The sequence below is a fragment of the Pseudomonas akapageensis genome (assembly GCF_011355085.1).
Taxonomy (GTDB): Bacteria; Pseudomonadota; Gammaproteobacteria; order Pseudomonadales; family Pseudomonadaceae; genus Aquipseudomonas; species Aquipseudomonas akapageensis.
On record NZ_VXCP01000010.1, the window covers coordinates 274,984 to 390,326 of the forward strand.

At 61.0% G+C, this 115,343-nt stretch carries 97 protein-coding genes (2 of these 97 only partly in view); 33 read left to right on the forward strand and 64 right to left on the reverse strand.

All coding sequences use genetic code 11. The annotated features are described in order from the left end of the window. Positions 1–1,809, forward strand: the 3' portion of a protein-coding gene (locus F2S13_RS08365; protein WP_166359999.1) for a glycosyltransferase. The gene continues 783 nt to the left of window position 1, outside the view; only the last 1,809 of its 2,592 coding nucleotides appear in the window; the start codon falls outside the window, past its left edge; the stop codon is at positions 1,807–1,809. Positions 1,810–2,202: 393 nt separating this feature from the next. Then, entirely contained in the window at positions 2,203–2,499 is a 297-nt protein-coding gene (locus F2S13_RS08370; RefSeq protein WP_166360000.1) for a DUF6124 family protein, read from the forward strand. 162 nt (positions 2,500–2,661) lie between these two features. Here the strand turns inward: F2S13_RS08370 and F2S13_RS29380 are convergent, their stop codons facing one another. From F2S13_RS29380 to F2S13_RS08420, 10 genes are all read right to left on the reverse strand, one after another. Then, positions 2,662–3,036 carry a DUF6508 domain-containing protein gene (locus tag F2S13_RS29380; RefSeq protein WP_166360001.1) on the reverse strand — a complete coding sequence of 125 codons (375 nt, stop codon included), beginning with the start codon at positions 3,034–3,036 and terminating at the stop codon, positions 2,662–2,664. Between the two features lie 11 nt (positions 3,037–3,047). Beyond that, positions 3,048–4,241 (reverse strand): hypothetical protein, encoded by a 1,194-nt coding sequence (locus F2S13_RS08380; RefSeq protein ID WP_166360002.1) that lies wholly within the window; start codon positions 4,239–4,241, stop codon positions 3,048–3,050. A gap of 155 nt (positions 4,242–4,396) precedes the next feature. Then, positions 4,397–5,047, reverse strand: a complete 651-nt coding sequence (locus tag F2S13_RS08385) for a DUF1120 domain-containing protein (RefSeq protein WP_166360003.1) — start codon at positions 5,045–5,047, stop codon at positions 4,397–4,399. 39 nt (positions 5,048–5,086) lie between these two features. Continuing rightward, positions 5,087–6,256 (reverse strand): DUF1120 domain-containing protein, encoded by a 1,170-nt coding sequence (locus tag F2S13_RS08390; RefSeq protein ID WP_218583845.1) that lies wholly within the window; start codon positions 6,254–6,256, stop codon positions 5,087–5,089. Beyond that, positions 6,253–8,673, reverse strand: a complete 2,421-nt coding sequence (locus F2S13_RS08395) for a fimbria/pilus outer membrane usher protein (RefSeq protein ID WP_166360005.1) — start codon at positions 8,671–8,673, stop codon at positions 6,253–6,255. The genes F2S13_RS08390 and F2S13_RS08395 overlap by 4 nt, the downstream gene beginning before the upstream one ends. A 1-nt stretch (position 8,674) precedes the next feature. Continuing rightward, on the reverse strand, positions 8,675–9,415 hold the full coding sequence (locus tag F2S13_RS08400) for a fimbria/pilus chaperone family protein (RefSeq protein ID WP_166360006.1): 741 nt from the start codon (positions 9,413–9,415) through the stop codon (positions 8,675–8,677). A 135-nt stretch (positions 9,416–9,550) separates the two neighbouring features. After that, positions 9,551–10,204 (reverse strand): DUF1120 domain-containing protein, encoded by a 654-nt coding sequence (locus tag F2S13_RS08405; RefSeq protein WP_166360007.1) that lies wholly within the window; start codon positions 10,202–10,204, stop codon positions 9,551–9,553. Between the two features lie 291 nt (positions 10,205–10,495). Then, the gene (locus F2S13_RS08410; protein ID WP_166360008.1) at positions 10,496–11,158 is read right to left on the reverse strand and encodes a DUF1120 domain-containing protein; all 663 of its coding nucleotides are present in this window, start codon (positions 11,156–11,158) and stop codon (positions 10,496–10,498) included. A 27-nt stretch (positions 11,159–11,185) separates the two neighbouring features. Beyond that, positions 11,186–11,833, reverse strand: coding sequence for a DUF1120 domain-containing protein (locus F2S13_RS08415; RefSeq protein WP_166360009.1), 648 nt, complete (start codon positions 11,831–11,833; stop codon positions 11,186–11,188). Between the two features lie 90 nt (positions 11,834–11,923). Next, positions 11,924–12,565, reverse strand: coding sequence for a DUF1120 domain-containing protein (locus F2S13_RS08420; RefSeq protein WP_166360010.1), 642 nt, complete (start codon positions 12,563–12,565; stop codon positions 11,924–11,926). A 261-nt stretch (positions 12,566–12,826) separates the two neighbouring features. Here F2S13_RS08420 and dapE point away from each other — a divergent pair, with 261 nt between their 5' ends. The 3 genes from dapE to F2S13_RS08435 are packed head-to-tail and all read left to right on the forward strand — an operon-like array spanning position 12,827 to position 15,193. Next, a complete protein-coding gene (gene dapE / locus F2S13_RS08425; protein WP_166360011.1) occupies positions 12,827–13,978 on the forward strand; it encodes a succinyl-diaminopimelate desuccinylase in 1,152 nt (383 codons plus the stop codon). Further along, on the forward strand, positions 13,978–14,787 hold the full coding sequence (locus tag F2S13_RS08430; RefSeq protein WP_166360012.1) for a putative RNA methyltransferase: 810 nt from the start codon (positions 13,978–13,980) through the stop codon (positions 14,785–14,787). Before dapE ends, F2S13_RS08430 begins: the two co-directional genes overlap by 1 nt. 28 nt (positions 14,788–14,815) lie before the next feature. After that, positions 14,816–15,193, forward strand: a complete 378-nt coding sequence (locus tag F2S13_RS08435; RefSeq protein ID WP_166360013.1) for a hypothetical protein — start codon at positions 14,816–14,818, stop codon at positions 15,191–15,193. 52 nt (positions 15,194–15,245) lie between these two features. On the opposite strand, the gene F2S13_RS08440 is transcribed toward F2S13_RS08435, so the two are convergent. Continuing rightward, a complete protein-coding gene (locus F2S13_RS08440; RefSeq protein WP_166360014.1) occupies positions 15,246–15,455 on the reverse strand; it encodes a cold-shock protein in 210 nt (69 codons plus the stop codon). 224 nt (positions 15,456–15,679) lie between these two features. Here F2S13_RS08440 and plsB point away from each other — a divergent pair, with 224 nt between their 5' ends. After that, positions 15,680–18,166, forward strand: coding sequence for a glycerol-3-phosphate 1-O-acyltransferase PlsB (gene plsB / locus F2S13_RS08445; RefSeq protein WP_166360015.1), 2,487 nt, complete (start codon positions 15,680–15,682; stop codon positions 18,164–18,166). 83 nt (positions 18,167–18,249) lie between these two features. After that, complete coding sequence (locus F2S13_RS08450) at positions 18,250–18,936, forward strand: DUF4197 domain-containing protein (RefSeq protein ID WP_166360016.1); 687 nt, start codon at positions 18,250–18,252, stop codon at positions 18,934–18,936. A 138-nt stretch (positions 18,937–19,074) separates the two neighbouring features. On the opposite strand, the gene F2S13_RS08455 is transcribed toward F2S13_RS08450, so the two are convergent. From F2S13_RS08455 to F2S13_RS08465, 3 genes are all read right to left on the reverse strand, one after another. Then, the gene (locus F2S13_RS08455) at positions 19,075–22,146 is read right to left on the reverse strand and encodes an efflux RND transporter permease subunit (RefSeq protein WP_166360017.1); all 3,072 of its coding nucleotides are present in this window, start codon (positions 22,144–22,146) and stop codon (positions 19,075–19,077) included. A 5-nt stretch (positions 22,147–22,151) separates the two neighbouring features. Beyond that, positions 22,152–23,252, reverse strand: a complete 1,101-nt coding sequence (locus F2S13_RS08460) for an efflux RND transporter periplasmic adaptor subunit (RefSeq protein WP_166360018.1) — start codon at positions 23,250–23,252, stop codon at positions 22,152–22,154. 137 nt (positions 23,253–23,389) lie between these two features. After that, positions 23,390–25,573: a TonB-dependent receptor gene (locus F2S13_RS08465; RefSeq protein ID WP_166360019.1), complete on the reverse strand. Its 2,184-nt coding sequence runs from the start codon at positions 25,571–25,573 to the stop codon at positions 23,390–23,392. Between the two features lie 214 nt (positions 25,574–25,787). Here F2S13_RS08465 and F2S13_RS08470 point away from each other — a divergent pair, with 214 nt between their 5' ends. Further along, on the forward strand, positions 25,788–26,423 hold the full coding sequence (locus F2S13_RS08470) for a TetR/AcrR family transcriptional regulator (protein ID WP_166360020.1): 636 nt from the start codon (positions 25,788–25,790) through the stop codon (positions 26,421–26,423). Here the strand turns inward: F2S13_RS08470 and F2S13_RS08475 are convergent. After that, a complete protein-coding gene (locus F2S13_RS08475; protein WP_166360021.1) occupies positions 26,401–27,195 on the reverse strand; it encodes a class I SAM-dependent methyltransferase in 795 nt (264 codons plus the stop codon). The two genes, F2S13_RS08470 and F2S13_RS08475, sit on opposite strands and share 23 nt — an antisense overlap. A 92-nt stretch (positions 27,196–27,287) precedes the next feature. Here F2S13_RS08475 and F2S13_RS08480 point away from each other — a divergent pair, with 92 nt between their 5' ends. Continuing rightward, positions 27,288–27,908 (forward strand): energy transducer TonB, encoded by a 621-nt coding sequence (locus F2S13_RS08480; RefSeq protein WP_166360022.1) that lies wholly within the window; start codon positions 27,288–27,290, stop codon positions 27,906–27,908. A gap of 4 nt (positions 27,909–27,912) precedes the next feature. On the opposite strand, the gene F2S13_RS08485 is transcribed toward F2S13_RS08480, so the two are convergent. The 8 genes from F2S13_RS08485 to ppc all read right to left on the reverse strand — a co-directional run bounded on the left by F2S13_RS08485 (position 27,913) and on the right by ppc (position 36,353). Continuing rightward, positions 27,913–28,302, reverse strand: a complete 390-nt coding sequence (locus F2S13_RS08485) for a hypothetical protein (RefSeq protein WP_166360023.1) — start codon at positions 28,300–28,302, stop codon at positions 27,913–27,915. Beyond that, positions 28,299–29,720: a PAAR domain-containing protein gene (locus F2S13_RS08490; RefSeq protein ID WP_166360024.1), complete on the reverse strand. Its 1,422-nt coding sequence runs from the start codon at positions 29,718–29,720 to the stop codon at positions 28,299–28,301. The genes F2S13_RS08485 and F2S13_RS08490 overlap by 4 nt, the downstream gene beginning before the upstream one ends. 137 nt (positions 29,721–29,857) lie before the next feature. Continuing rightward, positions 29,858–30,688, reverse strand: a complete 831-nt coding sequence (locus tag F2S13_RS08495; protein WP_166360025.1) for an isocitrate lyase/PEP mutase family protein — start codon at positions 30,686–30,688, stop codon at positions 29,858–29,860. Between the two features lie 27 nt (positions 30,689–30,715). Then, a complete protein-coding gene (locus F2S13_RS08500; RefSeq protein WP_166360026.1) occupies positions 30,716–31,585 on the reverse strand; it encodes a DUF72 domain-containing protein in 870 nt (289 codons plus the stop codon). A gap of 4 nt (positions 31,586–31,589) precedes the next feature. Further along, on the reverse strand, positions 31,590–31,901 hold the full coding sequence (locus tag F2S13_RS08505; protein ID WP_166360027.1) for a hypothetical protein: 312 nt from the start codon (positions 31,899–31,901) through the stop codon (positions 31,590–31,592). 131 nt (positions 31,902–32,032) lie between these two features. Continuing rightward, positions 32,033–32,707: a tRNA (adenosine(37)-N6)-threonylcarbamoyltransferase complex dimerization subunit type 1 TsaB gene (tsaB, locus tag F2S13_RS08510; RefSeq protein WP_166360028.1), complete on the reverse strand. Its 675-nt coding sequence runs from the start codon at positions 32,705–32,707 to the stop codon at positions 32,033–32,035. 88 nt (positions 32,708–32,795) lie between these two features. Next, positions 32,796–33,443: an adenylate kinase gene (gene adk, locus F2S13_RS08515; protein WP_166360029.1), complete on the reverse strand. Its 648-nt coding sequence runs from the start codon at positions 33,441–33,443 to the stop codon at positions 32,796–32,798. A 273-nt stretch (positions 33,444–33,716) separates the two neighbouring features. Beyond that, positions 33,717–36,353: a phosphoenolpyruvate carboxylase gene (ppc, locus tag F2S13_RS08520; RefSeq protein WP_166360030.1), complete on the reverse strand. Its 2,637-nt coding sequence runs from the start codon at positions 36,351–36,353 to the stop codon at positions 33,717–33,719. A 157-nt stretch (positions 36,354–36,510) separates the two neighbouring features. Here ppc and F2S13_RS08525 point away from each other — a divergent pair, with 157 nt between their 5' ends. Further along, positions 36,511–36,855, forward strand: a complete 345-nt coding sequence (locus tag F2S13_RS08525) for a pilin assembly protein (protein WP_166360031.1) — start codon at positions 36,511–36,513, stop codon at positions 36,853–36,855. Positions 36,856–36,988: 133 nt separating this feature from the next. Here the strand turns inward: F2S13_RS08525 and F2S13_RS08530 are convergent, their stop codons facing one another. The 14 genes from F2S13_RS08530 to F2S13_RS08595 form a co-directional block, all read right to left on the reverse strand. After that, positions 36,989–37,315, reverse strand: a complete 327-nt coding sequence (locus F2S13_RS08530) for a PA3694 family proteiin (RefSeq protein WP_166360032.1) — start codon at positions 37,313–37,315, stop codon at positions 36,989–36,991. Continuing rightward, on the reverse strand, positions 37,312–38,235 hold the full coding sequence (locus F2S13_RS08535) for an alpha/beta fold hydrolase (RefSeq protein ID WP_166360177.1): 924 nt from the start codon (positions 38,233–38,235) through the stop codon (positions 37,312–37,314). The genes F2S13_RS08530 and F2S13_RS08535 overlap by 4 nt, the downstream gene beginning before the upstream one ends. 7 nt (positions 38,236–38,242) lie before the next feature. Then, a complete protein-coding gene (locus tag F2S13_RS08540) occupies positions 38,243–39,520 on the reverse strand; it encodes a flavohemoglobin expression-modulating QEGLA motif protein (RefSeq protein WP_166360033.1) in 1,278 nt (425 codons plus the stop codon). Between the two features lie 21 nt (positions 39,521–39,541). Further along, positions 39,542–40,087 carry a hypothetical protein gene (locus tag F2S13_RS08545; protein WP_166360034.1) on the reverse strand — a complete coding sequence of 182 codons (546 nt, stop codon included), beginning with the start codon at positions 40,085–40,087 and terminating at the stop codon, positions 39,542–39,544. Between the two features lie 26 nt (positions 40,088–40,113). Then, complete coding sequence (locus F2S13_RS08550) at positions 40,114–40,818, reverse strand: TetR/AcrR family transcriptional regulator (RefSeq protein ID WP_166360178.1); 705 nt, start codon at positions 40,816–40,818, stop codon at positions 40,114–40,116. Positions 40,819–40,916: 98 nt separating this feature from the next. Next, a complete protein-coding gene (lysS, locus tag F2S13_RS08555) occupies positions 40,917–42,419 on the reverse strand; it encodes a lysine--tRNA ligase (RefSeq protein WP_166360035.1) in 1,503 nt (500 codons plus the stop codon). Positions 42,420–42,529: 110 nt separating this feature from the next. Continuing rightward, a protein-coding gene (prfB, locus tag F2S13_RS08560; RefSeq protein ID WP_166360036.1) for a peptide chain release factor 2 occupies positions 42,530–43,625 on the reverse strand; the annotation gives its coding sequence in 2 pieces (ribosomal slippage) (positions 42,530–43,552 and positions 43,554–43,625; 1,095 coding nt in all). 135 nt (positions 43,626–43,760) lie between these two features. Next, on the reverse strand, positions 43,761–44,765 hold the full coding sequence (locus F2S13_RS08565; protein ID WP_166360037.1) for a response regulator: 1,005 nt from the start codon (positions 44,763–44,765) through the stop codon (positions 43,761–43,763). 27 nt (positions 44,766–44,792) lie between these two features. Next, positions 44,793–45,803: a chemotaxis response regulator protein-glutamate methylesterase gene (gene cheB / locus F2S13_RS08570; protein ID WP_166360038.1), complete on the reverse strand. Its 1,011-nt coding sequence runs from the start codon at positions 45,801–45,803 to the stop codon at positions 44,793–44,795. Beyond that, the gene (locus F2S13_RS08575; protein WP_166360039.1) at positions 45,800–48,103 is read right to left on the reverse strand and encodes a hybrid sensor histidine kinase/response regulator; all 2,304 of its coding nucleotides are present in this window, start codon (positions 48,101–48,103) and stop codon (positions 45,800–45,802) included. Before F2S13_RS08575 ends, cheB begins: the two co-directional genes overlap by 4 nt. Beyond that, positions 48,100–48,765: a chemotaxis protein CheW gene (locus tag F2S13_RS08580; protein WP_166360040.1), complete on the reverse strand. Its 666-nt coding sequence runs from the start codon at positions 48,763–48,765 to the stop codon at positions 48,100–48,102. The genes F2S13_RS08575 and F2S13_RS08580 overlap by 4 nt, the downstream gene beginning before the upstream one ends. Next, entirely contained in the window at positions 48,762–50,063 is a 1,302-nt protein-coding gene (locus F2S13_RS08585; RefSeq protein ID WP_166360041.1) for a CheR family methyltransferase, read from the reverse strand. The genes F2S13_RS08580 and F2S13_RS08585 overlap by 4 nt, the downstream gene beginning before the upstream one ends. Further along, a complete protein-coding gene (locus tag F2S13_RS08590; protein WP_166360042.1) occupies positions 50,060–50,584 on the reverse strand; it encodes a chemotaxis protein CheW in 525 nt (174 codons plus the stop codon). Before F2S13_RS08590 ends, F2S13_RS08585 begins: the two co-directional genes overlap by 4 nt. 7 nt (positions 50,585–50,591) lie before the next feature. Continuing rightward, positions 50,592–52,214, reverse strand: a complete 1,623-nt coding sequence (locus F2S13_RS08595) for a methyl-accepting chemotaxis protein (RefSeq protein ID WP_166360043.1) — start codon at positions 52,212–52,214, stop codon at positions 50,592–50,594. Between the two features lie 224 nt (positions 52,215–52,438). Here F2S13_RS08595 and F2S13_RS08600 point away from each other — a divergent pair, with 224 nt between their 5' ends. From F2S13_RS08600 to F2S13_RS08645, 10 genes are all read left to right on the forward strand, one after another. Beyond that, complete coding sequence (locus F2S13_RS08600; protein ID WP_166360044.1) at positions 52,439–53,353, forward strand: LysR family transcriptional regulator; 915 nt, start codon at positions 52,439–52,441, stop codon at positions 53,351–53,353. Between the two features lie 147 nt (positions 53,354–53,500). Next, positions 53,501–54,964, forward strand: coding sequence for a gamma-aminobutyraldehyde dehydrogenase (locus tag F2S13_RS08605; protein ID WP_166360045.1), 1,464 nt, complete (start codon positions 53,501–53,503; stop codon positions 54,962–54,964). Between the two features lie 92 nt (positions 54,965–55,056). Next, on the forward strand, positions 55,057–56,208 hold the full coding sequence (ydcS, locus tag F2S13_RS08610; RefSeq protein ID WP_166360046.1) for a putative ABC transporter substrate-binding protein YdcS: 1,152 nt from the start codon (positions 55,057–55,059) through the stop codon (positions 56,206–56,208). Between the two features lie 219 nt (positions 56,209–56,427). Then, positions 56,428–57,468, forward strand: coding sequence for an ABC transporter ATP-binding protein (locus F2S13_RS08615; protein WP_166360047.1), 1,041 nt, complete (start codon positions 56,428–56,430; stop codon positions 57,466–57,468). Position 57,469: 1 nt separating this feature from the next. After that, the gene (locus F2S13_RS08620) at positions 57,470–58,420 is read left to right on the forward strand and encodes an ABC transporter permease (protein ID WP_166360048.1); all 951 of its coding nucleotides are present in this window, start codon (positions 57,470–57,472) and stop codon (positions 58,418–58,420) included. Then, positions 58,410–59,228, forward strand: coding sequence for an ABC transporter permease (locus F2S13_RS08625; RefSeq protein WP_166360049.1), 819 nt, complete (start codon positions 58,410–58,412; stop codon positions 59,226–59,228). The genes F2S13_RS08620 and F2S13_RS08625 overlap by 11 nt, the downstream gene beginning before the upstream one ends. A 35-nt stretch (positions 59,229–59,263) precedes the next feature. Then, complete coding sequence (locus F2S13_RS08630; RefSeq protein ID WP_166360050.1) at positions 59,264–60,688, forward strand: gamma-aminobutyraldehyde dehydrogenase; 1,425 nt, start codon at positions 59,264–59,266, stop codon at positions 60,686–60,688. 199 nt (positions 60,689–60,887) lie between these two features. Continuing rightward, positions 60,888–62,366 (forward strand): APC family permease, encoded by a 1,479-nt coding sequence (locus F2S13_RS08635; RefSeq protein ID WP_166360051.1) that lies wholly within the window; start codon positions 60,888–60,890, stop codon positions 62,364–62,366. Between the two features lie 206 nt (positions 62,367–62,572). After that, a complete protein-coding gene (locus F2S13_RS08640) occupies positions 62,573–62,827 on the forward strand; it encodes a type II toxin-antitoxin system HicA family toxin (RefSeq protein ID WP_166360052.1) in 255 nt (84 codons plus the stop codon). Then, a complete protein-coding gene (locus F2S13_RS08645; RefSeq protein WP_166360053.1) occupies positions 62,824–63,156 on the forward strand; it encodes a type II toxin-antitoxin system HicB family antitoxin in 333 nt (110 codons plus the stop codon). The genes F2S13_RS08640 and F2S13_RS08645 overlap by 4 nt, the downstream gene beginning before the upstream one ends. 63 nt (positions 63,157–63,219) lie before the next feature. Here the strand turns inward: F2S13_RS08645 and F2S13_RS08650 are convergent, their stop codons facing one another. From F2S13_RS08650 to F2S13_RS08660, 3 genes are all read right to left on the reverse strand, one after another. Further along, positions 63,220–64,326 carry an NADH:flavin oxidoreductase/NADH oxidase gene (locus tag F2S13_RS08650; protein WP_166360054.1) on the reverse strand — a complete coding sequence of 369 codons (1,107 nt, stop codon included), beginning with the start codon at positions 64,324–64,326 and terminating at the stop codon, positions 63,220–63,222. Positions 64,327–64,469: 143 nt separating this feature from the next. Further along, a complete protein-coding gene (recJ, locus tag F2S13_RS08655; protein ID WP_166360055.1) occupies positions 64,470–66,179 on the reverse strand; it encodes a single-stranded-DNA-specific exonuclease RecJ in 1,710 nt (569 codons plus the stop codon). A gap of 3 nt (positions 66,180–66,182) precedes the next feature. Continuing rightward, entirely contained in the window at positions 66,183–66,725 is a 543-nt protein-coding gene (locus tag F2S13_RS08660) for a YaeQ family protein (RefSeq protein WP_166360056.1), read from the reverse strand. 141 nt (positions 66,726–66,866) lie between these two features. Here F2S13_RS08660 and F2S13_RS08665 point away from each other — a divergent pair, with 141 nt between their 5' ends. Together F2S13_RS08665 and F2S13_RS08670 are read left to right on the forward strand one after the other, a co-directional pair. Continuing rightward, a complete protein-coding gene (locus tag F2S13_RS08665) occupies positions 66,867–68,066 on the forward strand; it encodes a CaiB/BaiF CoA transferase family protein (protein WP_166360057.1) in 1,200 nt (399 codons plus the stop codon). A gap of 33 nt (positions 68,067–68,099) precedes the next feature. Then, positions 68,100–68,999 carry a TIGR02285 family protein gene (locus F2S13_RS08670; RefSeq protein ID WP_166360058.1) on the forward strand — a complete coding sequence of 300 codons (900 nt, stop codon included), beginning with the start codon at positions 68,100–68,102 and terminating at the stop codon, positions 68,997–68,999. 176 nt (positions 69,000–69,175) lie between these two features. Here the strand turns inward: F2S13_RS08670 and F2S13_RS08675 are convergent, their stop codons facing one another. Further along, positions 69,176–69,466: a DUF3509 domain-containing protein gene (locus F2S13_RS08675; RefSeq protein WP_166360059.1), complete on the reverse strand. Its 291-nt coding sequence runs from the start codon at positions 69,464–69,466 to the stop codon at positions 69,176–69,178. 125 nt (positions 69,467–69,591) lie between these two features. On the opposite strand from F2S13_RS08675, the gene F2S13_RS08680 reads away from it, so the two are divergent. Then, the gene (locus F2S13_RS08680; RefSeq protein WP_246237810.1) at positions 69,592–70,254 is read left to right on the forward strand and encodes a response regulator; all 663 of its coding nucleotides are present in this window, start codon (positions 69,592–69,594) and stop codon (positions 70,252–70,254) included. Here F2S13_RS08680 and F2S13_RS08685 read toward each other — a convergent pair. The 6 genes from F2S13_RS08685 to xerD all read right to left on the reverse strand — a co-directional run bounded on the left by F2S13_RS08685 (position 70,221) and on the right by xerD (position 79,949). Then, positions 70,221–71,474 (reverse strand): EAL domain-containing response regulator, encoded by a 1,254-nt coding sequence (locus F2S13_RS08685; RefSeq protein ID WP_166360061.1) that lies wholly within the window; start codon positions 71,472–71,474, stop codon positions 70,221–70,223. The two genes, F2S13_RS08680 and F2S13_RS08685, sit on opposite strands and share 34 nt — an antisense overlap. A gap of 86 nt (positions 71,475–71,560) precedes the next feature. After that, positions 71,561–75,151, reverse strand: coding sequence for an ATP-binding protein (locus tag F2S13_RS08690; RefSeq protein ID WP_246237812.1), 3,591 nt, complete (start codon positions 75,149–75,151; stop codon positions 71,561–71,563). 136 nt (positions 75,152–75,287) lie between these two features. Then, positions 75,288–76,697, reverse strand: a complete 1,410-nt coding sequence (thrC, locus tag F2S13_RS08695) for a threonine synthase (protein ID WP_166360062.1) — start codon at positions 76,695–76,697, stop codon at positions 75,288–75,290. 27 nt (positions 76,698–76,724) lie between these two features. Further along, positions 76,725–78,029, reverse strand: coding sequence for a homoserine dehydrogenase (locus F2S13_RS08700; protein WP_166360063.1), 1,305 nt, complete (start codon positions 78,027–78,029; stop codon positions 76,725–76,727). Positions 78,030–78,167: 138 nt separating this feature from the next. Then, positions 78,168–78,893 (reverse strand): bifunctional protein-disulfide isomerase/oxidoreductase DsbC, encoded by a 726-nt coding sequence (dsbC, locus tag F2S13_RS08705; RefSeq protein ID WP_166360064.1) that lies wholly within the window; start codon positions 78,891–78,893, stop codon positions 78,168–78,170. Between the two features lie 159 nt (positions 78,894–79,052). Further along, the gene (gene xerD, locus F2S13_RS08710; RefSeq protein ID WP_166360065.1) at positions 79,053–79,949 is read right to left on the reverse strand and encodes a site-specific tyrosine recombinase XerD; all 897 of its coding nucleotides are present in this window, start codon (positions 79,947–79,949) and stop codon (positions 79,053–79,055) included. A 92-nt stretch (positions 79,950–80,041) separates the two neighbouring features. Between xerD and F2S13_RS08715 the strand changes: the two genes are divergently transcribed. Beyond that, the gene (locus F2S13_RS08715; protein ID WP_166360066.1) at positions 80,042–81,847 is read left to right on the forward strand and encodes a cation:proton antiporter; all 1,806 of its coding nucleotides are present in this window, start codon (positions 80,042–80,044) and stop codon (positions 81,845–81,847) included. An 80-nt stretch (positions 81,848–81,927) separates the two neighbouring features. Here F2S13_RS08715 and rplS read toward each other — a convergent pair whose 3' ends face one another. The 5 genes from rplS to ffh form a co-directional block, all read right to left on the reverse strand. Then, positions 81,928–82,278: a 50S ribosomal protein L19 gene (gene rplS / locus F2S13_RS08720; protein ID WP_166360067.1), complete on the reverse strand. Its 351-nt coding sequence runs from the start codon at positions 82,276–82,278 to the stop codon at positions 81,928–81,930. 42 nt (positions 82,279–82,320) lie between these two features. Then, on the reverse strand, positions 82,321–83,073 hold the full coding sequence (gene trmD / locus F2S13_RS08725) for a tRNA (guanosine(37)-N1)-methyltransferase TrmD (protein ID WP_166360068.1): 753 nt from the start codon (positions 83,071–83,073) through the stop codon (positions 82,321–82,323). A 3-nt stretch (positions 83,074–83,076) separates the two neighbouring features. Continuing rightward, complete coding sequence (gene rimM, locus F2S13_RS08730) at positions 83,077–83,613, reverse strand: ribosome maturation factor RimM (RefSeq protein WP_166360069.1); 537 nt, start codon at positions 83,611–83,613, stop codon at positions 83,077–83,079. 5 nt (positions 83,614–83,618) lie between these two features. Beyond that, a complete protein-coding gene (gene rpsP / locus F2S13_RS08735; RefSeq protein WP_010220247.1) occupies positions 83,619–83,870 on the reverse strand; it encodes a 30S ribosomal protein S16 in 252 nt (83 codons plus the stop codon). 239 nt (positions 83,871–84,109) lie between these two features. After that, positions 84,110–85,486 (reverse strand): signal recognition particle protein, encoded by a 1,377-nt coding sequence (ffh, locus tag F2S13_RS08740; RefSeq protein WP_166360070.1) that lies wholly within the window; start codon positions 85,484–85,486, stop codon positions 84,110–84,112. Positions 85,487–85,685: 199 nt separating this feature from the next. Between ffh and F2S13_RS08745 the strand changes: the two genes are divergently transcribed. The 3 genes from F2S13_RS08745 to F2S13_RS08755 all read left to right on the forward strand — a co-directional run bounded on the left by F2S13_RS08745 (position 85,686) and on the right by F2S13_RS08755 (position 89,141). Beyond that, complete coding sequence (locus F2S13_RS08745) at positions 85,686–86,498, forward strand: cytochrome C assembly family protein (RefSeq protein ID WP_166360071.1); 813 nt, start codon at positions 85,686–85,688, stop codon at positions 86,496–86,498. A 12-nt stretch (positions 86,499–86,510) separates the two neighbouring features. Further along, positions 86,511–87,758 (forward strand): transporter associated domain-containing protein, encoded by a 1,248-nt coding sequence (locus F2S13_RS08750; protein WP_166360072.1) that lies wholly within the window; start codon positions 86,511–86,513, stop codon positions 87,756–87,758. A gap of 66 nt (positions 87,759–87,824) precedes the next feature. Further along, complete coding sequence (locus F2S13_RS08755) at positions 87,825–89,141, forward strand: MFS transporter (RefSeq protein ID WP_166360073.1); 1,317 nt, start codon at positions 87,825–87,827, stop codon at positions 89,139–89,141. A gap of 70 nt (positions 89,142–89,211) precedes the next feature. Here the strand turns inward: F2S13_RS08755 and purT are convergent, their stop codons facing one another. The 4 genes from purT to F2S13_RS08775 form a co-directional block, all read right to left on the reverse strand. After that, the gene (gene purT / locus F2S13_RS08760; protein ID WP_166360074.1) at positions 89,212–90,393 is read right to left on the reverse strand and encodes a formate-dependent phosphoribosylglycinamide formyltransferase; all 1,182 of its coding nucleotides are present in this window, start codon (positions 90,391–90,393) and stop codon (positions 89,212–89,214) included. Between the two features lie 80 nt (positions 90,394–90,473). Continuing rightward, on the reverse strand, positions 90,474–90,689 hold the full coding sequence (locus F2S13_RS08765; protein WP_166360180.1) for a DUF1289 domain-containing protein: 216 nt from the start codon (positions 90,687–90,689) through the stop codon (positions 90,474–90,476). Continuing rightward, positions 90,686–91,210 (reverse strand): gamma carbonic anhydrase family protein, encoded by a 525-nt coding sequence (locus F2S13_RS08770; protein WP_166360075.1) that lies wholly within the window; start codon positions 91,208–91,210, stop codon positions 90,686–90,688. Before F2S13_RS08770 ends, F2S13_RS08765 begins: the two co-directional genes overlap by 4 nt. A 43-nt stretch (positions 91,211–91,253) precedes the next feature. After that, positions 91,254–91,859, reverse strand: coding sequence for a CoA pyrophosphatase (locus F2S13_RS08775; RefSeq protein WP_166360076.1), 606 nt, complete (start codon positions 91,857–91,859; stop codon positions 91,254–91,256). 132 nt (positions 91,860–91,991) lie between these two features. Here F2S13_RS08775 and F2S13_RS08780 point away from each other — a divergent pair, with 132 nt between their 5' ends. The 4 genes from F2S13_RS08780 to F2S13_RS08795 all read left to right on the forward strand — a co-directional run bounded on the left by F2S13_RS08780 (position 91,992) and on the right by F2S13_RS08795 (position 99,669). Next, positions 91,992–92,546: an NUDIX hydrolase gene (locus tag F2S13_RS08780; protein WP_166360077.1), complete on the forward strand. Its 555-nt coding sequence runs from the start codon at positions 91,992–91,994 to the stop codon at positions 92,544–92,546. A gap of 64 nt (positions 92,547–92,610) precedes the next feature. Further along, a complete protein-coding gene (locus F2S13_RS08785) occupies positions 92,611–93,132 on the forward strand; it encodes a L,D-transpeptidase family protein (RefSeq protein WP_166360078.1) in 522 nt (173 codons plus the stop codon). A 242-nt stretch (positions 93,133–93,374) separates the two neighbouring features. After that, positions 93,375–95,057: a ShlB/FhaC/HecB family hemolysin secretion/activation protein gene (locus tag F2S13_RS08790; protein ID WP_166360079.1), complete on the forward strand. Its 1,683-nt coding sequence runs from the start codon at positions 93,375–93,377 to the stop codon at positions 95,055–95,057. Positions 95,058–95,079: 22 nt separating this feature from the next. Further along, positions 95,080–99,669, forward strand: a complete 4,590-nt coding sequence (locus tag F2S13_RS08795) for a hemagglutinin repeat-containing protein (protein ID WP_166360080.1) — start codon at positions 95,080–95,082, stop codon at positions 99,667–99,669. A gap of 5 nt (positions 99,670–99,674) precedes the next feature. Here the strand turns inward: F2S13_RS08795 and F2S13_RS08800 are convergent, their stop codons facing one another. After that, a complete protein-coding gene (locus tag F2S13_RS08800; protein WP_166360181.1) occupies positions 99,675–99,986 on the reverse strand; it encodes a YqfO family protein in 312 nt (103 codons plus the stop codon). Between the two features lie 2 nt (positions 99,987–99,988). Next, a complete protein-coding gene (purL, locus tag F2S13_RS08805; RefSeq protein ID WP_166360081.1) occupies positions 99,989–103,885 on the reverse strand; it encodes a phosphoribosylformylglycinamidine synthase in 3,897 nt (1,298 codons plus the stop codon). A 287-nt stretch (positions 103,886–104,172) separates the two neighbouring features. Here purL and mltF point away from each other — a divergent pair, with 287 nt between their 5' ends. Further along, positions 104,173–105,633: a membrane-bound lytic murein transglycosylase MltF gene (mltF, locus tag F2S13_RS08810; RefSeq protein ID WP_166360082.1), complete on the forward strand. Its 1,461-nt coding sequence runs from the start codon at positions 104,173–104,175 to the stop codon at positions 105,631–105,633. 114 nt (positions 105,634–105,747) lie between these two features. On the opposite strand, the gene tadA is transcribed toward mltF, so the two are convergent. The 6 genes from tadA to F2S13_RS08840 all read right to left on the reverse strand — a co-directional run bounded on the left by tadA (position 105,748) and on the right by F2S13_RS08840 (position 114,240). After that, positions 105,748–106,230 (reverse strand): tRNA adenosine(34) deaminase TadA, encoded by a 483-nt coding sequence (tadA, locus tag F2S13_RS08815; RefSeq protein ID WP_166360083.1) that lies wholly within the window; start codon positions 106,228–106,230, stop codon positions 105,748–105,750. Further along, a complete protein-coding gene (locus F2S13_RS08820) occupies positions 106,230–107,606 on the reverse strand; it encodes a multicopper oxidase family protein (protein WP_166360084.1) in 1,377 nt (458 codons plus the stop codon). Before F2S13_RS08820 ends, tadA begins: the two co-directional genes overlap by 1 nt. Before the next feature lie 123 nt (positions 107,607–107,729). Further along, positions 107,730–110,318 (reverse strand): membrane-targeted effector domain-containing toxin, encoded by a 2,589-nt coding sequence (locus tag F2S13_RS08825; RefSeq protein WP_166360085.1) that lies wholly within the window; start codon positions 110,316–110,318, stop codon positions 107,730–107,732. Between the two features lie 132 nt (positions 110,319–110,450). Further along, complete coding sequence (gene guaA, locus F2S13_RS08830; RefSeq protein WP_166360086.1) at positions 110,451–112,028, reverse strand: glutamine-hydrolyzing GMP synthase; 1,578 nt, start codon at positions 112,026–112,028, stop codon at positions 110,451–110,453. Between the two features lie 99 nt (positions 112,029–112,127). Further along, entirely contained in the window at positions 112,128–113,597 is a 1,470-nt protein-coding gene (gene guaB / locus F2S13_RS08835; protein ID WP_166360087.1) for an IMP dehydrogenase, read from the reverse strand. Positions 113,598–113,682: 85 nt separating this feature from the next. Next, a complete protein-coding gene (locus F2S13_RS08840; RefSeq protein ID WP_166360088.1) occupies positions 113,683–114,240 on the reverse strand; it encodes a sugar ABC transporter ATPase in 558 nt (185 codons plus the stop codon). Positions 114,241–114,464: 224 nt separating this feature from the next. On the opposite strand from F2S13_RS08840, the gene xseA reads away from it, so the two are divergent. After that, positions 114,465–115,343, forward strand: the 5' portion of a protein-coding gene (gene xseA, locus F2S13_RS08845) for an exodeoxyribonuclease VII large subunit (protein ID WP_166360089.1). The gene runs 501 nt beyond the window's last position; only the first 879 of its 1,380 coding nucleotides appear in the window; the start codon lies at positions 114,465–114,467; its stop codon lies off the right edge, out of view.

Sequence of the window (115,343 nt, forward strand, 5' to 3'; positions counted from 1 at the left end):
CGCCAGGGTTACAACTACTTCGTGATCGAGGCCTTCGATCAGCCGTGGAAAGTCAGCGACGAAGGATCGGTCGGCGCCTACTGGGGCGTGTTCAACGCCGCGCGGCAACAGAAATTCAACTTCGAAGGCCCGGTGGTCGCCATTCCCCAGTGGCGCGTGCTCGCCGTCGGTTCGGTGGTACTGGCCATGCTGTCCCTGGCCCTGCTGCTGATCGACGGTTCGGCCCTGCGCCAGCGCGGGCGGACTTTCCTGACCTTCATCGCCTTCCTCTGCGGTTCGGTACTGGTGTGGATCGGCTACGACTACAGCCAGCAATACAGCACCTGGTTCAGCCTGACCGTGGGCTTTTTGCTCGCCCTCGGTGCGCTCGGGGTGTTCATCGTCTTGCTGACCGAAGCCCATGAACTGGCCGAAGCGGTGTGGATCCACAAGCGCCGCCGCGAGTTTCTGCCGGTGCAGGCCGACAGCGCCTACCGACCGAAAGTCTCGGTGCACGTGCCTTGCTACAACGAGCCGCCGGAGATGGTCAAACAGACCCTCAATGCCTTGGCCAACCTCGATTACCCGGACTTCGAAGTCCTGATTATCGACAACAACACCAAGGACCCGGCCGTCTGGGAGCCGATCAAGGCCCACTGCGAAATGCTCGGCGAGCGCTTCAAGTTCTTCCACGTATCCCCCCTGGCCGGTTTCAAGGGCGGCGCGCTGAACTACCTGATCCCGCACACCGCACCAGATGCCGAAGTGATCGCCGTGATCGACTCGGACTACTGCGTGGACCGCAACTGGCTCAAGCACATGGTCCCGCATTTTGCCGACCCGAAAATCGCCGTGGTGCAGTCGCCTCAGGATTACCGCGACCAGAACGAAAGCACCTTCAAGAAGCTCTGCTACTCGGAATACAAGGGCTTCTTCCATATCGGCATGGTCACCCGCAACGACCGTGACGCGATCATCCAGCACGGCACCATGACCATGACCCGGCGCTCGGTGCTCGAAGAACTGGGCTGGGCCGACTGGTGCATCTGCGAGGACGCCGAGCTGGGTCTGCGCGTGTTCGAAAAGGGTTATTCGGCTGCCTATGCCCACAACAGCTACGGCAAGGGCCTGATGCCCGACACCTTCATCGACTTCAAGAAACAGCGCTTCCGCTGGGCCTATGGCGCGATCCAGATCATCAAGCGCCACGCCGCCAGCCTCTTGCGCGGCAAGGACACAGAGCTGACCCGTGGCCAGCGCTACCACTTCCTCGCCGGCTGGCTGCCGTGGGTGGCCGATGGCATGAATATCTTCTTCACCGTCGGTGCCCTGCTGTGGTCGGCGGCGATGATCATCGTGCCGCAACGGGTCGACCCGCCGCTGCTGATCTTCGCGATTCCGCCACTGGCGCTGTTCGTGTTCAAGGTGGGCAAGATCATCTTCCTGTACCGCCGCGCCGTGGGGGTCAACCTCAAGGACGCCTTCGCTGCCGCGCTGGCGGGCCTGGCGTTGTCGCACACCATCGCCAAGGCGGTGCTGTATGGCTTCTTCACCACCAGCATCCCGTTCTTCCGCACGCCGAAGAACGCCGACAGCCATGGTTTGCTGGTGGCCCTGTCGGAAGCGCGTGAAGAGCTGTTCATCATGCTGCTGTTGTGGGGTGCTGCTGCTGGCATCTGTCTGGTCCAGGGCATGCCGAGCGCGGACATGCGCTTCTGGGTGGCCATGTTGCTGGTGCAGTCGCTGCCGTACCTGGCGGCGCTGATCATGGCGATGTTGTCGTCGTTGCCCAAGCCTGAGGATGCTTCGGCGCCGGTGACGGCTCGGTAGAGTCGGTAGGTTCGCGAGGGGCCGCTTTGCGGCCCAATCGCTGGCAAGCCAGCGATAGCGGTCTATCTGTAGGCAAATTCTTTATTTCTTGCGCGACATTTCCCAAGCATAATCAACCCGCCTTGAACGCTGTTGCGCCTGTGTTTTCAGGTGGCTAGTCTGAACCGGTCGTTGCCAATTCAACGACCGGGTTTCGCAGCCCTGAGATGTAGTTCAGCGTTCATTTCCGAGTGTCGGCGTATCTACCTGCCCGATCTTGCGTTATGGCAGCTGTGCGCGGGGCACCTTCGGGTGCGCCGGGTTCCTACATCTCCGGTCTGCGAACCCGCGTACAGCTGCCACCCATTCGTTTCGCAGCGAATAGAAGGCGGCTCCACGATGTAGGAGAAAGCCATGATAAAAATCGTCCCCGATCCACCCGCTTCAACCCCCTCACACTTCACCACCGAAAAACCCTTCGGCACCGTCGACAGCAACGGCCAACCCATGTTCACCGTGCGTGGCGGCATCCCGGCCGAAGACGCGCTGGCCCACGCCACCACATTGATCGAATACGCCGAAGCTACAGCCTGGGATGTGGTCGATCACCTGCACCTGAATGACAAAGCACTGGTGCTCGGGCTGATTCAACAGCTCGATGCGGCGCAGGCGTTGATCGGCGCGGTGCTGGACCCGCCCGGCCAGCGCTAACTCTCGTAATCTCGTTCCCACGCTCCGCGTGGGAATGCCTCACCGACGCTCCGCGTCGCGTTCTCAGGCACATCGGCGCTGGAGCGCCTGGACCTGCGTTCCCACGCGGAGCGTGGGAACGAGATTGAATCGAACGATTTGGGTATTTTTGGTTGAGCCATTTCAAGGCGATGTATTCAATACTCGAAGACGATCGAGCGCCCGCTCAAGATAGCCATCGCGAATAATTTTGTTCAGATGCCCCTGGCAAAACCGGTCCGCTCGCACATGGGCGATCAACAGTTTGCGCACCTGCTCGGCGTCTGCAGTGTCGAGCAATGACACGTCGTCCATTTGCTTGCGTTTCTTGCCCGAAAACTCTTTCATCCAGTCAAATGGCGCGAAGAAGTGTGTGGCGTAGAACACCCTCAGGAAGAGGTAAAGCGACTTCTGCCATTGAAGGCTCTCTTCGCCAAGTTTATTCAACATGGCTGACGAAGGAGCGTACTGCAGAACATAGCCAAGGGCTTTGGGGGAAGGGGGTGGTAATTTTTTCACGAGGCTGGTCCTCAGAGTTGTGGCGAGAGAATATTGGACGACTCAGGGAATGTTTGATCGGACAGACAGACTGTCATTGATCCCTGCACATCGGTAACATCGTGAAGATCAAACAACCGATGTTCCATACCGATTCCAAAGAGGACCTCTTCCTCACTCGGCACCCCAATACTCGAAATATCTTTACCGACTCTGCTCCTCAACACTAGCTTATAACCCGACAAAAACCATTGAAAATCAACCCTTTTAGAGGTACTGGTAAAGGCAAGCTCGTGGACAATCCTCCCATCTTGATAAGCATCCTCCGAACCTGTAAAAGGTCCAAAAAAACGAACAACGGGCGCTTCCTCGGTATAGTTTTTCAGTTGTGCAAGGCCGGTATTGATCGCCTCAATGAAAGCGTGAACCTGCGCATACTCAGGATCAAATACTTTGTGGCGACGCAATATGCCGTTCACGATCCATGAATCAGGGCCCGTATAATCCCGAATCGCTCTAAATTGCCTTTCCGTCAACCCCAACTCTTGCGCAGTACGACCGCAATCAATAGCCTCAACACCCGCAGAGCAATCGTGACCGATGGTTTTAACAAGCGCTTCAAACTCCTCATCTATCGCTATACCGGGATTTAGATATTGACCTTTCAACCGCGTAAATTCACCAACCGCTATAGCCTCAGCCCTACCCTCTACGACGAGTTTGGTCGTACTCCATGGTGTTCTGGCTCCGAGGCTGGCGGCCGCAAAAAAATTCATTCTCAGCAGGATCGGCACCCAGTCTGCAGTTTCCTTAATGTGGACAGCCACGGTTTTCGGTGAATCTTCACCACTGAACAATCGCATCGCCTGATACGCCTGCCAGGTCAGCGCTGCCACGAATTCGCGATCATTCACGGGTTCGAACACTACCAATCTACGAAAACCGACATTTTGAGCGTCAGGCACAGGCTCCGATATCCAGCACGGCAGCAACGGACGAAAATCCCTCGCCGGTTGGAGCGCAAGCTCAGCAACGGAAATACCGCGCTCTTTCAGTTGCTCAAGAAGCTCGACTGGATGACTGTAATAATTATTCGGCTCGCACATAATAAACAAAAAATCCACTGGATCATTTGAAATGACGTCGAGTACATCACCTGCAAACAACTGAATTTTTCGTTGATCTAGCCCAATATGGTCGACGTCTACTTGATCTTTCAGACTCATCGTCGTAACGCCCCAATAGTGATTTGTCAATGTGAAAATACTCACAACCGCCTTGAAAAATAACTATCAAAACTGCCAGCTAGACACAGGGCAAAAAAAATACCCAAATAGAAAGATTTGGGTATTTTTATTGAAGCCCTGTGAACGAAAGCCCGTTATAGATAAACCACTTCCAGCGTCCCCTCCCCGTCAAACTGAATGTCGTCGCTGGTATCCAGATCCTGCATGGGCGCCACCACCACTTCAACCATCAAGGTCGCGGTCAGATCGCGAATCGCGACCGGGCCCGCGCTGCTGCCCAGGGTGTCGGAGAAGCCCAGCAATGAATTCGCACCGATACGATCGACCTTGAGGTCCGCCGCGTCCCAGGCATTGCCGTTGGTGGTGGAGTCGGTGTTGTAGATCTGCGCGATCTCATCGCCCTGGGTGCGCATCGGATCGAACTGCACTTCGTACAGGCCGATCTTGTTGCCGCTCTTGTCGAGCCCCAGGCCATAGTAGATGCCGCTGTTGACCAGGGCCGTACCGTCACGGTTGTCCTTCATGCGCAGGGCATAGCGGGTGGGGGCTTCGCAGGTGAGTGTGAGGCCTATGGGTTTTGGCTTGAGCCGGGTGCGGTTGGTCTTGCTGAGGTCTTGTACGGAAATCCTGCCAAAATCCACCACCCCGCCACCCGAGAGCGCCGGGGTGCAGGATGCCGGGGTGATGGTGCCCTGCACGATCAGCTCGGTGGTGGATTGGGCATTCACCAGGGGGGCGAACAACAGGGCGAGCAGCCCTGCCTTGAATCCAGCGTGGTATTTCATCTGTGATACCTCCTTCCCTTTTTTATTGATGTCCATGCTTTACAGATAAACGATCTCGATGGTCGCAGCGCCATCGATAGCGGCCTCTTCAGTCAATGTCAGCGTGTTGGCCGGAGCCAGATAAAGATCCACGCCCAGGGTGCCGCTCAGTTGAGTCATGGCCGTGGGACCGGTTGCCATGTCGGCGTGCGTGCCAAACCCCAGCAATCGACCATCGGGGTACAGGAACGCGGCAGCGGCCGGCGCCAGCCACCCCTGCCCGCCGGGCTGGCCATGCATGGCGCTCAGTGCATGACCATCGCCGGTGGCGGTGTTGTCCACCCAGGTGACGTAGCCACCCAGCTCCTGACCGAAGCGGGTCTTGCCGACGCCGAAGACCGCACTGGCGTCCACTTCGCTCAAGGTTGCCCGCACGGCATTGGGCCGGTTGTCCCGGGCCGAGAAGGCAAAGCGGGTGGGTGCGTCGCACTGGACGTTCAACGACAGGCTGCGTTGCAGTTTAGTGGCGCTGTCGCGGGTCAGCTGCTGCGCCTGAATACGGCCGAAGTCGACCACCCCGCCATTGCCCAGGCGCGGCGTGCAGGCAGCCGGGGCGAAGCCCACCTGCAACCCGAGTTCGCGCCGGGCACCGGACACTTCCAACAGCCCGCTGTTGTTCCAGGTCACGGAATCGCCACGACCCAGCGCGGCCTCATCGCCCCAGGCGCGGACCTCCAGACTCGCAGTGAAGGATCGTCCCTGGACAATACTGCCCGCCTTGACCGGCGTCAGCCCTTTATCCGGCAGCCACGCAATGGCCGCGTCTGCCTGGCCTGGAGGCTGCCCGGCCGCCGCCACTGGCGCCAGATCGACGCGTTCGCCATCGAGCAGCGCGTCACTCAGGCGCAGGGCATAGCTGCCCTGCTCGCCAAAGCGAAAGCGTTCGGCACTGGCCGGCAGGGCGCGGTAGAACAGGGTCATGGTGTCCGCTTGTGCGCAATGCACGTTCAGCCGAAGGCTGCGCACGCCCAATGGCAGCTCGCCGCCCTGGGCCTTGAGCGTTGTGCGGTTGAACAGACCGTAATCGATCAACGGCTGGCTGATCGAGACGTCGCAACCTTCTGCCATGGCCTGGGCCGTGGGGGTGAACATCGACACGGCCAGTGCCAGGCCCGCAGTGAAAGCAACACGGTGCACGGATAATAAATAGGTCACTGGGGTTACTCTCATGGCGTCCGGCACACGGCCGACGTGGTTTCGTAATAGGCCTGCAGGTCGGGCTCGTCCGGCAAGGCGAACTGCAATTCACAGGCCGGCTGATCCGGCGCTTTGACCCACAACCGAGGGCTGACTTCAACATTGGGGGCAAACACCAGCCCGCCCTCCTGAACCAGGGTGACGAACTCGCCCTCGCCGTCGGTAACCATCGCCCCGGCAGGCAATGCCTTGCCGTCGGCGGTGGTCGCCTGCAGCAGCGCCCGACGCGTGCTGACCACGCCGAAGTCGACCCGCGCCACCGCACCGCGACCGGCCTGCAGCACCGTTGCGCCATTGTTGATATCGATGTTGCGCGGCAAGGTTTTGGTCTGTACTTCCACCGGGCTGTTGCCGTAAGGCGACAATTGCGCGACCACGGCCTGGCCCGTGCCGTCCGTCCAGACCGGCCCGGCAGGGGTCGACACCTTCACCCCGGACACATCGCCCACCGACACCACGCCGAAGGTGTCCTGAACCGCATACGGCGACAAGGTGACGCCACCGTCGTGCACGGCCAGGCCACCGCGCAGGCCGGCGCTGTAGCCACGGTTGCCGTTGCCATAGCCGGTATAGCCCATTTCCAGCTGGGCATAGCGCGGCAGCAGCGAGACACCGGCGTTCAAGTCCACTTCACCATCGCGGCTGTCGCGCTCGGCGCCCAGGCGGTAGCTGGCGGTATCGCTGAGCTGCTCCTGCAGCGAAACACCGACCCGGTTCTCCCCGCCGCTGTTGCGCACCGAAGTGCGCAGGCGGCGGCGCTCGCCCAGGGGCAGGCTCACGCTCAGGTACACCGCGTTGTCGATACCATCGTCGCCGCCCAGGTTCCACTCGGCACTGGCCGACACCGACACCTGGCCGAATCGCTGCCCCCACGAGGCGTAGGAACGACTGGTGGAACGACCGTCGAACAACGTCGAACGCGCATAGCCAGCACTCAAGCTGCCCAGCCAGGGCTGCGCCCACGATACGCCTGCGCTGTACTGGTTGTGATAACGGCCGCCCTGGCTCGACTGGTCGAAGTCCAGCTGGGTGTCGATCAGATCCCGGTAACCACTGGTTTGCTGGGCGGCAGCGGCATTGATCGACCAGTCCTCGCCCAGCCGTTGGGACAGCGAGAGCTGGGTTTGCACGCCTCGAACCCCCTCGCGGGACGCTTGCGAGGATTGCACCAGCCACTGCGCCTGCGAATCTGTCCAGGGTTGCACACCAATACCCAGGCCGCCGGCATAGTAGTCCTCGGCGGCCATCAAACCGGTACTGAGGGTGGAGGTGCCGCTGATGGCCTGAGTCCAGCCGCCGCTGACCACCCAGGGCTCGCGGGCGACACCGCCGGTATCGCGCACCTGGCCGGCACCGAGCACAAACCCCGGCGCGGGCAAATCCAACGCCACCATCGCCGCCGGCACGGTGAAGCTGCGCTGCTCGCCATCGGCTTCGATCACGGTGACTTCCAGATCGGTACGACGGTCCAGGCGTGGCAGATTGCCCAAGGCGAAAGGCCCGGCCGGTACCACGGTCGAATAGATCAAGGCCCCGGCCTGACGCACTTCCACCCGCGCCTGGCTGTGGGCGATGCCTTCGATTGCCCCACGGCGGGTGGGCACCATCAAGGCTTCTTCGGACGTCAATTGCAGGCCGGTAATGCGCGCACCGGCCAGCACCGGGTTGCCCAGGCCGATCTGCCCGGCCTGCAACACGGTGCCCAGTTGGGCAAAGGTGCGCTGGGCGTAGGCGTCCAGGTGTTCGGTGCGGGAATTGCCGTCGACCGAGGTGTGCAATTGATGGCTGCGCACGATCCAGTCGCCGGCGTTGAAGCCTACTTCGGTATTGGCCGACCAGTATTCGCTGTTCTGGCCATCGAATTCATTGCGCAAACCCAGCAACTCGTAATTGAGGATGCCGGCCGTGCCACCGGTATGGTAGGCAGACAAATCCTGTTCATGTTCTGGCGCCTTCAGGGCCTGGGTCGGCACGACCAGGGCCACTTCATCGTTTGCAGGGTCCGAGTTCACCTGGGTTTGCTCATAGGCGCCGACAAAATCCCGGCAGGTCGCGGCATCGCTATCGGTGCTTTTCCCCGGCATTTGCAGCCCGGCGGCATCGAGCAGGGTCTGGTCGAAGCATAACTGGCCGTCGGCCTGGAAGCGCGCGTTCACACGACCGCGCGGCTGATCGTTGACTCGCAGCGTTACCGCGTGCACACCGGGGGTGAATCGTGCGGCGTCGCTCAAGTACTCGATCAGACTGGGGTCGATGCCGCGCTGGCGCAGGATGTCGGCATCGAAGGTCAAGGGTGCGGCGAAGACCTCGCTGGCCTGGGTGCAACTCCATAGCAACAGGCCCTTGGCCAATAGTGTCCGCCCCGGGTGCTCGGTAAAAATGGATCGCATATCAGGCGCCGCCAGCACGCAGGGGTGCCTCAAACGCATCCACGGCAAAGCCGTATACGGTGGCCGGGAACAACTTCACCGTGGTCGGCGCGCCGCTCACCGGGCCGTCGACCTCCACGGTGATGTTGTCACCCGGCAATACATAACTGCGGGGCAAGCGGGCGGCCTGGTTGCCAGGCAGCAATTTCAGCTCTTGCGCCAGGCGCACCACGTAGGATGTTTCGTTACGCACGGTGAGCTTGCCGTCGGCCAGGGACCACTGCAGGCCGGTCCAGGGCTCACGGTTGGGTGCCAGGTCCTTGGGGTGCAGGATCACCGGCAGGTTCTGCCGCACGCTGACGCCAACCCGTGCCTGACCCGCTTCTGCAGCCTTGGCGGTTTGCGGAATACCTTCGAAAATCACCCGCTTGAGGCGCTGGGTCTGCAACGGCTTTTCGCTGCGCAGAATGAAGCGCACCAATTGCTCTTTTCCGGCCTCTACCCGCCACACTGGCTGGGTGAGGAACAGCAAGGGTTCCGGGTCTTCCGGTATGTCCTGCAACGTCACATGCAGCAATGCAGTGCTGGTGTCGCTGTTGCGCACCTTGATCGATGCCTCGCCGTCGGCTTCCTTGACAATCACCACCGAGGTCTCGGGGATCATGCCGTCAGCCCAGGCGGGCAAGGCCGGAAACAGGCCCAGCAGGCCGGCGAGAATGGGCAGACAGCGCAGTGCAGGCCTGCGCACGTGCGTAAGATTCATGGCAATACTCCGGGCACGACGCTACGCACCCGTAAAAGAGTGGGATGGCGTCGAGAGCTTTTGATAAAAGAAAAAAACGCAGGTGAAGCTGTTATAGAAAGGCCGGCATACTGGATATGCCGGCCGGCACTCTATTTATAGGTATTTGACTTCAATCACGGATGCACCGTCGATTTGCACGTCGTCGGTCAGAGTCAGCTCTTTCGCAGGGGCAATGCGCACATCCAGATGTATGTTTGCGCTCAGATTCGTGATGGCCGATGGCCCATCGATAACGGAGCCGGTGGTTAAACCAATAATTCTATTGCCGACTTGGTAATTGAACACCTCTTGTACCAGAGTCGACCCACCTGATTGCCAAGTGAGACCATCATCGGAAGAAACTATAAAAACTCTGTCCGCGACTCCATCGACGATATTTTCACTCAACACTAAATTATATCGGCCAATTTTTTCTGCTCCATTCATTCCAAGACCAAAGTCAAATTCAGGATCAGCGCTATCGGTAGCAGTCCCCAATTTTTCATCCGTAGTTTTTAGTGCAAAGCGCACTGGTCCTTCACAAGCCACGCTGAATGATGACCTTTTCCTGCGTATCGTTTCTTCATCCTGCTTGAGATCCGCCGCGGAGATGTTACCCAAATCGAAATTTCCACCACCGGCAATCGTTGGTGTACACGCCGCCGGAGTAATAGTCCCAGTAACGCTAATATCGGTAGTGGACGCTGCGAAGGCGGCCGGTGCTGCAACAACCAGCGCAGTCAAAGCTAAAAGAGGCGTAAATTTCATAAAAAACTCTCATTACAAGGTAAATGCTTCAAAAACCGCTTCGATTGCGGAATTGAAACTTTATGTTTTAACGTAAGTTTTATCTGTCAGACGCTTCCACCGACAAAAGTAGGCTGCTTCTTAGGAACACATAAGACCTGTCCAGCGAATACAGCAACCTTCAACGGCGGAATCAAAACTCTAGGCTTTGCCTTAAGATTTCTCTGCCGGACACTGTCATTCACGCCTGTCGGAACGCACTTAGGACACTGCGGATTTGTCTTGTGCAAATACCGATTTCAATCCGATGTCTTATAGGTAAACCACTTCAATCACTGCCGAACCATCCAGTGCGACTTCATCGGTCAGGCTCAACTCCTGAGCCGGCGCCACATGCGCGGAGATGCGCAGAGCGCTCGCCAGATGGGTGACCGGATCCGGCCCTGCGCTGTGCCCTGCGTTGAAACTGAACCCCACCAGCTCCAGCGGCGAGATGGGATGAACGGCATCGGCCGTGTTGCTCCAGGTCAAGCCCTGGTCCTGGGTGTAGGTGGCATAGGCTGTCGCACCATCGATCTGCGCGTTGGCCGGCTCAATATCCAGCAGGTAATGCCCAAGCTTTTCTTCGCCCGACATGCCCAGGCCATGAGCCCGGTAAGCGGCCCTTGCGCCAGCGCCGGAAGGCCATGTTGCCGAGCCCTCCCGGTTGTCCACCGAGCGCAGGGCAAAACGCGTCGGCCCGTCACACACCACCGTCAGCGCCAGGGCTTTCTCTGGCAGCGGGGTATGCGCATCCTCCTCCAGATCATGGGACGCGATACGGCCAAAGTCGACGACACCGCCACCAACGAACGTAGGCCGGCATGCGGCCGGCGTGATGGTGCCGGTGACGGAAATATCCGTGGTGGACTGTGCAAATGCAGTCGGCATCGCCGAAATCACGGCAGCCGCTATGAGCGTGGGGGCGAACTTCATGGTCAGATTCCTTTTTTTTTGCACGACTTAGAGATAGATAACCTCAAGCGTGGCCGCGCCATCGATGGTGACTTCATTGGTCAGCGTGAGACTCTTGGCCGGAGCGATAGCCATGCTGACGGCCAGCTGGGTAGTCAGCGTCTCGATCGCACTGGGTTCATTGGCGCCGACGACCGCTACAGCCGTGAGGTTCGGACCGTTGGTATTGAAGAGGTAGTGTTCGTCAGAGGGCGCTTTAAGCCAGGAAACCCCGTCATCACGGGACTCCAGGACATCCACCGAAGCGCTGCCATCGGCGGCATAGCCGCTCGTGAGCAACCTGTACTCGCCAATTCTTTCAACGCCATTGAGACCCAGGCCAAAATTGTCATAGGTCACCGTCGGCTGGGAGCCGGCACGACCGTCCACGGCCCGCAGGGCAAAACGGGTGGGCGCTTTACACGCCACACTCAACTGCCGGGCTGGCGACAGGAACCCTGTTGCTGCTTCCTGATCAAGGTCCTGCACCGAGATCTTGCCGAAATTGAACTCACCGCCGCCGCTGAGCACCGGTGTGCACGATGCCGGCGTGATAGTGCCGGTCACCGAGAGATCGGTAGTGGATTGTGCAAAGGCGCCGCTGACCACCGACAGTGAAGCGACAAAAGTGAATGCGCATGCTGACTTCATTGTCATGACTCTCCTCCAGCAACATGGCGTATCGCAGCGGGCTGCCCGCTGGGGCAGCCCTTTGGAAATTGCAGGCAATCGGGTTGAGTGTCGTGCTTACAAGTAGACGACTTCCAGCGTGGAAGCACCGTCGATAGGGACTTCATCGGTCAGCGTCAGGTCCTTGGCCGCGTTGATGTACATGACTACCTGAAGGTTTGCCGCAAGAACCCCAATCGCACTGGGTTCACTCCCAGCGTCCACGGAAACGCCAATCAGTCTGGGCTGAATCGTGTTGGGGATGTAGGCTGCATCGCTGCCATAGTCAACCCAGGTGTTGCCACCGTTGAATGACTCTACGAGCTTCGTCGAGGCATTGCCGTCGGCGATGTAGTCGGTGGTGCGCAGGGCGTACATGCCGATCTTTTCCGTACCGTTCAATCCCAGGCCGAAACTTTCTTCGTGCGGTTCTGTATCGGTTCCGGCGCGCCCATCCACAGCATGAAGCGCAAAGCGCGTGGGCGCATCGCACACCACACTCAATGGCCGGAGCGACGACATGAAGCCCGTCGGGACGTCCTGCCTCAGGTCCTGCGCAGCGATTGTGCCGAAATTGAAGTTGCCACCACCGCCGATCGAAGGTGTACAAGCCGCCGGCGTGATGGTGCCGGTAACCGTGATGTCGGTGGTGGACTGGGCAAAGGCGACCGGCGCGACAGCGATCAGGGCGCTCAGGGCAAACAGCGGTGAAAATTTCATTGCGATACATTCCTGTACGGGTTGGTTGCTCTCAAAACAGCTGCCTTCCAAGGCATGGCGCAATGGTAGAAAGTGGCTCTTCTCCCCTCGCCGGGCCTTTTCCCAAGGAATCTCGGAATTTTCCTAAGACACACACGGATTTCTCTGAAGAGACAAGAAAGCGCCCTGCATCCCGCATATCCGATTCGGCATGCATCACACCCCCCGTTTTGCTTTAAACTGTCGCCCTTTGCCCGCCCTGCCTTGCTCCGGAGTCTTTCCATGACGGCCCCAGCCGACCTCTCGCCTACCCTTCAACTGGCCTGCGACCTGATCCGTCGCCCCTCGGTGACGCCGATCGATGCCGATTGCCAGAAAATGATGATGCAGCGCCTGGGCGATGCCGGCTTCACCCTCGAACCCATGCGCATCGAGGACGTCGACAACTTCTGGGCCACCCATGGCAGCCAGGAAGGCCCCGTGCTGTGCTTCGCCGGGCATACCGACGTGGTCCCGACCGGCCCGGAGCAGGCCTGGCAGAACGCCCCGTTCGATGCCCTGATCGACGAACACGGCATGCTCTGTGGCCGAGGCGCGGCCGACATGAAAGGCAGCCTGGCGGCCATGGTGGTGGCGACCGAACGTTTCGTCGCCGACTACCCGAATCACCGGGGCAAGATCGCCTACCTGATCACCAGCGACGAGGAAGGCCCGGCCCACCATGGCACCAAGGCCGTGGTCGAACGCCTGGCCGCGCGCAAGGAGCGCCTGGACTGGTGCATCGTCGGCGAGCCGTCGAGCACCTCGCTGGTGGGTGACGTGGTCAAGAACGGCCGTCGCGGCTCCCTCGGCGCCAAATTGACCGTGCGTGGTGTGCAAGGCCACGTGGCCTATCCGCACCTGGCGAAGAACCCGATCCACCTGGCCGCGCCGGCCTTGGCCGAACTCGCTGCCGAGCACTGGGACGACGGCAATGCCTTCTTCCCGCCGACCAGCTTCCAGATCTCCAATGTGAACAGCGGCACCGGCGCCACCAACGTGATTCCCGGCAAGCTGGTGGCGGTGTTCAACTTCCGCTTCTCTACCGAATCCACCGTCGAAGGCCTGCAGCAGCGGGTCGCGACCATCCTCGACAAGCATGGCCTGGACTGGCATGTGGACTGGGCGCTGTCGGGCCTGCCGTTCCTGACCGAGCCGGGCGACCTGCTCGACGCCGTGTCGGCCAGCATCAAGCAGGTCACCAGTCGCGAAACCAAGGCTTCCACCAGCGGCGGCACCTCCGACGGGCGCTTCATCGCGACCCTGGGGACCCAGGTGGTCGAGCTGGGCCCGGTCAACGCCACCATCCACCAGGTCAACGAGCGTGTGCTGGCCAGCGATCTGGACGTGCTGACCGAAATCTACTACCAGACCCTCGTGAAGTTGCTCGCCTGATGCTGACCTGCCCAATCTGCGCAGCGGCGCTGGCAGCCGTCGACAATGGCGTGGTCTGCCCTGCCGGCCATCGCTTCGACCGTGCCCGCCAGGGCTACCTGAACCTGTTGCCGGTGCAGCACAAGAACAGCCGCGACCCGGGTGACAACCAGGCCATGGTCGAAGCCCGACGCGATTTTCTCAACGCCGGCCACTATGCACCGGTGGCCCAGCGTCTGGCTGAGCTCGCGGCCGAACGCTCGCCGGCGCGCTGGCTCGACATCGGCTGTGGCGAGGGCTATTACACCGCGCAGATCGCCGAGGCCTTGCCCCACGCCGATGGCTACGCGCTGGATATTTCCCGCGAGGCCGTCAAGCGCGCCTGCAAACGCAACCCGAACGTGACCTGGCTGGTGGCGAGCATGGCCCGCGTGCCATTGCCCGATGCCAGCTGCCAGTTTCTGGCCAGCGTCTTCAGCCCGCTGGACTGGCACGAGGCCAAGCGCCTGCTCAGCCCCGGTGGCGGCTTGATGAGGGTAGGCCCGACCAGTGAGCATTTGATCGAACTGCGCGAGCGCCTCTACGACGAAGTACGTGAATACGTCGACGACAAACACCTGGCGCAAGTGCCCGACGGCATGCACCTGGCTCACAGCGAGACCTTGAAGTACAAGATCAAGCTGATCGACGGCCAGTCCCGCGCCGATCTGCTGGCCATGACCCCCCATGGCTGGCGCGCCAGCGCCGAGCGTCGCACCGAGGTCATCGAACAGGCCAAGCCGTTCGTGGTCACGGTATCGATGCGTTACGATTATTTTGTGCTGCACTAACCCACGCGGCCCACAAGCGAGTACGTCCATGCGCCAACCCGATATCGAGATTTACCTGAAAGACGCCGACGTGGACCACAAGGCGATCGCCGCCTGGCTGGGCGCGGCGCTGGGCCCCTGCAGCGACTGGGTGCAGAAGGGCCAGACCTACAAGTGCAAGGCCGGCAATGTACCGGTGACCTGGCTGCCCAAGGCCGTCGGCAAGTGGAACAGCCTGTACCTGGAAAGCGACCAGACGCCCTGGGACGACGACATTGCCTGCGCACGCGCCGCCTTCGCCGCACTGAACGTGGAAGTGCGCTGCGCACCGGGAAGCTGGGTCGAGGAAGAAGGCGAGGAAACCGCGGACGTCTGGATCCGCATCAGCGCCGACGGTGAAGAAGAAATCACCTGGCGTACCAACTGAACGAAAAAGGCCCGTCACCTGCGAGAGATGACGGGCCTTTTTTCGCAGTCGCTTAAAAACCTACAACATCTTCAGCCTGCAGGCCTTTCTGGCCTTCTACCAACGCGTACTCGACCTTCTGCCCTTCTACCAGGGAACGATGGCCTTCGCCGCGTATGGCGCGATAGTGCACGAATACATCCGGGCCGCTTTCACGCTGAATGAAGCCATATCCCTTGGCGTCATTGAACCATTTCACGTTACCAGTCTCACGAGACGACATCTGTACTACTCCGTCTTTTTTATTATGGAAGATGATGGAAGCGCCCTTGCTGACAGCACAGGTTTCAGCAACTGCCTGAAACCTCGGCGGGTCGAGTATATGACAGCCTCGCCATAATTTTGATGACCGCGCGGCATTTTGCTGAACTTGCGCAGATACGTCACACTAGGGCGCGACCAACCGAGCAAATGCTCGTTTTTATTTTCAGCCAAAGCAGAAGCCGTATGACCCGCTCCCCGTTCCGTCGTCTCGTGTTTGGCGCCTTGCGTCGGCTGTTGTACCTCTGGGTCCGCTCGGAGACGATCAATCAGTCGTCCTTCACCTTGAACCTGGACCGCAGCCGCCCGGTGTTCTACGTATTGGAATCGCCATCGCTGAGTGACCTGGCCGTGGTCGATGCCGAGTGCACCAAGGCCGGCCTGCCACGTCCGGTACTGCCTGTCTCGGTCGGGACCTTGCTGGAACCGGCCGCCTTCTTCTACCTGACACCGGAACCCGACTGGCTGGGCCGCCAGGACAAGCGCGGTGCGCCGCCAACCCTGTCGCGGCTGGTCGCCGCCATCAGCGAGCATACCGAAGAAGACGCCCAGATCATTCCGGTGAGCGTGTTCTGGGGCCAGTCCCCGGTCAGCGAGTCGAGCCCCTGGAAACTGCTGTTCGCCGACAGCTGGGCCGTGACGGGGCGTCTGCGCCGCCTGATGAGTATCCTGATCCTTGGCCGCAAGACCCGGGTGCAATTCTCGGCCCCCATTCATCTGGGTGAGCTGATCAAGCAGAACAAGGGCCATGAACGCACCGTGCGCATGACCCAGCGCCTGCTGCGGGTGCATTTCCGTAATCTGAAAACCGCCGTGATCGGTCCGGACATTTCCCACCGGCGTAACCTGGTGAAAGGCCTGGTCCACGACCCGCTGGTGCGTCAGGCCATTGCCGATGAAGCCGAGCGCGAGAAGATCCCGCTGTCCAAGGCCGAAGCCCAGGCCCTGCGCTATGGCAACGAGATTGCCTCGGACTACACCTTCACCGTTGTCCGCTTTCTCGAAGTGGTCCTGAGCTGGTTCTGGAACAAGATCTACGACGGCATCAAGGTCAATAACATCGAAGGCGTGCAAGGTATCGCCCAGGGCCACGAGATCATCTACGTCCCCTGCCATCGCAGCCATATCGACTACCTGCTGCTGTCCTACCTGCTGTTTCGCAACGGCCTGACCCCGCCGCATATCGCCGCCGGGATCAACCTCAACATGCCGCTGATCGGCAACCTGCTGCGCCGCGGCGGAGCCTTCTTCATGCGCCGCACTTTCAAGGGCAACCCCTTGTACACGGCGGTGTTCAACGAATACCTGCACACCCTGTTCACCAAGGGCTTTCCAGTCGAATACTTCGTCGAAGGCGGACGTTCGCGCACCGGACGCATGCTGCAACCCAAGACCGGCATGCTGGCGATCACCTTGCGCAGTTACCTGCGCTCCTCACGCGTGCCCATCGTCTTCGTGCCGGTTTATATCGGTTATGAACGGGTGCTGGAAGGTCGCACCTACCTGGGCGAGCTGCGCGGCGCGAGCAAGAAAAAAGAATCGATCTTCGATATCTTCAAGGTGCTCGGCGCGCTCAAGCAGCGCTTCGGTCAGGTTGCGGTCAACTTCGGCGAACCGATCAAGCTGGCGGAGTTTCTCGATCAACAGCAACCCGACTGGCGCGAACAGGAGCACGGCCCGCAATTTCGCCCAGCCTGGTTGAACCAGACGACCCACCGCCTCGGCCAGAAAGTCGCCCGGCACCTGAACGAAGCGGCGGCCATCAACCCGGTCAATCTGGTTGCCCTGGCCCTGCTCTCTACCAACAAACTGGCGCTGGATGACCGTGCCATGGCGCGGGTGCTCGACCTGTACCTGGCCCTGTTGCGCAAAGTGCCCTACTCACCGCATACCACCTTGCCTCAGGGCGATGGGCGGGCGCTGATCGAGTACGTCAAGGGCATGGACCTGCTGTCCGAGCAAAGCGATGCACTGGGCAAGATTCTGTACCTGGATGAACAGCATGCGATCCTGATGACGTACTACCGCAACAATGTACTGCACATCTTCGCCCTGCCAGCGCTGCTGGCCAGCTTTTTCCAGAGTGCTTCGCGCATGAGCCGCGAGCAGATCCTGCGCTATACCCGCGCGCTCTACCCGTACCTGCAATCGGAACTGTTCATCCGCTGGACGCTCGATGATCTCGACCAGGTGATCGATCAGTGGCTGCATGCCTTCGTCGAGCAAGGACTGCTGCGCTTCGAGAACGAGGTCTATCTGCGCCCAGCGCCCAGCTCGCGCCATTTTGTTCTGCTGACGCTGCTGTCGCGCTCCATCACCCAGACCTTGCAACGTTTCTACATGGCCACCTCACTGCTGCTCAACAGCGGCCAGGACACCCTCAGCGCCGAGGAACTGGAAGACCTGTGCACCGTCATGGCCCAGCGCCTGTCGATCCTGCATGGCCTCAACGCACCGGAATTCTTCGACAAGAGCCTGTTCCGTCACTTCATCCAGACCATGCTCGACCAGGAAGTGGTGACCCGCGATGCGGCGGGCAAGCTGGGCTACCACGAATTGCTCGGGGATCTGTCCGAAGGGGTCGCGAAAAGGGTATTGCCGGCAGAAATTCGTTTATCGATTCGGCAGGTGGCGTTGCACCGCAGCGAGGACGCGGCCGAGCAAGGTGCTTGAGAGAAGCCGAAACGCCCGGGTAATCTCGACGAACAAACAGATCAGGTTCATTGAACATCTTCAGAACACAACAGGAAGCCTCCATGCGCCATCCCCTTACCAAAGCCTGCCTGTTCGCGGGTTTGCTGCTGTCGGCCAATGTCTTCGCACTTTCCCTGGGCGATCTGTCGCAAAAGGATGCTACCGGCGGCTTGAAGGACGCACTGATCCAGGGCGCCCAGGTTGCGGTCAAGCAACTCGGCAAGCCCGGTGGTTTCAGCAATGACCCCGAGGTACGCATCGAATTGCCAGGTAACCTCGGCAAGGCCGCCAAGGCCATGAAGAAATTCGGCATGGGTGCCGAGGTCGAGCAGCTGGAAAGCAGCATGAACAAGGCCGCCGAGGCCGCGGTGCCGCAAGCTCAGGCATTGCTGGTCGATGCGGTGAAGAAAATGACCGTCGAGGATGCCAAGGGCATTCTCGACGGCGGCAAGGATTCGGCCACCCAGTACCTGAGCAAGACCAGCCGCGAACAGATCCGCGTCAAGTTCCTGCCTATCGTCAAGCAAGCCACCGACAAGGTGGGTCTGGCCCAGCAATACAACAACTTTGCCGGGCAAGCGGCGGCCTTGGGCGTGCTCGATACCAAGAATGCCAATGTCGAAGGCTACGTGACCGAACAGGCGCTCAATGGCCTGTTCGAAATGATCGCCAAGCAGGAAGCGACGATCCGCGAGAACCCCGCGGCGGCGGCGACCAGCCTGGCGAAGAAGGTGTTCGGTACGCTTTGATTCGATAACGGCTACACCACGAATCACCTCGTTCCCACGCTCTGCGTGGGAATGCCTCTACTGACGCACCGCGTCACGACGCAGAGCGTCTGCCACCGCATTCCCACGCAGAGCGTGGGAACGAGAGTACGGTCGAAATCAAACCTGGCCCTTCTTCACCCGAAACCACGCCGCATACAGCGCCGGCAGGAACAGCAACGTCAACGCCGTCGCCACGATCAGCCCACCCATGATCGCCACCGCCATCGGCCCGAAGAACACGCTGCGCGACAGCGGGATCATCGCCAGTACCGCCGCCAGGGCAGTCAGGACGATGGGCCGGAAGCGCCGCACCGTGGCCTCGATGATTGCCTGCCAACGGTCCACCCCGGCGGCGATGTCCTGTTCGATCTGATCGACCAGAATCACCGAGTTGCGCATGATCATCCCCGACAAGGCAATGGTGCCGAGCATGGCCACGAAACCGAACGGCTGACGGAACACCAGCAGGAACAGCGTGACACCGATCAGTCCCAGGGGCGCTGTGAGAAAGACCATGAAGGTGCGCGAGAAGCTGCGCAGTTGCACCATCAGCAAGGTCAGCACGACCACGATGAACAGGGGCACCCCGGCTTTCACCGAGTTCTGCCCCCGTGTCGAATCCTCGACGCTGCCGCCCACGTCCAGCAGATAGCCATCAGGCAGCTCGGCACGAATCGGTTCAAGGGTCGGCAGGATCTGCTTCACCAGCGTGGCCGGCTGCTCCTTGTCATAGATATCAGCGCGCACGGTCACATTCGGCAGGCGGTTGCGGTGCCAGATAATGCCCTCTTCGAATCCGTATTCGAGTGTGGCGATCTGCGACAACGCAACGCTCTGGCCATTGTCGGTCGGCACCGCCAGGCTTGGCAGGCGTGACAGTTCGGTGCGCTCCTGGACGGTGCCGCGCAACAGGATCTCGATCAACTCATTGTCTTCGCGATACTGACTGACGCTGGCCCCCGTCAGGGAGCTTTGCAGGAACTTCGACAGGTTCGCCGTGCTCACGCCCAGGGCCCGGGCCCGGTCCTGATCGATGTTGAGGTAGACGGCCTTGCTCGGTTCTTCCCAGTCCAGGTGAACGTTGACCACATGGGGGTTCTCGCGCACCTTTTCCGCGACCTTGCGCGCCAGGGCGCGCACTTCGTCGATATGCTCGCCGGTCACACGAAACTGCACCGGATAGCCCACCGGCGGTCCGTTCTCCAGGCGCGTGACCCGCGAACGCAGACCCGGAAATTCCTCGTTGAGCGTCGAGATCAGCCAACTGCGCAATTGCTCGCGCTCCTCGATGGTTTTGGCGCGCACCACGAACTGGGCGAAGCTGGCCGCCGGCAGTTGCTGGTCCAGCGGCAAATAGAACCGAGGTGAACCGGTGCCCACGTATGCCACGTAATTGTCGATGCCCGGATGATTCTTGAGCAGCGCTTCGAGGTGCTGAACCTGTTCGGCGGTGTTGCTCAGGGAAACCCCTTCGGCCAACTTCAGATCGACCATCAGCTCCAGCCGGTTGGAGGCCGGGAAGAACTGCTGCGGCACGAAACGAAAGAGCACCACCGAGCCGATGAACAGCACGATGGTCGCCAGAATGACCGTCTTGCGCCGACGCACGCACCACTCGACCAGGCGTCTGACGCGCTGGTAAAACGGCGTGCCGTAGGGGTCGTGGCCCGCTGCTGAGCCGCCATGGCGGGCCGCATGCAGCTTGGCCAGGTCCGGCAGCAAGCGCTCCCCGAGATACGGCACGAACACCACCGCTGCAACCCAGGAAGCAAGCAAGGCGATGGTCACGACCTGAAAGATCGAACGGGTGTACTCGCCGGTGCCCGACTGGGCGGTGGCGATCGGCAGAAAGCCTGCCGCGGTGATCAGAGTGCCGGTCAACATGGGAAACGCCGTGCTGGTCCAGGCGTAACTGGCCGCCTTGAGCCGGTCGAAGCCCTGCTCCATCTTGATCGCCATCATTTCCACGGCAATGATCGCGTCATCCACCAGCAAGCCGAGGGCCAGCACCAGCGCGCCCAGGGATATCTTGTGCAGGCCGATGCCGAGGTAGTACATGGTGGCGAAGGTCATCGCCAGCACCAGCGGAATGGCCAGGGCCACTACTAGGCCGGTGCGCAGGCCAAGGGAAAAGAAGCTCACCAGCAGCACGATCACCAGGGCTTCGGCCAGCACCCGGACGAATTCGCCGACGCCGCTCTTCACCGCCGCCGGTTGGTCGGACACCTTGCGCAACTGCATGCCGGCCGGAAGATTCTGCTGGATTCGTTCGAACTCCGCTTCCAGCGCGCTACCCAGGGTCAGGATATCGCCGCCATCCTTCATCGAAACGGCCAGGCCGATCGCATCCTCGCCCATGAAGCGCATGCGCGGCGCGGGTGGGTCATTGAAACCGCGGCGAACCTGGGCCACATCGCTGATACGGAACGTACGGTCGCCGACCCTGATCGGGAACGCCTTGATCTGCTCCACCGTCTGGAAGCGGCCGCTGACGCGCAATTGCAGACGCTCGCTCGGGGTTTCGAAGAACCCGGCCGTGGTCACCGCGTTCTGTTCCTCCAGCGCCTGCTGCACGGCTACGAGCGGCAACCCCAGGGTCGCCAGCTTGACGTTGGACAGCTCGATCCAGATCTTTTCGTCCTGCAAGCCGAGCAGCTCGACCTTGCCCACATCCTTGACCCGCTGCAGTTGTATCTGCACCCGGTCGGCATAGTCCTTGAGCACGGCGTAGTCGAACCCTTCACCGGTCAATGCATAGATATTGCCGAAGGTGGTGCCGAATTCGTCGTTGAAGAACGGGCCCTGGACGCCCGGCGGCAAGGTATGCCGAATATCGCCGACCTTTTTCCGGATCTGGTACCACAGCTCGGGAATTTCCACCGAATGCATGGAGTCGCGGGCAATGAAGGTGACCTGCGACTCACCAGGGCGCGAGAAGGAAACGATGCGCTCGTATTCGCCGGTTTCCATCAGCTTCTTTTCGATGCGCTCGGTGACTTGCCGGGACACTTCCTCGGCACTGGCGCCCGGCCAGTTCGTGCGGATCACCATGGCCTTGAAGGTGAATGGAGGGTCTTCGCTCTGCCCCAGTTTGGTGTAGGAAAGCGTACCGACGACGGCCAACAGCAGCATCAGGAACAGCACGATCTGGCGATTGCGCAACGCCCATGCCGAAAGGTTGAAACCCATGGGGACTACTCCTTGGCCGCCAGATTCACCACGCGATTGGACCGGTCCACCGGCCGTACCTGCTGTCCTTCATGCAGGACATGAACACCTGCTGCCACTACCCAGTCCGAGGCATTCAAGCCTTCGAGCACGGGCACGCTGGTTTCGCCGAAAGCACCGGTGCGCACCGGGGTGCGCTTCAAAGTGCTGTTGGCGTCGACCCGCCAGACGTAATTCACTCCATTTTCAGAGGTGAGTGCCGACAGCGGTATCGACAGCGGCACATTTTCAGCCGTCTGAATGAACACCCGGGCACTTTGCCCGAGTTCTGCCGGCAGCTTGCCGGCGGTGAAGGCGATGCGTGCGGCAAAGGTGCGCGAGCGCGGATCGGCGGCAGGCGACAGCTCGCGAATGCGGCCATCGAAGCGGGCGTCCGGTTGTGACCAGAGCTCGACGGACACCGGCTGGCCAATCTTGAAACGACCGATGTTCTGTTCAGGAAGGCTGATCAGCACCTCGCGCTCGCCATCGACCGCCAGGGTGAATACCGTTTGCCCCGAGGCGACTACCTGCCCGACCTCGAGCAGCCGCTTGGCCACTACGCCATCCTGGGGCGCGCGCAATATCGCGTAGCCGGCCTGGTTGCTGGCCACGTCGAACTCGGCGCGGATCTGCTTGAGTCGGGCTTCACCGGATCGGTAGAGGTTCTCGACGTTATCGTATTGCGACCGGCTGACCATTTGCCGGTCCATCAAGGTTTTGTAGCGATCGCGCTCGGCACGCACCATCCGCAGGTTGGCCTCCGCCGCCGCGACCTGGGCGCGCATGGCCTCCAACTGCAGGCGCACGTCCTGCGGGTCGAGCTCGGCCAGGGACTGGTTGGCCTTGACTCGCTCACCCTCCTCGACCAGACGCCGACTGACCTTGCCGCCGATGCGAAACGCCAGCTCCGGCTCCAGCCGCGCGCGCACCTCGCCGGGATAGCTGTCCACCGCGGACGCCGCCGGCTGCGGCTGCACCACCATGGCTGGGCGCACAGCCGTTTGCACGGCCTGTTCCTGGCCACAGGCGGCCAGCAGCAGGGTCAGAGTGATGGGCAAGGCGAGCGGCAAGGCATGGCGCAACATGATGAACGACCTTTCGCGAATGACGCTTGGAATATTTATACTCGCGAGTATATTAAATCAGGGTACCGGAGGGGGGAAGCAACTGTTGCATAGAATTTTCCAGGCCCCTCCCGCCCCCTTCACCCCTGCGGGTCGGATCAGAAACTGTAGACGCCGGAAACAATCAACGCCCTGGCATCCCCGAACTCCAGCGCCGAAGAGCGTGATGCACTACCGATCACCTGGCGCACGCGTTCGACGTAGGCCTTGTCGAAGAGATTGTTGGCGTTGAGTTGCAGCTCCAGTTCTTTGTTGACCTGGTATTGCAGCATCGCGTTGTGGACCCAATAGGCACCGATCTTGGCGGTATCCACCGAAGTCAGATTGCGCTCGCTGACATAACGCGCCCCGTAGCCGAGGGTAAGCCCGGCGGGCAGTTCATAGCTGGTCCACAGATTGAAGGAACGCGGCGGCGTATTACTCAGTGCCTGACCTTCGCGCATTGGCGTGACCCGAGACTTGAGGGTTTCGCTGTCCAGGTAGGTGAAGTTGGCGAAGACGTGCCATTGCTCGGTCAATTCGCCGGTCATGGCCAGCTCCAGGCCCTGTACCCGTTGATGACCGGCCAACAGCACAGTGCCGTCGCGCAGGCGTTCGCGGGCGTTGTCCCTTTCCACGCGGAACAAGGCGGCTTCGAGTCCCAGGCGCGAGTGCAACAGCTCCCATTTGGTGCCCAGTTCCCAGGTCGTGTTCTGCTCGGGCGCAAGCTCCGAGGCGCTGGCGTTGTAGCCATTGCCAGTGGAAACCAGGTGCTCCGCCGATGGGTTGAAGGACGTGCCCCAGGCCAGGTAGACGCGGCCGTTTTCGGTCGGTTTGTAGACCAGCCCGGCGCGTTGACTGAATTGACCGTCCCGGGTGTTCACCTGGCTGATCGTGCCGTCGGCCTTGGTCTCTTTGGCACGCCCGGTGATCAGGTCGTAGCGCAGGCCCAGGCTCAAGTCCCATTGCTCGCTCAAGGCCAGCGTGTCGAACAGGTACAGCGCCTTGTCGTCCAGGCTGTTGCGGGTTCTGGCCAGAGGCTCGAAATCCGTCGGGCCATTCCAGTAACCGGGCGGGTTAGACAGATCGAAGCCCCCGGCAGGAACGAAACGAGTGAGGTTGTACGAAGAAGCAGCGCGGTCGTAATGCTCGCGGGAAACCTCACTTCCCACGATGAGTGTGTGCCCGAGCCCAAAGGTACCGAAGCGACTGGTCAGGTTCGTCTGGTTGATCCACAGCGCGGTTTCGACATCTCGGCCATACCCCTGCGCCCCGACTGGCTTGTAGCGCCCCGGTGGCAAACCCTCTGTCTTGACGTGCGAGGCCGAGATGACGGACTCGCGCCGTATTCGCGCAAACCGCGAAAGATTACGCAGGGACAGATCATCATTGAAATCATGTTCGAAGGTAACGGTAAAGCTGTCGGAGGTGATTTCGTCCCGGTCCAGGTTGCTATAACCGAAGAAGCTTGCGCGGCCAACGCCGAGAAGGACCTTGCCATCTCGCGCCGGCAGGCCATAGTCGGGCTGATCACGCTCGCGTTGATGAAAGTAATTCAGGGTCAGGCGCGTGGGATCATCCATGCCGAATGTCAGGGACGGTGCGACGCCCCAGCGGCGCTGATCAATCTGATCACGACCCGGCACGTCATTGCCATGGGCCATGAGGTTAAGGCGAAACGCCGCCCCGGGTGCCAGCTCATCGAGGCGCTGGTTGGTGTCGAGTGTCTTGCGCTTGTATTGGTCCGTGCCGATGCCTGCCCCCAGACGGGTAAACGCCTCGGCCTCGGGCTGTTTGCTGATAATGTTGATCGTGCCGCCCGTGGTGCCGGCCCCACCGAACACCGAGTTCGGCCCTTTGATCACCTCGACGCTCTCGATATTGAAGGTATCGGTGCGGCGTGTCTGGGGGCTGTCACGCAAGCCATCGACCTGCATATTGGCGTTGGCGCTGAAGCCGCGAATATTGATACTGTCGCCCGAGCCGCCACCGCCCTCGCCCGCGTTGAAGGTGATGCCGGAAACGTTCGACAAGGTCTGGCGCAGACTCAGGGCGCCCTGCTCGCGTATCACGCGCTGGGGCACGACCGTGATGGTCTGCGGCACGTCCAGCAGCGGGACGGCGTACTTGTCCGAAGCCGAGCGCTCGCTGCGGTAACGTTGCTCGGCTTGCGCCCCGACGTTGATCCTTTCGAGCTCGATGGTTGCCGTCTCGCAACAGTCCTGCGCCATGCTCGGAAGCGAGCACCCCATCAGCGCCACACCCAGTACCGAAGGCAAACTGATGTTCGTATTGTGCTTCATGAAATAACGCCTCAATAAAAATGAGACGCGATTCTATTGATCAGCAAATGGCTGTGAACGCCAGGGAAAAAATCAGGAAGTTTCGTACCAAGAGGGATTACAAACCATTGAAGGGTTCGTCCGAGCTAATCGTCAGACGATGGATATTCCTCCTGATTCGGGCTGTTGGACGCGGTAAGATGCCAAACTGATCAGTCCACTATTCAAGTCCCGCATGCCTAACGATCCAGCAGTACAGAGCGGCCCGGGCCGCCCCAAGGATCTGGCCAAGCGCCAGGCCATCCTCGACGCCGCCAAACAGCTCTTCCTGAGCAATGGCTACGCCAGCACGAGCATGGATGCCGTCGCCGCCGCTGCCGGTGTGTCGAAGCTCACGGTGTACAGCCATTTCACGGACAAGGAGACGCTGTTTTCCGCCGCCGTCATCGCCACCTGCGAGGCGCAGTTGCCGGAGCTGTTTTTCGAATTGCCCGCAGGGGTGCCGATCGAAACCGTGCTGATGAACATCGGCCGAGGCTTTCAGGCACTGATCAGCAGCCGCGAGTCGGTCAATCTGCATCGGCTGATCATGACCCTGGGCAGCCAGGACCCGCGCCTGTGCCAGATCTTTTTCGAGGCCGGCCCCATGCGGGTCATCAGCGAGATGGAAGGCCTGCTGACCCGGATCGACCAGAGCGGCGCGCTGCGCATCGACAAGCCGCGCAACGCTGCCGAACACTTTTTCTGCCTGCTCAAGGGCGCCGCCAACTTCAAGCTCCTGCTCGGTTGTGCCGGCCCCCTCAACGCGCAAGCCGCCGAGGAGCATGTCGAGGAAGTGGTGGCGTTGTTTATGCGGGCTTATCGGCCTTGAGCGCTTTCTTCGGATAAATGTCGTAGCGGCTCGATTTGCCCTCCAGCGAATGGCTCGGCTTGGGCCCCTCGATGCAGGGCGCCTTGCGTGGGCGCTTGACCACCACCCGGTGACTGGCCAGGGCCAAGGCGGCTTCGAGCAACGCCGGCGCATCCATGTCGTCGCCGACCAAGGGACGGAACACGCGCATTTCCTTTTTCACCAGCGCGCTCTTGTCGCGATGGGGGAACATGGGGTCCAGGTAAACCACCTGGGGCGCCTCGCCTTCCCAGGCGCGCATCAGGTCGATGGCGTTGCCGGTCAACAGACGCATGCGAGCAATGATCGCGCCCACCTCGGCATCGCCCTTGGCGCGCAACAGACCGTCCTCGAGCAATGCGGCAATCAACGGCTGACGCTCGATCAGGCTCATCTCGCAGCCCAGGCTCGCCAACACGAAAGCATCCTTGCCCAGCCCCGCCGTGGCGTCCAGAACACGCGGCCGTACGCCTTGCTGGACACCCACGGCCTTGGCGATCATCTGCCCGCTGCCGCCACCGAACAGGCGACGATGGGCCACGGCACCTTCGACGAAATCCACCCGCACCGGGCCCGGTGCCTCCGGGCCGAGCTGCTGCAACTGCAAACCGGCCTCGCCAATCTGTACCGCGAACTGCGCAGCATCGTCCGAAAGCGGCAGTTGCAACCGGCTTGCCCACTGCTCGGCCTGGGCCTGGCAGGCCGGGACCAGTGCTTCGACGCGGATGCGGCTGCCCGCTATTTGCTCAACCATGAATTCCTGCACTCAAAAATTAAATGATCGGCGCAAATGGCCGATAACCAGATATTCGGTATTTTGCCAGACCCGGACGCTTCGCGACTGCCATGTCAGACATTCAATACGCATCGATAGGTCATTTGCCGCTGGTCGGCGACTACAGCCTGCGCAATACCCAGGCACTGGGCGGTGTCAGCCACCTGTGGCAGGACTTTTTTGCCCAGGCCATGGCCGACCAGATGGGCGATGCGAAGCAAGTGTCTGCGGCAACGGTCAACAAGGTCGACCCGAAGACGGGCGAACCCCTGGGTGGCAGCGAAGTCCTCGCCGAAATCATCTCCCAGCGCCTGTGCGATGTGCAGGACACCGCGTTGCGTCCGCCGGAGCCATTGTTCCTGCCGATTGCCGAATTTGAAATGGACTTGCTCGACAAGCCTGCGCCTCCCTTCGAACCGGCTGAAATCATTGCCCAGCAGAGGCAACTCGATTTCGAAAGCGGCTGGGTGCGTCCTCTGGTGCTGAACGCCGGCCAGCCTGTACCCGAGCCAGGCCCGGCGCCCGCGCCACGCCCAATGCACTTGCCGATTGCAGAGTTTGAAATGGATCTGCTGGACAAGAAGCCGGAGCCTTTCGATGCCGTGACATTGCGTGAACAGCAAGAGCATCTGGACTTCGATATCAGCTGGACGCGGCCGGTGGTGTTGCAGAATGTGCGGTTGGCGGCCTGAGGCTTCAGCCTTCTGTGAGCTTGAGTAGACCAACTGCCAAAAACAGCCAAGCCCCTCCTGTCCATGTCAGGTAAATCGAAATAGCCAGCCGCCGCTTGAGGTGCGCAGGAAAGTTGCGTAACTCGTTGGGGTCGAGCAGACCATGCTTGAGAAATTGCTTCGGCCATAACACTGCCCCTGCAATAACGCCGGTTTCTATCATGCGAGAAAAAAAGCTGAAACCTGCCAAAAATCGCATGGTAGTAGTCAAAAATTGACTATTGCGAAAAACGGCTTTCATTTTCTCCAAGTCGTGATGTGTTGTGTAAGCGTTTATCGCCATACCTGAAAAGCCGACCAGAAAGGGGGCTAACATAAAAGCAAAAGCCCACCAAGAACTCCAAAATGTTGTCATGGGTTAAGCGTCCCGAAAATAAAGTCTCCCATCCACTCACCTGCTGCTTCCCCACCGACTCCACCTGCGTAAGACGCCCCTCCTACGACCACGATGGCGCAGAGCGCTGTGCCAACTCCTGCTGTTCCTAAGCCGACGGCCACACAGATAGGGCCAGCCACAGGACTAGCAAGCAATCCCACCAGGCTGCCGCCAGCCATCCCTCCAAAGAAACTACCCGTCTCGGTAAATCGAATCTTCCGGCACTCCTGGGTTTCACCAGCCCGGCAAACCTCCTGAACTTTGGCATAGGAAGAGAAACCACCCAATCCGACGCCAATATAGCCCCCATACTTCAGGTACTTGGCCGCCTTGGCGATCTGCTCCATATACGTGGCATACCCGAGTATGTACCCGGAGGCGCCGGAACGGCTCCAGTGATGCACCGGGCTACTACTGGCCATACCCAGGTCGCGACGCAGGCTGTCGTAACTGCCGAGGTCGACTTGCTTGTTGAAGAAGGTGGTTTTCAACTGGGCGTCAAGCTGGCCGTAGAGCTGATGGCGCGTATCGAAGAACGTCTTGCTTCGCAGGTGTCCATGGGCCGTGAATTCCCGTTGGTGCAAAAGCTCAAGGCTGCGCAGGGTGCCTTCGACCTGCTTGAGCCCCTTGTCGAGCATATCCTTGCCGACGCCCATCGCTTCGCTCGCACCGCCGGTGAGAAGGGCAATTTCGCCCAAATGGCGCGCCATGAAGTTGGCTTCTTCTGCGCTCAGTGGCGCCAAGGCTTCGCGCACCTGGGCGGCTGCGGCCATCATGGCGGCATCCTCGCGGGTGCAGGCCGTTGGGTTGTACGGGTCGCCGAGGACGAAGAGTTCGCCGGCCTTGAAGCCGTAGCCAAAGGAGGGGTTGAGCTGCTTGAGTCGATTGATCAACTGCGCCGCCGGGTAGGGATTGAGCTGGCGCAGGACCTGCTCACCGGACATGCTGTGGGGCACGATGTAGAAGCCCGGCTCCAGGGCGTCTGGGCTGCCGTAGATCGCGGGTGCTGGATTGTTCGAAGAAGCGAAACTGGATTGGCGTGGTGCTGGCGGGCTGTTGGTTGCGGCTGGGGAAGCCGATTGAGCCATTGTTCGGCGGGCCTGCGGTGCAGCGCTTCGGCTCGACTCATAGCTGGCGTTGAAAATCGTAGGAGTCAGTTCAGCTTTGCAGGGGCAATTGCTGAAGCTATCCAGATGTCCGGCCACGCGCCTGCCGTTACTCGTGATGTATGAGACTCCGCCCGTGATCACATAGGTCTTTCCATCCTTCCCGCAGGTGACCCGATCACCTTCACGAGCATGGGCGATGCCAAACATCATGACGCGTGTATCTGCTTCCTGAACTGCGCCACCGCAGGTGGTCTTGTCGCCCAGGCGGATGAAATATCCCTTAGCCATGGATTGAACTCCTTGTACGAATAAGCTGAGTTAGGGCCAATTGCCAGGCCCTAGACTCGATACAAGGGGATTTAGAGTAAATCGGAAATTTCCGAAAAATATGCGGGAAAATGGATTGCAATCACTAAACTACAGGCTCAGCGCTTGAACAACTGATTCAACTGCGCAAAGGGCATAGCCTGCTCGGCGAAGTCGAACCGGCCATGGCCGGCAATGTCTTCGGCAGCCCTGAAGAATGCGCCATACGCCGCCCTCGCCAGTGAAGACCCAACGCTGATGCGCTTGACGCCCAGATCGCTCAATTCATCGACCGTCAGCCTGACACCACTGAGCCCCATCAACACATTCACCGGCTTGGGTGCCAAGGCTTGCACTACGGCAGCAATCTCTTCGCGGGTGCGCAAACCCGGCGCATACAGTACGTCGGCTCCGGCCTCGGCAAATGCCTGCAGGCGGGCAATGGTGTCATCCAGGTCCATGCGGCCATTCAAGAAGTTTTCCGCCCGGGCGGTGAGCATGAACGGGAACGGCAGACTGCGCGCCGCCGCCACGGCCGCTTCGACCCGCGCGACCGCGTGAGCGAAAGGATAGATCGGCGCCTCGGCAAGACCCGTGGCATCTTCGATCGAGCCGCCCACCAGGCCTGCCGCGGCAGCCTGGCGGATGGTCTCGGCGCAGCCTTCGGGATCGTCGGCAAAGCCGTTCTCGAGATCCGCCGCCACCGGTAACGCCGTGGCATCGACTATCGACCTGGCATTGATCAAGGTTTCTTCGCGGGAAATCGCGCCTTCGCCATCGGGCCGACCCAGCGAGAACGCCAGGCCCGCACTGGTGGTCGCCAAGGCTTCGAAGCCCAGGCTTGCAAGCAGTTTCGCCGACCCCGCATCCCACGGGTTGGGAATCACAAAGGCCCCATCACGCTCATGCAAGGCTTTGAACGCCTGGGCTCGAAGGGTTTGAACATCCATATGCACACTCCTTGAGGATCAACTGGCTCAGAGTAACCCGAGCTGCTCACTGACAGGCTCTCTGTATAGCTCAGGTAAGGCCGGCAGGCCCGGCAATCGTTCCATCAGGCCGCGATGAAAGCGCTGCGCCAGGGCCGGGGCAAGGTAGTTGTCGGAGGTGTGCAGGAAGATGTAGGGCGTGCGTCCTTCCTCGATCCAGCCGGCCACCTTGTCCAGCCAGGGCAGCAGGAACGGCTCGTTGGCGGCAAGCTCGGGATGGCCAATGAAACGTACCTGCGGCGATTGGCTGAAGGCTGCCGGACGCGGCGGCACCCGAGGCTTCTTCGATTGTGCGTGAAGCACGGCCGGGGCACTGGAGTTGCAACTGAACAAGGCGCGCGGGTCCAGGCAAATGCGCTCCACACCACGATCGAGCAGTATGCGGTTGAGCAGCCGCTCTTCATCGCCCTTGGCAAAGAACGCCGGATGCCGCACCTCGACGGCCAATGGCCGGTCGAGCGCATCGAGAAAACCCGCCAGCTCCGCCAACTGCATTGGCGAGAAGGTGGCCGGCAACTGCAACCAAAATGGCGAGACGCGCTGACCCAAGGGTTTGAGCAATGAGAAAAAGTCTTCGGCTGCCGTCACCTGCTGACGCAGGTCACCGCTGTGGCTGATGTCACGGGGGAATTTGGCGGTGAACCGAAAATGCTCGGGCATGCACTGGGCCCAGCGTTCGACGGTGGCCGGTGCGGGCCGGGCATAGAAGGTAGTATTGCCTTCGACAGCGTTGAACACCTGGGCGTACAACGAGAGGAAATCGACGGGTTTGGCGTTATCCGGATACAGGTACTCGCGCCAGGCGTTTTCGCTCCAGGACGGGCATCCGAGGTAGTAAGGCAGTTGCGGATCGGTCATCCGCTCAAATATACAGGTCGAGCCCCATCACTTCCATTTCCCAGTCGCCGAGGCTGGCTGTGGTGAGGTAGCTGGCCAATGCGGTAGCAACCCGACTGTTGCGGGCGCGTGGAAAGATCATGTCCTGCTGACGGGCCGGCAGGGTGCCGATGCGGCTGCCCTGGGCGCGCGGGGCATTGCTAGAGACGGAAGCAGGGTCGGTGCGAACTTCGTATTCACCATCCAGATCCTCGACCGCATCATCGATCAGCACCCTGCCTTTGCGAGGCTGGCGCTTGACGGGATAGGAATGTGAGGAAACTCCGTCTATTCGCATAACGGTCTTCTCATGATCGATGATGGCAATTTAGTTGCACTTTGCTCACTGCGCAAATGTACGACTGATAACTGGACCACAGATAATGAAAAAGGTTTGATTCGACGCAAAAAAAGCCGACGAACTGCCCGTCACCGCGCCTTCGGCGTAGCCACTTTGTCGCGCAGGTAAACCGGTTGAGCCAGGTCGGCCGCAATGCCTTCACCCCGCCCCCAGGCGAACTGGGCGAGGGTCAGCAAATCCAGCGCGTGCGGCAACAGCGTCGCGTCCTGGCCACTCAGGGCCACTGGAATACGGTCGGCATAACCCCAGCCAGTGCCGGCACCGAACCATTCACCGCTCGCCTCGGCTGGCAGGCAGGCCTTCTCCGGCGGCAGCACCGCCTCGGCACCGACCAGGCGCATCTCCCCTGCGTTCTCCTGGTAGCAACCCCAATACACTTCATCCATGCGCGCATCGATGGCCGCAGCCACCTGCCGCGCACCGTGTTCGCGCCAGGCCCGCTGGGCCAGCAACGCCAGGTTCGACACCGGCAAGACCGGGCGCTCCAGGGCAAAGGCCAGGCCTTGCACCACGCCGATGGCAATGCGCACACCGGTAAAGGCACCAGGGCCGCGGCCGAAGGCGATGGCATCGACTGCCGACAGGCTGGTCCCGGCTTCGGCCAGCAGGTCCTTGATCATCGGCAGCAGCTTTTGCGCGTGCAGGCGCGGGATCACCTCATAGTGGCTCAGGATCTTGCCGTCATGCAGCAAGGCAACGGAGCAGGCTTCAGTGGCGGTATCCAGGGCCAGCAAGGTGGTCATCGGGGGTTCCAGGCGAATGAAAAAGAGGGCGGCATTATAAACAACAACGGCCCGCAAGCGGGCCGTTGTATGAACATCGCAGCGATGATCAGTTCAATGCAGCGAACACCTTGGCGGTGATGGCTTCGACCGAGCCCACACCTTCAATGCGGCTGTACTTCGGCTTGCCGTTGGCGGCAGACAGTTTCTGGTAGAAGTCTACCAGCGGCTTGGTCTGCTCGTGGTAGACAGCCAGGCGCTTGCGCACGGTTTCTTCGGTGTCGTCTTTGCGTTGAACCAGGTCTTCGCCGGTCACATCGTCCTTGCCAGCCACTTTCGGCGGGTTGTAGACGACGTGGTAAACGCGACCCGAGCCTTCATGAACACGGCGGCCAGCGATACGCTGAACGATCTCTTCGTCTTCGACGGCGATCTCGACCACGGCGTCCAGCTCGATACCGGCAGTCACCAGGGCTTCAGCCTGTGGGATGGTGCGCGGGAAGCCGTCGAACAGGAAACCCTTGGCGCAATCGGCCTGGGCAATACGGTCCTTGACCAGGGCGATGATCAGGTCGTCGGAGACCAGGCCACCGGCGTCCATGATGCTCTTGGCCTTGATGCCCAGCTCGGTGCCAGCCTTGACCGCGGCACGCAGCATGTCGCCGGTGGAGATCTGTGGAATACCGAACTTTTCAGTGATGAACTGTGCCTGAGTACCTTTACCGGCCCCGGGAGCTCCCAGCAGAATGACGCGCATCGATGTGCTCCTCAATTTTTTATATGAAAGTCGTCGGACTCGCCACAGGGGCCAATCCCAGAATCTGGTGCAGGCCACAAATCGGGCCAAAGGCTGATCAAGATACACAGCACACTTGTGCCACACAAGCCGTCGAAAGTGCGACAAAGTGGCAGCCGGTGGACGCTTTTGCACCGGGTTGACCAAAGTGCAACCCCACTCGAATGGGCGCAAGGGATGTCACTTTCGCCGCATTCGGGTGGTCGTTTTTTCTTTTATTCGAGCTTGCCAGACTCAGCCGGTATTACGCAAACCGGCCGCAATTCCGGCGACAGTCACCAGCAGCGCTTGCTCCAGAGGGCTGTCCAGAGCCGTCTCGCGTACCCGTGATCGGGCCAGCAGCTCGGCCTGCAATAAATGCAGCGGGTCCAGATACGTATTGCGCAAGCGGATGAATTCCAGTGTGTCAGGGCTATGTGCCAGCAACACCGACTGTCCGGTCAGACCCAGCACGATCGTACACGCCTGCGACAATAGGTCGCGCAAATGTGCACCCAAAGGTCGCAGTTCCGGTTGCACCAGACGTTCGTCGTAGAGTCGGGCAATATCGGCGTCGGCCTTGGCCAAAACCATCTCCAGCATATCGATGCGTGTACGGAAGAACGGCCACTGTTCACGCATGCTCGCCAGCAACGGCCCCTGCCCGCGTTCCAGGGCCTTGCCGAGCGCCGCCTCCCAGCCCAGCCAGGCCGGCAACATCAACCGCGTCTGGGTCCAGCCGAAGATCCATGGAATGGCCCGCAGGCTTTCTATGCCACCGGCCCTGCGCTTGGCCGGGCGGCTGCCCAATGGCAACCGTCCCAGCTCCTGCTCTGGCGTCGACTCGCGGAAATACTCGACGAATTGCGGGTTGTCGCGCACCACGCTGCGGTACGCCTGGACACCGTCGGCGGCCAGCTCGTCCATCAGCGAGCGCCACGCGGGCTCCGGGGGTGGTGGCGGCAGCAAGGTCGCTTCCAGCACCGCTGCCAGGTACAGATTGAGGTTCTGTTCGGCGATGTCCGGCAGGCCGAACTTGAAACGAATCATCTCGCCCTGTTCGGTGGTGCGGAAGCGCCCGGCCACCGATCCCGGCGGCTGCGACAGGATCGCCGCATGCGCCGGGCCGCCGCCGCGCCCCACGGTGCCGCCACGACCGTGGAACAACACCAACTCGACTTGCTGCTCGCGACAGATCCGCACCAGTGTTTCCTGCGCCCGGTACTGGGCCCAGGCGGCAGCCGTGGTACCGGCGTCCTTGGCCGAGTCGGAATAGCCGATCATGACCTCCTGCGGCCCCTGCAAACCGGCGCGATAGCCCGGCAACAGCAACAGTCGTTGCATCACCGGCCCCGCGTTGTCCAGGTCCGCCAGGGTCTCGAACAGCGGCACGACCCGCATCGGTCGCATCACGCCGGCTTCCTTGAGCAGCAATTGCACGGCCAGCACATCGGAGGCAGCACCGGCCATGGAGATTACGTATGAGCCCAGCGAGTCCGCCGGTGCGGCGGCAATTTCGCGACAGGTCGCCAGGACTTCGGCGGTTTCGTCCTGGGCCCTGAAATGTGCCGGCAGCAAGGGGCGGCGGTTGTTCAGCTCTTTTTGCAGGAAGGCGATACGTGTCTCTTCGTCCCAGTCGCCGTAGCGCCCCAGGCCCAGGTAATCGGTAATTTCGCTCAATGCTGCCGTGTGTCGCGCCGCGTCCTGACGGATATCCAGGCGCACCAGGAACAAGCCGAAGGTCACCGCCCGACGCAGGCAGTCAAGCAGCGGGCCGTTGGCGATGACGCCCATGCCGCACTCGTGCAAGGACTGAAAGCACAACTCCAGCGTTGCAATGAGTTCACGGTTGCTGTGCAGAACCTCGGCCGACGCCGGCTGAGTCTCGGGCAACGATGCCTGGGCCCAGTTACGGGTTGCCCGCAGCCGTTCGCGCAAGCGCTTGAGCAGCGCCCGGTAGGGTTCGGCACTGTCGCCGACCACTTCGCGCAATGCAGCGTTGGCCTGCTGCATGGACAACTCGGCAGCCAGGTTATCGACATCGCGCAGGAACAGGTCGGCGGCCATCCAGCGCGCCAGCAACAGCACTTCGCGCGTCACCGCAGCGGTGACATTCGGATTGCCGTCACGGTCACCGCCCATCCAGGACGCGAAACGGATGGGGGCAGCCTCCAGCGACAGGTGCAAGCCGGTGGCGTCATGCAGCGCCTTGTCGGCCTTGCGCAGGTAGCTCGGGATCGCCTGCCAGAGCGAATGCTCGATGACGGCAAAGCCCCATTTGGCTTCGTCGACCGGGGTCGGTCGGGTACGGCGGATTTCTTCGGTGTGCCAGGCTTCGGCGATCAGGCGTTCCAGGCGTCGCTTGATCTGTTCGCGCTCGGCGGGGATCAGATCACGATGGTCCTGGGCCGCCAGCTGCGCGGCAATGGCGTCGTACTTCTGGATCAGGGTGCGACGAGCCACTTCGGTCGGGTGTGCAGTGAGCACCAGCTCGATGTCCAGGCGCCCCAATTGCCGGGCCAGGGCTTCGTCGCTGTGGCCTGCGGCCTTGAGTCGCGCCAGCAATTCCGGCAGCACCCGGGCCTCGAAGGGCTCAGGCTGGTGGGCGTCGCGGCGGCGAATCAGTTGGTACTGTTCGGCGATATTGGCCAGGTTGAGAAATTGATTGAAGGCCCGGGCAACGGGCAGCAGTTCGTCTTCGCTCAAATCATTGAGGCTGGAGCTCAGTTGCTCGGCACTGATGTCCGTGCTGCGTCGGTCAGCCTTGGCCCCTCGGCGAATGCGCTCGATCTTCTCCAGAAACGCATCGCCATGCTGCTCGCGAATGGTATTGCCCAGCAACTCGCCCAGCAGATGGACGTCCTCGCGCAAGCGCGCGTCGATATCGGTCATCGGTCTTCTCTCCAGCATCGGCCACTTCAGGAAAACACCACTCAACAGACAGAGTGCCCCAGCCCGCCGCCCGGTTACAAGGCGACCAAGGTTAAACAGGGCTAATCTGAACAAACGCCCCATGAGGGTTTTGTGCCGCCCAGGCGGTGAGGTTCATATGAAAATTCGCGAGCTTGCCCAACACTGGGAACAAAATGCCAAGGGCCGCCTGACCAAGACTGCCTATAGCCTGCATCTGGACGTGGAATCGGCTGCACGCCTGGCGGCGATCGCCGAGATGTACCCAAAACGTCAGCCGGAGGAACTGCTGGGTGAACTGCTCGGGGCTGCGCTGGAAGAGCTGGAAACCAGCTTCCCCTACGTCAAGGGACAACTGGTGATTGCCACTGACGAAGAGGGTGATCCGCTGTATGAGGATATTGGGCCTACGCCGCGGTTTCTGGCGTTGTCGCGGCGGTATCTGCATGATCTTTCTGCCCAGAATGATGAGCAGAAGCACTAATTGCTTTTTGTGTCGCCTGGGCTGACGTCATCGCTGGCAAGCCAGCTCCCACAGTGGTTTTGTGTGCGCCACAACCCTGTGGGAGCTGGCTTGCCAGCGATGAGGCCCGAAAAGACGATATCAATTACAAGCCTTACTCAACCTTCTGCGGCGTCTCCTGCCCCATGCACCGCACCGCCTGCTTCTTGCGATCAACCAGCACACCGGTCAGCCCCTTCTGCTCGGTATCGAACAGCACCAGCACGCCATCGATGCACTGCGCCACTTGCGGTGCGGGGTCCAGGGACACCTTGTAATCCTCCCCCGGAATGGTCTTGAGCATGGTGAAGTCGGACAGCAGCAGCGCATCTTCCGGTTTGGCGAAATGCAGGTACCCGTAGTACCACAGGGCACCCACGGTGCCGAGGATGCTGCAGATTCCCGTGATGATCAGGGGGATGGCGTTACGTTCTTCACTCATTGCGGACTCTCGGAAGGTTCATCGTCGGAAGGCGGCACGGGCGCAGCCTGCGGATAGTTCGGAACCTCCGCCAACCGTCGCAGCCCGTTGAAGTGCTGCGGGTCATCCAGAAACCGCAGCATGACCTTGCGCCAGGTCGGGTCGAAAAAGGTTTGCACGTGCCCACCTCGGGTCAGCTGCAGGACCCTGGGCGGCGGCGCAGCTTGATACAGTTGGATGCCATTGGAAAGAGGCACGATTGTATCGTCGATGCTCTGGAAGAACAGTTTCGGCACCCCAGTCAGTCGATCCATCGATCGAATTGCACTGTCGCCATCCGGAACCAGCCAGGACAACGGCACCTGCAGCGGCCAGAGGAGCCATGAGGAGCTCAGGGCAGACTGCCCCACATCGCGATAGCTGGCCGGCACTCCATCGAACACCAGGGCCTTGAACCGCTCGCGCTGTTCAGGGTGCTCGACCAGATAGTGCACGGCCAGGGCACCACCGAGGCTCTGGCCCAGCAACACCAGCGGTCTGCCCTGCACTTGCGGGGCTTGTTGCAACCAGTCCATCGCCGCGTCGATGTCCTGGTAGACCTCCGGCAGTTCGGGCTTGCCCTCGCTCACTCCATAGCCGCGGTAATCGAGCAGCAGGACTTGATACCCCTTTGCCGGCAGCCACCAACTGCCGCCCAGGTGCCAGGCCAGGTTGCCGCCGTTGCCGTGCAAATGCAGTACCGTGCCCTTGAGCGGCACACCCGCCTTGACCGGCAGCCACCAGCCGTGCAGGCGAGTGCCATCGGCAGCCTTGAAGTAGACGTCGCTGTATTCCAGGTGGGCTTTTTTCGGGGTGAAAGGCAAGCCAGGCTCGGGGTAGAACAGCAACGAGCTGCAGCCGCTCAGCCCCGACAGCAATGCGATGAGGCCGAGCGCCCCGATGAGCCTGCTAAAGAATGTTCGAGTAGTCCGCTTCAATACGGTCCAGGCTCAGGTGGTTGAGGAAGTTGGAGAAGCACATCCAGGCCGACAGGGCGTTCAGGTCACGGAACTGCTCCGGCAGGTACTTGGGCGGCACGACCAGGCCTTCATCGACCAACAGGCGCAGGGTCCGCATGTCTTCAAGGGTAGCCTTGCCACAGAACAGCAACGGAATCTGTTCGAGCTTGCCTTTACGCACGGCCAACTGAATGTAGTTGTAAACCATGATAAAGCCCTTGAGGTAGGACAAGTCTTTGGTAAATGGCAGGCCATTGGGCACCGAGCCGCGGAACACCCGGCTGGCGTTGCCGTAAGCTTCGGCCATTTCGAAACCCTGGTCACGGAAGAACTCGTAGACCTGCAGGAAGTCGGCGCCCTCCTCGACCATATGGATGGCGCGGGTGCGGTTGGTGAGCTTGCGCAACCGACTCGGGTAGGAAGCGAAGGCAATCACTTCCATCAGGATCGCCAACCCCTCCTGGGTCACAGTCGAAGAAGGTGGCCCCTTGGCCAGGAAGGTACAGATCGGCTGGTTCAGGCCATTGAGCGTGGTGCCGACATGCACCAGGCCTTCGTGTACTTCAAGGGCCCTGACATCGCGGCTGTTGAACATGGCATCGGTGCGGATCTTGATGTAGTCGGCACCGGCTGCCGCATCGGCGACGATGCCGTCGGACTCGAACACGCGAATGGTGTCTTCGGCTTCCCCGAATACCTTGTTCAGGCGGCCCTGAAGCATCTCCACGGCCTGCTTGGCCGTGAGGTTCTTGGGCTCGTCCTTGAGGTCGCCGCGCACGTCGATATTGTTCAGGTAATCGGAGAGCATGATGCCCAGGTCCGACAGGGTCGGGTCACCGGCATGGAAAGCATCGGAGGCCGCGCCGTACAGTTCCTGGGAGATCAGCCCGAAATCCTCGGTGCCGCGCGCTTCGAGCATGCGCAGCACCATGCGGTATTCCTTGCACATGCGCCGCATGATCTGCCCGACCGGGTTGAACTGGCCCAATTGACGCGTGATATCACGCTCGATGTTCTGGAACTCCAGCTTCACTGCACTGGAGTCGAACGACAGCGGTCGCCCTTCGTAGTAGGCGCGGTCGACCGCCGGCATCTCCCGGCCCTTGGCATCGAGGAAACCCTGGCGAATGCTGTCGTCCCACTTCACCGCATCAAGCACGCGAATCGGCGCCTGCGCCAGCACGATGCGGTCAGACAGCGTGCGTATCGTCTGCTGGTAGTCGTCCACCCAAAGCTCCTTCTCGTTCGATTACTTGGCTGGCCGCTGGAAACGCGCCACTTCGACGAACAGGTCGGAGTTGGCCGGGTCATCCAGATAGGCGAAAACCTTGTCCAGGCTACTGGTGATCAGCATGCCTTCACCCTCACTGGTTTCGAATTCTTCGCCATTGAGTGCCTTTTGCTGCAGTGCCTGCTCGATGCGTTCGATGTCCAGGCTGTAAACCACAAGCTCGTTGGTATCGCTCAGATCGAAACCAGCGATGGCATAGTTCGCACCGAACTGCTTCGGCACAGCGGCCGATACATACCAGCGATTGCCGTGGCGGGAGACGGTAAAACCGTACTCCTCTTTGGCCGATTTGTGGCCCTTGGGATAACTGACCGCCTTGTACAGATTAGTGCCCGAGCGGCTGATCTCCAGCTTGCGCGACTCGCCCCAGGCGTCCTTGCTGGTCCATTTTCCCAACAGGCCAACCGGTGCGGCCTGGCTGGCCGGGATCGGCTCCTTGAAGGTCACCAGGCAACCACTCAACAACACAAACGACAAGGCGAATACCAGGCGCCAGGCTTTCATTCAGCTCTCCCAGACAGGACCACGCGTTACTCCGAAGCCAGCACCAAATGCATAAACCGCGAGAGAATGCCGAGCATTTCGGCGTCGCAATGCGGTTGCTCGTTTTTGAGCAGCCCCTGATATTCCATCCGTCCGATAATCGCCGTCAACACTTTGGCATCCTGCTGGGGCTCGCGCGAGCCCAATACCTGCAGCAACTGGCAGGTGCCCTGGAGCAGAATCTGCTGGTGCGAGCAGACCAGTTCGGCCAGTCGCGGGCTGAGCAAGGCCTCCTGGCGAAAGGCCTGCTCGGCCATGAGGTAGTCACGCCGCATCAACAATTGCCGCTGTACATAATCGGCGGTCATTTTCGCGATCTCGTCGGCCAGTTGCCCACGCGACAATGGCACATTACTGGCCTGGGCGAGCAACTGACGCAGGATGATCTCGGTACTCTCCCAGAGCTTGGCCATGAACGCCGCGCTGCGCTCGACGTACTGGGCAAAGGTATCGGTCAGCAGGTCGTCGATATCCTTGAAGTAGTAGGTCGTGGCCGACAGCGGAACGCCCGCCTCGGCGGCCACGGCACGATGACGCACACCACGCACGCCATCGCGCACGACAATGCGCATGGCCGCGTCGAGGATCTCCTGGCGACGCTGCTCGCTACCCTGGCGGCTGGCCTTGCGGCCTTGATACTGAACACTTTCCGCCACTGCTGTGGCAACGCCAGCAGCACCTTGTAGAGCCATTGCAGGAGTCACGAAAGGCTTTCCTCAAAAATTGTCCGTTGGATCAGTTTTTTTCAGGCAAGAAAAAGCCGCCTGAGAAGGCGGCTTGTTCACAGCGATCAGGCTTGCGGCCGCATGTGCGGGAACAGGATCACATCGCGAATCGACGGTGAGTTGGTCAGCAGCATCACCAGGCGGTCGATGCCGATACCTTCACCGGCCGTCGGCGGCATGCCGTACTCCAGGGCGCGAACGAAGTCGGCATCGTAGTGCATGGCTTCATCGTCACCCGCGTCCTTGTCGGCCACCTGAGCCATGAAACGCTCGGCCTGGTCTTCGGCGTCGTTCAACTCCGAATAGGCGTTGGCGATTTCGCGGCCACCGATGAACAGCTCGAAGCGGTCGGTGACGTTCGGGTTCTCGTCGTTGCGACGGGCCAGCGGCGATACTTCGAACGGATACTGGGTGATGAAGTGCGGCTGCTCCAGCTTGTGCTCGACCAGCTCTTCGAAAATCATCACCTGCAGCTTGCCCAGGCCTTCGAAACCGAGCACCTTGGCGCCGGCCTTCTTGGCAATGTCGCGGGCCTTGTCGATGTCGTTCAGATCATCGGCGGTCAGCTCTGGGTTGTACTTGAGGATCGAGTCGAACACCGACAGACGGACGAACGGCTCACCGAAGTGGAACACCTTGTCGCCGTAAGGCACGTCGGTGCTGCCCAGTACCAGCTGCGCCAGCTCGCGGAACAGTTCTTCGGTCAGGTCCATGTTGTCTTCGTAATCAGCGTAGGCCTGGTAGAACTCGAGCATGGTGAACTCGGGGTTGTGCCGGGTCGATACGCCTTCGTTACGGAAGTTGCGGTTGATCTCGAAGACCTTTTCGAAGCCGCCGACAACCAGGCGCTTGAGGTATAGCTCAGGCGCGATACGCAGGAACATTTCCATGTCCAGCGCGTTGTGGTGAGTCTCGAACGGCTTGGCCGCAGCACCACCGGGAATGGTTTGCAGCATCGGCGTTTCCACTTCCAGGAAGTCACGCTTCATCAGGAAGCTGCGGATGTGGGCGATGACTTGCGAACGCACACGGAAGGTCTGGCGCACTTCTTCGTTGACGATCAGGTCAACGTAACGCTGGCGGTAGCGCTGCTCGGTATCGGTCAGGCCGTGGTGCTTGTCGGGCAGCGGGCGCAGTGACTTGGTCAGCAGGCGCACGTTGGTCATCTCGACGTACAGGTCGCCCTTGCCGGAACGAGCCAGGGTGCCTTCGGCGGCGATGATGTCGCCCATGTCCCAGGTCTTGACCGCGGCCAGGGTTTCTTCCGGCAAGGTCTTGCGATTGACGTAGACCTGGATACGACCGGTCATGTCCTGGATCACCATGAACGAGCCACGGTTGAGCATGATGCGACCAGCAACCTTGACCGGAATCGCTGCAGCTTCCAGCTCTTCCTTGGTCTTGTCGACATACTGTTTCTGCAGGTCGTTGCAGTAGTTGTCACGGCGGAAGTCGTTGGGGAAGGCCTGGCCCTTGGCGCGTTCTGCGGCAAGCTTTTCCTTGCGCAGGGCGATCAGGGCGTTTTCTTCCTGTTGCAGGTCTTGCGGGTCGAGTTTGAGGTCGCTCATGTCGTCACATTTTTCCATCACGGGTTCATTGCACCCTTGCCGTTGGCAAGGGATCGCGGGCAAGCCCGCTCCCACAGAGGAGCAAGCGGTTGCCGCCGCCGGTTGTCGCGTTACAGCCCCTGCTTGAGGCTGGCTTCCAGGTATTCGTCGATATCACCGTCGAGCACCTTGTCGCAGTCGCTGCGTTCGATGTTGGTGCGCAGGTCCTTGATCCGCGACGCGTCGAGCACGTAGGAACGGATCTGGTGACCCCAGCCGATGTCGGACTTGCTGTCTTCCAGCGCCTGGGAAGCGGCATTGCGCTTCTGCATCTCCTGCTCGTACAACTTGGCCCGCAGCATTTTCATGGCGGTGTCCTTGTTCGCGTGCTGGGAGCGTTCGTTCTGGCAGCTGACCACGGTGTTGGTCGGTACGTGGGTGATACGTACGGCCGAGTCGGTGGTGTTTACGTGCTGACCACCGGCACCGGAGGAACGGTAGGTGTCGATGCGCAGGTCCGCCGGGTTGATCTCGATTTCAACCTTGTCGTCGATCTCGGGGGAAACGAACACCGCCGAGAACGAGGTGTGGCGACGGTTGCCGGAGTCGAACGGGCTCTTGCGCACCAGGCGGTGCACGCCGATTTCGGTACGCAGCCAACCGAAGGCGTACTCGCCCTTGATGTGCACGGTTGCGCCCTTGATACCGGCGACTTCACCGGCCGACAGTTCCATGATGGTGGCGTCGAAGCCACGCTTGTCGGCCCAGCGCAGGTACATGCGCAGCAGGATGTTGGCCCAGTCCTGGGCTTCGGTGCCGCCGGAGCCGGCCTGGATATCCAGGTAGGCGTTGTTCATGTCCATTTCGCCGCTGAACATGCGACGGAATTCGAGCTTGGCGAGGGCTTCGTTCAGGCGTTCGAGTTCGGCGACGACATCGCCGACAGCGCCTTCGTCGTCTTCTTCGACGGCCATGTCGAGCAGGTCACGGCAATCGGCCAGACCGCCGGACAGTTCGTCCAGGGTCTCGACGATCTGTGCCAGTGCGGAGCGCTCGCGCCCCAGCTCCTGGGCGTACTCGGGTTTGTTCCAGACAGACGGATCTTCAAGCTCGCGATTGACTTCGGTCAGGCGCTCATGCTTTTGATCGTAGTCAAAGATACCCCCGAATAGTTTCGGAGCGCTCGGACAGGTCCTTGATAGTGTTAAGGATCGGGTTGATTTCCATGGCGGGCAGCACTCGTACGTAACGTGTCAAAAGCCGGAGAGTATAACGCACTCAGGTGCGCGCGGCAGCCCGCCCGGCAGCCGGCTCCGACGAAAACGCCCCTTCTCGCCGACTTTTGGGCCAAACGGTTACTTTTTAATCGACGCCAACCTGATTGCGACCGTTGTGCTTGGCCAGATACAGCCCCTTGTCCGCCGCCGAAATCAGCTGCCGACAGTGGCTACCGACCTGCGGGACCATGGTCGCCAGGCCGATGCTGACGGTCAGGCTGGAACCGGGTTCCGGGGACACATGGGGAATCTGCAGCGCCTCGATGGTCTGGCGCAGCTTTTCGGCCAGCAGCCGAGCACCGCCATGGGAGGTGTTGGGCAAGACCAGCACGAACTCTTCACCGCCGTAGCGTGCTGGAAGATCGGATGGCCGACTGCACGACTCGCGAATGGCCTCGGCCACCTTGCGCAAGGCCTCGTCCCCATCAAGATGGCCGAAATTGTCGTTATATGATTTGAAATAGTCGACATCAATCATCAAAAGCGACAATTGCGCCTGTTCGCGCATCGCCCGGCGCCATTCCAGCTCCATGTACTCGTCGAAATGCCGGCGATTGGACAGCCCGGTCAGGCCATCAGAGTTCATCAGCTTTTGCAGGACCAGGTTGGTGTCGAGCAGTTGCTGCTGGCTGACCCGCAGGGCCCGGTAGGCTTCATCGCGCTGCAGCAGTGTCAGATAGGAGCGCGAGTGATAACGGATGCGTGCGACCAGCTCGATATTGTCCGGCAGTTTCACCAGGTAATCGTTGGCCCCGGCTGCGAACGCCGCACTCTTGACCAGCGGATCTTCCTTGGTCGAGAGCACGATAATCGGAATATCCCGGGTAGCCGGGTGGTTGCGGTATTCGCGCACCAACGTCAGGCCATCGAGCCCCGGCATGACCAGGTCCTGCAGGATGACCGTCGGCTTGATCCGGACCGCCTGGGCAATGGCCTGATGAGGGTCGGCGCAGAAGTGAAAGTCGATATTCTCTTCCTGGGCCAGACCGCGGCGTACCGCTTCGCCGATCATCGCCTGGTCATCGACCAGCAAAACCATGGCGGCGTTTTCGTTGGCGGCCTTGAAACCGTCGATGGGTAGATCATGCATGCGCTGTCACCAGGGACTGAATCGGGTTCATTTCAAAAAAATCTCCTTGAGTCGCGGTGCGATTCGATCCAGCGATCGCACCTCGACAGCGGCATCGATCGCCGCCGCAGCTTTCGGCATACCGAAGACCGCACTACTTTGTTGATCCTGGGCGATCGTCAAAAATCCCTGCTGACGCATCAACTTGAGCCCTTGAGCGCCATCGCGGCCCATGCCGGTCAACAGCACGCCGACGGCATCGCCGCGCCAGTGATGGGCCACGCTTTCGAAAAACACATCGATTGAAGGCCGGTAGATCTCATGGACCGGCTCGGCGGTATAGGCCAGTGTGCCGTTTTTCAATAAGCGGATGTGGTGATTGGTACCCGCCAGCAGCACCGTACCCTTCTGCGGCGGCTCGCCATCGCGGGCCAGGCGTACCGGCAGCCCCGAGGCACTGCCCAGCCACTCGGCCATGCCTGCGGCAAAGACCTGATCCACATGCTGCACCAGCACGATCGCGGCAGGAAAATTTTCCGGCAACCCTTTCAACAGGACTTCCAGCGCGGCCGGACCGCCCGCCGAAGAGCCGATGGCGACCAGGCCCTGGCGCTTGGCGACTTCACGCAACGGCGTGTCGACCGTCTGCAATGCAGGATTGCGCTGACCGATCAGCCAGCCGATGTTGAGGATCTTGCGCAACAGCGGCGCGGCAGCCTCCCGCGCATTACCGGCGCCCAGTGTTGGTGTATCGACGACATCCAGGGCGCCGTGGCCCATGGCCTCGAACACGCGATGAACATTCTGCTGGCGATCGACCGTGACGATGACAATGGCGCAAGGGGTCGAGGCCATGATCAGGCGGGTTGCTTCCACGCCATCCATCACCGGCATGATCAGATCCATCAGGATCAGATCCGGCGTCGATTCAGCGCACAGGCGCACGGCTTCGGCGCCATTACTGGCGACCCACACCACCTGGTGTTCCGGTTCGAACGCCAGGGCCCGGCGCAAGGCCTCCACGGCCATGGGCATATCGTTGACAATGGCGATCTTCATCCTTGAGCTCCCCCGATCAACTCCACCACTGCATCGAGCAGGGCATCGTCATGAAAACTGGCTTTTGCCAGATAGTAGTCGGCGCCTGCGTCCAGTCCACGTCGCCGATCTTCTTCTCGATCCTTGTAAGACACTACCATGACCGGCAGCGACTGCAGGCGACTGTCCCGACGCAGCAGCGTGACCAGCTCGATACCGTCCATGCGTGGCATGTCGATATCGGTGATCAACAGGTCGAAATCCTCGCCGCGCAGGGCATTCCAACCGTCCATGCCATCGATCGCGACCGCGACCTCATAGCCACGGTTACTCAAAAGCTTGCGTTGCAACTCACGCACGGTCAGCGAGTCGTCCACCACCAGGATGCGCTTGCGTACCGCTTCGCTGATTTGTCGCACACCCCGGTCGATCCGCTCCAGGCGCCCGGTGGTGAGCAATTTCTCCACTGAACGGAGCATGTCTTCGACATCGATGATCAATACCACCGAACCATCATCGAGCAGAGCGCCGGCAGAGATATCCTGAATCTTGCCCAGCCGCGCATCGAGGGGCAGGACCACCAGGGTGCGTTCGCCGATGAAACGCTCGACCGCAACGCCGTAGACGCTATCGCGCTCGCGAATCACCACCACCGCCAGAGAGTCGCCCGAGTCCTGGCTCGATGGCCGGTTCAGCAATTGGCTGGCCGCGACCAGCCCGACATGCCGCCCCTCGAACCAGAAATGCTGACGCCCTTCGATCTGCACGATGTCTGCAGTCGGCAGGTCGATCGTGCGTTCTATATGGGCCAGCGGGAAGCCATAGGCTTCGCCACCGACTTCCACCACCAGGCTGCGCACCACCGACAGGGTCAAGGGCACTTCCAGATGGAACCGGCTGCCCTGCCCGCCTGCCTGTTCAAGCGTGATCGAACCACGCAGCTGGCGGACCATGTGCTGGACCGCATCGAGCCCGACCCCACGGCCGGACACCTCGGTCACCTTGTTGCGCAACGTGAAACCCGGCAGGAACAGGAAGCTCAGCAACTCGGCTTCACTCAGTTGCGCGACCGTATCGGCCGGCGACAACTGCCGCTCGACAATGCTGCGACGCAGGTGCTCAAGGTCGATACCCGCGCCGTCATCCTCGATCATCAACACCAGCATGCCGGCCTGATGGGAAGCCCTGAGCCGGATCAACCCTTCAGCTGGCTTGCCGACCAGAATTCGTCGTTCCGGTGATTCGATGCCATGGTCGACGGCATTGCGCAGCAAATGCGTCAGCGGTGCCTCGAGCTTTTCCAGCACATCGCGATCGACCTGGGTCTTGTCACCCTCGACCTCCAGGCGCACCTGCTTGTTCAGGGAGCGCCCCAGATCGCGGACCATGCGCGCCTGCCCGGCGAGTACATCGGCAAACGGACGCATCCTGCAGGCCAGCGCTGTATCGTAGAGCAACTGCGCGCGCTGGCCGGCCTGCCAGCCGAACTCATCGAGCTCCACCGTCTGTTGCACCAGCATGCGCTGAGTTTCAGCAAGCAGGCGCTGGACCTGGGCCAGGGCGTCCTGCACTTCAGGACTCTGACCACTGGCGTGCAGTTGTGTGTTCAAGTCGTCCAGCGCCCGAATGCTCTGGCCCTGCATGCGCTTGAGCCGCTGCATGGTCGCAAGGTACGGCTTGAGGCGCTGAGTTTCGACCAGCGACTTGCTCGACAGATCGAGCAGGCTGTTCAAACGCTCGGCGGTCACCCGCAAGACTCGCTCGGCCCCTTCGGCAGCGCGCTTGCCCTTGCGTGCGCCGGTTGCCATGGCCGGAGCAGGTTCCGGCTCATCCGAGGCGGGCTCCTGGTCCGGGACGGGCTCTGGTTCCGGTTCTGGCTCCACCTCTGGCTCGACCCATGCTGCCGGCGCCGGTTGCACATTCCCGGCTCCCGCCTCCAACAGGCCAGCCAGCCGCGCCAGGTACGCAGCGATCTCGTTCGGGCCGCTCGATGTATCGCCCGGGGTGGCGATGCGCATCAGCAGGTCGGTGCCTTGCAACAGTGCATCGATATGCTCGGGCAGCAAGTACAGGCGCCCCTCCTGGGCACTGACCAGGCAATCCTCCATGACGTGGGCGACGCTGACTCCCGCCTCGACCCCGACAATACGTGCCGCGCCCTTGAGCGAGTGCGCCGCGCGCATGCAGGCTTCCAGTTGCCGGGCCTCTGACGGGTTGCGCTCCAGCGCCAGCAGCCCGGCATTCAGGACTTGGGTCTGGGCCTCGGCCTCCAGGCTGAACAACTCGAGCAATGAAGCATCGCGCATCTGCTCTGGGGTCATGTCAGGCTCCGGGTCACGGCAGACAATAACTGCTCTTCATCCAGGACGCGTACGCTGCGGCCTTTCCATTGCAACACGGCCTGGGTGAACCTTACGCCGGCCTGGCCGTGGTCAAAGGTACCGGGGTCGATCCGGTGGATGCCATCGACTTCGTCGACCGGCACCACCACCGCACCGCCGGGTGCGGCGAGAATCAACATCCGCGGCATGACCCGCGACGAAGGCGTGCCGACGGCAACGCTATCAAGCCCGAGCAATTGGCCCAGCGACAGGCAGGCAACCAATGCCCCGCGCACGTTCGCCACGCCCTGCAGGGCTTTGGAACGCTGGTGCGGCAGCGAATGCACCGGCTGCACCGGCCCCACTTCGACCAGGCAGCGGGTCGCCAGGGCCAGCCACTCTTCCCCCAGACGAAACAGCAACAGCGAGCGAGTACCTGCCCCGACTTGCTGCTCGGCGTAGACTTGTTGCGGCGTCTGGGATAACGCATAGCGATCGAGAAGCCGGGTGGCGGCGGCCGCGTACACGTCGCAATTGCGACAATGGATATGCTCGGCCAGCAGCGGGCAACTTTTGTCGCCATGCACCCCGATCCGGTTCCAGCAGTCGTCAATGGCTTGTGCATCCGCCTGGATGACATTCAGCGAAGTCAGGCCAATCATCGTTTGCGCTCACTTTCAGCGTTACGTTCGCTACGGTTGGCGCGCTCCTGCAGGCGCCGCGCCCCCGCCATGTCGCCCTGGGAGGCCAGCAGAACCGCCAGGTGCGCCAAGGCTTCGGAGTGTTGCGGTTGCAAATAGAGCGCCTTGCGATAAAAACCCTGGGCCTCGAGCGTCTTGCCAGCCACATCGCTGAGCAACCCCAACCAATAGAACACCTGGGCATCCGGGGCATGGCGCTGCAAATAGAGCTCACACGCCGCGCGCGCTTCATTGCTCTTGCCCTCGTTGGCCAATGAGGCGATCTGCTCCAGCAGGGTCGTGGGCTCTTGCGCCGGCAGCATCGCCTTGGCTGGCTCACCGAGGAGTACTTGCCGGGGCCGCGCCCGGCTGATCGGCACCACCTGTGGCAGCGGACGCGCCGCAAGCTGTGGGCGCGGTGGCGGTGGCGGTGGCGGTGGCGGTGCCATTGACTGCGGCCTGGGCAGGTCGACCACTGTCGGTTCGTCATGCCGAACAAAGGCAAACGACTGGGCGATGCCCAGCGGACGCATGCCCAGGCGTGCCAGCAAGCTGCCTTCGGCGGGGCCGATGAACAATACGCCTTGCTCACAAGTCAGTGCCTTGAGCACCTCGAACACCCGCTTCTGGGTTGGCACATCGAAATAGATCAGCAGGTTGCGACAGAACACGAAATCAAAAACGGGCTCACCGGCCAGCAGCTCCGGATCCAGTATGTTGCCCACCTGAAGCTGTACCTGGTTGCGAACCCGCTTGCTGAGCGCATGCTTTCCAGCTTGCAGCACAAAGTGTCGTTCGCGAAAGGCCAGGTTCGCACCACGAAAGGAATTGCGTCCATACAGCGCGCCACCCGCCTGCTCGAGCGACTGTGGGCTGATATCGATGCCCACCACCTTGAATTGGTGCGCGGCAATGCCGACATCGAGCAACGCCATGGCGATCGAGTAAGGCTCCTCCCCCGTCGAACAGGGCAGGCTGAGGATGCGCAGCGGCCGGGCACCCTTCAATTCGGCCAGGCGCTCTGAGGCCAGACGGGCCAATGCGGCAAAGGATTCAGGGTAACGAAAGAACCAGGTCTCCGGAACGATCACCGCCTCGATCAGGGCCTGCTGTTCGGGCACCGACTGCTGCAACATCAGCCAGTAGTCATCCAGATCATGAGCCTTGGCCGCCGAGCAGCGCAGGCGCACGGCACGTTCGATCATGGCGCTGCCAACCGAGCTGGCGTCCAGGCCGATGCGGTCCTGAAGGAAACGAAAAAAACGCTGCTGATCCGTCATGCCCGGCCCTCGCCCTCGGGCTGCAGCGGGAACAACAGCGCACGAACTTCTTCAGGCAGCAGGTCTGCCACTTCGATCCGTTGCAACAGACCCAGCTCGTCTTCACGCACGGGCCCCAGGTAGGGCGCCTGGCGATTGTCCAGGCCATAGGGGTGAAAGTCCGCAGGGTTGCAGCGCAGTGTGTCGGTGGCTTGTTCGAGTATCAGGCCAAGGAGCAAATCCGGACGCCGCACATCGATGCGGTAATGCACCAGCACCAGCCGCGTGCTGGTTCGCTCCGCCGCCGGCTGGCCAAAGGTCAAGGCGCTGATATCGATCACCGGCACCAGTGCGCCGCGATGGGCAAACACCCCGGCAACCCAGTGCGGTGCCTGGGCGATCGGTTTGAGGGCCAGGCGCGGCAACACTTCGGCAATTTCAGTGGCTTGCAGGGCAAAACGTTCCGCGCCGATGCGAAAGACCAGGAACAGTCTGTTCGGCGACGTCGACAGGGCGCCGCGACCCGATGAAAGCTCGTTCATTGGCGTCTCAGACTTTGAAACGCGAAACGCCGCCGCGCAGGCCGACCGCCACCTGACTCAACTCATCGATGGCAAAACTGGCCTGACGCAGGGATTCCACGGTCTGGCTGCTGGCGTCGCCAAGTTGCGCAAGGGCATGGTTGATCTGTTCGGCGCCAGTGGCCTGGGCCTGCATCCCGTCGTTGACCATCAACACCCGTGGCGCCAGCGCCTGGACCTGCTGAATGATCTGCGTCAGTTGCTCGCCGACTTGCTGCACCTCGAACATACCGCGGCGCACTTCTTCGGAGAACTTGTCCATGCCCATGACACCGGCGGACACCGCCGACTGGATTTCCCGGACCATCTGCTCGATGTCGTAGGTCGCTACGGCGGTCTGGTCAGCCAGGCGCCGCACCTCGGTCGCGACAACGGAAAAACCACGGCCATATTCGCCGGCCTTTTCCGCCTCGATAGCGGCATTGAGCGAAAGAAGGTTGGTCTGGTCGGCAACCTTGACGATGGTCACCACCACCTGGTTGATGTTGCCGGCCTTCTCATTGAGGATCGCCAGCTTGGCGTTGACCAGATCGGCCGCGCCCATGACCTGGTGCATGGTTTCTTCCATGCGCGCCAGCCCCTGCTGGCCGGAGCCTGCGAGGATCGAGGCCTGGTCGGCGGCCGAGGTCACTTCGGTCATGGTCCGTACCAGGTCCCGGGAGGTTGCCGCGATCTCGCGGGAGGTCGCACCGATCTCAGTGGTAGTCGCCGCAGTCTCGGTGGCCGTGGCCTGCTGCTGCCGGGACGTAGCGGCAATCTCGGTCACCGACGTGGTGACTTGTACCGAAGAACGCTGCGCCTGGGATACCAGTGCCGTCAGCTCGGTCATCATGTCATTGAAGCCGGTTTCCACCGCACCGAACTCATCCTTGCGCTCCAGGTTCAGGCGGGTGCTCAGGTCGCCGGTGCGCATGACCTCAAGGATATTCACGATGCGCTGCATCGGCGCCATGATGGTGCGCATCAGCAAGAGTCCGCAGATGGCGGCAGCGATGACGGCCACGAGCAAGGACAGGCCCATGCTGATCTTGGCTGCCGAAACAGCTGCAACGATGGATGCGGTAGCGTCTTCGGTGGCCTGGCGATTGTGCTCGATGACAATGTTCAAGTGCTTGCGACCAGCCATCCATGCCGGCGTCAGCTCATCGAGCACCAGCCGTTCGGCCAGGACGAAGTCCTGTTTGCGATAGGCATCCAGAACACGTTCCATAATCTCGTCGTAGACAGTTTCAAGGCGGAGAAACTCATCGAAGCGGGCCTGGTCGTCGGCCTCCTGGATGGTGCGCTGATAACTGACTTTGCTGCCTGCCAGGCGCGCCTTGGCGCTCTTGTACTGCTCGATGTCCTCTACAGTCAGCACGTGATGATCGGAAAGCCCGACCACTCGCTGGGTCAGGACGAAACTATCGACCCAGGCACTGCGCATGATCGAGGCGCTGTACAAACCCGGAATGCTGTCGGTGCGGACACTTTCCTCACTGGCCTCGATCGATACCAGACGGGAATAGGAGGCAATCACCATCAACATCATGATGGCGATGATCACGGCGAAACTCGCCAGTATCCGGTGGCGCAATGTCCAATTTTTCAAAATCAGCCCCTCAAGCGTTCAATGCCGGCACGCGCAAAAATTGGCGGAGTATAGCCGACAGAGCCTACCCACTATCCGTCTACTTTCCGACAGATACCTCGGATTTTTCCTGTGACTATTTGATACCGCGGCACCACAGAATGCTTTCACTTGGCCATTATCCATTGATAAAAAGGATATACACTCAAGAAAATCGATAAAACTCACCGAGAAGACCGCTTCTTATGATGACGCTGCGCCAGATTCGTCACTTTATCGCCGTGGCCGAAACCGGCTCGATCTCTGCTGCCGCCCAGGCTGTCTTCATTTCGCAATCCACCCTGACCCTGGCCATTCAGCAACTGGAGCAGGAAATCGGCGTCAACCTGTTCAACCGCCACGCCAAGGGCATGACCCTGACTCACCAGGGCCATCAATTCCTGCGCCAGGCCCATCTGATCCTGGCCACCGTCGACAACGCCAAGCGCAGCCTGCAGCAAAGCACCGACCAGGTTGCCGGCCAATTGACCATCGGCGTGACCAGCCTGGTCGCTGGTTATTACCTGGCCGACCTGTTAACGCGCTTTCAGCGGGCGTACCCCAATGTCGAAATCCGGGTGATGGAAGACGAGCGCCCCTACATCGAACATTTGCTGGTCAGTGGCGAGATCGATGTCGGGGTACTGATCCTGTCCAACCTCGAAGATCGGCATGCCCTGCAAACCGAAGTGCTCACCCATTCGCCGCACCGCCTCTGGCTGCCGGCCCAGCACCCGCTGCTCGAGCACGACAGTATCAGCCTGGGGGATGTGGCCCGGGAGCCGTTGATCCAGCTCAATGTCGATGAGATGGACCGCAATGCCCAGCGCATCTGGTCCGGCGCCGGCCTGCAACCGCGCATCACCCTGCGCACGGCCTCCACCGAAGCGGTGCGAAGCCTGGTCGCGGCAGGCCTCGGGGTGTCGATCCAGCCGGACATGACTTACCGGCCCTGGTCGCTGGAGGGCGACATCATCGAGGCCCGGCCACTGGCCGACCTCAACCAGACCCTCGACGTAGGCCTGGCCTGGCGCCGGGGCACGGCACGACCGGCTCTGGTGGACCCTTTCCTGACCGTGGCCCGCGAACAACCCGGCGGCGGACGCAGGCCATCGATTTAATCGAATGCTGCTTTCAGTATTTAGAATTTGTAGACCTCAGGCCCGACCACTAGTCTGTTTCCATCGAGAACCTAAGGTCGGGCTGCTTTTTTCATAAAGTGTTTTATGGAGCGCACCGTGCCATCAGAAGAAAAGAGAACTCGCAAAATGGCCGGCGCACAACCGACTCAGCTGTTCACCGCACTGTTGATCGATGGTGAGCTGGTTGCCGGCCAGGGTTTTGTCGAACCCATCCTCAATCCGGCCACGGCCGAAGTCCTGACACAGATTGCCGAAGCCAGCACCGAGCAGGTCGAAGCCGCCATCAACGCAGCGCATCGCGCCTTTGCCAGCTGGTCGCGAACCACCCCGCAACAGCGTTCGGCCATTCTCCTGGCCATCGCCGATGCGATTGAAAAACAGGCTGATCAATTGGCTCGCCTGGAAGCACTGAACTGCGGCAAGCCACTGCACCTGGCGCGCCAGGATGATCTCAACGCCACCGTCGATGTCTTCCGTTTTTTTGCCGGCGCCGTGCGCTGCCAGACCGGTCAGTTGTCAGGCGAATACCTGCCGGGCTACACCAGCATGGTGCGCCGCGACCCCATCGGTGTGGTCGCCTCCATCGCCCCCTGGAACTACCCGATCATGATGGCCGCCTGGAAAATCGCCCCGGCGCTGGCGGCCGGCAACACCCTGGTGTTCAAGCCATCGGAACACACGCCCTTGTCGATCCTGGCGCTGGCACCGGCACTCGCGCAAATACTGCCACCGGGCGTCTTGAACATTGTCTGCGGTGGCGGCGAAGGCGTCGGTAGTCACCTGGTCAGCCACCCGAAAGTACGCATGGTGTCGCTGACCGGCGATATCGTCACCGGGCAGAAAATCCTCCAGGCAGCAGCCAAGACCCTCAAGCGCACGCACCTGGAACTCGGCGGCAAGGCACCGGTGATCGTCTGCAACGATGCCGACATCCAGGCGGTGGTAGAGGGTGTGCGCAGCTACGGCTATTACAACGCCGGTCAGGATTGCACCGCGGCGTGCCGCATTTATGCCCAGGCGGGTATTCACGATCGTCTGGTCGCCGAATTGGGCGCGGCCGTCAGCAGCCTGCGCTTTGCCGGCAAGCGCGATGGCGACAACGAAATCGGCCCCCTGATCAGCACCCGACAGCGCGACCGCGTCGCCAGTTTTGTCGAGCGCGCCCTCGGCCAGCCGCATATCGAACGCGTCACCGGCGCCGCCGTACATTCGGGCCCCGGCTTTTACTACCAACCGACACTGCTGGCCGGCTGCAAGCAGAACGACGAGATCGTTCAGCGCGAGGTGTTCGGCCCGGTGGTGACTGTGACCCGTTTCGAGGAGCTGTCTCAGGCGGTCGACTGGGCCAACGACTCGGAATATGGCCTGGCATCCTCGGTCTGGACCCAGAACCTGGACAAGGCCATGCAGATCGCCGCACGCCTGCAGTACGGCTGCACCTGGATCAACAGCCACTTCATGCTGGTCAGCGAAATGCCTCACGGCGGGCTCAAGCGCTCCGGGTATGGCAAGGACCTGTCCAGTGATTCGCTGCAGGACTACAGCGTGGTGCGCCACATCATGGCACGCCATGGCGAGCATTTGAGTTAAGCATCAATAACAGCACTACTCTAATAGCGAGACTGATTGTTACATCACGTTCACAACTGCCCCGACCATAATTTAAAAAAGAGGGATAACTCATGTTCGTGCAAAAGACTGCACTGCTCAGCGCACTGACCACAGCCCTGCTGGCCAGTGCCAGCCTCCAGGCCGCTGAACCGCTCAAGAAAGTTGGCGAGGGCGAAGGCCAGCTGGATATCGTGGCCTGGCCCGGCTACATCGAACGCGGTGAAAGCGACAAGAATTACGACTGGGTCACCGGTTTCGAGAAAGAGACCGGCTGCAAGGTCAGCGTCAAGACCGCCGCCACCTCCGATGAAATGGTCAGCCTGATGGCCAAGGGTGGTTATGATCTGGTCACCGCATCGGGCGATGCGTCGTTGCGCCTGATCGTCGGCAAGCGTGTGCAGCCGATCAACACCGCGCTGATCCCGAACTGGAAGAACATCGACCCGCGCTTGAAGGACGGCGCCTGGTACGTGGTCAACAATCAGACCTACGGCACGCCTTATCAGTGGGGCCCGAACGTGTTGATGTACAACACCAACGTGTTCAAGGAAGCGCCAACCAGCTGGAGCGTTGTCTTCGAGCCGCAGAACCTCCCCGACGGCAAGCCCAACAAGGGCCGCGTCCAGGCGTACGACGGCCCGATCTACATCGCCGACGCGGCGCTGTACCTGAAATCGGCCAAACCCGAGCTGGGCATCAAGAACCCCTACGAACTGACCGAAACCCAGTACAAGGCCGTGCTCGACCTGTTGCGCGAACAACAGCCGTTGATCCACCGCTACTGGCATGACGCGACCGTACAGATGAGCGACGTGAAAAACGAAGGCGTCGCCGCGTCCAGTTCCTGGGGCTATATGGTCAACGGCCTGCAAGCCGACAAGCAGCCAGTGGCCTCGACCATTCCGAAAGAGGGTGCCACGGGCTGGGCCGACACCACCATGCTGCACACCGACGCCAAACACCCCAACTGCGCCTACAAGTGGATGGACTGGTCGCTGCAACCGAAGGTCCAGGGTGACGTCGCCGCCTGGTTCGGTTCGCTGCCGGCGGTGCCTGCGGCGTGCACCGGTAGCGAGCTGCTGGGTGCCGAAGGTTGCAAGACCAATGGTTTCGACCAGTTCGACAAACTCGCCTTCTGGAAGACCCCGCAGGCTGAAGGTGGCAAGTTCGTGCCGTATAGCCGTTGGACGCAGGATTACATCGCCATTATGGGCGGAAGGTAAGACACCGCCCCCTGTAGCCGCTGCCGCAGGCTGCGCTCGCTCGCGAAGCGGGCGCACGATTTCAAGATCGCCGGGGAGCCCCTGCGGGACTCCAGCGCAGCCTGGCGGCAGCGGCTACATGGATCGAGCCCACCGGGCTCGCCACGAACACGTTTCAGCCTTTTCAGAAGTCCAGGCCGGGCCGCTGCGCACACCCACGCCTATTTGGAGCATCGCATCATGACGCTTGCAGTCCAGTTCACCCAAGTTTCACGTCAATTCGGCGATGTGAAAGCCGTTGACCGGGTTTCCATCGACATCCAGGACGGCGAGTTCTTTTCCATGCTAGGCCCTTCGGGTTCCGGCAAGACCACCTGCCTGCGACTGATCGCCGGTTTCGAGCAACCGAGTGCCGGCTCGATCCGCATTCACGGCGCCGAAGCCGCGGGCCTGCCACCCTACCAGCGTGACGTGAACACCGTCTTCCAGGACTACGCCCTGTTCCCGCACATGAACGTGCGCGACAACGTCGCCTATGGCCTGAAGGTCAAGGGCGTCGCCAGGCAGGAACGCATGGCCCGCGCCGAAGAGGCCCTGGACATGGTCGCCCTGGGCGGCTATGGCGCACGCAAGCCGGTACAGCTGTCGGGTGGTCAGCGCCAGCGGGTGGCACTGGCACGCGCCCTGGTCAACCGCCCTCGCGTGTTGCTGCTCGACGAGCCATTGGGCGCTCTCGACCTGAAACTGCGCGAGCAGATGCAGGGCGAGCTGAAAAAGCTCCAGCGCCAGCTGGGCATTACCTTCATCTTCGTCACCCACGACCAGACCGAAGCCCTGTCGATGTCCGACCGGGTCGCCGTGTTCAACAAGGGCCGTATCGAACAGGTCGATACCCCACGCAACCTGTACATGAAACCGGCCACGACTTTTGTCGCCGAGTTTGTCGGCACCTCCAACGTGGTGCGCGGCGAACTGGCGCAACAATTGAGCGGCAGCCAACTGCCCTTCTCGATCCGCCCCGAACACATCCGCTTCGGCGACGGCCCGGTGGCCAGCCATGAAGTAGAGATCAGCGGCCTGCTGCATGACATCCAGTACCAGGGCAGCGCCACTCGCTATGAACTGAAACTGGATAACGGCCAGATGCTCAGCGTCAGCCAGGCCAACAATCAATGGCTGGAACACGCCGTTGTGCACCAACCCGGCCAGCGCCTGACAGCGCGCTGGGCCCGCGAGGCCATGACCGCCTTGCAGGAAACCGCCTTGAGCGAGGGCAAGTGACATGAGCCTGGCCCTGGAAAAAACGGCGCAACCGCCGGTGTACTCACCCTTCAGGCGGTTCTCCAACCTGCTCTGGCGGCGCCCCAACCTCTACCTGGCGATGCTGCTGATACCGCCGCTGACCTGGTTCGGCGCGATTTATCTCGGCTCGTTGTTGAACCTGTTGTGGCAAGGTTTCTACACCTTCGACGACTTCACCATGGCGGTCACGCCCGAGCTGACCCTGGCCAACTTCGTCGCCCTGTTCAACCCGGCGAACTTCGACATCATCCTGCGCACCCTGGGCATGGCCGTGGCCGTGTCGATCGCCAGCGCCATCGTTGCCTTTCCGATCGCCTATTACATGGCCCGCTACACCACCGGCAAGACCAAGGCGTTCTTCTACATCGCGGTGATGATGCCGATGTGGGCCAGCTACATCGTCAAGGCCTATGCCTGGACCTTGCTGCTGGCCAAGGGGGGCGTCGCTCAGTGGTTCGTCCAGCAGTTGAATCTGGAGCCGGTGCTGCAATTTGTGCTGGGCATTCCGGGTGTCGGCGGCAGCACCCTGTCGACCTCGCACCTGGGCCGCTTCATGGTGTTCGTCTACATCTGGCTGCCGTTCATGATCCTGCCGATCCAGGCCTCCCTGGAACGCCTGCCACCGTCGTTGCTGCAAGCCTCGGCGGATCTTGGCGCCAAACCCCGGCAGACCTTCATGCAGGTGATCCTGCCACTGTCGGTGCCGGGCATCGCCGCAGGCTCGATCTTCACCTTCTCGCTGACCCTGGGCGACTTCATCGTGCCGCAGCTGATCGGACCGCCCGGCTACTTCATCGGCAGCATGGTCTACGCCCAGCAAGGCGCTATCGGCAACATGCCGATGGCCGCCGCCTTCACCCTGGTGCCGATCGTGCTGATTGCCATCTACCTGTCCATCGTCAAACGACTGGGGGCCTTCGATGCACTCTGATTCTTCTCAAAAGGCGTCCCTGGGCCTGCGCCTGGCCGCCTGGGGCGGGCTGGTGTTCCTGCACTTCCCGATCCTGATCATCTTCGTCTATGCCTTCAACACCCAGGATGTGGCGTTCAGCTTTCCGCCCCAGGGTTTCACCCTGAAGTGGTTCAGTGTGACGTTCGCACGGCCGGACGTGGTGGACGCGATCAAGCTTTCCGTGCAGATCGCCTTTCTGGCCACCTTGATCGCGCTGGTGCTTGGCACCCTGGCTTCGGCAGCCCTCTACCGCCGGGATTTCTTCGGCAAGGAAGGTATCTCGCTGATGCTGATCCTGCCGATCGCCCTGCCCGGGATCATCACCGGTATCGCCCTGCTCTCGGCATTCAAGACCCTGGGCATCGAACCCGGCGTATTCACCATCGTGGTCGGTCATGCGACCTTCTGCGTGGTGATCGTCTACAACAACGTCATCGCCCGTCTGCGCCGCACCTCCCAGAGCCTGATCGAGGCGTCCATGGACCTGGGTGCCGACGGCTGGCAGACCTTCCGCTACATCATCCTGCCCAACCTCAGCTCGGCGTTGCTGGCAGGCGGCATGCTGGCGTTTGCGCTGTCGTTCGATGAAATCATCGTCACCACCTTCACCGCGGGCCACGAGCGGACCCTGCCGCTCTGGTTGCTCAATCAGCTCAGCCGTCCGCGCGACGTGCCCGTGACCAACGTCGTCGCCATGCTGGTGATGCTGGTGACCATGCTGCCGATTCTTGGCGCCTACTACCTGACCCGCGGCGGCGAAAGCGTGGCCGGCAGTGGCGGCAAATAACTGTGATTCGAATCAAGCACCTTGAGGATTCAGCCATGCAAACCCAACTGTTGATCAACGGCCAACTGGTTACTGGCGAAGGCGCCAGCCAGCCGGTCTACAACCCGGCATTGGGCCGGGTGCTGGTAGAAATCAATGAGGCCAGCGAAGCCCAGGTCGATGCTGCCGTACGTGCTGCCGATGCCGCCTTCGAAAGCTGGTCGCAGACCACACCCAAAGACCGCTCGTTGCTGCTGCTCAAGCTGGCCGATGCCATCGAAGCCCACGGCGAAGAGCTGGCCAAGCTGGAATCGGACAACTGCGGCAAGCCCTACCATGCAGCACTGAACGACGAGATCCCGGCGATTGCCGACGTGTTCCGTTTCTTTGCCGGGGCCAATCGCTGCATGAGCGGTTCCACCGCCGGTGAATACCTGCCGGGCCACACCTCGATGATCCGTCGCGACCCGGTCGGCGTGATCGCCTCCATCGCGCCGTGGAACTACCCGCTGATGATGGTCGCCTGGAAGATCGCCCCGGCCCTGGCCGCCGGCAACACCGTGGTGCTCAAGCCCTCCGAGCAAACGCCGCTGACTGCCCTGCGCCTGGGCGAACTGGCCGCCGAGATCTTCCCGGCCGGCGTGCTCAACCTGGTGTTCGGCCGCGGCCCTACCGTCGGCACCCCGCTGGTGACCCATCCGAAGGTACGCATGGTCTCGCTGACCGGCTCGATCGCGACCGGCGCCAACATCATTTCCAGCACCGCCGACAGCGTCAAGCGCATGCACATGGAACTGGGCGGCAAGGCCCCGGTGATCATCTTCGATGACGCCGACATCGATGCCGCGATCGAGGGCATTCGCACCTTCGGCTTCTACAACGCTGGCCAGGATTGCACCGCGGCCTGCCGCATCTATGCGCAGAAAGGTATCTACGAAAAATTCGTCGAGAAGCTCGGCGCCGCTGTCGCCAGCATCAAGCACGGTCTGCAGGATGACCCGAACACCGAGCTCGGCCCGCTGATCACCGCCCAGCACCGCGACCGCGTCGCCGGTCTGGTCGAGCGCGCCATCGCCCAGCCGCACATGCGCCTGGTCACCGGTGGCAAGGCGGTGGAAGGCGATGGCTACTTCTTCGAGCCGACGGTACTGGCCGATGCCCAACAGGATGACGAGATCGTCCGCCGCGAAGTGTTCGGGCCGGTGGTGTCGGTGACGAAGTTCGACGACGAAGCACAGGTACTGGCCTGGGCCAACGATTCGGACTACGGCCTGGCCTCGTCGGTCTGGACCCAGGATGTGGGCCGCGCCCATCGCATGTCGGCACGCCTGCAGTACGGCTGCACCTGGGTCAATACGCACTTCATGCTGGTCAGCGAAATGCCCCATGGCGGGCAGAAGCTGTCCGGGTATGGCAAGGACATGTCGATGTATGGGTTGGAGGATTACACCATTGTACGGCATGTGATGTTCAAGCATTAAGGCAACACATTACCTGTAGCCGCTGCCGCAGGCTGCGCTGGAGTCCCGCCAGGGGCTCCTTGGCGATCTTGAGATCCTGCGCCTGCTACGCAGGCGAGCGCAGCCTACGGCAGCGGCTACAGTGCTTCACCCGCAATCCAGATCAAAAACAATAACAACCGAGCCTAAAAATCTGCCGATTTTTCTGGAGCAAATACCTATGAGTGTCACCCCGAGTACAACAGTCGCCGATACCGATGCCGAACAGCTCAGGCAACTGGGCTACACCTCAAACTTCGACCGCAGCATGAGCCTGTGGCAGAACTTCGCCCTGGGCTTTACCTACCTGTCCCCTGTCGTGGGCGTCTACACTCTGTTCGGCCTGTGCCTGGCCGCCGGCGGTCCGCCGATGTTCTGGGCTTATCTGCTGGTGGGCTGCGGCCAGTTGCTGGTCTGCCTGATCTTCGGTGAAGTGGTATCGCAGTTCCCGATTTCCGGTGGCGTCTACCCCTGGGCGCGCCGCCTGGTAGGCAAGCGCTGGGCGTGGATGGTCGGCTGGATCTATGCCATCGCCCTCTGTGTAACCATCGCGGCCGTTGCCGTGGGTGCCGGCCCTTATCTGGCCGCGATGCTCGGCTTTGAGCCCAGCGGCGATACCAACATTATCATCGCCCTGATACTGACCCTGTTTGCCACCCTGGTTAACCTGAGCGGCACCAAGGTGCTGGCCCGCATCGCCATGTTCGGCTTTCTCTGCGAGCTGATCGGGGCGGTGGTGGTCGGTGTCTATCTGCTGGTCTTTGAACGCCATCAGCCGATCAGCGTGTTGTTCAACACCTTTGATATCAGCATCGACGGCTCCTACTTGCCGGCGTTCCTGACCGCGTCCCTGGCGGGGATGTTCCTGTACTACGGTTTCGAAGCCTGCGGCGACGTGGCCGAAGAGACGCCCAACCCGAGCAAGCGCATTCCGATCGCCATGCGCATGACCATCTACATTGGCGGTGTGGCCGCGATGTTCGCCTGCCTGGCACTGATCCTCGCCGTACCGGACATGAACGCAGTCATCAACGGCACCGACAAGGACCCGGTCACCACCATCCTCAACAATGCCTTCGGCAGCGTCGGCTCGAAAGTGGTCATGGGCGTGGTCATGGTCTCGTTCATCTCGTGCGTGATCAGCCTGCAGGCCGCCGCCAGCCGTCTGCTCTACTCCTATGCACGGGATCAGATGATCATCGGCAGCCACTTGCTCAAGCGCATTTCACCCAACACTCAGGTGCCGGTTGCCGCGCTGTTCGTCTCCGGCGTATTGCCGGCGCTGATCATCGTGATGGGCTTCTTCCTGCAGGATGCCGTGGCCACGATCGTCAGCTTCGCCGCCATCGGGATCTACCTGGCCTTTCAGATGATCGTGCTCGCCGCCCTGTACGCCCGTGCTCGCGGCTGGAAACCCAGCGGCAAGTTCAACCTGGGCAGGTGGGGCCTGCTGGTGAACATCGGCGCGCTGGTCTACGGCGTCGGCGCCATCATCAACATGGCCTGGCCACGCACCCCGGATGCCGCCTGGTACATCAACTATTCGATGGTGGTGAGCACCGTCATCGTGATCGGCCTGGGCCTGCTCTACATGTGGTTGGCCAAGCCTTATGACCACGGCAACGCCCCGGCGGGCGATGCCTGGAAGGTCAGTAAGTAAGGAGTGGACTCTCGTTCCCACGCTCTGCGTGGGAACGCCGTTCCAGGCGCTCCGCGTCGATATTCCCCAAGGCGACGCAGAGCGTCTCTGGATGCATTCCCACGCAGAGCGTGGGAACGAGTAATAAGACTTCTCCGACGGCACGCAACGCCCTCTCCTACTTCTCATCCATTGAGCGCCACCATTAGGTATCATAATCTGATACCATGAATAATCATCAGCGCTCTACACTCTTCGCAATATTCACAAAACCTGTTCCCAAGACGCTGGAGTGGATTCGTATCGAGTCGCTGCTGATAGCGGTTGGAGCAAGAACAATCGAAGGCAATAGCTCTCGCGTTCGCTTCGAACTCAACGACGTTGTCGGCACTTTCCATCGGCCTCATCCAGACAAGGAGGCTAAACCGTACCAGGTACGTGATGCGCGTTCTTTTCTGGAGCAGGCGGGAATTACCCCATGAATGTAATGAATTACAAAGGTTACGCGGCCCGCATCGAGTACAGCGACGAAGATGGCCTGCTGATCGGACACGTCGCCGGGATTCGGGACGTGATTGGCTTCCATGCAGAATCGGTATCCGAATTGCGCGAGGCGTTCGAAGAGGCTGTGGACGATTATCTGGCTGCCTGCGCACGCATCGGGCGTGCACCGCAAAAGGCCTATTCGGGCAAGCTGAGTCTGCGACTGGAACCGGCCTTGCACGCGTGCGTCGCGGTCAAGGCCGAGCTGGCCCATAAAAGCATCAACCAGTGGGTAAGTGATGTCTTGAGCCGCGAAGCGCACGCCTGAGCCGGCCTGGCTGCCGGGTCGGGCGTGGCATTGAACCTTTTGCGGTGTGCACTCTTATTGCAATCAATCCCGCAAATCCGACTCATGAATCGGCTGATCCCGATGGGTGGCGCGTTGGTATTGCGCCGGCCAGATGGCTTTTTGTCCACCCAGATCGTCATCGGCATGCAGCGGCCAGTACGGGTCGCGCAGCAGTTCGCGGGCCAGCAGGATGATGTCCGCCTGGCAGGTGCGCAGGATGTGTTCGGCCTGGGCAGGTTCCGTGATCATGCCTACTGTGCCGGTAGCGATGCCGGATTCCTTGCGCACGCGCTCGGCGAAGCGGGTCTGGTAGCCCGGGCCTGTGGGGATCTCGGCATTGACCGAAGTACCGCCCGAAGAGACATCGATCAGGTCGACACCCAGCGCTTTCAGGCGCCGCGCCAGTTCGACGGTTTCGTCCGGGTTCCAGCCATCCTCGACCCAGTCGGTAGCCGATACGCGTACGAAAAGCGGCAGCTCCTCCGGCCAGACCGCACGCACCGCTTCGGTCACTTGCAGGGTCAGGCGGATGCGATTTTCGAAACAGCTACCGTATTGATCACGACGCTGGTTGCTGATGGGTGACAGAAATTGATGCAGCAGGTAGCCGTGCGCAGCATGTATCTCGACCACTTTGAAACCGGCGACCAGCGCTCGTTGGGCGGCATCGACAAAGGCCTGGATGATGCCCTGGATCTGCCCTTCGCTGAGTTCCGTGGGCGCCGTGTGCTCAGGGTCGAAGGCAATTTTCGAGGGCCCGACCGGGACCCAGCCACCATCACCGACCGACACGCTGCCGTGCTTGCCCAGCCAGGGGCGATAGGTGCTGGCCTTGCGCCCGGCATGGGCCAGCTGGATACCCGGCACCGAACCTTGCGCGGTGATGAAGCGGGTGATGCGTTGCAATGGCGCGATCTGTTCGTCGCACCACAGGCCCAGGTCCTGAGCCGTGATGCGTCCGTCGGCGGTTACCGCCGTCGCTTCGCTGAATACCAGGCCGGCGCCGCCGATGGCACGGCTGCCCAGATGAACAAGGTGCCAGTCATTGGCCAGGCCATCGACACTGGAATATTGGCACATGGGTGAAACCGCAATCCGGTTGGGCAGGGTCAGTTGACGCAAGGTGTAGGGTTCAAGCAGCAGACTCATGGGGCACCTCTCAAATCAAGTGGTAAGGCTCCAGGTTCTGTTTGAAAAGTCGACAGACGAGAATCTTCCCCGCAGGTTCACATGACAAATCAGACAGTGATTTAGAGCCTAGACCACTTTGCTGGCGCTTCCCCGCTATTCGTTCAACGCGGCTCCATGTGCGCGATCATCAACTGCACGGTTTCCTGGCCACGGAACTCATTGAGGTCGAGCTTGTAGGCCAGCTCAACCCAGCGTACCGAAGGGTTTGGCCAGACTTCGCGGTCGATACCGAAGGCAATGCCGTCGAGCTTCACTGAACCGCATTCACTCTTGAGCACGACCTTCAAGTGACGCTCACCGACTACGCGCTGTTCGACCAGCTGGAATACGCCATGAAACAACGGCTCAGGGAAGTGCTGCCCCCAGGGACCGGCATGGCGCAAGGCCCGGGCCAGCTCCAGATGGAACTCCTCGACCGCCAGCGTACCGTCGGTCAGCAAACGACCGGTCAAGTCGTCTTCGCGCAGTTGGCGGCGCACCTCGGCATCGAACGCCTCGGCAAAGGCCTGGAAGTTCGCTGCCGGCAACGACAGGCCGGCAGCCATGGCATGCCCACCGAACTTGCTGATCAGCTGCGGATGCCCCGCCGCCACGGCGTCCAGGGCATCGCGAATGTGGAAACCCGGCACCGAGCGGGCCGACCCCTTGAGCATCCCGTCGCCGGCATCGGCGAAGGCAATGGTCGGGCGGTGGTAGCGCTCTTTCATGCGCGAAGCCAGGATGCCGATAACGCCCTGGTGCCAGTCCGCCTCGAACAGGCACAAACCGAACGGCATCGATTCCAGCGGCAGGTCCTTGAGCTGGGCCAGGGCCTCGCGTTGCATTCCCTGCTCGATGGATTTGCGGTCCTGGTTCAATTCATCCAGCTGCGCGGCCATTTCCCGGGCCAGGGCCGGGTCGTCACTGAGCAGGCATTCGATGCCCAGGCTCATGTCATCCAGACGACCGGCGGCGTTCAGGCGCGGGCCCAGAATGAAACCCAGGTCCGTGGACGTGATGCGACTGTGATCGCGCCTGGCCACTTCCAGGATTGCCTTGAGCCCCGGTCGGGCACGCCCGGCACGAATCCGCTCCAGCCCCTGGTGGACCAGAATCCGGTTGTTGGCATCCAGCGGCACCACGTCGGCCACGCTGCCCAGCGCGACGAGATCGAGCAGCTCGCCGATGTTGGGCTGCGGCCGGGTCGCGTAGTGGCCCAGGCTGCGCAAGCGTGCGCGCAGGGCCATCAGGACATAGAAGATCACCCCCACTCCGGCCAGCGCCTTGCTCGGAAACTCGCAGCCGGGCTGGTTCGGATTGACGATGGCGTCGGCCGCCGGCAGTTCGCTGCCCGGCAAGTGGTGGTCGGTGACCAGCACCTGCAGGCCGGCCGCCTTGGCCGCTGCGACACCTTCGACACTGGAGATGCCGTTGTCGACGGTGATCAGCAGCTGGGGCTGGCGTTGCAGCGCCACCGCAACGATTTCCGGCGTCAGGCCGTAACCGTATTCAAAACGGTTAGGCACCAGGTAATCGACGTGGGCCGCGCCAAGCAAGCGCAAGCCCAGCACGCCGACCGTACTGGCCGTGGCGCCATCGGCGTCGAAGTCACCGACAATAAGGATGCGCTGGCGTTGCTCCAGTGCGACCAGCAGCAAATCCACCGCTGCATCGATGCCCTTGAGCTGCTGGAAAGGGATCAGCCGTGCCAGGCTCTTGTCCAGTTCAGCCTCGGACTGCACGCCACGCGCCGCATACAATCGAGTCAGCAGCGGCGGCAGGTCACCGAGAAAGGGCAGGGTTGCGGGCAGTTGGCGTGGTTCGATACGCATGGATCAGCCGCGCTCGCCCAGCAGCCACTCAAGCTGGACTTCGTGCTGACCACGGTCATCGGTGACGAAAATGGTCCCTTCGCTGATCATCACATCCCACTTGATGACGCGCGGCATGTCCTTGGCCAGCGTCTCGAGGACTTCCTGGGGAACGGCGGCGATGTTGACGTTCTTTAGGTTCTTGACCGCATCGACGACCTTGGTCTGCCATACGCGCAGGCTGCCGTAGGCCATCAGGCTGGTGCGTTCGGTGCGACGGGAGCACCAGGTCAGGCGCTCGGCGTCCGGCTGGCCGACTTCGATCCAGTGAAGCACTCGGTCATCCAGGCTTTTTTCCCACAATGCTGGTTCGTCCACTTCTGACAGGCCGCGGCCGAACGACAGCTGCTCGTTGTACCAGAACGCATACGCAAGCAGGCGCACGGTCATGCGTTCTTCGGTTTCGGAGGGATGGCGGGCGATGGTTTGCTTGACGCTCTCATACACCCCACGGTCGAGGTCGGTGAGGTTCAGTTCAAACTTGTAGGTCGTGGACGGCTGGGCCATGAACGGGCTTCTTGCTGCGAGGAAAGTCGCACAGTCTAACCGATGCGCAGGCGTTGAACGAATGAGAGTCGCCTGTCGGGTATCTGCCAGGCCCTGCCTGTGATAAAAACATCGATCCTGCCCTGCCGCTATGGACTTGCCATGCAACTTGCCGCCAAACCTCTCGCCGGTGTCAAAGTCATCGAACTCGGTACCCTGATCGCCGGCCCCTTCGCCTCACGCATTTGCGCCGAGTTCGGTGCCGAAGTGATCAAGATCGAGTCCCCCGATGGCGGCGACCCGCTGCGCAAGTGGCGCAAGCTGTATGAAGGCACCTCGCTGTGGTGGTTCGTGCAGGCCCGCAACAAAAAATCCCTGACCCTGAACCTCAAGCACCCTGAGGGTCAGGAAATCCTCAAGAAGCTGCTAAGCGAAGCGGACATCCTGATCGAGAATTTCCGTCCGGGCGTGTTGGAGAAACTCGGGCTCGGCTGGGATGTACTGCATGCATTGAACCCAAAGCTTGTGATGGTCAGATTATCGGGCTTCGGCCAGACCGGGCCGATGAAAGACCAGCCGGGATTCGGCGCCGTCGGCGAATCCATGGGCGGGCTGCGCTATATCACCGGGTTCGAGGATCGCCCGCCGGTGCGCACGGGCATTTCCATCGGTGATTCCATTGCGGCGCTATGGGGCGTGATCGGCGCGCTGATGGCGCTGCGGCATCGCGAGGTCAACGGCGGTCAGGGCCAGGTAGTCGATGTCGCACTGTATGAAGCGATCTTCGCCATGATGGAAAGCATGGTCCCGGAATTCGATGTGTTCGGCTTTATTCGCGAGCGCACCGGCAACATCATGCCGGGGATCACGCCGTCCTCGATCCACACCAGCGCCGACGGCCGGCATGTACAGATCGGTGCCAACGGTGATGCGATCTTCAAGCGCTTCATGCTGGCCATCGGTCGCGACGACCTGGCCAACGATCCGACCCTGGCCAGCAACGATGGGCGCGATCTGCGCCGCGACGAACTCTACGGCATCATCGATCGCTGGGCGCGGACCCTGCCGCTGGACGCGTTGATGACCGTGCTCAACGAAGCACAGGTTCCAGCCAGCCGCATCTACTCGGCCGAAGACATGTTCAACGACCCACAGTTTCTGGCCCGGGAGATGTTCCTGCAGGCCAGCTTGCCCGATGGCAAACCGTTCAAGATGCCGGGGATCGTGCCCAAGCTCTCGGAAACCCCGGGCTCGGCCGAATGGGTCGGCCCAGAACTCGGCGCCCATAACAATGAGCTGCTCGGCGAACTGGGGTATGACGCTGCGACCATTGCGCGATTACGCGAACTGGGAACGATTTAGGATCAGCTGCACCTGAGCCAAGGATTGCGTGCAATGACAGACTGCTCGATGCCCGGGAAAAAGCGCCGGCTGCCAGCCCTGCTGGTATTGCTGGCCTGCGTCGCTGCCACTACTGCGGCACAGGCCAAGGAGACTTTGACCTGGCTGTTGCGGGATTTGCCGCCGCTGACTATTTTCGAAGGCCCGCAGAAAGGCAATGGCGCGGTCGATCACTTGTTGCCACTGCTGATCGCCGGTATGCCGGAATATCAGCACAACATCCAACGGGTGAATCGTGCGCGCGGCATGCAAATGCTCAAGGAACACAACTTCACCTGCGACCCGACATTGCTCTGGACAGCCGAGCGCAGCAAGTTCCTGGTGTTTTCCGTCCCGAGCATCGGCTTGCTGAGCAATGGTCTCATTGTTCGCCAGCGTGATCTAGCGATCCTCGAGCCGTTCTTGCACGACCGCAAAATCGATCTTGCGGCCTTGCTGGCGGCGCAATCGATCAAGGTCGGTCTGGTAGCCGAACGCAGTTACGGCGAACAGCTCGATGGTTTGCTCAAGACCGCGCCTGCCCATACCCTGGTCCCCCATTATGGCAACGATGCCGTGGGCAGCCTGTTACAGATGCAGGAGGCAGGGAGGCTGAAAGTCGTGCTGGGCTACTGGTCGGAAGCCCGTTATCAGATCCAGCGACAAGCCATGGTCGAAAATGAATTCGCCTTCTTTCCGATCCAGGGTGTGAACACGTATCAGTTTATCCACGTGGGTTGCTCCGATACCGCGTTGGGGCGCGCGGCCATCTTGCGAATCAACCAGGAGCTGGCGGCGCTGCGCCGGGAGACCCTTGCCGGCTATTACGCCCAATGGCTGGATCCGCAGCTGCGCAGCCAGTACCTGCAAGATGCACAATCTTTTTTCTTCGAGCAGGGCCAGAGGCTCCCCTGAATTCTTTTGCGACACGCAAAAAGAAACCCCGAACGGTGGGGAGCCGCTCGGGGTCAAACCAGATCATTGCGGACAGCGTCGTTAATGTCCGATACGACAGGCAATCCGCATCGGAGCTCAATGCGTATCCCCTGCCCTTGCAGCATAGGAGTACCGCATTGCCCGAAGGTTCCCTGTCAGGCTAACGACAGGGTAAAGGACTTGCTTTGCACGACGTTGCGCAGGGCTGCAATGACGCAGGGCTGCAATCGCCCTTCGGCGATCAGCAGATCGCGATGCAGGCCATCGACAACGTCGGTCAACAGACGCTTGTCTTGCAGTTGATAGAAACTGAACGTTCGCTCAAGCACAATGGCGCCTGAGGAAGTGGCGAGTGTCAGTTGACACTTACCGGGCAAATCCGATGGGTGCAGCGTGACCTGATAGGGTGTCAGTGCTTCGTTTAGCAACAAGCTGATGCTTTCCATCTTGTTCACCATTCACGTGTCCGAAATCAAAGGTGCTGCGCAGTCGCGTTATCACTGAGCATGCTCGCTGAATATGACAAATTGAATTCGCTCGTCAGATATACATGGTTATGTGGAGCCACCCTTTGACCCTCCCCCGCACCACCCCGTTACGCATCGTACTGGCAGACGATCACCCGATCTTCCGCATCGGCCTGCGGGCAGTCCTCGAGCAGATACCTGAGGTGACCGTGGTCGGCGAAGCCGGCAGCCCGCTCGAATTGATGACGCAATTGCAGGCTACGGACTGCGATGTGCTGATTACCGACTTCATGATGCCGTTCAAACACCAGAACGACGGTTTGAAGCTGTTGGAGCAGATTCGCCGCCACCACCCAGGATTGCCGATACTGGTGGTGACCATGCTCAACAACGCCGGATTGTTTCGAGCAATGCTGGCGATTGGCGTGGCAGGCGTGCTGAGCAAGGCCAGCCTGGCCAATGAATTGCCCCAGGCTATCGGGCACCTGCGACGGGGCAACACTTACCTTTCCGACTCGGTGCAACGGCAGCTGCTGCAGGATGGCGAAGTCCGCCCGGATCAGGCACTTGCCCAGGAGCCGCTTTCGCCCAGGGAGCTGGAGGTCATGCGGTTGCTGGCTGCAGGCCATACGGTCGGCCAGATCGCCGCCCTGCTCAACCGCAGCAAGCAAACGGTCAGCAGCCAAAAGGTCAGTGCCATGCGCAAGTTAGGTGTGCCCAACGATGCCGCGCTCTACATCCGTCTGCAGGAACTGGGCATGAGCTGATCAATGGGCCGGTTGCAGAAGCCTTCGCGGTCAGCTATCCAGCGCTTGAGGTGATTGCCATCCATCGGACGGGCAATGAAATACCCCTGTATGACGGGACTGCCCAATGCCTTGATTGAAAGCAGGTCCTGGACTGTCTCGACACCTTCGACCACGACCTTGAGGTCCATGCGCCGGGCCATCATCAGGGCTCCGGCCACCACCGCGGCCTTCCTGCCATCATTGGCCATGCCGCGAATGAATTCGCTGGGCAGTTTCAATTCGCTGAATGGCAATTCCAGCAGGCGTTGCAGGTTGGAATCGCCCATGCCGAAGTCATCGATCGACAACTGGCATCCCGATATGCGCAGGCGCAGCAAACCCTCCAGCTGTGCAATATCCAGTGCGCATTGCGCCGATTCGATGATTTCCAGGGTCAGTGCGTTGGCCGGCACGCCATGGCGTTCGAGCGCCGCGGTGACTTGCCGGGTGAAATCCTCATGTTCCAGCAACCGAGGCGATATGTTCACTGCCACAGGCAGAGCGTCGCCATTGTCCAGCCGATGCCCGGCGCTGAACGCGAGGGTTTGATCGAGCACATGCCAGGTCATGGTCGCCAGCAGGCCGGCCTGCTCGATCATTGGCAGGAACTGCCTGGGTGTCAGCAACCCCAACGTGGGATGTTGCCAGCGCACCAGCGCTTCGACCCCCACCAGCGTGCCCTCGAAGCAGACTTTGGGTTGATAGTGCACGACCCATTGGCTGAGGGTGAGTTCGAACTGTTCGGGTCGCAACGCTTGCAGATCGGGCACGCCGCTCTGCGGAGCAACCGCTTTCACCGGTTGGGGTTCAGGTGTTTCGTGCAGATACTGCTCAAGCAGTTTGCGCAAGGAGGCAGCGCAGGCAGGTTTCTGCAAGCTGCCCAACACCCTGAGCCCCAATTGCCGGGCCAACTGGCTCACGTTGTCGAGCACATTGCGCTCGGCACCACTCAGAACGATCAATGCACCGGCAAGGCCCTCATTGGCCAGATGCTGTATCAGCGCCAGGCCATCGGCGTCGGGCATCTGCAAATCGCAGATGGCCACATCGACACGCCCCCGCCGCTCCAGCGACCGGCAGGCGGACTCAACGCTCTCGGCGGTCAACACATCGAAGACGCCATTGGCGTTGAGCATCTGATGCAAGGCCATCAGTTGAAACGGGTGATCTTCAAGAATCAGGACCTTGAGTGATTGCATAGGACTCTCCGCAGTTACCGCCGTGGACCACGCCACAGGTCCGTGCACTCTAGAAAAAGCCCTGAGGACAACCCATAGGACAAGTCCTAAATCTCTTGAGAGTTTTCCGCCAACGCAATCGCGATATCAGCCTGCAACTGCCGAATGACCGTTTCGAGCGTCGTCCATTGTAGGCTCGGGATGTCGGCCGGATGCTCTCGGCAAAAGGCATCCAGCTCGGTACAGGCACGCGCCAGAGGAACGGCATCGATCAGGCAGGCCGCCCCCTTCAGGCGATGCAATGAGGCCCTGATGGGCTCCCCGGCCCGCTCTTCGATAGCTGTGGTCAAGGCGGTGTGCTCCTGATCGAGGTTCTTGTGCAGTTCCAGCAACATTTGCTGCAGGACCGGCGTGTTGGCCTGGGTCATCTGCCGCAGTACACGCATATCGAACGACAACGGCGCCGTGAACTGCTGTATCACCTGGGCCAATCGATCAAGTTCGACCGGCTTGACCAGCAGCTCATCCATACCCGCGTCGAGACAGCGGGCACGCTCCTGCTTCAGGGCATTGGCCGTACAGCCGACGATTGCCACCGGCTTTCGATACTCGAGCTTTTCGATGCTGCGGATACCCTGGGCCAACGCATATCCATTCATGCCCGGCATGTTGCAGTCAGTGAGCACCAGATCGAAGGTCTGGATTTGCCAGGCCTCCAATGCCGCCTGCGCATCGCCGAACACCAGGACCTCATGGCCAAGGAACTCAAGCTGCTGGGCCAGGACCAGGCGACTGACAGAAAGGTCATCGATCACCAGGACACGTCGCGCAGGCACCGACGGCCGCACCGCCGCAAGCCCCGGATCAGCGCATGCCACCCGGCTCGCCACGGCCAGCGCAAGCTCGATACTGACCTGCGTGCCTTGCCCGGGCACGCTGTTCAGTTCGATTCGCCCGCTCATCAATTCGATCAGTTGCTTGCAAATACTCAAGCCCAGGCCCGATCCGCCATATTCGGATGCCGACTGGGGAGTTGCCTGGACAAAGGGTTTGAAGATCCGGGCCTGTTGCTCCGGACTGATACCGATGCCGTCGTCCTGTACGCCAATACGCAAGCTCACCTGGGCCTTGCCAACGGCGACACGACTCACCGTCACGCGTACCTGGCCCTGGTGCGTGAACTTGATGGCATTGCTCAGCAGGTTGACCAGTACCTGACGCAGGCGCATGGCGTCGAACCAGTAACTGCCCTCGGCTTCGGGCGAAAAGTCCAGGGTCAGGCCAAGCCCCTTTTCGCCAGCCTGCACCCGGAACTGTTCGACGATGCCTGCGAAGAATGGCCGCAGTGCCAATGCTTCAAGCGACAACTGCATGCTGCCCGCTTCGATCCTGGCCAGGTCCAGGCTGTCGCCGATCAAGGCGATCAATTCGCGGGCCGACTGGTGGGCAACTTCCAGCGCCTGGGACGGCTGCAGTCCCTGTGCCCGGGCATTTTCCCGCTCCAGCTCGAGCAGGCCGATAATGACCGCCATGGGTGTACGAATTTCATGGCTCATGGTCGCAAGGAATGCGCTTTTGGCCTGGTTGGCCTGCTCTGCCTGCTGACGTGCGTCTTGCAATGCAGCTTCGAGTTGCTTGCGTTCGCTGATATCGATCCAACCGCCGAGCAACCCCTGTAGTTGGCCGTCGGCACGATAGAACGGCACGGTCCATTGCCAGGCATGGATCCGGCGCCCGGCGATCTGGATCTGCCGATCGGCAAAAACCGGCTTGGGGTTTTTCAGCAACGCCAGGTAGTCGGCGTGCATCTGCGCAGCCTCACTCACCGGAATGACATCGATATCGGGCAACGTGCGGCCTTTGATAGCGTCGAGGCTGAGCGAAAAGCATTCTTCGTAGCTCTTGTTGCAGGAAATCAATCGCCCTTGCAGGTCGCGAACATAAATCGGATTGGGTATGCCATCGAGCAACGCCCTTTTGAACGCGAGCTGGTCATTGAGGGCTTCTTCGGCCTCTTCGCGTTGACGGATTTGCACCCTCAGCCGACTGCTCCACACCAGGGAGGCCAGGCCAAACAGGAGGGCCGCCGCCACGGCCCAGTAAAGCCATGGGGCAATGCGTTGCCAGACAGGTGCCGGAGTCGTCACGGCGCCCAGCCACTTCATGCGCATCGCACGCATCTCGGCAACCGGAAACGCTTCCAGAGCCTTGTTGAGAATGCTCGCCAGTTCCGGCTGAGCGGTGCTGACCGCAAAGCGATCCGCAGCCCATTTACCTTCGACACTGCGTCCGACCTTGAGCGCACCACCGGGCTCACGCCCTACCGCCCGGTATGCGCCGATTTCACTGTCGATCGTCGCATCGGCCCCACCGCTGCGCACTCGCTCAAGGGCTTCTTGCAGCGAGTCCACCAGGAGCAGCCTGATCTCGGGGTGCTCGCGTTGAATCGTGGCTTGCAGCGCATGCTCGGCAGGCAAGGCCAGGACACGCCCCGACAGGTCGTGCAATGAACTCAAGGCGATATCCGCTGGGCGAACAATGAAAACCCAGCTCTGCCCGCCGAAGGAATGGGTGAAACTCAGAAAAGCGCGACGGTCGCGCGTATCGCTGAGGGTGGTGTTCATGTCTGCCTGGCCGCTTTGAAGCAGGTTCAGGCTCTGCGCAATGGACGAAGATGGTTTGTAGACGAACTGCAGGCCGGTCATTTGCGAAATCGTCGCCAGAACGTCGTTGTTGAGTCCGACCCAAGCCTGACGTTCGTCACGAAAAAGGTAAGGGGCATATTGGGTCGCGGCCACCACCACCTGTGGGTGCTGGCCAATCCAGGCCCGCTCCGCATCAGTGAGCGTAACCCTTTGCTGGCCGATGTCCGAGCCCAGCCCCAAGGTCCAGCGCCCGAAAATTTCCCGGCGTAGCGGCTCATCGATGCTGGCCAGGGCACGATCGATCATTGCCCCCAAAGGCTTGTCGCTGGCGCGCGTGGCGAACGCGAAACCAATGGGCGGCAAGGCGCTCGGGCCGGAAATGTGCAGTCGTATGTATGGCCGCAGTGCCAGATAGGCGCGGATGATCACCTCATTGCCGATTAAGGCGTCCACTTCACCTTGATTGAGCGCCTCGAAGCCGCTGAAGAGGTTGGGCGCAACAATGATTTCGCTGCCCGGATACCTGCGGTGGACCACGCGGGTATCGGCATAACCGTCCAGCAAGACGATTTTCTTCCCGGCCAGGTTCATGTGGGCCGGGTTGTCGTTGCTGCGGGTGACCACCATCGAGCGGTCCGGCATGTAGTCGGAGGAGAACGCCAGACCCGGCACGCTGCGCTCGAACCCATTGGCACTGGTGAGAATATCGATGGCCCCGCTGTGCAATGCCTCGATGGCCTCCTCGCGCCTGGCATAGCCGAGCACCCGTGTCTGCGCACCCAGGCGCCGGGCCACCAGGCTCAGGTAATCGGCGCTGATTCCCTGGTACCGGTTACGGTCGATGGTAATGTCCACCGGCTCGTAATCGGCAATCGAGATGCCGATGCGCAACACCCGATTGCGCTCCAGCCATTGCTGTTCATCGCTGTCCAGGGCCATGGGTTCGAGTTCGGCGAACGGCTGAACCAGGGTGAATGGCAGACTCTGTGCAGCCTGGGCGAATAGCCCGGGGTAAATGAGCAACAGGCACAGGACGGCTCTCGCCAAAGGCAATGCCCAGTATCCGTTGGTAACCGCATCCCTCGACAACGTCGTATCCATCCCTTGATCAAAAACCGACAGCAGTGTGGCACGTAGAAAAGAAAAAGCCCGTCAGGAGACGGGCTTTATGTGTTGCAGATCGAGTCAATCAGAGCGGCTTGCCACGGTTGCCATGCTGGCTGACAAAGCCCTGGATGGCCTTGAGATCATTTGGCAGGACCGTGCACTTCTCGTCGCGCTCGAAAAGATCGGACAGATGCACCGGCAGCTCGAGTGCCTTGCCAACGCCGGCTTTTTCCACCGCTTCCGGGAACTTGACCGGATGCGCAGTGCCGAGCACGACCATCGGGATGTCCAGGCTGCGACGGCATTCGCGTGCGGCCTTGACCCCGATCGCGGTGTGCGGATCGAGGATTTCGCCGGTTTGCGCATAGACGTCGGCGATGGTTTCGCAGGTTTGCTCGTCATCGACAGCCAGCGAATCGAACAGCTTGCGGGCTTCGGTCCAGCGATCCTGGTCGACGCTGAAGCCGCCACCCTGCTTGAAGTTGTCCATCAAACCGGCAATGGCCGCGCCGTTGCGCCCGTGCAGGTCGAACAGCAGGCGTTCGAAGTTCGACGAGACCATGATGTCCATCGACGGCGACAGCGTCGCGTGCAAGGTTTCCTTGACGTACTGGTTGCCGCTCATGAAGCGATGCAGGATGTCGTTGCGGTTGGTCGCGACGATCAGCTGGCTGATCGGCAGGCCCATGTTGCGCGCCAGGTAACCAGCGAAGATATCGCCGAAGTTGCCGGTCGGTACCGAGAACGCCACCGAGCGCGACGGGCCGCCCAGCTGCAGGGCCGCATGGAAGTAGTAGACGATCTGGGCCATGATCCGCGCCCAGTTGATCGAGTTCACGGCGACCAGACGGGTGCCCTTGAGGAAGCCCTGGTCGGCGAAGCTGGCCTTGACCATTTCCTGGCAGTCGTCGAAGTTCCCTTCGACAGCGATGTTGTGGATGTTCTCGCCGAAGATGGTGGTCATCTGCCGACGCTGAACCTCCGACACACGCTGGTGCGGGTGCAGGATGAAGATGTCGACGTTTTCGCAACGGCGGCAGCCTTCGATCGCCGCCGAACCTGTGTCGCCACTGGTGGCGCCGAGGATCACCACGCGCTCGCCGCGCTTTTCCAGCACGTAGTCGAGCAGGCGGCCGAGCAGTTGCAGGGCGAAGTCCTTGAACGCCAGGGTCGGGCCGTGGAACAGCTCGAGCACCCACTCATTGCCGTTCAGCTGACGCAGCGGCGCGACCGCAGCGTGGGCGAACTCGCCGTAGGTTTCCTCGAGAATCTTTTTGAAGTCGGCATCCGGAATGCTGCCGGTGACGAACGGGCGCATGACCCGGAACGCCAGCTCGTGATACGGCAGGCCGGCCCAGGAAGCGATTTCTTCCTGGGTGAAGCGCGGCAGGTTTTCCGGCACGTAAAGGCCGCCATCGCTGGCGAGACCAGCCAGCAGCACGTCCTCGAAATTCAGGGCCGGTGCCTGGCCGCGGGTACTGATATAACGCATGACCAATTCCTCTAAACCAAATACCGCTTAATTCAGTTGTTCGACGCGGATGCGTACGACACTGCCAACCACGTCCTGCAAGGCTTCCAGGGCGGTGATGGCGTCGTTCATGCGCTGTTCGATCACGCGGTGAGTCAGCAGGATCATCGGCACCAGACCGTCCTGTTCTTCGACTTCCTTCTGCATGATCGATTCGATGTTGATGCCGCGCTCGGACAGGATGCTTGCCACCTGGGCCAGCACGCCCGGGTGATCCTTGGCTTGAATGCGCAGGTAGTACGCGCTTTCGCAGGCCTCGATCGGCAGGATCGGGTGCGCCGACAGCGAGTCGGGCTGGAAGGCCAGGTGCGGTACGCGGTTTTCCGGGTCCGAGGTCATCGCCCGGACCACGTCGACCAGGTCGGCCACCACGGAGGATGCGGTCGGCTCCATGCCGGCACCGGCGCCGTAGAACAGGGTCGAACCTGCCGCGTCACCGTTGACCATCACGGCGTTCATCACGCCATTGACGTTGGCGATCAGGCGATCGGCCGGGATCAGGGTCGGATGCACGCGCAATTCGATGCCGCTGTCGGTGCTGCGAGCAACGCCCAGGTGCTTGATGCGATAGCCCAGCGCTTCGGCGTAGTTGACGTCGGCGGTGGTCAGTTTGGTGATGCCTTCGGTGTAGGCCTTGTCGAATTGCAGCGGGATACCGAATGCGATCGAGGCCAGGATGGTCAGCTTGTGCGCTGCATCGATGCCTTCGACGTCGAAGGTCGGATCTGCTTCGGCGTAGCCCAGCGCCTGGGCTTCGGCCAGGACGTCTTCGAAGGTCCGGGCCTTTTCGCGCATTTCGGTGAGGATGAAGTTACCGGTGCCGTTGATGATGCCCGCCACCCAGTTGATACGGTTGGCCGACAGGCCTTCGCGAATCGCCTTGATCACGGGAATGCCGCCTGCCACTGCGGCTTCGAAGGCCACGATCACGCCCTTCTCGCGGGCCTTGGCGAAGATTTCGTTGCCGTGAACGGCGATCAGCGCCTTGTTCGCGGTGACCACGTGCTTGCCGTTCTCGATGGCCTTGAGGACCAGTTCGCGGGCAACGGTATAGCCGCCGATCAGCTCGATGACGATATCGATTTCGGGATTGCTCGCAACGTCGAACACATCCGCGGTAATGGGGGTACCGGTAATCTGGCAGTTCGGGTTAGGCGAACGCATGGCAATTTGTGCCACTTCGATACCACGCCCGGCACGGCGGGCGATCTCCTCGGCGTTACGCTGAAGTACATTGAAGGTACCGCCACCGACGGTCCCCAACCCACAGATGCCTACTTTGACCGGTTTCACTGTGAACTCCCCATGAAACGGCCGACGCGAAGTCGGCCGTGAAAACTACCGCAGACTACTATGCGGCTCGCTGTTGAATGGCCTGGCGGTCAATCCGCCAGACCGTGCTCGCCAGGGACATGCCCTGACGAGGCAGAATTACTTGGCTGCCAGCGCCAGTTTGGCAACTTGCGGCGCCGGCTGGTAGCCCGGAATCACCTGACCGCTCTCCAAAACGATGGCCGGTGTACCGCTGACGCCAATCGACTGGCCCAGCTGGAATTGCTTGCTGACCGGATTGGCGCATTTGGCTGCCTTGATTTCCTTGCCGTCGATCATCTTGTTCAGTGCCGCCTTGCGGTCACTGGAACACCAGACCGCCTGCAATTGCTGGTCACCTTCAGAGCCCAGCCCCTGACGCGGGAACGCGACGTAGCGGACTTCGATGCCCAGGCGATTCAGCTCAGGGACCTCGGCGTGCAATTTATGGCAGTACGGGCAGGTGGTGTCGGTGAAGACGGTGATATGCGATTTGGTCTCGCCCACGGCCGGAAACACGACCATTTCCGCGCTCGGAATGCCATTGATGGTCTTGGCAATCGCCTGGCGCTCGGTCTTCTCGGTCAGGTTGACTGGCTTGCCATCCTGAATCTGGTACAGGTAACCCTGCATCACGAACTGACCGTCGGCACTGGCGTACAGCACCCGACCGCCCTTGAGCTTGACTTCGTACAGACCATTGAGCGGGCTGGCGGCCACGCTGTCGACCGGCACTTCCAGTTGCAGGGTTTCGAGGGTCTTGCGAATGGTTTGCTCGGCGTCATTGGCCATGGCAAAGCTGCTGACCAGGGCAATGGCAGCGGCAAAAATTCGGGTCACACGCATGAGAACTCCTAAAAGGCGGACGTGGGGCCAGCCGTACTACGGCCGTGCACAAAAATGGTGCACATTCAATGCCCCCCGTACAAACCGGTCAAGCCTACCACATTCGTCTGGCGGGGCCGACTGCGACTGTAACAACAACTGTGCGCCCGGGCCCCGGTCTCAACCGCGCGGATGATGCCGGGCATGCAGGTCCTGCAGACGGGCACGCGCCACATGGGTATAGATCTGGGTCGTGGACAGATCACTGTGGCCCAACAGCATTTGCACCACCCGCAGGTCGGCGCCATGGTTGAGCAAGTGGGTGGCGAAGGCATGGCGCAAGGTATGCGGTGACAGCGTCTTGCTGATACCGGCGACCTGGGCCTGATGCTTGATCCGGTGCCAGAAGGTTTGCCGGGTCATCTGCTCGCCGCGCTGACTGGGGAACAACACATCGCTGGGGCGCCCGCCAAGCAAGTCGTTGCGACCATCGCGCAAGTAGCGTTCGACCCAGACCACCGCCTCCTCTCCCATCGGCACCAGCCGCTCCTTGCTGCCCTTGCCCATGACGCGCAACACGCCCTGACGGAGATTGACCTGGTCCAGGGTCAGGCTGACCAGTTCGGTCACGCGCAGGCCGCAGGCATACAGCACCTCGAGCATTGCCCGGTCACGCTGACCGATCGGCTCGCTCAAGTCCGGCGCCAGCAACAGCGCTTCGACGTCGGCTTCCGACAAGGACTTGGGCAACGGCCGGCCCAGTTGCGGCATCTCGATCTGTAGGGTCGGATCGACGCCGATCAATTTTTCCCGCAGCAAGTAACGATAGAAGCCGCGCACGCCAGAGAGAAAACGGGCCGTGGAACGGGGCTTGTAGGCTTGCTCCAGGCGCCAGGCCAGATGGTCGAGAATCATCTCGCGACCGGTGTCGATCAACTCAACCCCTTGCTCCCGCAGCCAGCCATGGAACAGTGCCAGGTCGCTGCGATAGGCCTCGCGCGTGTTATCGGAAAGACCTTTCTCCAGCCACAGGGCATCGAGGAATTGATCGATCAGCGGGTGTTCAATAGCGGGCATAAAAACTCGAAGGCACAAGGGTTCGCGAAAAATTAGAGAAAGGACGAAGCCGGCACTAGTCTTCCATAACGCAGCCAGCTTAGGGAGCAAGAATGAGCGAAGATCAGATTTTGCTGGCATTCGGGGGAATCGGGGCTGCGGCACTGGGCTGCCAATGGCTCGCCTGGCGGTTGAAACTTCCTGCGATCCTGTTCCTGTTGCTCAGCGGCATACTCGCCGGTCCAGTCCTGGGCCTGCTTGACCCTCAAGCGCTGTTCGGCCCGCTGCTGATGCCATTGGTCTCACTGTCAGTGGCACTGGTGCTGTTCGAAGGCAGCCTGACCCTGCACCTTTCCGAATGGCGCGACGTCGGAACCGTGGTGCGTCGCCTGGTGACCATTGGCGCTCTGGCGACCTGGGCAGTGATTACCCTGGCCACCCATTGGCTGCTGGGTTTCGACTGGATGCTCGCGCTGCTGTTCGGCACCCTGACCCTGGTGACCGGTCCGACCGTGATCGTCCCCATGCTGCGAGTGGTACGGCCCAAGGCGACCATTGCCAGCATTCTGCGCTGGGAAGGCATTGTCATCGACCCGATCGGCGCCTTGCTGGCGGTCGTGGTCTACAGCTTCATCATTGCCAGCGCCACCGGCGAAGGACTGAGCCACAGCCTGCTGGTTTTCGCCGGGGTGATTCTCTGTGGCAGTCTGTTCGGCGCCGTCGGTGGCTGGGTGCTCGGGCAGATCATCCGCCGTCAATGGCTGCCGGAATACCTGCACAACCTGGCGACGCTGGCGACCGTGCTCGGCATCTTCATTGGAGCCAACAAGGTCATGCACGAATCGGGGCTGCTGGCGGTGACCATCATGGGCATGGGGCTTGCCAACATGAACGGCGTCGACGTCCGGCAAATCCTCCACTTCAAGGAGAACCTCAGCGTTCTGCTGATTTCCGGGCTGTTCATCCTCCTCGCCGCACGCCTGGACCTTCAGGCGATGCTGGGCCTGGGGCCGGCGGTATTGGCGCTGCTGTTGGTGATACAGCTGATTGCCCGGCCATTGAACGTGGCGATCTGTACCGCTGGCTCGAACCTGGGTTGGCGTGAGCGGGCACTGCTGGCCTGGATTGCTCCTCGAGGTATTGTCGCCGCTGCCGTGTCGGCCATTTTCGCCATCCGCCTCCATGAAACCGGGCATGCAGGCGCCCTGCTGCTGGTACCGCTGACCTTCGCCGTGATCATCGGCACCGTGGTGCTGCAGAGTGCCACGGCCAGGCCCCTGGCGCGCTTGTTGAAAGTTGCGGAGCCGGCGCCCAGCGGCTTTCTGATCGTAGGCGCCAACCCTCCGGCGCGCGCCCTCGGCAAGGCGCTGCAGCAACTGGGCAGCCGCGTGCTGTTGACCGATTCCAGTTGGGAAAACATTCGCGCAGCGCGAATGGAAGAATTGCCGACCTACTTCGGCAATCCCGCATCGCAACATGCCGATGCCCACCTTGACCTGGTCGGCCTCGGCCACTTGCTGGGACTTTCACCGGCCGGCGAATTGAATACCCTGGCGTCCATGCGCTTTCGCCATGACTTTGGCCATCAGCGCCAGTTCGCCCTGGCCAGCGGCCTGGAATCCAGTCGAACCGATAAACACCGCGCCAGTGGCGAACACCGTGGACACTTCCTTGGCAGCCAGCCCCTGACCTATTCGCAACTGGCAAATCTACTCAACCAGGGGGCCGAACTCTACAGCACTCATCTGACCGACGGTTTTGGCTGGAATGACTATCAAGCCTTGCACGGCGATCGGGCGACACTGCTGTTCGCCCGTGACAACCAGGGTTGGGTGCATGTCTTCACACCCGATACCGCGTTGACACCAGGACCGGGCTGGACCCTGGTGTCACTGATCGAACAGGACGCCCCAGCCTGAAAAATTGCAGGCAACAAAAAAGCAGCCCGAAGGCTGCTTTTTTCTGCATCGCGGCCCCGTGACCGCTGGCAAAACTGGACTTAAGCCAGTTTTTCCTTGATGCGCGCTGCTTTACCGGACAGGTCACGCAGGTAGTACAGCTTGGCTTTACGCACGTCACCACGACGTTTCACGGCCATGCTGTCGATCTGCGGGCTGTAGGTCTGGAAAGTACGCTCTACGCCAACACCGTTGGAGATCTTGCGAACAGTGAAAGCACTGTTCAGACCACGGTTACGCTTGGCGATTACAACGCCTTCGAAGGCCTGCAGACGCGAACGATCACCTTCCTTCACTTTCACCTGAACGACGATGGTGTCGCCCGGGGCAAAGGTCGGGATCTCTTTGGTCATCTGCTCAGCTTCGATCTGCTGAATGATTTTGTTGGTCATGCTGTGCTCCTAAGGTAAATCGTCTGATCTACCATCGATACGTTAACTATCGTCCCGCTCACGGAGATACTCCGTCAGCAGCTTCTTCTCTTCTCCAGAAAGCGAGCGTCTTTCCAGAAGATCGGCGCGTCGTTCATAGGTCCTTCCAAGGGACTGCTGTAAACGCCATCGCCGGATATGTGCATGGTTGCCACTCAGCAACACGTCGGGAACACGCTGATCCGCATATACCTCCGGTCGGGTGTAATGCGGGCAATCAAGCAGACCATCCGTAAAGGAGTCTTCCTCGGCGGAGTCCGCATGCCCTAAAGCTCCGGGCAGCAGTCGTGTAACCGCATCGATCAGGACCATTGCCGGCAGCTCACCGCCAGACAGTACATAGTCGCCAATCGACCACTCTTCATCGACATGAGCCTGAATAAACCGCTCGTCGATGCCTTCATAACGACCTGCGATGAGAATCAACGATTCTGCATTCGCCAGTTCGCGTACCGCCGACTGATTCAGTTGACGGCCTTGCGGCGACAGATAAATTACCTTCGCTGCTTCCCCTGCTGCTTGCCTGGCCTGGACCAGAGCATCTTCGAGGGGCTTGATCTTCATCACCATCCCCGGACCACCGCCAAACGGCCGATCATCCACCGTATGGTGACGATCTATGGTGTAGTCCCGCGGATTCCAACAGGTCAGTTGCAACAACCCCTGCTTCACCGCGCGGCTGGTAATGCCATACTCGCTGATGGCCGAAAACATCTCGGGGAACAACGTAATGACTTCGACACGAAGGCTCGCCATCGTTTAGAAGTCCGCGTCCCATTCAACCTTCATTTCGCCTGCATTCAGGTCGATTGCCAGCACGCATTGCTCCGTATAGGGCAACAGACGCTCGCGATCATCCAGACTGCCTGCGCAAGGCTTGACCACCATTACATCGTTCGCGCCGGTCTCCAACAGGTGATCAATCTTGCCGAACAAGTGTCCGTCCTGATTGATGACTTTCAGATCTACCAACTGGTACCAGTAGTACTCGTCGCTAGGCAGGTTGGGCAAAAGGCTACGCGAGATCAGAATCTCATAACCGCTCAGAAGACGGGCTTCATCGCGATCGTCGAGGCCTTTGAGCTTGGCGACCAGGTCCTTTTGAGTGGAACGGCCACTGACCAGCTCTACCTGCTTCACCACGCCGTCACGCCGAAGCGTCCAGGTGCGGTAATCCAACAGGTTTTCAATCGGATCGGTAAAGGAATAAACCTTCACCTCGCCGCGAACGCCGTGAACCGAAAATATCTTGCCGACGACGATCAAGTCATCAGCGCTTTCTGGCGTCGCGTTCATATTGCTCAGGCGGCAGCCTTGGCAGCTTCCTTCAGCAGCTGAGCAACACGCTCAGACGGCTGTGCGCCAACGCTCAGCCAGTGAGCAACGCGGTCTTCCTTAACGGACAGGCGAACTTCCTGGCCACGAGCGATAGGGTTGAAGAAACCAACCTGTTCGATGTGCGAACCGGTAACCGGGTTACGCGAATCGGTCACGGTCAGGGTGTAGAATGGGCGCTTTTTAGAGCCACCACGGGCAAGACGGATGGTTAGCATTGAACATCGTTCCTGTAGTCGGTGCTGCAAATCATAATGCACAGCGGGCACACGGGTGCCCGAAAGGCCGCATATTCTCAAGGAATATACGGACTTTTGCAAATGCCATTTTCCGGCGCCGGACGGCGCACCAGGCAGATCTGCAATTTGAGCCACTGCAAGCAGTGGCAGGTAATCCCGCCGAGGCGGGGTTCGGATGACCAGCCACCCCCTACGGGCTGGCTGGCAATCTGAATTCTCTAGATTTTTGGCATGCCGCCGCCGGGCAACATTCCGCCCATGCCGCGCATCATTTTGGCCATGCCGCCCTTGGCGGTGAACTTCTTCATCATCTTCTGCATCTGCTTGTGCTGCTTGATCAAGCGACCGATGTCCTGCACCTGGGTGCCGGAACCCATGGCGATCCGACGCTTGCGCGAACCGCTGATCAGATCGGGGTCGCGGCGCTCGGCCGGGGTCATGGAATTGATGATGGCTTCCATCTGCTTGAACTGCTTCTCGGCCGCGTTCTGGGCGTTGCCCATTTGCGCCAGGTTCACGCCGCCCATGTTCGGCAGCTTGTCCATCAGACCGCCGAGGCCGCCCATGTTCTTCATTTGCTGCAGCTGGTCGCGGAAGTCTTCGAGGTCGAAGCCTTTGCCTTTCTTGAGCTTTTTGGCCAGCTTGTCGGCTTTGGCCTTGTCGAGGGTCTGCTCGGCCTGCTCGATCAGGCTGAGCACGTCGCCCATGCCCAGGATCCGCGAGGCGATACGGTCGGGGTGAAACGGCTCGAGCGCGTCGCTCTTTTCGCCCATACCGATGAACTTGATCGGCTTGCCGGTGATCGCACGGACCGACAGGGCGGCACCGCCACGGGCATCGCCGTCGACCTTGGTCAGGATGACACCGGTCAGCGGCAGCGCATCGCCAAAGGCCTTGGCCGTGTTGGCGGCGTCCTGGCCGGTCATGGCATCGACCACGAACAGGGTTTCGACCGGCTTGACCGCGGCGTGCAGGTCCTTGATCTCGGCCATCATTTCGGCGTCGATGTGCAAGCGACCGGCGGTATCGACGATGACCACGTCGATGAATTTGATTTTTGCTTCGCGAATGGCCGCTTCGGCAATGGCGACCGGCTTCTGGCTCAGGTCGGACGGGAAGAACGTCACGCCGATGTCGTTGGCCAGGGTTTCGAGCTGCTTGATTGCAGCCGGACGGTAGACGTCGGCCGACACCACCATCACGGACTTTTTCTTGCGCTCTTTAAGGAAGCGCGCCAGCTTGCCGGCGGTGGTGGTCTTGCCCGCACCCTGCAGGCCAGCCATCAGTACCACTGCAGGCGGCACGGCGTTGAGGGCGAGGTCTTCGTTGGCTGCGCCCATCAAGCCTTCGAGCTCGGCCTGGACGATCTTCACGAATGCCTGGCCCGGCGTCAGGCTGCGCGACACTTCGGTGCCGACAGCGCGCTCCTTGACCTTGTTGACGAAGTCCTTGACCACCGGCAAGGCGACGTCGGCTTCGAGCAAAGCCATACGCACTTCGCGCAACGTATCTTTAATGTTGTCTTCGGTCAGCTTGGCCTTGCCAGTCACATGGCGCAGCGTCTGCGAAAGACGGTCGGTCAGGTTTTCAAACATTCGTGATCCTTTCGGGCTCTGTCGAACCGAGGTTTATCAGCTGTTGCAAGCGCTCGCGGGGATGCTCGACGAGCCGGTGGCAAGGGCAGGTCGCCGATTATAGCGAAGACTCTGCCGCACGGACACCATACAGGCGTCTTTCGTGCCAGGCGGGTTCTATGCCAAACTCATCCCCTTTCGGGCTTGCCTAACAGGACTTATGCTCCCCTTGTCACCCAGTTTGCTACCCAGCCTCGCCGCCGCCTTCTTGTACGCCGCTGCGACGCTCTACCAAGGAATCCGTCTGGGACAGGGTTCCCGGGCCGATAAACGCCTGCTTGGACTGCTTGGCGCACTGGCGGTCGTGGGCCATGCCACGGCGCTGTTCTGGCAATTGCTGACCCCGCTGGGGCTGAGCCTGGACTTTTTCAGCGCCGCCAGTCTGATCGCCGTTGCCGTCATCACCCTGACATTGATCGCCTGCACGCAAATCCCGGTGGAAAACCTGCTGCTACTGTTATTCCCGCTGGGCGTGGCGACCACGCTGATCGCCCAGTTCGCCCCTACCGGCACCGTGCCCCTGATCAATGAGGAGCCGGGCATCCTGGCGCATATCCTGCTCTCGATCCTGGCCTATGGCATGTTTACCATTGCCGTGTTCCAGTCCCTGCTTCTGTTACTGCAGGACTACCAGCTCAAGCACAAGCATCCGTCGGGCCTGATCAAGAACTTCCCGCCACTGCAAACCATGGAAAGCCTGCTGTTCGGCTTCCTCTGGGCCGGCTGGAGCCTGCTCTCGACGTCGCTTATCTCGGGCTGGCTGTTCGTCGAGAACCTGTTCGCCCAGCACCTGGTGCACAAGACCCTGCTCGCTTGCCTGGCCTGGATCGTCTTCAGTGTGCTGCTGTGGGGTCGGTATCATCTCGGCTGGCGCGGCCACAAGGCTATCCGCTGGACCCTGGCGGGCTTCTGCCTCCTGATGTTGGCGTACTTCGGCAGCAAGCTGGTACGCGAATACATCCTGCACATCTGAAGGCCCGGGCCCATGGATAACTTACCCTTAGGCCCGGTACTCGGCGTCATGGCCCTGACCCTGCTCTGGTCGGCGCTGTTCACGGCAGTGGAAGCCGCACAAAACCATCTGGCAGCACAGCGCCCCAATAACCGCGCAGGCGACCGACCAAGACTCGAGGTAATGCTGCAAAGCCTGGTGCTGAGCAAGACCTTGTGCAACGTGGTGTCGGTAATCCTGGGTACCCTGCTGGCGATACACCTGTTGGACGCCAGGGGGCCCTGGCTGGCGGGGTTTGGCGCCACCTGCATCATCCTCACCTTTACCGAGTTTCTGCCGCGACTGCTCGCCAGCCGCCACCCGCAAGCCTTTATCAGCCTTGGCAACGGCCTGCTCAAGCCAGTGTTCAAAGCCATCTACCCACTGGCCTGGCCGTTCGAGTGCATTGCCAAGCTTGTGCTACGCCCCTTTACCGTGCAATCGGGTCCAATTGCCCAGCAGGACAACGACGACACGACCGGCAAGCTGCTCAACGAGCTCGCCAAGGATGCCAGGGCTCACAAACCTCAGCTGACCAACAGCATTCAGGCCCTGGACAAGATCACGGTCAACGACATCCTGGTGCCGCGCAGCGAAGTCGATGGCATCAACCTCGACGACCCGATCGAAGAAATCATCGAGCAATTGATCATCAGCCGGCACACCCGCCTGCCGGTCTTTCACAGCGACATCAACCAGGTCGAGGCAGTCCTCAACACCCGCCGGATCAGCCATCTGCTGCCCAGGGGCGAGCTGACCGTGGAGCAACTGCTGGCGGCCTGCTACGAACCTTATTTCGTCCCGGAAAGCACGCCACTTCAACTGCAGTTGCTCAATTTCCACAAGCAGCAGCGCCGTCTTGGCCTGGTGGTCGATGAATACGGGGAAGTCCAGGGCATTGTCACGCTGGAGGACATCCTCGAAGAAATCGTCGGCGAATTCGAGGACGAACACAGCCTCGATAACCCGCATATCCATCCATTGGCTGACGGCCGCTTCGTGATCGAAGGCGCGGTGTCGATCCGCGAGCTGAACAAATGCCTGGGCTGGCACCTGCCCTGTGATGGCCCCAAGACGCTGAATGGCCTGGTCACCGAAGCCCTGGAAAGCATTCCGGAAACCACGGTATGCCTGAAGATCGGTCGCTACCGCCTGGAAATCCTCGAGACCGAAGAAAACCGCGTCAGCCGCGTGCTGGTCTGGCAAACCGGCGCCCTGTCCCTGTCCGGCAGAAAGCGTTGAAGCCCGGTAGCGCGCTTCCTATACTCGAGCCACTTATGGACACGCTCGACTATCAGGGACTCGCACATGGCGACCAGCACCACCTATAACGACACCTCCGATACGCCACCGGCCAATTCCACCGCACGCGTCGCCACCGCCAGCTTCATCGGTACGGCCATCGAGTTCTACGACTTCTACGTTTATGCCACCGCCGCGGCGCTGGTGATCGGGCCGGTATTCTTTCCGCAGACGTCCGGCACCGCGCAGATGCTGTCGGCGTTCCTGACCTTCGGCATCGCCTTCCTCGCCCGCCCGCTGGGTTCTGCCCTGTTCGGCCACTTTGGCGACCGTATCGGTCGCAAATCGACACTGGTCGCTTCGCTGCTGTTGATGGGGATCTGCACGACACTGATTGGCGTGCTGCCTGGTTATGACAGCATCGGGGCCTGGGCGCCGATATTGCTGTGTGTGCTGCGCTTCGGCCAAGGCCTGGGCCTGGGTGGCGAATGGGGCGGTGCAGCCCTGCTCGCCACCGAGAACGCGCCCAAAGGCAAGCGCGCCTGGTTCGGCATGTTTCCACAACTGGGCCCTTCGATCGGCTTCCTCGCCGCCAACGGCCTGTTCCTGACGCTGGCCATGCTGCTGAGCGATGAACAGTTTCGTTCCTGGGGATGGCGTATTCCGTTTCTATTGAGTGCGGCGCTGGTCCTGGTCGGACTGTATGTGCGGCTCAAGCTGGAAGAGACCCCCATCTTCGCCAAGGCCGTCGAACGCCATGAACGCGTGAAAATGCCGGTGGTTGAGCTGTTCGCTCAATACTGGGCGCCCACGCTGCTGGGTGCCGCGGCGATGGTGGTCTGCTACGCCCTGTTCTATATCTCGACGGTGTTCTCGTTGAGTTATGGCGTCACGACCCTGGGCTACAGCCGGGAAACCTTCCTCGCCCTGCTGTGCTTCGCCGTGCTGTTCATGGCCGCAGCGACCCCGCTGTCGGCCTGGGCAAGCGACCGGTTCGGGCGCAAGCCGGTGTTGATCGTTGGCAGCGTGCTGGCGATTCTCTCGGGCTTTACCATGGAGCCGTTGCTGACCCATGGCTCGACGGCTGGCGTGGCCGTATTCCTGGCCATTGAGTTGTTCCTGATGGGCGTGACCTTCGCCCCCATGGGCGCCCTGCTGCCCGAACTGTTCCCCACCCACGTGCGCTATACCGGCGCATCGGCGGCCTACAACCTGGGGGGAATCGTTGGCGCATCGGCCGCACCGTTCTTCGCTCAGAAGCTGGTGGCGATGGGTGGCTTGAGCTGGGTGGGCGGGTATGTGTCGGTGGCGGCGTTGCTCAGCCTGGTTGCTGTGCTGTGCCTGAAGGAGACGCGGGAGAGCGATTTGAATCGTATCGCCTGATGCTTGTTACCCCCCCTCGTTCCCACGCTCCGCGTGGGAACGAGGTACAGGGGGGAGATAAGGTGGTCGCTTACAGTTCGACCTTGACCGCCTGAGAAGCCCGAGTCGCCTTGGCCCGAGCCGCTTCAATCGACTCATCCCGCGCCAGGGCCACGCCCATGCGGCGCTGGCCGTTGACTTCCGGCTTGCCGAACAAGCGCAGCGCGGTATCAGGCTCGCTCAACGCAGCCCCCAGGTTGGCGAATGCGGTCTGTTGCGAATGCCCTTCGACCAGGATCACCGCCGACGCTGACGGCCCGAACTGACGGATCAGCGGAATCGGCAGGCCCAGGATAGCCCGTGCATGCAGGGCGAATTGCGACAGGTCCTGGGAGATCAATGTCACCAGACCGGTATCATGCGGACGCGGCGAAACTTCGCTGAACCAGACCTGATCACCCTTGATGAACAGCTCCACGCCAAACATGCCACGACCACCCAGGGCCTCGGTCACAGCCTTCGCTACACGCTCGGACTCGGCCAGCGCAACCGGGCTCATGGCCTGCGGCTGCCAGGATTCCTGATAATCGCCCTTCTCCTGACGATGGCCGACCGGCGCGCAGAAGGTGGTGCCGCCGACATGACGAACGGTCAGCAGGGTGATTTCGTAGTCGAAGTCTATGAACCCTTCGATGATGACTCGACCTTTACCGGCACGTCCGCCCTCCTGGGCATAGTCCCAGGCCTTCTGCACGTCATCGACGCTCTTGAGCAGGCTCTGGCCCTTGCCCGAGGAACTCATGACCGGCTTGACCACGCACGGGAAGCCCAGGTCTTCGACGGCCTTGCGGTAGTCTTCGAAGGTATCGGCGAAATGATAAGGCGAAGTCGGCAGGTCCAGCTCTTCGGCGGCCAGGCGACGAATGCCTTCGCGATTCATGGTCAACTGCGCCGCACGGGCAGTCGGAATCACGGTAAAGCCTTCGCTCTCCAGCTCCACCAGGGTCGCGGTGGCGATGGCTTCGATTTCCGGGACGATGAAATCCGGCTTCTCGGCCTCGATCACTGCACGCAGGGCATCGCCATCGAGCATGTTGATCACATGGCTGCGATGGGCGACCTGCATGGCCGGGGCATTGGCGTAACGGTCGACGGCAATCACTTCAACGCCCAGGCGCTGCAGTTCGATTACCACTTCCTTGCCCAACTCACCGCAACCACACAGCAATACGCGCGTCGCGGTCGGCGACAATGGAGTTCCGATACGGGTCATCTCAGGTCCTCAGGGGAGCGGTTCGAGGGCTGCACCCGTTCGGAGCAGCCCCGCTGAAAAGCGACCATTTTACATGAAGATCAGACCCGTGGTGGCGAGCCAACGTCCCAAAGCAGGCCGCTGGCGCGCGCCCGCTCGTTGCAAAGGCGCAGCACCTGGCGCCGCTCGGTATTGTCCATGCGGCTCCAGCGGGTGATTTCTTCGCACGTACGCTGGCAGCCGACACAGATATCGTCATCGTCCAGTGCACACACGCTGATGCACGGAGAAGGCACTGGCCGTTCGGTGCTCATCAGTCTTCCTGCGGCGCGAGTTCGCGCGCATAACGCTGGGCGTTGTGCACATAATGAGCCGCGCTGGCTTCGAGCATTTTCTTCTGCGCCTCGGTCAGTTCGCGCACGACCTTGCCGGGCGACCCCATGACCAGCGACCCGTCGGGAATTTCCTTACCCTCGCCGATCAGCGCATTGGCGCCAATGATGCAATGCTTGCCGATCCGCGCACCATTGAGAATGACGGCATTGATACCGATCAGGCTGTAGTCGCCCACGGTGCAGCCATGCAGCATGGCGTTATGGCCGATGGTCACGCCTTTGCCGAGGGTCAGCGGCCAACCCATGTCGGTGTGCATCACGGTACCGTCCTGGACATTGCTGTCCGGGCCGATGTCGATCAACTCATTGTCACCACGCAGCACGGCGCCGAACCAGACGCTGGCGCCGGCCTGCAGGCGCACCTTGCCAATCAGGGTGGCAGTGGGCGCAGCCCAGCTGTCGGGATGGGTTTCGACCCGAGAGTCGCCCAGACGGTACTTCATGCGTGATTCCTCAACGTTCAGGCAGTGGCGGCCGCTAAGCAGCTCAAGTATTGATGAAGCGTTCGGGGGGTTGATGCAGACGAATGTCGGCATCGTAAAGCAGATTGACCAATTCGACGATCATGATCGCCGACAATCCCCAGATCTTGTAATCGCCGTAACGATAGCTGGGCACGTACCAACTGCGCCCCTGATAGTCGATACGGTGGGTATGCTCACGCGGGTCCTGGCGGAAAAATTCCAGCGGCACCGTGAACACCGCGGCGATCTCGGCATCGTTGGCCCGGTATTGGACGAAATCGGGAATCAACCCGACAAAAGGCGTGACCTTCAGCCCATGCAGGGAAATCAGCGGACTCAAGGGACCAATGATTTCCACCAGCCCAGGCGCCAGGCCGATTTCCTCCTCGGCTTCACGCAGCGCGGTATAGACCAGGTCGGGGTCTTCAGGGTCGCGTCGGCCACCAGGAAATGCGACTTCGCCACCATGGGTCGATAGCCCCTTGGCGCGCAAGGTCAGGACGAGTTCGGGTTCTTCGCTGCGGGTTATCGGCAATAACACGGCGGCTTCGGGAAACCGCTCATCGGTTTCCGTCTCCAGGGTGCGCGGCGTATGACTGCCTACACGGCGAAGTAGCTCATCCAGCATGGTTTCTCTCGATTCAAAGCCTACCCCGCATCATGCACCAAAGCAGCGTACTGCCCAACCCCCTGTGTCAATCCAGCTTGCCGGCCAGTGACCACACGCGCCAAGATAGGCACAGCCATCAGGAATCCAAGCATGAAATTCTGCAGCCAGTGCGGTAACCCGGTGATCCAGTGCATCCCCGAGGGCGACAATCGCCTGCGGTATGTCTGCAACCATTGCACCCTCGTTCACTACCAGAACCCCAACATCGTTGCCGGCTGCCTGCCGGTATGGGGCGACAAGGTGCTATTGTGTCGCCGCGCCATCGAACCCAGGCGCGGTTACTGGACCCTGCCTGCCGGTTTCATGGAGAATGGCGAAACCCTCGAACAGGCGGCACGCCGGGAAACCGACGAAGAAGCGTGCGCTCGGCTGGGTGACATGAACCTGTACACGCTCTTCGACTTGCCGCACATCAATCAGGTGCATGTTTTCTTCCGCGCCGAGCTCGCCGACCTGGATTTCGCCATTGGTGTGGAAAGCCTGGAAGTGAAACTCTTCGATGAAAGCGATATTCCCTGGTCGGAGCTGGCTTTCCGGACGGTGGGACGTACCTTAGAATGTTACTTCAGCGACCGGCGCGAACAGCACTACCCGGTTCGCAACGAAGCTTTGCCGCCACTGCTCGCACAGTTGCCAAAGGTCTGAATTCAACTTTTAACCCATGGCACCGGCGCAAGCAGCGTGCATCACCTTCAGGGAAATTGTTTCAATGCGTTGGTTGCTTGCTTTTTTCTGCCTCATTATCGCCTCGACGGCTTCGGCGTCTTACACCGAGACCATCGTGACCAAATCCGTCACTACGCAACCCTTCATCGAAAAGGTGCTGGTGCTCAAATCCAGCCGCCAGCTGCAATTGATCAGCAATGGCAAACCCCTCAAGAGCTATCGCATCTCCCTGGGCAAGCGTCCAACGGGCCCCAAGATGTATGAAGGCGACAAACGCACGCCCGAAGGTCTCTACTGGATTGACTGGCGCAAGGAAAGCGACCGTTTCAACCTGGCCATGCACATTTCCTACCCGAACATCAGTGATTCGGTACGCGCCCGCCGCGATGGATTCGAGCCTGGCGGCATGATCATGATCCACGGCACCCCGGATAGCGTCGAATTTCCGGAATCGGTCTTCCATACCCTGGACTGGACCGATGGCTGCATCGCCCTGACCAACGCCAACATGCGGGAAGTCTGGGAGATGGTCCAGGACGGCACGATGATCGAAATCCGTCCCTGACCCCTCTGCGACTCGCTCAAGAAAGGCGCCCCCCACCGGGCGCCTTTTTTTATGCCTGAACGGAAGTATCACGCCCACGCGCTTGACGCACCCCTCATCTTCTTAATCTTCGTCCCACTTGAGCCGAAGAAGCCTCCCAATTCATTCAAGCGACAAACTCAATAGGATCAATTCGAACGGATTGGTCCTTTTGTCAGGTCGCCAATCTCCCGATTGGCCGATCAATAAAAAGGGGCAGCACGATGCTGCGAACCTTCAAACCTTTTCCCCTCGCAGTGGCTGTGGGCCTGGCCCTGGCCAGCCCCGACGCCGCCTCCAACGACGCCCTGCGCCTGTACCAACAAGAGAGGCAACGCGAAGAAGCCGACCACCGGGCGCAACGTTTTCGGCAATTGCAGCGTAATCGCAGGGGTGCCGCGCCCACCTCGCCAGCGACTGCAACGACGGCACCCGGCACTGGAGCATTGTCTACTTGCCGAGATATTTCCGGCCTGCGCATTGGCGGCAACCAACAGATCCCACAAGCGGACATCATCCAGGCGCTGTCAAACCTGCCAAGCGGCTGCATGGATGATCACCAGGTCAACCGCCTGCTCAAGGCGATCACCGACCTGTACCTGCGCGAAGGCTATATCGGCGCTCGCCCCTACCTGGTGAGCCCCCTGGAGGACGGCGCAAGCCTGGACATCCTGATCGTCGAAGGCTTTGTCGAATCCATCGAGCTAGGCGACCCCGAGCTGCCGCTTTCCCTTGCCAGTGCATTCCCCGACATGCTCGGCCGCCCCCTCTTGCTGCGTGACCTGGAGCAAGGCCTGGACCAGTTGAACCGGTTGCGCGCCTTCGACCTGACCGCAGACATCGAGCCCGGCCAGTTCGGCGGCGGCTCACGCATCGTCATCCGCCCAAACAGCCGTCCGCCACGCTGGGGCCTGGGCGCCACGCTCGACAATCGCGGCGGCCTGCAAACCGGGCGCAACCGCAGCGGCATCAGCCTGAGTCTGGACAGCCCCCTGCAACTCAATGACTACCTTCGCGTTACCGCCAGCCATACCCTTGCCCAAGGCCCAGCCTTCAGCCGTAGCGTCGGGCTGCAATACAGCATTCCTTATGGTCCCTGGACATTCAGCCTCAGCACCAACCGTCTGGAATACGCCAACCCCTTGCCCGGTACCTCGTTCCAGGTCACCGGCACAAGCACCTACCATGGCCTGAGCCTGGAGCGGTCACTGTGGCGCGATCAGCGGACCTTGCTCAGCGCCAGCACCAGCCTCAACCGCAAAAGCCTCGACAGTTTCTTCTTCAACTACCGGATACCTCTGCAAAGCCCGACCCTGCTGGTCGCGCAAACCGGCCTGAACCTGATCTGGATCAACGACGGCATCTGGAGCGCCTACCTGGGCTACGCCCAGGGCCTGAACGGCGCGGGCGCCGATACCCGCCTGGCACAACCTGACGCGCCCGACCCGCAGTTTCGCAAATACCTGGGCAACCTCGGCTACACCCGCCAAGGCCTGCTGCTGGCGATCCCCTGGCGCTGGAACAGCGAACTGAACCTGCAATACAGCCAGGACAGGCTACCGCCGATCGAGCAGCTATTGCTCACCGATGATTCCGCCGTGCGCGGATGGCGCCAGAGCAGCCTTGCCAGCAGCAGCGCCGCCGTTCTTCGCAACACCCTGAGCCTGACGGTCAGGCTCGATCAGCAATTGCAAGTCACACCACACCTGGGCGTTGACCTGGCCTGGGCCAAAGCCACGACGCAAACGCCGGAGCGACAGCTGTCCGGTGCCCATGCAGGAGTAGATCTGGGCTGGGTAGGAGGCCAGCTCGAACTCGATTACCAGAAAAGCCTGAATGAAACCAGCAAACAGCCCGTCAGCCACGAGCCTGGCTATTGGCTGATCAGCCTGTCGCTGAACATCTGACCTAAATAAAAAGTGAACAAAAATGAAACCCGACAAAAACGATGCGTTACGGCCCCGGCCCGATACGCTGCGCTGGGTCATCTCCAGCATTCTCCTGGCACCCTGCCTGCCCTCCGTAGCCGATGGCTTGCAACCAGCCGCCGGGCCCGGTGGTACCCCACTCATCAGCCAGAACCATGGTGTCCCGGTCATCGATATCGTGGCCCCCAATGGCCAGGGTCTTTCCCATAATCAGTTTCTGGACTACAACGTTGCCACGCCGGGCGCCGTTCTCAACAACGCGCTGCAGGGGGGGCAGTCCGCCCTGGCCGGTGTACTCGCGGCCAACCCGCAATTCCGTGGCCAGGCCGCCAGTGTCATCCTCAATGAAGTCATCAGCCGCAATCCGTCGAGCATCAACGGCGCACAGGAAATATTCGGGCGGCCGGCGGACTATGTACTGGCCAACCCCAACGGTATCTCCGTCAATGGCGCCAGCTTCATCAACACCACCCGGGCCGGCTTCCTGGTCGGCACGCCAGAAATCGAAGATGGCCGGCTCAAACGCCTCAATACCCTGAACGCCCAAGGCTCGCTGCAGGTTCACGAAAAGGGCCTGGAAAATCGCGAAGGCGCCCTTGACCTGCTGGCGCCCCGAATCGATTCGCGCGGGCTGATCGTTGCCCAGGGCGACCTCAACCTCACCGCCGGGCGCAATCGGGTAAACCATGCCGATGGCCAGATTGTCGAAGTCGCCCCCGCCGCTTCTGCCGACCCGCGTATCGACGCGAGCCTCTTCGGTGCAATGCAAGCCGGCCGGATCAAGATTGTCAGCACCGCCAATGGCGCCGGGGTGAGACTGGGTGCGCCAGCAGTAGAAGCACGCCAGGGTTTGCAGATCAGCTCCGCAGGCAATCTCGAGATCGGTGAGCGCGACGCGTCGAAGGACCGTTCCAGACTGTCCGCGGGCCAGGGCGACATGCACCTGGACGCGCTGGGTAATATCACCCTGACCGCGGTCAATGCCAGTGGTCGCGATATCAACGCCAAGGCTGGCAAGGACCTGGTACTCGATGCCTTGACCCGGGAAAAACTCAGCCGCTCCAACACAGAGTGGAGCAAAAGCTTCTGGTTCATCACCACCGAAACCTACTCCAGGACTGTGGAGACATCGGACAAGTCGCAAATCGGTACGCAGCTCGATGCCAGCAGGCACATCTCCCTTCAAGCCGGTAACGATGCACGGCTGGCTGCCGCCAGGGTAAAAGCCGGGGACACATTGAACCTCACGGCCGGCAACGACCTGATGATCACAGCCGGCATCGATCGCAAGGTCGAGCGCGAATCCATACGCCACCGCAAGCACCTCTGGCGCGGTGACAGCGACAGCAGCTCAGTGACCGAATCCGCAGTCCCCAGCCAACTATCTGGTCGCACCCTGAATCTGCAAAGCGGTGCCAGGACAGATATTCGTGGCAGCTCGGTGCGCAGTGAAGGTGATGTGAACATCAAGGCAAGAACGGTCGCGATCGATACGATCAGTCTCGATGAATCGAGTGAAAAAAAGGACTACAGCGGCGACCTCGTTTCCGGCTCGTTTTTCGGCAACCGCGGCGAGAACAGCCGGATCAGGCTCAACCGCAACGGCAGTGAGGTGCTCGCCAAGGGAGACCTGTCGATCATCTCCGATGATGTGCGAATCACTGGCAGCCGTGTGATGGGTGAAGGACAGTCGCGGGTCATCAGCGAAAAAGGCGCCCTGATCATTGAAAACGCCCAGACGGACTTCAAGACCAACGAGTCCACCCATGACAGCAAGGTCTTCGGCCTGATCAGCCAGCGCACCTCGACGCAAGCCCGGTCGTCCACGGTCCTTTCCAGCGACATCGGTTCAGAGACCAACCTGCGCCTGGCCAGTGCGCAAGAGCTGCGTGTCATCGGCTCCAACATTACCGCCAAAGAGCACCTGGCCGTTCAAGCCGCAGGCGACATAAACATCATTGGGGCCACAGACACGCTTTCATCGGACACCCGCGAAAGCAGCCGATCCTTTACCGCGCAAGCCAAACAGACCAAAGATGCCCTCGATGGCAAGCCTGACTCTCGCCAGTTCGTCGCCTCGGTCGGCTACGAGGTACGCGAGCAGCAGACCCTTGAAGACCGCTCAACGATTATCGGCAGCACCCTCAAGGGTGGCGAGGTGAAGATCGACTCGGGCAAGAACCTCATCGTTGAGAGTTCCACCATCGAGTCCACCGTCGATGATGTGCAGATTGCCGGCGAATCGGTGAAATTGCTCGCCGGTCGCGACAGGATACGCAGCGAAAAAACCGACACCCGATCCGGCGGTGGTCTCGCCTTGACCGGAGGTATCGACCGCGTCGGCAGTGCCTTCGAGGGCTATCAACAGGCCCGGCATAGCATTGACGAACAGAGCACACCTGTAAGCACCCTGATCGATTCCAGCGGCAAGCTGACAATCACAGCAGATGCTGGCAACGGTCACATCGAAACAGAAGCGGCCAAATTGCGCGCCAAAGGGCCCACTCGGATCGTGGCCGGCAGCATGGACAATCGCGAAGCATCAGCCACCCGCGAACAAATCGTCGAAGAAACGAACTGGAAAGGCAACCTCGGCGCCAGCATCGAATACAAGGACCTGACGCGCCCCATCGAGCGGCTCGTCAATGGCGAAGAAGAAACCAAGTTCCAGCAGGCAGCCATCGAAGACGCGTTCCTGCCGCCCAGCCTCGGCGCAGACCTTGAGATCAATCACCTGAACCGGGTCTCGAAAGAATCCACAAGCCAGGCCATCGTCAGCGAGTTCAGTTCAGCCACCCTGGAGACAAACATCGCCGGGCACTTGAGCGACAGTGGCACCCGTTATGAAGCCCGCGCGGGCACACTGCGGATCGACGCCAAAAGCCACGACATGAAAGCAGCGCACGATACCAGCAGCAGCGAACTGTCACGCCTGGAAGTCGATGGCAGTTTCCGTGTGTTTACCAACACAGGCAGTGACGTAAACGCCCGCCTGGCTGCTACCGGCGGTTCCATCGAACGCACCAGCGAAACCAGTACGGCGGTACCGGGCAGCCTCTATGGGCAAACCGGCATCCAGGTGCAACTGGGCAGTGACGGTATCTATGAAGGTACGCGTATCAACGGCGGGAGTGGACCGGTCTCGATTCAATCGGGAGGCACGCTGACCCTGGCCCAGGCCAACGATCGCCAAAGCAAAAGCGAAAACCTCTTCGACGGCAATGGCTGGGCGAAAGGCGGTAACAGCCCCGCTGCCGGCAAGAGCGCAGGCGCCAGCGTGTTGCTCAACAAACAGACGTCAGCCAGCGAGGATACCCAGGCACGGGTAGCGGAAATCGACAGCCAAGGTCCGGTACGCCTCGAGGGCAGCAAGGGTACCCGCCTCGAAGGCACACGCATCGGCTCTGCCGACAACAAGGTGCAAGGCATCGAACTCAGTACACTCGACAAAGTCGAGATCCTTGCCGCCGTCGACACCCATACGGCCGAGGGACAAAAGCTTGGCGGCGCGCTGCAAGTAAGCGCCAGTGCCAACAAAACGGCTGATTCGAGCAGCAAGGGCGGCGGCATTGGCGGTCATTTCCAGGCCGGTCGTACCCTTGAGCAGTCACGCACACTCAAAGGGGCAGCGTTCAACAGCCAGTCCGAACTTGCCGTCACCGCTGGCGGCACCCAGGAAAACGCCATCGACCTGGAAGGCCTGCTGGCGAACGCCACCCGCATCAAGCTCCAGACCAGCCAGGGCGGTATCCGCATTCAGGATGCCACCTCGACCGAGTTTCGCGACAACCTGGACTTGATGGCAGGCGTCGGCGTCAATAAAACGGTTGCCAGCGACGCCAGCAAGAGCACCTCTGGTCTCTATGCTCGGGCCAAGGTGGATATCGACAAACTCGACAGCACGACCCATGCAAACAGCCGATTGCGTGCCGATCAGGTGACGTTTGACAGCTTTCTCGATACCCGGCTCAGCGGCGTCGATATCGATGCCAGGCTTATCGATGGCAAGGTTGGCGGCGATCTGTTGGTCGAAAGCCGCCAGGATCAGGTCAGCGGCCTGAAGGTCAAGGTCGACGCCAAGCTGAGCAAGGAGAACAACCCGCAAGGACTGCTCAATGGCGTGAGCGCCTTTGCCGGGCCTGCCAGCGGCAAGTTCAAGGAAAAATTCGGCAAGGATATCCAGGGCCTGGATACCGACCGCACTGCAACGCTCAACGCCGAAATCGAGAAAATCGACAGAAATACCGTGGCCCAGGCTTCATCCCTGAGCGGCCGCAATGGCATCGACCTCAAGGTTGAAGGCAACACCCTGTTGACAGGCGCAACACTCAAATCCAGTAACGGCAAGGTGGCGCCGGGTTCCGGCAAGGTCGAGATGACCACGCTCGAAGGCTTCGATAGCCGAACCCAGGTCGGCATCAATGGCTCCAATTCCCCCGTGGATCTGGTCACTGGCGTCATGAATGCCTACAAGGGGACCGAAAGTGAAACCGACAAGGCCGACCGCAAGGTCGACCTCGGCGTGTTACGCACAGGCGGACACAACACTCGACAAGTCTTGCCGTCGAGCATTGAGCACGGAATAAACTGAGAGGATCAGATATCGAGCAAACGCCAGACTTCATAGGCTGGCGTTTCATACGGATGGCTCTGCTTGAGCGCCATCACCACCGCGGCGATCAGGCTGTCTTCGACAACCAGCTCAACCTTCCACTCTTCGACCTGCTCGACCACGCCAGTCTGCCCGAGAAATGGCTGGCTGCCATCCAACGGGCGGAACTGGCCCTGGCCGAGCGTCTGCCACGAACAGCAGTCATAGTTGCCGATTCGCCCCCCTCCGGCGGCGAATACGGCACTTTTGACAGCCTCGACATGACTTGGCGGCACGAAGAAGCTGAGCTTGTACACCCTTAGTTGACCCACGCACGGGCGTTACGGAACATGCGCATCCACGCCGCATCTTCGTTCCAGTCGTCCGGACGCCAGGAGTTCTGCACGGCACGGAACACACGCTCAGGGTGCGGCATCATGATGGTGACGCGACCGTCGCGGCTGGTCAGGCCGGTGATTCCGCGTGGCGAACCGTTCGGGTTGGCCGGGTAGGTCTCGGTGACCTTGCCGTGGTTGTCGACGAAACGCAGGGCCACGCAACCGGACAGATCGGCTTCGAGCAATGCTTCTTCGCTTGCGAACTCGGCATGACCTTCACCGTGAGCGATGGCGATCGGCATGCGCGAACCGGCCATGCCCTGCAGGAAGATCGAGTTGGACTCCTGCACCTGGACCATCGCCACCCGCGCTTCGAACTGCTCGGAGCGGTTGCGCACGAAGTGCGGCCAGAACTCGCTGCCCGGGATCAATTCGTGCAGGTTCGACATCATCTGGCAACCGTTGCACACACCCAGGGCGAAGCTGTCGGTGCGCTCGAAGAACGCCTGGAAAGCGTCGCGGGCGCGGCTGTTGAACAGTGCCGACTTGGCCCAGCCTTCACCGGCGCCCAGTACGTCGCCGTAGGAGAAGCCGCCGCAGGCGACCATGCCCTTGAAGTCGTTCAGATCGACGCGACCGGCAAGGATATCGCTCATGTGCACGTCGATGGCGTTGAAGCCGGCGCGGTCGAACGCCGCAGCCATTTCCACCTGACCATTGACGCCCTGCTCACGCAGCACGGCAACCTGTGGGCGAATGCCTTTCTTGATGTAAGGCGCGGCGATGTCCTGGTTGACGTCGAAGCTCAGCTTGACGCTCAGGCCCGGGTTGTCTTCTTCCAGCAGGACATCGAATTCCTGCTCGGCGCAGTCGGCGTTGTCGCGCAGACGCTGGATCTGGTAGCTGGTTTCAGCCCACTGACGCTGCAGCAGACGACGCTGGCCTTCGAATACGGTTTCGCCGTTGAAGGAGATGCTCACTTCGCCGTTGTTGATCGGCTGACCGATCACCGATACGCAGTCACCCAGGCCAGCGGCGCTGAACTGTGCGAGTACATCGGGCGTTGCGTCCTGACGAACCTGGATCACTGCGCCCAGCTCTTCGTTGAACAGGATCGCAGCGATATCAGCCGAAGTGTCGGCCAAAGCATCGAGGTTCAGGTTCAGACCGCAATGACCGGCAAAGGCCATTTCCACGACACTGGTCAGCAGACCACCGTCGGAACGGTCGTGATAGGCCAGCAGGTGACCGTCAGCGTTCAGGCCCTGGATCACCGCGAAGAAGGCTTTCAGGTCTTCGGCGTCATCGACGTCCGGAGCCTGCTTGCCGAGCTTGCCGTGAACCTGTGCCAGGATCGAGGCGCCCATGCGGTTCTGACCACGGCCCAGGTCGATCAGGATCAGATCGGTGGTGCCCTTGTCCATGCGCAGTTGCGGGGTCAGGGTCTGACGGATATCAGCCACTGGCGCAAAGCCGGTGACGATCAGCGACAGCGGCGAGGTCACGCTCTTGTCGACGCCCTCATCCTTCCAGCGCGTGGCCATGGACATGGAGTCCTTGCCCACCGGGATGGTAATGCCCAGCTCAGGGCACAGTTCCATGCCGACAGCCTTGACCGTGTCGTACAGGCGGGCATCTTCACCCGGGTGACCGGCAGCCGACATCCAGTTGGCCGACAGTTTGATGTCGGAAATCTTCGCGATGCGCGAGGCGGCGATGTTGGTCAGGGTTTCGCCGATGGCCATGCGACCGGACGCCGGAGCATCCAGCAGTGCCAGCGGAGTGCGCTCACCCATGGCCATGGCTTCGCCGGTGTACACGTCGAAGCTGGTCGCGGTCACGGCAACGTCGGCTACCGGGACCTGCCACGGGCCAACCATCTGGTCGCGGGCAACCAGACCGGTAATGGTGCGGTCGCCGATGGTGATCAGGAAGCTCTTGCTGGCCACCGCCGGGTGGTGCAAGACGCGCTCGATGGATTCGCTGATGTCCAGGCCGCTCGGGTCGAAGTCATCGCCAAGTTCCGCTTCACGCACAGCCGAACGGTGCATGCGCGGGGCCTTGCCCAGCAGCACTTCCAGCGGCATGTCCACCGGGCTGTTGCCGAAGTGGCTGTCGGTGACGGTCAGCTGCGGTTCGGCAGTCGCTTCACCGACCACTGCGAACGGGCAACGCTCGCGCTCGCAGATGGCCTGGAAGCGCTCGAAATCGGCGGCATCGACGGCCAGGACGTAACGCTCCTGGGACTCGTTGCTCCAGATTTCCAGCGGCGCCATGCCTGGCTCGTCGTTGGGCACGTTACGCAATTCGAAGCGACCGCCACGGCCGCCATCGTTGACCAGTTCCGGGAAGGCGTTGGACAGACCGCCCGCACCCACGTCGTGGATGAAGCTGATCGGGTTCTTGTCACCCAGCTGCCAGCAGCGGTCGATCACTTCCTGGCAACGGCGCTCCATTTCCGGGTTTTCGCGCTGTACCGAGGCGAAATCCAGGTCCGCGGAGCTGGTGCCGGTGGCCATCGACGAAGCGGCACCGCCGCCCAGACCGATGAGCATGGCCGGGCCGCCGAGTACGATCAGCTTGGAGCCGACGGTGATTTCACCCTTCTGCACGTGATCGGCGCGGATGTTGCCCATGCCGCCGGCGAGCATGATCGGCTTGTGGTAGCCGCGCACTTCGTCGCCGTGCGGGGTGCTGATCGATTGCTCGAAAGTACGGAAGTAACCGGTCAGGGCCGGACGGCCGAATTCGTTGTTGAACGCAGCGCCACCCAGTGGGCCGTCGATCATGATGTCCAGCGCGGTAACGATGCGCTCGGGCTTGCCGTACGGCACTTCCCAGGGCTGTTCGAAACCGGGGATCTGCAGGTTGGACACGGTGAAACCGGTCAGGCCCGCCTTCGGCTTGGCGCCACGGCCGGTTGCACCTTCGTCGCGAATCTCGCCACCGGAACCGGTGGATGCACCCGGGAACGGGGCAATCGCGGTCGGGTGGTTGTGGGTCTCGACCTTCATCAGGATGTGCACCGGCTCCTGCACCGCGCCGTACTGGCGGGTTTCAGGGTTCGGGTAGAAGCGACCGGCGACCGAGCCGACGATGACCGCTGCGTTGTCCTTGTACGCCGAGAGAACGCCTTCGTTGTGCATCTGGAAGGTGTTCTTGATCATGCCGAACAGGCTTTTTTCCTGGCTCTGGCCGTCGATGTCCCAGCTGGCGTTGAAAATCTTGTGCCGGCAGTGCTCGGAGTTGGCCTGAGCGAACATCATCAGTTCGATGTCGTGCGGATTACGCTTGAGGCCGACGAAGGCGTTGACCAGGTAATCGATCTCGTCTTCGGCCAGGGCCAGGCCCAGTTCAGTGTTGGCCTTTTCCAGTGCGGCGCGGCCACCACCGAGAACGTCGATCGCCGTCAGGGGCTTCGGTTCGGCGTGGCTGAACAGGCCGGCAGCTTCTTCAAGCTTGTTCAATACGACCTGGGTCATGCGGTCGTGCAATACGTCGGCGATGATCGCCGCCTCGGCTTCGCTGAACTCGCCGCTGACATAGAACGCGATGCCGCGCTCCAGGCGCTGGATTTCGCTCAGGCCGCAATTATGGGCGATATCGCTGGCCTTGCTCGACCAGGGCGAAATGGTGCCGAAACGCGGCATGACCAGGAACAGGCGGCCAGTCGGTTCTTGAACCGGAACGCTTGGGCCGTACTTCAGAAGGCGGGCCAGCACCTGCTGTTGTTCAGCGGTCAGAACGCCGGAAACGTCGGCGAAGTGAGCAAATTCAGCATACAAGCCACTAACAGCGGGGACTTTCTGGCTCAGTTGCTCGAGTAATTTACCGTGGCGAAAGGCAGAAAGGGCAGGAGCGCCGCGCAGGATCAACATCGTCGGGACAGCCTCAGGAAGGGGGTGTGCTTAGAGGCCGTGCATTCTAGCCTAAACCGCGGGTTACGGCACCCGAAACGGCACGCGAAGCGCTGGCCGAACGTCGGCAGGCTGCATAAACGCCAAAAAAGCCTCTTCGCAGCACACCGTCACCCATACTTTTCAAGCTGCCGAGCCTCACCCTAGACAGGTTTCTTGCGACGTAGGCGATTTCCTACATCGCGCTAGCAGACAAGCCACCTGCTGTCGAGATATGGCGAGTGGGGTCCTTTGCGTATACTGCACCTATGTTTGCCCAGACTGCTTTGCGCCAGCGTTGCGCCAAATGGCTCATCGCAACCGGACTCTTCCTGCTGCTTGGTGCCTGTGTTGATAAACCCAGCACCCTCGAGCGAGTAAAGGAAGATGGCGTCCTGCGCGTCATAACCCGCAACAGCCCGGCCACCTACTTCGAGGATCGCAACGGCGAAACCGGCTTCGAATATGAGCTGGTCAAGCGCTTCGCCGATGACCTCGGGGTTGAACTGAAGATCGAAACCGCCGATAACCTCGATGATATTTTCGCCAGCCTCGGCCAGCCATCGGGCCCGGTGATCGCCGCCGCAGGCCTGGTCAGCAGCGAAAAGCGCAAGCTCGAAGCCCGCTTCTCCCATCCGTACCTTGAAGTCACCCCGCAAATCATCTATCGCAACGGCAAATCGCGGCCGACCGACGCCAAGGATCTGGTCGGCAAGCGCATCATGGTGCTCAAGGGCAGCTCCCACGCCGAACAGCTGGCAGAATTGAAAAAGCAATATCCGGCATTGCAATACGAAGAATCCGACGCAGTTGAAGTCGTTGACTTGCTGCGCATGGTGGATGAAGGGCAAATTGACCTGACCCTGGTCGACTCCAATGAAGTGGCCATGAACCAGGTCTACTTCCCGAACGTACGAGTCGCCTTCGACCTGGGCGATGCCCGGGACCAGCGCTGGGCCGTCGCCCTTGGGGACGACAACAGCCTGCTCAACGAGATCAACGACTTCATCGACAAGGTGCAGAAGAATGGCACCCTGCAACGCTTGAAAGATCGCTATTACGGCCATGTCGATGTGCTTGGTTATGTCGGCGCCTACACCTTTGCCCAACATCTGCAGCAGCGCCTGCCACGCTACGAGAAGCATTTTCGTACCTCGGCCAAGGACGAGCAGGTCGACTGGCGCCTGCTGGCGGCGATCGGTTACCAGGAATCCATGTGGCAACCCGCCGTCACGTCGAAGACGGGCGTGCGCGGGCTGATGATGCTGACCCAGCGCACCGCCGAGGCCATGGGCGTGTCGAACCGGCTCGATCCCCAGCAGAGCATCAAGGGCGGCGCCAAGTACTTCATGTACATGAAAAGCCAGCTGGACGACGACATCGAAGAGCCGGATCGCACCTGGTTTGCCCTGGCGGCCTACAACGTCGGCAGCGGCCACCTGGATGACGCGCGCAAGCTGGCCAAGCAGGAAGGCCTGAATCCGAACAAATGGCTGGACGTGAAGAAAATGCTGCCAAGGCTTTCGCAGAAGCAGTGGTACCGCAAGACACGCTACGGCTATGCCCGGGGTGGGGAACCGGTGCACTTCGTTGCCAACATTCGTCGTTACTACGACATTCTTACCTGGGTGACCCAGCCGCAGCTTGAAGGCAGCCAGGTGGCGGACAGCAATCTGCATGTGCCGGGTGTGGACAAGACCAAGCCTACGGAACAGGCTCCGCAGTTGTAACAGGCCTTGCGACCGCTCTGCGGTCGATCGCTGGCAAGCCAGCTCCCACAGACCCCGAGTGTGCCGCAAACCTCTGTGGGAGCGGGCTTGCCCGCGATAAGGCCCAACGGGCCTTCAGGCTTTCGCCCGCCTGGCCTTGAAAAACTCACTCAAGATCGTCCCACATTCCTCCGCCAGCACCCCACCCTCCACCAGCACCCGATGGTTGAGAAAGCCCTGGGTAAAGAACTGCCCCTGGCTCTGAACCACCCCGGCCTTGGGCTCCAACGCACCATAAACCACCCGGGTGATGCGCGAATGCACGATCAACCCGGCGCACATGCTGCAAGGTTCCAGCGTCACATACAGCGTGCTGCCAGGCAGGCGATAGTTGCAGGCTGCCTGGGCAGCGGCACGTATGGCAACCATTTCGGCATGGGCGCTGGGATCACTGCCACTGATAGGGCAGTTGAAACCACGCCCGATGATTTCACCGTGTTGTACGAGTACCGCGCCTACCGGGACCTCACCCATGGCCGCCCCTTGGGCAGCCAGCGCCAGCGCTTCGCGCATGTAGTGCTGGTCCTTGCTGCGGTCAATGATCTGTGGCTGACGCATCAGGCTACCTCGATGGCCGCCATCAGGCCGGTTTCCATATGATCGATGACATGGCAATGGAACATCCATACGCCTGGATTATCAGCCACCAGCGCCACCTGGGCGCGCTCGTTCTTGCCTAGCAGGTAAGTGTCCGTGAAGTACGGCACGATCTTGCGCCGGTTGGAAGCGATGACCTTGAAACTCATGCCGTGCAAATGCACGGGATGCTGGTACTGGGTCATGTTCTTCAACTCGAAAATATAGCTCTTGCCCTTCTTCAACGTCGCGATAGGGCGATCGGCGCACGTCTTGTCGGTAATGTCCCAGGCCTTGCCATTGATTTGCCAGAGGCTCGGCGGCTTGCCGTTATCCGTGTCGACCGAAACCGACCCCACCCACTCGAAGTTGAAGTTGAGTTTTTCCGCATTGGCCAGATCCGGTTCGGCCACCGGGTTGGCCGGCAAGGCTGGCGGCCAGTCACCGGGCGCCTGTTCGCTCGCCACCGAGCGAAATGTGCCAAGCCGCACCGGGCCGTCGCGCAGGGCAATTTCTTCACCTGCCGGCGGCACCTTGATCGCCAGGCAGATACGCATGCCTGGACCGAGCCAGTAATCCTTGCCCATGGGCCGGGGCTCAACCGGATTGCCATCCAGCGCGTAAATGCGTGCTTCGGCATTGCCCCGCAGGTTGATGCGGTAGGTCAGCGTGTTGTCGAGGTTGAGCAGGCGCACCCGGACAATTTGCCCGGCTGGCAGATCGATTGTGGCGCCCGGCACGCCGTTGATACTCGAGAGCCGCCCGGCGGTACCACCGCGTGCCGCTTCACGAGGGATGCTGAACGGCACGAAGGCCCCCTGCTCATCCACATGCCAGCTCTTCAGGCTCAAGGTGCGCTCATGGAGAAACCCCGTCGGCTCGCGCTCTTCGACGATCAACGGCCCCACCAGTCCCCGGCCCAGTTCTTCGGAACTGTTCACATGGGGGTGATACCAGTAGCTGCCGGCATCCGGCACCCGGAACTTGTAATCGAAGTACTCGCCCGGCATGACCGGCAGCTGCGACACATACGGCACCCCGTCCATTTCCAGCGGCAGGCGGATGCCATGCCAATGAATGGTGGTTGGCACCGGCAGATGGTTGATAAAGCGCACCCGCAACCATTCACCCTGACGCACACGCAATTCGGTGCCAGGTGCAGACGGACCAAAAGCCCAGGCCTCGGTCTTGAAACCCGGTACCAACTCCACGTCCAGGGGCGCCGCGATCAACTCGTAGTCATGCCCGGCATTCGGATCGGGACGCCCCAGCCAATAGCGCGCCGCACCACCGGCCCCCAGACCGATCGCCACCAGGCCGGTCAGGCCACCGAGTATTTGTCGCCGGGTAAAGGACATGCAGCAGGCACCTCGTAATACATGGATCAACATGTCGGCCCCTGGACAGGTGCCGACAATGAGGGGCGAATACGATACACCTGCAATTGAGAAAGATTAAGTGAAGAGTTGCCGCACAGGCCACTAGGCCCTGGGCCGGATCACCCCCGGCGGTGCGGTGGCCGGATCGAGATGTTCTACCGGTTCGGCTCGCGTCCTCACTGCCAGACGCAGGTCCGCCTGGACGATACCGTCGGGCCTGCCCATGCTCGGTCGGTAGTACTCGCCTGGATCGAGCGTGATCCCGGTCTCCTGTCCAGGACCTGCATCGACGATGCGCAGGCCCGGCACATCTCGCAGCTCGGCGAGCCCTGCCACCCCCTTGTAGCGATTGACATGAGAGTCCCCGACCAGGGCGATCCATTTGTCATTGGGGCGGGCGGCCTGGCTTGCGCTCATGACCCGGTCGGCGTGGTAATTCATGACCTGTTGACGCAAGGTCCCTCCCGGCTCATTCAGACCGTCGAGTCGATAACTCGCCGCACAATCGAGCGCCTGCACCCGGATACCTTGAGCACGAGCCTTTCTTACCAGCTCAAGGTAGTTATAGGTGCCGCTCGGATCGGTTCTATGCCCCCTATCCAGCGCCCTCAGGTAGCGCTGCAGGTTGTTACTCATCCTGCCGCTGCTGGAAAATATATTCAGGTCAGCCTGATGCAGATCGCTCAGCAGATGCTCCAGGTAAAGCGTCCGTACGCCTTTTGCGTACAACGGCTTGAAGTTTTCCACCAGCCAGCGCTTGCTGGCGATCGCCTGATGCGACTCGCCAATGACCACCCCGGCATGCTCATCGAACATCTGTATGAAGGCACGCTGCGCCGGGGCACCTGCTTCAGGAACAGTCACATCGCGCGATGGCAACGGCGGCCGGCGCGCAAAAAACGCCCTGGCATCCTGACTCAAGTGCTCGCGCACGTTGTTCAGGCTATCGAGCACCTGCAACAGGTTTGAGTCCGGATCATAAAAGTCACCTGCCAATAACCGTCGGTTGGCACTACTCAACAGCTCTCGCACGGCAGAGCGGGCAGTCACGGGGACATCGTACTGCTGCGCCGGCACTTCGAAGGCCGAATAGTCCAGGGGCTCTGGCGGATCAAGGGGCAAGCCTCCCAGGCACTGCCCGCCCCCGCGCAGGCAGACGGACTCAAGCAGCTCCCACTCGCCCTCTTCGCCAAGACGAACTGGCACTGCGCCACTGAAGGCAAAGGGATTGTCCTCGGGGATAATCAGCCAACTTTTCAGTGCACCATCGAAGCGCACCCTATAGGTAGCGCCTTGCAGCTCGATGTACTGACCACCGTCGGCAAGGGTGAACACGCCCCTGGCGCTTCCCGACGTAGCTGGCGCGACGTCCAGCAGAATATTACTTTCGAGCTGCGCCAGCGGCTGCGCCGAGCTCTGCCCGAGCGGAGTGAGAAACGGCAGGTTCAGCAGCAATTCAATACCCGCAAGGATTGCCCCGAGCACGGAGTCGCGACGCTCTTGCAGGCTGTCACCATTGATCGCCTGTTCGATATTCAGCCCCAGGCTGGCGGCATTGACCGCCACGGCCAGCAGCGCCAGCGGCCAGCCCATGGGAGCCGCAGTGCCGAATAGCCTGGCTGCCACGCCAAGATACCCTACCCACAATTGCGCGCGCAGTTCGGCATTGGTGCGCAAGGCAGCGTCCGTCTCATAGACCATGCGCTGCCGCGCAGTGTCGCGCATCCAGGTAAAGGGATCGCCCTCGACCGGGCGGCGCTGCACCTGGGCGACGAAATCCGCGACGGGCCCCTTGGCCGAGTGATTCATCTGATCGCGCAGCGCTTTCAGGACCACGGGATCGCTGGAAAAATGCGCCAGCAACTGCTCAGTGCAAGACGCCACCTGCAACCAGCCGAACAATGTCTCGCCCACATCCCGCTCACTGGCAAAACCCTGAAACGACGGCACCGCCCCCGGCAGGTAGAGCACGTGCCCGCCACTTGCCCCCTGCAGCCAGAGCGCATCGGTGGACGCTCGCCCAGCCAGGCTCAAGGTGGCCACGGTGACATCTGCACGAGGCGGCTGGGTCCGTTCAAACTGCGCCGGGTCAAGCACACTGGCGCTGTCGAACCCGGCCGCATCGAACACCAGCTTCAGCTGCGCCTCGTCCAGTTGCCCGCTCAAGCCTGCCAACAGGGCTTCGGACAGGTAATTGAGCTTGGCCAGTGTTCGCACGTCGCCGCCGTGGTCGCGCCAGAACACCTCCAGCCTGCGCTGGTAGGTGGCACCGAAATCCAGCGCCCACAGCGCATTGAGGACGTGCTGAGGATCCAGTCGCACTTCATTGGTCTCATCGAACTTGCGGGCTTCGGCCCCCGCTGTGTAGAAGCCGCCGTACAAGGCCAGGAGATCGGCATTGTCCTGGTCGCTGGCGCGGAAACGGCGCATCACCAGCTCGGTCAGGGTCATGGATTGATCCGGGGTGCCGTAGTGCTCCCAGCCGGTAAAGGTTCTACTGCTACTGACCGCTCCCGAGAAGCGATGCCAGTAAATACGGTCCGGATTGCCTATCAGATTGCCCTGGGTCTTGAGCAACCGGGCTGCAGTATCACGGGCATCGGCGTGCAGATCCGGAAAGGCGCGGACCACGCGCTCTGCAATAGTGGACAGATCAGCGCGCAAGTCGGATGAAAAGGGACTGCTGTTCATGACGGTAACTTCCATTACAAAGGAAGCCTGACTGTGCAAGCCCCCTCACCCGCACTGGCGTTAGATAGTTACCGCGCAAAAAAAACCGCCATGCCCTTGTGGGGCATGGCGGTTCGGGACTCACCTAATGGATCATTCCCACTCGATGGTCGCTGGCGGCTTGCTCGAGACGTCGTAAGTGACGCGGGAGATGCCTTCGATCTCGTTGATGATCCGGCCGCTGACGGTTTCCAGCAGCTCGTACGGCAGGTGTGCCCAACGAGCGGTCATGAAGTCGATGGTTTCCACCGCACGCAGGGCCACGACCCAGGCGTAACGACGACCGTCACCGACCACACCTACCGATTTCACCGGCTGGAAGACCACGAAGGCCTGGCTGACCTTGTGGTACCAATCGGCCTTGCGCAGTTCTTCGATGAAGATGTGGTCGGCGCGACGCAGCAGGTCGGCGTATTCCTTCTTCACTTCACCGAGGATCCGCACACCCAGGCCCGGGCCCGGGAACGGGTGACGGTAGACCATGTCGTACGGCAGGCCGAGTTCCAGACCCAGGCGACGGACTTCGTCCTTGAACAGCTCGCGCAGGGGCTCGACCAGCTTGAGGTTCATTTCTTCCGGCAGGCCACCGACGTTGTGGTGCGACTTGATCACGTGGGCCTTGCCGCTCTTGGCGCCAGCCGACTCGATCACGTCCGGGTAGATGGTGCCCTGGGCCAGGTACTTGATGTTGTGCAGCTTGCTCGACTCGGCATCGAACACGTCGATGAAGGTACGGCCGATGATCTTGCGCTTCTTCTCCGGGTCGGCTTCGCCGGCCAGGTTGTTCAGGAACTGCTCTTCGGCGTTGGCGCGGATCACCTTGACGCCCATGTTCTCGGCGAACATGGCCATCACTTGCTCGCCTTCGTGCAGGCGCAGCAGGCCGTTGTCGACGAATACGCAGGTCAGTTGATCGCCGATGGCCTTGTGCAGCAGGGCTGCAACCACCGAAGAGTCAACGCCGCCGGACAGGCCCAGCAGAACGTTGTCGGTGCCGACCTGGGCGCGGATGTTGGCGATTGCGTCTTCGGCAATCTTCGACGGGGTCCACAGGGCTTCGCAGCCGCAGATGTCGAGGATGAAACGCGAGAGGATGCGACCGCCCTGTTTGGTGTGGGTCACTTCCGGGTGGAACTGCACGCCGTAGTAGGCACGCTCGTCGTTGAACATGCCTGCGATCGGGCAGCTCGGGGTGCTGGCCAGGATGTGGAAGTCTTCCGGCATCTTGGTGACCTTGTCACCGTGGCTCATCCACACGTCGAGGCCGAACAGGCCGTCGGCGTCGATATGGTCTTCGATGCCGTCGAGCAGGCGGCTCTTGCCGACCACGTCGACACGGGCATAACCGAACTCACGCAGCTCGGAGCCTTCAACCTTGCCACCCAGCTGTTCGGCCATGGTCTGCATGCCGTAGCAGATACCGAAGACCGGGACGCCGAGGTCAAACACGGCTTGCGGGCAGCGAGGGCTGTTGGCTTCATGCACGGACTCGGGGCCGCCGGCGAGGATGACGCCTTTCGGAGCGAATTCGCGAATCGCATCCTCGTCCATGTCGAACGGGTGCAGTTCGCAGTACACGCCGATCTCGCGCACGCGGCGGGCGATCAGCTGGGTGTACTGGGAACCGAAGTCGAGGATCAGGATACGGTGAGCGTGAATGTCGAGGGCCATGATTCAGTCTCGTCTAAGTAATTCAGAAACAGTCTTGATTCAGAAACAACTCGGGGCTGAATAAAACAGCCCCGGTTGCTTGATGATTTGCTTGAAGCCTCAACCTACGCGGTAGTTTGGCGCTTCCTTGGTGATCTGCACGTCGTGAACGTGGGATTCAGCCATGCCCGCACCGGTAATGCGGACGAACTCAGGCTTGGTGCGCATTTCTTCGATGTCGGCGCTGCCGGTGTAACCCATCGAAGAACGCAGGCCACCCATCAACTGGTGGATGATCGCGGTCAGAGAGCCCTTGTACGGCACGCGGCCTTCGATCCCTTCCGGAACCAGCTTCTCGGCACCGGCCGAGGAGTCCTGGAAGTAACGGTCCGAAGAACCCTGGGCCTGGGACATTGCACCCAGCGAACCCATGCCGCGGTAAGCCTTGTAGGAACGGCCCTGGAACAGTTCGATCTCGCCCGGTGCCTCTTCGGTACCGGCGAACATCGAGCCCATCATCACGCAGGAAGCACCGGCTACGATGGCCTTGGACAGGTCACCGGAGAAGCGGATGCCGCCGTCGGCGATCAACGGGATGCCAGTGCCTTCGAGGGCGGCGGCAACGTTGGCGATAGCGCTGATTTGCGGTACGCCCACACCAGCAACGATACGGGTGGTGCAGATCGAGCCTGGGCCGATACCGACCTTGACCGCATCGGCGCCGGCTTCGGCCAGGGCCTTGGCGGCAGCGCCAGTGGCGATGTTGCCACCGATGACCTGCACTTCAGGGAAATTCTCTTTGACCCAGCGAACGCGATCGATCACGCCCTTGGAGTGGCCGTGGGCAGTGTCGACCACAACCACGTCGACGCCTGCAGCCACCAGCGCGGAAACGCGCTCGCCGGTGTCTTTACCGGTGCCGACCGCAGCGCCGACACGCAGACGACCCTGGTCGTCCTTGCTGGCCAGCGGGTAAGCCTTGGCTTTTTCGATGTCCTTGACGGTCATCATGCCCTTGAGCGCGAACTTGTCGTCGACGATCAGGACCTTTTCCAGGCGATGCTTGTGCAGCAGTTCGCGCACTTCGTTCTTGTCGGCGCCTTCGCGCACGGTGACCAGGCGCTCTTTAGGCGTCATCACTTCGCGAACGGTGGCATCCAGGCGGTTTTCGAAACGCACGTCACGGGACGTCACGATGCCGACCAGGTCGCCATTGTGCAGTACCGGTACGCCGGAAATGTTGTTCTGGCGAGTCAGTTCGAACAGGTCACGCACCGTGGCATCGGCCTCGATGGTGATCGGGTCCTTGACCACGCCGGCTTCGAACTTCTTGACCTTGCGCACTTCGGCAGCTTGCTGCTCGATGGTCATGTTCTTGTGAATGATGCCGATGCCGCCTTCCTGAGCCATGGCAATTGCCAGTCGGGCTTCAGTAACGGTGTCCATTGCGGCAGAAACCAACGGAATATTCAGCTCGATGCCACGGGTCAAACGGGTCTTGAGACTGACTTCGTTAGGTAGAACCTCGGAATATCCGGGGACCAGGAGAATGTCGTCGAAGGTCAGGGCTTCTTGGCTGATACGCAGCATCGCGGGGGCTCCCGAGCGGGAAAAATGGAAGCGCGCCATTATACTCATACATAGCCGTCGGCTCAATGTAAAGATCGGCCAATCGTCATTTGCCTTGCAGCTGCACCACTACATGCGTGACCGGCAGGTCGAGCCAGTCGGCGAATTCGTCGAGAAATTCCTGCTTGAATCCCGCCGGCGCCCAGTTATTGAAGATGAAGCCCAGGTTGGAAAACCCGCAGGGCTGCAGGAACAGAAAACCGTTGATATCGTCTTCATGCCCGCACTCGGGGCAAGTGAAGTTGTCGGTGTGGCCCGGCATCCACTCTTCCAGGCTCTCGAACAGCGCTTCACCGATTTCCTGGCGGCACTCTGGGCAGCCCGCTTCTTCAAGAAAGCCCACCTGCGGCGTATAGATGCAGCGTTTGGTGATGACTTCCAGGCCGTTGATCGGCTCGTCGAACGGCAACAGCTCCGGCTTGAGCACGACATTGCGCGCGCCCGGGGCGATGGCGTGGGCCATATGGTTGCCGGTGCGGCCGCAGGTGGTCAGTTGTTCCTGGATGATGTCCTTTCTCACCAGCCAGCGCAGGATCGCCCGTGCCCGGGGTTCATGTACGGGCAAGGTGGAGATTTTCGGGACGATGATGCTTTGGGTGATCATGGAGCGGGCCTGCTAAATGCTTGAAGTGGAAGCTTAATCTTCTGTTGCTGGAGGTCAAGGGATAGACCTTCAGGGCCTCATCGCTGGCAAGCCAGCTCCCACAGGGGACGACACCAACCTCTGTGGGAGCTGGCTTGCCAGCGATGAGGCCCGTAAAGACAACCAACAACTCCCGGCTTCACTACGATGGAGATTCCCCACCCAATACCCTTATCATGCCCCCCATGATTAAAGATCCCTTCCAACGCCTCGGTCTCGACCGCGAAGTCCTCACCGTCAGCCAACTCAACGGCCGCGCCCGGGTGCTGCTCGAAGACGTGTTCAGCAGCGTCTGGGTCGAAGGCGAGATTTCCAACCTCGCCCGCCCCGCGTCCGGCCACATCTATTTCACCCTCAAGGACAGCGGCGCCCAGATACGCTGTGCCCTGTTCCGGCAGAACGCTGCGCGGGTGCGCCAGGCACTGAAGGATGGCCTGGCGGTGAAAGTGCGCGGCAAGGTCTCGCTGTTCGAGGGTCGTGGCGACTATCAACTGATTCTCGACACGGTCGAGCCGGCCGGCGATGGTGCCCTGCGCCTCGCCTTCGATGCCCTGAAGGAAAAACTCGGCGCCGAAGGCCTGTTCAGCGCCGAGCGTAAAGTCCCGTTGCCGGCTCACCCCCAGCGCATCGGCATTGTCAGTTCGCCGACCGGTGCCGTCATTCGCGACATCATCAGTGTGTTCCGCCGCAGAGCACCGCAAGTCGAGCTAACGCTGATCCCGACCGCCGTCCAGGGCCGCGAAGCGATCGGGCAGATTGTCCGCGCCCTGAAACTGGCCGATGCCCGCGGCTTCGACGCGATCATCCTGGCCCGTGGCGGCGGCTCTCTGGAAGACCTCTGGTGTTTCAACGAAGAAGCCGTTGCCCGCGCCGTGGACGCCTGTATCACGCCGATCGTCAGTGCGGTCGGCCATGAAACCGACGTGTCGATCTGCGATTTCGTTGCCGACGTGCGTGCGCCAACCCCTTCGGCCGCCGCCGAACTGTTGGCGCCGGACAGCAGCGATCTGCAACGGCGCATCGAAAGCCTGCAGCGGCGCCTGCTGCTGCGCATGCAGAACCGC

Bases quoted from the DNA above. Each gene is read 5' to 3' on its own strand.
- mltF (WP_166360082.1), top strand. From the start codon at position 104,173: ATGTTTGCCCAGACTGCTTTGCGCCAGCGTTGCGCCAAATGGCTCATC.
- F2S13_RS08605 (WP_166360045.1), top strand. From the start codon at position 53,501: ATGGCCGGCGCACAACCGACTCAGCTGTTCACCGCACTGTTGATCGAT.
- rimM (WP_166360069.1), bottom strand. From the start codon at position 83,613: ATGAACGCGACGCCAGAAAGCGCTGATGACTTGATCGTCGTCGGCAAG.
- F2S13_RS08500 (WP_166360026.1), bottom strand. From the start codon at position 31,585: ATGACCGATCCGCAACTGCCTTACTACCTCGGATGCCCGTCCTGGAGC.
- F2S13_RS08665 (WP_166360057.1), top strand. From the start codon at position 66,867: ATGCAACTTGCCGCCAAACCTCTCGCCGGTGTCAAAGTCATCGAACTC.
- rpsP (WP_010220247.1), bottom strand. From the start codon at position 83,870: ATGCTAACCATCCGTCTTGCCCGTGGTGGCTCTAAAAAGCGCCCATTC.
- ppc (WP_166360030.1), bottom strand. From the start codon at position 36,353: ATGACCGATATCGACGCGCGCTTGCGCGAGGACGTCCATCTGCTGGGC.
- dsbC (WP_166360064.1), bottom strand. From the start codon at position 78,893: ATGCGTGTGACCCGAATTTTTGCCGCTGCCATTGCCCTGGTCAGCAGC.
- F2S13_RS08505 (WP_166360027.1), bottom strand. From the start codon at position 31,901: ATGCGAATAGACGGAGTTTCCTCACATTCCTATCCCGTCAAGCGCCAG.
- F2S13_RS08795 (WP_166360080.1), top strand. From the start codon at position 95,080: ATGAAACCCGACAAAAACGATGCGTTACGGCCCCGGCCCGATACGCTG.
- F2S13_RS08820 (WP_166360084.1), bottom strand. From the start codon at position 107,606: ATGTCCTTTACCCGGCGACAAATACTCGGTGGCCTGACCGGCCTGGTG.
- guaB (WP_166360087.1), bottom strand. From the start codon at position 113,597: ATGCTGCGTATCAGCCAAGAAGCCCTGACCTTCGACGACATTCTCCTG.
- F2S13_RS08440 (WP_166360014.1), bottom strand. From the start codon at position 15,455: ATGTCGTCTCGTGAGACTGGTAACGTGAAATGGTTCAATGACGCCAAG.
- F2S13_RS08395 (WP_166360005.1), bottom strand. From the start codon at position 8,673: ATGCGATCCATTTTTACCGAGCACCCGGGGCGGACACTATTGGCCAAG.
- F2S13_RS08475 (WP_166360021.1), bottom strand. From the start codon at position 27,195: ATGGTTGAGCAAATAGCGGGCAGCCGCATCCGCGTCGAAGCACTGGTC.
- xerD (WP_166360065.1), bottom strand. From the start codon at position 79,949: ATGCCCGCTATTGAACACCCGCTGATCGATCAATTCCTCGATGCCCTG.
- F2S13_RS08410 (WP_166360008.1), bottom strand. From the start codon at position 11,158: ATGAAGTTCGCCCCCACGCTCATAGCGGCTGCCGTGATTTCGGCGATG.
- F2S13_RS08750 (WP_166360072.1), top strand. From the start codon at position 86,511: ATGGATAACTTACCCTTAGGCCCGGTACTCGGCGTCATGGCCCTGACC.
- F2S13_RS08585 (WP_166360041.1), bottom strand. From the start codon at position 50,063: ATGACGGATCAGCAGCGTTTTTTTCGTTTCCTTCAGGACCGCATCGGC.
- F2S13_RS08625 (WP_166360049.1), top strand. From the start codon at position 58,410: ATGCACTCTGATTCTTCTCAAAAGGCGTCCCTGGGCCTGCGCCTGGCC.
- F2S13_RS08545 (WP_166360034.1), bottom strand. From the start codon at position 40,087: ATGAAAGCCTGGCGCCTGGTATTCGCCTTGTCGTTTGTGTTGTTGAGT.
- ydcS (WP_166360046.1), top strand. From the start codon at position 55,057: ATGTTCGTGCAAAAGACTGCACTGCTCAGCGCACTGACCACAGCCCTG.
- F2S13_RS08400 (WP_166360006.1), bottom strand. From the start codon at position 9,415: ATGAATCTTACGCACGTGCGCAGGCCTGCACTGCGCTGTCTGCCCATT.
- F2S13_RS08745 (WP_166360071.1), top strand. From the start codon at position 85,686: ATGCTCCCCTTGTCACCCAGTTTGCTACCCAGCCTCGCCGCCGCCTTC.
- F2S13_RS08580 (WP_166360040.1), bottom strand. From the start codon at position 48,765: ATGATTGGCCTGACTTCGCTGAATGTCATCCAGGCGGATGCACAAGCC.
- F2S13_RS08530 (WP_166360032.1), bottom strand. From the start codon at position 37,315: ATGAGTGAAGAACGTAACGCCATCCCCCTGATCATCACGGGAATCTGC.
- F2S13_RS08435 (WP_166360013.1), top strand. From the start codon at position 14,816: ATGCGCCAACCCGATATCGAGATTTACCTGAAAGACGCCGACGTGGAC.
- F2S13_RS08485 (WP_166360023.1), bottom strand. From the start codon at position 28,302: ATGACAACATTTTGGAGTTCTTGGTGGGCTTTTGCTTTTATGTTAGCC.
- F2S13_RS08840 (WP_166360088.1), bottom strand. From the start codon at position 114,240: ATGATCACCCAAAGCATCATCGTCCCGAAAATCTCCACCTTGCCCGTA.
- F2S13_RS08600 (WP_166360044.1), top strand. From the start codon at position 52,439: ATGATGACGCTGCGCCAGATTCGTCACTTTATCGCCGTGGCCGAAACC.
- F2S13_RS08660 (WP_166360056.1), bottom strand. From the start codon at position 66,725: ATGGCCCAGCCGTCCACGACCTACAAGTTTGAACTGAACCTCACCGAC.
- F2S13_RS08645 (WP_166360053.1), top strand. From the start codon at position 62,824: ATGAATGTAATGAATTACAAAGGTTACGCGGCCCGCATCGAGTACAGC.
- F2S13_RS08490 (WP_166360024.1), bottom strand. From the start codon at position 29,720: ATGGCTAAGGGATATTTCATCCGCCTGGGCGACAAGACCACCTGCGGT.
- trmD (WP_166360068.1), bottom strand. From the start codon at position 83,073: ATGGCGAGCCTTCGTGTCGAAGTCATTACGTTGTTCCCCGAGATGTTT.
- F2S13_RS08755 (WP_166360073.1), top strand. From the start codon at position 87,825: ATGGCGACCAGCACCACCTATAACGACACCTCCGATACGCCACCGGCC.
- F2S13_RS08780 (WP_166360077.1), top strand. From the start codon at position 91,992: ATGAAATTCTGCAGCCAGTGCGGTAACCCGGTGATCCAGTGCATCCCC.
- F2S13_RS08770 (WP_166360075.1), bottom strand. From the start codon at position 91,210: ATGAAGTACCGTCTGGGCGACTCTCGGGTCGAAACCCATCCCGACAGC.
- F2S13_RS08615 (WP_166360047.1), top strand. From the start codon at position 56,428: ATGACGCTTGCAGTCCAGTTCACCCAAGTTTCACGTCAATTCGGCGAT.
- F2S13_RS08675 (WP_166360059.1), bottom strand. From the start codon at position 69,466: ATGGAAAGCATCAGCTTGTTGCTAAACGAAGCACTGACACCCTATCAG.
- F2S13_RS08480 (WP_166360022.1), top strand. From the start codon at position 27,288: ATGTCAGACATTCAATACGCATCGATAGGTCATTTGCCGCTGGTCGGC.
- purT (WP_166360074.1), bottom strand. From the start codon at position 90,393: ATGACCCGTATCGGAACTCCATTGTCGCCGACCGCGACGCGCGTATTG.
- dapE (WP_166360011.1), top strand. From the start codon at position 12,827: ATGACGGCCCCAGCCGACCTCTCGCCTACCCTTCAACTGGCCTGCGAC.
- F2S13_RS08640 (WP_166360052.1), top strand. From the start codon at position 62,573: ATGAATAATCATCAGCGCTCTACACTCTTCGCAATATTCACAAAACCT.
- plsB (WP_166360015.1), top strand. From the start codon at position 15,680: ATGACCCGCTCCCCGTTCCGTCGTCTCGTGTTTGGCGCCTTGCGTCGG.
- F2S13_RS08670 (WP_166360058.1), top strand. From the start codon at position 68,100: ATGACAGACTGCTCGATGCCCGGGAAAAAGCGCCGGCTGCCAGCCCTG.
- F2S13_RS08630 (WP_166360050.1), top strand. From the start codon at position 59,264: ATGCAAACCCAACTGTTGATCAACGGCCAACTGGTTACTGGCGAAGGC.
- F2S13_RS08635 (WP_166360051.1), top strand. From the start codon at position 60,888: ATGAGTGTCACCCCGAGTACAACAGTCGCCGATACCGATGCCGAACAG.
- F2S13_RS08390 (WP_218583845.1), bottom strand. From the start codon at position 6,256: ATGAGAGTAACCCCAGTGACCTATTTATTATCCGTGCACCGTGTTGCT.
- tadA (WP_166360083.1), bottom strand. From the start codon at position 106,230: ATGCGTCAGCCACAGATCATTGACCGCAGCAAGGACCAGCACTACATG.
- F2S13_RS08370 (WP_166360000.1), top strand. From the start codon at position 2,203: ATGATAAAAATCGTCCCCGATCCACCCGCTTCAACCCCCTCACACTTC.
- F2S13_RS08775 (WP_166360076.1), bottom strand. From the start codon at position 91,859: ATGCTGGATGAGCTACTTCGCCGTGTAGGCAGTCATACGCCGCGCACC.
- F2S13_RS08575 (WP_166360039.1), bottom strand. From the start codon at position 48,103: ATGACCCCAGAGCAGATGCGCGATGCTTCATTGCTCGAGTTGTTCAGC.
- F2S13_RS08450 (WP_166360016.1), top strand. From the start codon at position 18,250: ATGCGCCATCCCCTTACCAAAGCCTGCCTGTTCGCGGGTTTGCTGCTG.
- adk (WP_166360029.1), bottom strand. From the start codon at position 33,443: ATGCGCGTCATTCTGCTGGGAGCTCCCGGGGCCGGTAAAGGTACTCAG.
- F2S13_RS08590 (WP_166360042.1), bottom strand. From the start codon at position 50,584: ATGAACGAGCTTTCATCGGGTCGCGGCGCCCTGTCGACGTCGCCGAAC.
- F2S13_RS08790 (WP_166360079.1), top strand. From the start codon at position 93,375: ATGCTGCGAACCTTCAAACCTTTTCCCCTCGCAGTGGCTGTGGGCCTG.
- cheB (WP_166360038.1), bottom strand. From the start codon at position 45,803: ATGAAGATCGCCATTGTCAACGATATGCCCATGGCCGTGGAGGCCTTG.
- ffh (WP_166360070.1), bottom strand. From the start codon at position 85,486: ATGTTTGAAAACCTGACCGACCGTCTTTCGCAGACGCTGCGCCATGTG.
- lysS (WP_166360035.1), bottom strand. From the start codon at position 42,419: ATGAGCGACCTCAAACTCGACCCGCAAGACCTGCAACAGGAAGAAAAC.
- F2S13_RS08380 (WP_166360002.1), bottom strand. From the start codon at position 4,241: ATGAGTCTGAAAGATCAAGTAGACGTCGACCATATTGGGCTAGATCAA.
- F2S13_RS08405 (WP_166360007.1), bottom strand. From the start codon at position 10,204: ATGAAATTTACGCCTCTTTTAGCTTTGACTGCGCTGGTTGTTGCAGCA.
- rplS (WP_166360067.1), bottom strand. From the start codon at position 82,278: ATGACCAACAAAATCATTCAGCAGATCGAAGCTGAGCAGATGACCAAA.
- F2S13_RS08385 (WP_166360003.1), bottom strand. From the start codon at position 5,047: ATGAAATACCACGCTGGATTCAAGGCAGGGCTGCTCGCCCTGTTGTTC.
- F2S13_RS08470 (WP_166360020.1), top strand. From the start codon at position 25,788: ATGCCTAACGATCCAGCAGTACAGAGCGGCCCGGGCCGCCCCAAGGAT.
- F2S13_RS08715 (WP_166360066.1), top strand. From the start codon at position 80,042: ATGAGCGAAGATCAGATTTTGCTGGCATTCGGGGGAATCGGGGCTGCG.
- F2S13_RS08430 (WP_166360012.1), top strand. From the start codon at position 13,978: ATGCTGACCTGCCCAATCTGCGCAGCGGCGCTGGCAGCCGTCGACAAT.
- guaA (WP_166360086.1), bottom strand. From the start codon at position 112,028: ATGGCCCTCGACATTCACGCTCACCGTATCCTGATCCTCGACTTCGGT.
- tsaB (WP_166360028.1), bottom strand. From the start codon at position 32,707: ATGACCACCTTGCTGGCCCTGGATACCGCCACTGAAGCCTGCTCCGTT.
- F2S13_RS08650 (WP_166360054.1), bottom strand. From the start codon at position 64,326: ATGAGTCTGCTGCTTGAACCCTACACCTTGCGTCAACTGACCCTGCCC.
- F2S13_RS08565 (WP_166360037.1), bottom strand. From the start codon at position 44,765: ATGCATGATCTACCCATCGACGGTTTCAAGGCCGCCAACGAAAACGCC.
- purL (WP_166360081.1), bottom strand. From the start codon at position 103,885: ATGTTGATCCTGCGCGGCGCTCCTGCCCTTTCTGCCTTTCGCCACGGT.
- F2S13_RS08785 (WP_166360078.1), top strand. From the start codon at position 92,611: ATGCGTTGGTTGCTTGCTTTTTTCTGCCTCATTATCGCCTCGACGGCT.
- F2S13_RS08415 (WP_166360009.1), bottom strand. From the start codon at position 11,833: ATGACAATGAAGTCAGCATGCGCATTCACTTTTGTCGCTTCACTGTCG.
- F2S13_RS08495 (WP_166360025.1), bottom strand. From the start codon at position 30,688: ATGGATGTTCAAACCCTTCGAGCCCAGGCGTTCAAAGCCTTGCATGAG.
- F2S13_RS08620 (WP_166360048.1), top strand. From the start codon at position 57,470: ATGAGCCTGGCCCTGGAAAAAACGGCGCAACCGCCGGTGTACTCACCC.
- F2S13_RS08525 (WP_166360031.1), top strand. From the start codon at position 36,511: ATGAAAATTCGCGAGCTTGCCCAACACTGGGAACAAAATGCCAAGGGC.
- F2S13_RS08685 (WP_166360061.1), bottom strand. From the start codon at position 71,474: ATGCAATCACTCAAGGTCCTGATTCTTGAAGATCACCCGTTTCAACTG.
- F2S13_RS08465 (WP_166360019.1), bottom strand. From the start codon at position 25,573: ATGAAGCACAATACGAACATCAGTTTGCCTTCGGTACTGGGTGTGGCG.
- F2S13_RS08550 (WP_166360178.1), bottom strand. From the start codon at position 40,818: ATGGCTCTACAAGGTGCTGCTGGCGTTGCCACAGCAGTGGCGGAAAGT.
- recJ (WP_166360055.1), bottom strand. From the start codon at position 66,179: ATGCGTATCGAACCACGCCAACTGCCCGCAACCCTGCCCTTTCTCGGT.
- F2S13_RS08420 (WP_166360010.1), bottom strand. From the start codon at position 12,565: ATGAAATTTTCACCGCTGTTTGCCCTGAGCGCCCTGATCGCTGTCGCG.
- F2S13_RS08825 (WP_166360085.1), bottom strand. From the start codon at position 110,318: ATGAACAGCAGTCCCTTTTCATCCGACTTGCGCGCTGATCTGTCCACT.
- thrC (WP_166360062.1), bottom strand. From the start codon at position 76,697: ATGCGTTATATCAGTACCCGCGGCCAGGCACCGGCCCTGAATTTCGAG.
- F2S13_RS08455 (WP_166360017.1), bottom strand. From the start codon at position 22,146: ATGGGTTTCAACCTTTCGGCATGGGCGTTGCGCAATCGCCAGATCGTG.
- F2S13_RS08460 (WP_166360018.1), bottom strand. From the start codon at position 23,252: ATGTTGCGCCATGCCTTGCCGCTCGCCTTGCCCATCACTCTGACCCTG.